The following is a 110944-nucleotide window of genomic DNA, read 5'->3' as shown; positions in this document are numbered from 1 at the left end:
AGGAAGATGACGTCCGGGCGGCCGACGAGGCTCGCCGCGAGGTCGAGGCGGCGGCGCATGCCCCCGGAGTAGGTCTTGGCGGGCCGGTCCGCCGCGGCGGTCAGGTCGAACCACTCGAGCAGCTCGGCGGCGCGGGCGCGGGCGCCGACCCTTCCCAGATCCAGCAGCGTGCCGAACAGGACGAGGTTCTGCCGGCCCGACAGGTCCTCGTCGACGGAGGCGTACTGGCCCGTGAGGCCGATCGACTGGCGGACGCGCTCCGCGTCCTTGACCACGTCGAAGCCGCCGATGCGGGCGTGGCCTGCGTCGGGGACGAGGAGGGTGGACAGGATGCGGACCGCGGTCGTCTTGCCGGCGCCGTTGGGGCCGAGCACGCCGAGGACGGTGCCGCGTGGGACGGCGAGGTCGACGCCTTGGAGCGCCTTCGTCTCGCCGAAGTGCTTGACGAGGCCTTCTGCCTCGATCACCAGGTCGTGTGTCATGCCTCCAGGCTGGAGGAGCGCGCTGACACCCCACCGACACGGCGCTGACACGGATCGACGCGCGCGACCAGCTAGGAGTCAGAGCCCCGCAGGACCCGCGCGGCCGCCCAGATGGGGTCGGGAGGATCGTCCGCGATCATGAGCCTCGCTGCTCCGTCACTCCGGTAGCAGGTGACCCATCGCCAGCGACCGACGCAAAGCGTCACCACTCGATCGCGATCTTCCCGGTCGACGTGCACGAGACCCTCGACGCCGGAGCCTTTGCCGATCTCCCGCTCGGGGACGGAGACGACGTTCCATGTCATCGCCGGATAGCCGGCAAGCCACTCCATCGCGCGCCCGAGGCCTCCCCCTTCGATCTCTGAGTCGAGCACCGTCAAGGCGTCGAGATCAGGCCGGGTAAGCGAGTGATCCAACGGCGACCACGCGGTACGGATCATGGCCACGTCGTCGTCCTCCACGGCGACCGCATCGATCCCGTGCTCGCGCAGGAATCTGACGAGCAGCCGCGAGTTGTGGCGGATCCGGAGGACCTCAAGCCTGCTCACGGTGGACATCATCGGAGCGCCGTTAGCAGGCGGTCCAGCTCGTCGTCGGACGTGTAGTAGTGCGGGCTCGCGCGGACGACCTCCGTCAGGCCGCGGACGCCGTAGTCGAGCTGGGCCGACGAGATCCGCGTGACGCTCACGTTCACGCCGGCAGCGGCGACGCGGGCGCGGACGTCGTCGGCCCGCATCCCGTCGACGGTGAACGTGACGATGCCCGAACGCCGCACTCCCTTGTCGCGGACGGTGACCCCGAGGGTGTGCGCGAGCTCCTCGCGGAGCCGGTCCGCGAGCGCCGTGACCCGCTCCTCGATCGCGGGCAGCCCGATCGCGAGCGCGTAGTCCGCCGCCGCGCCGAGCCCGAGGTTGTCGGCGATCGACCGCTCCCACGTCTCGAAGCGCAGGGCGCCCGGGACCACCTCCCAGGTCGTCGGCGACGTCCAGGTGGCCGCGCCGAGGCCGAGGACGGGCGGGACCAGGCGCTCGGTGATGGCACGGGATGCGTAGAGGAAGCCGGTGCCGCGGGGACCGCGCACGAACTTGCGACCGGTGGCGGCGAGCAGGTCGCAGCCGAGCCTGGTCACGTCGACGTCGAGCTGGCCGACCGACTGGCACGCGTCGAGCAGGAACGGGACGCCCGCCCGGCGGGTCAGGGCACCGACCTCCGCCGCCGGGTTCACGACGCCTCCCCCGGTCGGGATGTGCGTCAGGGCGACGAGGGCGACGTCGTCGTCGAGCCGGCGCTCGAGCTGGTCCAGGTCGACCTGCCCGTGCTCGTCGTCCTCGATGACCTCGAGGGTGGCGCCCGTGCGCTCGCAGGCCTGGAGCAGGGCGATCGCGTTGCTGATGTACTCCGTGCGCGCCGTGAGGATCCGCTGCCCCGTGGCGAGCGGGAGCGAGGAGAACGCCACGTTCCAGGCGGCCGTCGCGCTCTGCACCAGGGCGATCTCGTCGGGCTGGGCGTGGACCAGCCGCGCGACCGAGCCGTAGACCGCCGCGACACGGTCCTGCGACTCGGCCTCCGCCTCGTACGGACCGATCTCCGCCTCACGCCGCAGGTGCGCGATCACCGTGTCCGTCACGACGCTCGGGCGCAGGGCACCGCCGGCGTTGTTCAGGTGAGCGACGTGGTCGATGCCGGGCGTGTCGCGCCGAGCCTTGTCGAGGTCGATGCCGAGGTCGATCGTCACGGCGCCGAGTGTAGGCAGCCGATCGTCATCGACCCATGGCCACTCCCGCGGAAGTGGCCCCGAGCGCCTGCTCCCCCGGGGACGTCCGCAGGATCGAGCGCCCCAGCGACCGGATCTGCGGACGTCCGCATTCGTCGGGGCTCGGGGCCTCTCGAGTGCGGACGTTGCGGGGTGGTGGTGCGGGACGTCCGCGCTCGTGGGGGTTCCGGGCCCATCGAGTGCGGACGTTGCGGGGGGGTCAGCGGGAGCTGGGGCGCCAGAGGACGACCGCGGCGCGGTCGGCCGTCGTCGTCGGGCGGCGGCTGCGGCTGGCGGTGCGGTTGACCGCGACCACGTCGCCGCGGGGGTCGGCGGTGAAGATGCGACGGCCGGGGTCGACGAACGCGCGCAGGTACTCGATCTGCCGCTTCAAGCCTTCGAGCTCCGCCTCGAGCTCGAGGATCCGCTTGATGCCCGCCAGGTTGACGCCCTCGTCCTGGGACAGCCGCTGCACCTCGCGCAGGGTGGCGATGTCCCGCAGCGAGTACCGGCGCCCGCGGCCGCTCGCGCGGCTGGGGCTGACCAGTCCGAGGCGGTCGTACTGGCGCAGGGTCTGCGGGTGCATCCCGGCCAGCTCGGCGGCGACCGAGATGACGTACACCTTGGCGTCCTCGCCGGCCATGTCTACTTCTTCGCCGCGGCGAGCAGGTCCGCGCGCACGTCCTCACCGGACGTGGCGATGCCGAACGCCTGGACGGCCTCGCGGGCGGCGCCGTTGAGCCGCTGGGGCACGACGACCTGGACGGTGGTCAGCAGGTCGCCCTTGGTGCCGGGGACGCCCTTGCCCTTGACGCGCAGGACGCGCCCGGACGGGGTGCCCTCGGGCACGCGGACGCGGACGGTGGACCCGTCGAGCGTCGGCACCTCGATCGTCGCGCCCAGCGCGGCCTCGTCGAAGGCCACGGGCACGGTGATGCGCAGGTTGTCGCCGTCGAGGGAGAACACCGGGTGCGGCGTGACGCGCACGGTGATGACCAGGTCGCCCGCGGGGGCGCCACGGTCGCCGGGGCGCCCCTTGCCGCGCAGGCGGATCTTCTGGCCGTCTCGGACCCCCGCGGGGATGCGGGCGTTCACGGTCCGGCCCTCGACCACGAGCGAGACCGTCGATCCCTCGACCGCCTGCCGGAACGGGAGGGTCGCGCTGGTGGCCAGGTCGGCCCCCTGCTGCGGACCGGGGGCGAACCCGCCACCCGCGTTGCCGAACAGCCCACCGAGGATGTCCTCGAAGCCGGCGGCGCCGCCGGGCGCATTCGTGTACCGGACGCGACCGCCGCCCTGCTGACCGCCGAACATGCCACCGAAGACGTCCTCGAACCCGGCGCCGCCGCGGCCACCCGACGTGAAGCGCGGGCCGCCCGCCATGGCGCGCAGCTGGTCGTACTGGCCGCGCTGCTCGGTGTCGGACAGAACCGCGTAGGCCTCGCCGACGTCCTTGAACCGGGCCTCGGCCTTGGCGTCGCCCGGGTTGTGGTCCGGGTGCATCTGGCGCGCGAGCTTGCGGTACGCCTTCTTGATGGTGGCGGCGTCGGCATCCTTGGGCACGCCGAGGACGGAGTAGAAGTCCTTCTCGAGCCAGTCCTGACCGGTCACGCCGCCTCCTTCCTTGAGTCTGTGGAGCAGCGTCCGGGCAACGACCTGCTCGTTGCCCGGACGCTACCCGTGTTCTACGCCTCGGGGTCCACGACCGCGACGCGGGCCGCCCGGATGATCCGGTCGGGCGTGCGGTACCCCGGCTGGAGCACCATCTGCACGGTCGACTCCGAGACGTCCGGGGCGTGCGAGTGCATGAGCGCCTCGTGGATCGCGGGGTCGAACGGCTCCCCGACCGCGCCGTAGCGGGTCACCCCGAAGCGACCGAGGGTCGCGTCGAGCTTCTCCGCGATGGGCAGGAACGGCCCGGTGAGGTCGCCGTGCTGGCGGGCCAGCTCGATGTCGTCGAGCACCGGGATCAGCGCCTCGACGATCTCGTGCACCCCGCGGTCGTGGGCGGCGAGGGCGTCGGCCTTCGACCGCTTCACGAACCCGGAGTACTGCTGCTCGAGGTTGTAGTAGGCCGCCTTGGAGCGCTGGAGCTCGTCCAGACGCTCCGCCGCGAGCTTCTCCGCCTCGACGAGACCCTCGAGGACGACCTCCTCCTCGGCGGAGGCCGCGATGGACTCCGCGTCGGCGAGGATCTGCTCCTCGGGCGTCAGGTCGCCGTCGGCGTCCTCGGTACCGGACGTCACTTCGACGCCGCCTCGTCCTCGTCGTCGACGATCTCGGCGTCCACGACGTCCTCGTCGGACGACGCGTCAGCCGTCGGCTGCTCGTCGGCCGGCGCAGCGCCCGCCATGTTCTCGGCGGAGTAGATCGCCTCGCCGATCTTCTGGCTGGCCGCGAGCAGGGCCGAGTGCTTGGCCTTGACCGCGTCGATGTCCGTGCCCTCGAGCGCCGTCTTGAGCTCGCCGACCGCGGCCTGGACCTCGGTCTTGACGTCGTCGGGCAGCTTGTCCGCGTTGTCGACCAGCAGCTTCTCGGTCGAGTAGACCAGCTGCTCGGCCGTGTTGCGGGTCTCGGCCTCCTCGCGACGCGCCTTGTCCTCGGCGGCGTGCTCCTCGGCCTCGCGCACCATGCGCTCGATGTCCTCCTTGGGGAGGGCCGAGCCGCCGGTGATCGTCATCGACTGCTCCTTGTTGGTGCCGCGGTCCTTGGCGGACACGTGCACGATGCCGTTCGCGTCGATGTCGAACGTGACCTCGATCTGCGGCACGCCACGCGGCGCCGGCGCGATGCCGGTGAGCTCGAACGTGCCGAGCGGCTTGTTGTCCCGCGCGAACTCACGCTCGCCCTGGAACACCTGGATCAGCACGGACGGCTGGTTGTCCTCGGCGGTGGAGAAGATCTCCGAGCGCTTGGTCGGGATGGCCGTGTTGCGCTCGATGAGCTTGGTCATCACGCCGCCCTTGGTCTCGATGCCGAGGCTCAGCGGGGTGACGTCGATGAGCAGGACGTCCTTGCGGTCGCCCTTCATGACGCCGGCCTGCAGCGCGGCACCGACGGCGACGACCTCGTCCGGGTTGACGCCCTTGTTGGGCTCCTTGCCGCCGGTCAGCTCCTTGACGACCTCGCTGACGGCCGGCATACGGGTCGAGCCGCCGACGAGCACGATGTGGTCGATCGCGGACAGCTGGATGCCGGCGTCACGGATGACCGACCGGAACGGCTCCTTGGTGCGGTCGAGCAGGTCCTGCGTCATCTGCTGGAACTGCGCGCGCGTGAGCTTGGTGTCCAGGTGGACCGGGCCGTTCTCGCTCATGGACAGGTACTGCAGCGAGATGTTGGTGCTCGTCGCGGACGAGAGCTCCTTCTTGGCCTGCTCCGCTGCCTCGCGCAGACGCTGCACGGCGATCTTGTCCTTGGCCAGGTCGACGCCCGTGGAGTTCTTCACCTCGGAGACCAGGAAGTCGACGATCCGGTTGTCCCAGTCGTCGCCGCCGAGCCGGTTGTCGCCGGAGGTCGCGCGGACCTCGATCGTCGAGAAGCCGTCGTCGTCCTTGCCCACCTCGAGGAGGGAGACGTCGAACGTGCCGCCGCCGAGGTCGAAGACGAGGATGAGCTCGTCCTCCTTGCCGCGCTCCAGGCCGTAGGCCAGGGCGGCCGCGGTGGGCTCGTTGATGATGCGCAGGACGTTGAGGCCCGCGATGGCGCCGGCGTCCTTGGTGGCCTGGCGCTCGGCGTCGTTGAAGTACGCCGGGACCGTGATGACCGCGTCGGTGACGGGCTCGCCCAGGTAGGCCTCCGCGTCACGCTTGAGCTTGGAGAGCACCCGCGCGCTGATCTCCTGCGCGGTGTACTTCTTGTCGTCGATCGCCTGCGACCAGTCCGTGCCCATGTGGCGCTTGACCGACGAGATCGTGCGCTCGACGTTGGTGACGGCCTGGCGCTTGGCGATCTCGCCGACCAGCACCTCACCCGTCTTGGAGAACGCGACCACCGACGGCGTCGTGCGCGACCCCTCGGCGTTGGCGATGACCGTGGGCTCGCCGCCCTCGAGGACTGCGACCACCGAGTTGGTGGTGCCGAGGTCGATGCCGACTGCTCGTGCCATGTGTGTGCCTTCTTTCGTGTCGTGCGGGGTTCGGGTGGCCCGTGAAGGACCGCTCTTGAGTCCGGCTGGCTCAAGTCTGCGTCGGGTTGGGGCTCGGCGCAAACTCGGGACGGTCGAACTTGAGTCTGTTGGGCTCAACCTTGCGAGCGCGCGGCGCATTCCCTGCACTGGACCGGGCCCCGGCGGCAGCAGGTGTGGGATCTCATCTGAGTTGTCCAAATCTCACGTACTTGTCCACGGCGTGTCCGAATCTCACCGAGTTGTCCACGGAGGATGCTCGTCTTCGTGGGACCGAGCGCGGCTCGAGCCGCGTACGTGACAGCTGAGGGGCGCGAGCTCGAAGCCGACCTCTCAGCAGTCGACATGTCCCTCGTGGCGCATGGGGTCCCCGTCCGCATCCCGCCGTCCTACGCAGGCCAGCGCCACTACCCCGGCCTGTTCTGGTCGACGACGAACCAAGCTCACGTCGTCTACGAGAGTCTGCTTGAGTTGTCATGGCTCTGGCTCGCGGACTTCGATCCGTGCGTGGTGCGGCTGGCGGCCCAACCGATGAGGGTGACGGGCCTTGACGGGAGTCGCACCAGGGTGCGGTATCCGGACTTCGCAGCGCTTCACGCAGACGGTCGCGCGCTCGTCGTCGATGTGAAGCCAGTCGACATGCTCGAGGACGACGATGTCCGCGCGTCGTTGGCGTGGACGGCGCGGGTGTTCGGCGACGCCGCTCTGGCGTACTCGGTGTGGTCGGGCGCGCCGCGGGAACAGTTGCGGAACGTGCGACTCCTGGCGTCGGCCCGCAGGCCGGGCTTGGTCGCCGACGGAGATGTCGAGGCGGCTGTGCATCTCTGTTCGGAGGAGGGCACCCAGATCGGCCACCTGGAACGTCAGCTTGCTGCCGAGACCAGGGCACCTCCGCGCGCCGCGGTCTTCGCCGCGATGTGGCGTGGACAGCTTCGCTGCGACATGACCCGTCCGATCTCTGCACTCACCGAGGTGGTGCCGGTATGAGCCAGGCGGGGACGATCGAGATCCGACCGGGTGGCCGCGTCTGGTGGAGTGGAGCGGTCTGGCAGGTCGAAGCAGTCAGCGCACGGGATGTCGTCCTCCGTCGCGATCTCGAGGTTGTCCGTGTCGTGGCGGAGTCGCTCATCGACGGATCGCGCCATCTCAACAACGACGAGCAAGCCCGGTCAGACCTTCCGGCGGCACTTGGGTCGGTCGCGCTCGATGCGCTTCCTGCGTCAGCTCGGCGCGTCGTTGAAGCTGAGGCTCGTGCGATCGCAGGCGTCGTCGATGGCGAGGGGAGCTTGGCGTCGCGAGTCGCTCGGGCCGCCGACGAGCTTGGTGTTGACGTTCGTACCGTGAGGCGCCGCGTCGCTGCCTACCAGCGCGCCGGCATCGACGGGTTGGTGGACGGGCGTTGGGCCGGAAGGCGGTCGGCCAACGTCGATCCGCGCTGGGATGCCGTGCTCATAGCCGTCCTGAGGAGTTACACGAATGCGTCGACGCCTTCCGTGTTGGCGGTGATCGACGAGACGAACCGGCAGGTCGTTTCCGTGCATGGATCCGACGTCGAACTGCCGTCTCGCGCGACGGCGTACCGGCGAGTTGATTCGCTGAGCAAGGGGCGGCACACGTTTGGGTCGGCGAAATCTCGTCGCTCTGTGGCGAAGCGGCCCGACGGGGTGCTGGGCCGACTTCGTGCTGACCGCCCCGGCGAGTACATCGTGCTCGACACGAACTCGCTCGACGTATTCGCGATGGAGCCGGTGACGCGGCGATGGGTTCCGGTGCAACTGACGGTTGCGATGGACCTCTTCTCGCGATGCATCCTCGGGCTGCGCCTAACTCCGGTGTCGACGAAAGCCGTCGACGTGGCGAACGTGCTGTTCCAGTGCGTGCTGCCACAGAGCGACGGCCGAGAGCCTTGGCCGTACCACGGGGTGCCATCGAACGTGCTCGTCGGCACCGAGGAGCCCGACGGTGTGCACCAGCAGCGGCGCGGAGGACTGCCAGCAATCATCCCGGACACGATCGTCACGGACCACGGCAAGCAGTACATCTCGGCGCACGTGATCGGCGCATGCGCTCGTCTGGGGATCTGCGTGCAGCCGGCGATCAAGGACAAGCCGACAGACAAACCAACTCTGGAGCGGTTCTTCGGCACGTTGCGCCTGTCCCTGTTGCAGCACCTGTCCGGCTACAAAGGACCGGACGTGTACTCGCGTGGCAAGGACGTCGAGGACGGAGCTTTCTACTACGTCGCGGAGTTGGAGCAGATCATCCGCGAGTGGGTTGCGACGGTCTACCACCACTCGCTGCACGACGGGCTGGCGGTCGCCGAGCTCCCGCGGGCTCGGTTCACGCCGGCGCAGATGTTCGAGGTCGGCCTGGCCCGTATGGGAGGCCTGGTGCTGCCCTCCGCACGCGACCTGGCGTTCGAGTTTCTCGATGTGAAGTGGCGGACCATTCAGCACTCGGGGTCGAGGTCAACGGCTTGCGCTACGACGGTGAAGCTCTCAACCCGTACCGCAATCTGCGGTCTGCGTACGGCGGTGCGTACGCGGGCAAGTGGCCTCTGCACGTGGACACCCACGACGTGCGGCACGTGTGGTTCCGAGATCCCGTCGATGACTCGTGGCACGAGCTGACATGGGAGCACGCACCTTCTCTCGACGCGCCCTTCAGCCTCGACGCCGTCCACTACGCGAAGAAGGTCGCGCTCCAGGGCATCCACATCGACAACCCCTCGGCGGCCGTCTACGAGCTGCTCGCCTCGTGGCAGCGCGGCGAAGTGACGACGCGCCGCCACCAGAGCCTTGCTCGTCGTCTCGCGTCCCAGCCGGCACATGACGCCCAAGGCGATGCGCGACAGGTCGCGGCCCTGCCCGGAGTCATCGATCTGCTGGAACGTCGTGCCGCTCGTCAACAGCCGCCGGACGACCTGGACGTGTTCGAGCGGTACGCCCATCTCGAGTCGTTGGAGGTGTTCGACGAGTGACGAACCGGTGGGCGGAGTGGCTGAGGCGCAATGGCACCACTCGGTTCGACATGGCTCGCAAGGCGGGATGGGACGCGTTCGTGAACGCGGCACCGCGCGAGCCCTTGGAGCGCCTCGACCGCCGCCAGATTGCGGCGCTCGACGAAGAGGAGCTGGAGGACTACAACGAGGCGCGGATCGTGTGGAACGCGAATCTGCCTACTGTGCAAACACCGCAGCTACTCGCCGCGTACTCCGTCTTCGAGCAGGTGCTGGCCTCGGGACGCCGTGACGGCGACCGCCAGCGCGGATCCGTGGTGGTCAGCGCCGACGCCGGTCGTGGCAAGTCAACGACCGCCCAGCAATTCGGGCGGGATCTGCATCGGCGCATCTGCCGGCGCGAGGGTGCGCTAACGCCGGAGGGTCATCAGAGATGGCCAGTCGCCTTCATCCCCCTCTCTGCCGGGATGACCCTCAAGGGCTTGAACCAGAAGATCCTCGAGTTCTACGGGCACCCAGCCGCGGCGAGGTCATCGACGACGTCGCTGGGGTCGTTCGCGGTTGACTGCGTCCTGTCGTGCCAGACCCGATTGATCGTGCTCGACGAGCTGCACTTCATCGACTTCCGACACCGGCACGGGATCGAGGTGTCCAACCACCTGAAGTGGCTGGCCAACGAGATGCCGGTGACCTTCATGTACGTCGGCATCAATCTCGCCGAGAGGGGGTTCTTCGACGACGGGCTGGCCGGCGAGCAGGCCATCTACGCGCAGACCAGCAGGCGGGCAACGCGCTGCACTCTCTCTGCGTTCAGCCTCGACAGCGACGCGAGCCACGCGATGTGGATCAAGACGCTGCGGGCGCTCGAGGGCGGCATCGTGCTAGCCGAGGCCCGCCCGGGGATGCTCACTGACCACGCCCGGGAGATCTTTCGCCGCACTCAGGGCAACCTCGGCTCGCTAACCAACCTCATCGACGGCGCCTGCCTCCTGGCGATTACCAAGGGCGCCGAGACCATTGACGCGGACATCCTGGCCGCGGTGGTCATGGACAATGCCGCGACTCGCAGCGCAGCACGCTGACCGCGCTGCGCGCTCAGACGACCGTCCGCGACTGCGCGTCGCGATCGCGGGATACGACGTCAACCAGTGGCCGATCGCGGTACCTCCCTACGACAACGAACTGCCGCAGTCCTGGCTGTCACGTGTCGGAGCTCGCTACGGAGTCCCGCCCTCGACGGTCGCGCGGCTCGCCAAGGATCCGTCCGTCAAATTGACATCGTCTACCGCCGGGCAGTTGGCCTCTTCGGTGGCACTGCTTCTTCGAGTCCAAGCCCCTCCTGCGTCACCTACGCACCGGGAGATGGAGGTCGACCGGTGGGCCGCCACCTACGGCCGAATGCGACGGAGCCAGCAGGGCGCGTCGTTCTGCCCACTCTGTCTAGGCGATCCCGACCCCTTCTGGCGCACCGAGTGGACCGAGCCCCTGCGCCTCGTGTGCCGACGTCACCGGGTTCTACTGGTCGACGTCTGCCCCACGTGCGGCAAGCGACCGTTCGGCCCGCACTCCTCGTGGTCGCAGCGGATCTCACCGGCGTGGATGTGCCCGTCGCGACGCGACGACGACGTCCGCATCCACCGGACTCGCCGCGAGTGGTGCAGAACGGACCTGCGGGCCGGTGGGGCATCCGTGGTGAGCGACGCTCAGCTCGACGCGGTCGAGCACCTCGATCACGCGCTGGAAGCTGCCGCTCGCGATCCGGGTGGCCCGACTGCTCTGTGGCAGTGGACGACGACGTCTACCGAGTACGCCCATGCGTTGTTGGAATTGATCGACGAACAGGTACGGGCGAACAGATGGGCGCACGCCAGTTCGCGTGAACTCGTCACGGCCATCGATGTCGCGTCGCAGGTGATGACAGCCGCCTCCCCAGAGGCCGTCGAGGCCATCGCGGCGCGTCATGGTGTTCTTGATCCCGTCGGTACCCACACGCCGATTGCGCCCAAGGAACACGACTACCACCCGCGCAGTTCCCTGCTCGTTTCGCTACGCCTCGCGTCCCTGGCACGGCACCTGTCGCTCGGGCAGCAGCTCATGTTCCGCACCGCGTCCGGACGCCCGCGACCTCCTGTGAGGACCGAGCGCCGCGATGGTCCCCGCCGCCTGCCGGAGGGCACGTGGCCTGCCAGGGGATGGGTCCCGCCGGCGCTGTGGGCTGGCGAACTGACCGACCACGTCAGTGTCGACGAAAGCTGCGGCCGGGCGGCTCTGTCGCTGGCACTGTCCAAGGTCGGGTCGAGCATCCCGCTACGGGCGATCGCGCTCGATCTCGGGCTGCCGGCGTGGCTGGCCGACCGGATCGCCAAGACTCTGAGCAACCGCACGCGCAACGAGCTCGAACGACTGACTGCCGATCTCGAGCGGCTGTTCTCTCGCCTCGAGGCGGCTCCTCCCCCGATCGACTACTCGCATCGCGTTGCCGTCGGGCGCGATCTCGCGACGGTTCGGGCGGCAGCCGTCGAGGCTGCGAGCTTTCAAAGCATCGCGTTGGACGAGGCCGAAGAGGTTGCGGCCTCAGTCGCCTTATGGGTCGCCTACACCGGTTCGCACCCACGATTCTGTCCGTTGCCCCTCAACGACGGACTGCAGCCACCCTGGCCATCCGGACTCAATCGGGCCGAGTTCCTGGACGACGGCTTCCTGCAACTTCCCCACGACCAAGGGGAGCCAATGGCGTGGTGGCCACCTTGAAGACCAGCCAGTAGCGCCCTCGTGGCCATCACCGGCCGACGGCGACGGCGGGCAATGTCAGGCTTCGGCGGCCAAGATCCCGACATCGCCTACGCGATGGAGCGGCTGATCTGGTCGACGAGCCCGTCACCGGAGCGAACCTTCGACGGCATCACGCACGTCAAGGGCGTGGGCAACGGGAGCTGGTACTCGGAGAGTGGCGAAGTGGTGCGACGCGTCCTGGCCGGCGCCGCTCTCCACGGCATCACCACGTCGCACCCGAGCTTCGCTGCGCTCTCCCACACGCTGGGGGACGGCAGCGCGGACTGGGACTCCGTGCTCGGTCGCTCCCGCGACGGCGTCCTCATCCCGAAGGCGCAACGATGATTCCGAGGCCGATCAGACGGCCGTCACTGTCCACGAAGGCGACATCGAGGCCGTCGGGGGCCTCCAGGAAGTCTGCTACCCGCACGAACTGTCGAAGCACGCCGAGCGGTAGAGGGCCGGGCAGGTGAATAGCAACTTCGAGGTCGGCCGCCTCTGCTTGATCCGCCATTGCCAAACGCCCGCCTTCCATGCCCTGCTAGCGGGGCAGACATTCGTGCCCTACTCGTATGACATCACAGACGTGCCGGTGGATCCCCTGACTGTCGAACCTGAACGGCGCGAAGCCTGGGCTCGCAGCCGGCAGCAGGTCGGCTCAAACGTCCGCAGGCTCCGACTCGCCGCAGGCCTGACACAGGAGGCCCTCGCACTCGAGAGCGGTCTGAGTCGCAATGTGCTGATCGATCTCGAGCACGGTCGACGCGGCGTTCTGTTCGAGCGGCTCTTCGACGTCGCTGAAGCCCTGGGAACCGGCGTCGACGAACTGGTCACTCTCACGCCTCAGGCATAGGGGCTCACCACTCGGATCGGCCAGTGAACGGCTGTACGCGTGACGCGAGGATGGGCAGCAACCCAGGCGTGCTTCGCCCCATGATGCTTAAGCAATTCCTCCCCAAGCGAGACCCTGGGCTGCACGGCTGGCGGTCGCCGGTCACAAGCGGCACCCCATCTCGGCGGTAACCTCGCGAGGGATCAGCGGCGATCGCTACCCGGCGGCTCGTGTGGGCCGCCCAGGGCACGCCAGAGGGACGAGGGCGTACTAAGTGAGCAAGCTCAGCGGTTTCGTGTGGTCGATCGCGGACCAGTTGCGTGGTCCGTATCAACAGCACGAGTACGGGTCTGTGATTCTGCCGATGACGATCCTTCGCCGGCTCGACGCGATCCTCGAACCACACCGTGAGCAGATCGTCCAGCTGATCGCAGGCGTCGACTCCGAGATGCGCCAGGCGTCGCTAGTGCGCCAGGCAACCGGGCTGCGGTTCTACAACACCTCGAAGTTCACGCTGACGACGTTGCTGAAGGACCCCGACGGTCTTCAGGCCAATCTCACTGAGTACGTCAACTCCTTCTCCTCGGCGATCGACGTGTTCGACCGCTTCAAGTTCGACGACGTCATCGCGAAGCTCGACGAAAAAGACCGCCTATTCCTGGTGGTGGAGCGGTTCGTCAAGGTCGACCTGCACCCCGACGTCATCTCCAACTCCGACATGGGCGACCTGTTCGAGGACCTGATCCGCCGTTTCGCTGAGGCCTCCAACGCCACGGCCGGTGACCACTTCACCCCGCGCGACGCAGTGCGCCTCGTCGTGGACCTGATGTTCGCGGAGGACAACGACGCTCTGCTCGAGAAGGGCGCAGTGCGCACGGTGTACGACCCGACTGCCGGCACCGGCGGCATGCTCTCGCTCGCCGACGAGCACCTGAGGGCCCAGAATCCCGAAGCCCGCCTGACCCTGTACGGGCAGGAGATCAACGACCAGTCGTACGCGATCTGCAAGTCGGACCTGCTCGCGAAGGGCCAGAGCCCCGACAACATCAAGATGGGCGACACGCTCGCTGACGACCAGTTCCCCGGCCAGACCTTCGACTACTGCCTGGCCAACCCGCCCTACGGGGTCGACTGGAAGGCGTCCGAGAAGGCCATCCGCGACGAGCACAAGCGCGGGTTCGCCGGCCGTTTCGGCCCCGGGCTGCCCGGGGTAGGCGACGGACAGATGCTCTTCCTGCTGCACCTTGCGTCCAAGATGCGCCCCGCGTCCCAAGGAGGCGGCCGCGTCGGCGTCGTCATGAACGGATCACCGCTGTTCAACGGCGGCGCGGAGTCGGGGCAATCCGAGATCCGGCGCTGGCTGCTGGAGAACGACTTGGTCGAGGCGATCGTTGCCCTGCCGACCGACATGTTCTACAACACCGGCATCTCCACCTACGTGTGGGTGCTCGACAACACCAAGTCCCCCGAGCGCGCTGGCAAAGTCCAGCTCATCGACGGGTCCAAACGGTCCACCAAGATGTCCAAGTCCTTGGGGTCCAAGCGCGTTCAGATCGGCGACGACGACCGCGGCGCGATTCTGGCCGACTACGCCGCCTTCGAGCCGAGCACGACCTCCAAGATCTTCGACACCCAGGACTTCGGCTACTGGACGATCACCGTTGAGCGTCCGCTGCGCATGAACTTCACGTGCACGCCCGAGCGCATCGACCTGATCCGCGACGACCCGAAGCTCAAGAGCACCAACCGCGACCGGCTCGCGGAAGTGCTCACCACGTTCGGCCAACAGGTTTACCGGAACCGAGACGCTTTTATGAACGACCTGGGCAAGCACCTCGGCTCGAACGGCGTCGGGCTCACCACGCCGCAACGCCGCGCTCTGTGGCTCACTCTCGGGAAGCGCGATGATGCCGCTGACGAGATCCTCGACCTCAGGGGCGACCCCGAACCCGACCCGAAGCTCCGCGACACCGAAAGCATCCCGTTCGGCTGGAACGACACGCCCAAGACTTCGGACGCCGACGGCACCACCCGGGAGGTCGTCGACCGGTATATGGCCGCCGAAGTCCTCCCTTACGTCACCGACGCCTGGGTCGACCACACCAAGACCAAGGTCGGCTACGAGGTCCCTTTCACTCGGTACTTCTACACGTACACGCAACCCCGCCCGCTACAGGAAATCGACGGGGACCTCAACGCGATCGTTGCCGAGATTCTCGATCTTCTTCAGGAGGTCGAGGCGTGAAGCAGCTCGGTCGCTACGAGCAATACCGGACCACCGAGACGGAGTGGTGCCCCGAAGTGCCACACCACTGGGGATTCGTGCCGATTCGCAGGATCGGCAGGGTGACCAACGGTGGAACGCCCGCTGCGGAACCGCACTTCTGGAACGGGGAAATTCCGTTCATGACGCCACCGGATCTCCGCTTTGCCGATGGCCGCGAGGTCGCCTCAACGCAGCGCACGGTTACCAGGGCGGGCGTCGAGGCTGGCTCGTCGACGGTGAACGCCGGCAGCATCGTGGTCTCGATCCGGGCGCCTATCGGGTACGTAGGGCGCACGATCGAAGAGACCGCGTTCAACCAGGGTTGCCGGGCGATTACACCTGACGCACGATCCGACCCGAGATATACCGCGTACTCGCTCGTCGCAGCACGAGATGAGTTGGACGCGCAAGGGCGCGGCACGACCTTCATGGAGGTCTCCGGGGGACAGTTCCTTGGAGTGCATGTGCCGCTGCCACCGCTCGACGACCAGAAGGCGATTGCCGACTTCCTGGACGACCAGACGTCGCGGATCAACACGCTGATTGCCAAGCAGGATCAACTGATCATCGCGCTCGGTGAACGCAGAGCCGCCGTTTCGGTCCAAGCCGTCACGAAAGGACGTAGAGCCCACGCGTCGATGCAGCCGAGCGGACTGCGCTGGGCACGTGAAGTCCCGGCGTCCTGGAAGGTCGCGAACATTCGTCGCTTCGCCGCGATGAAGACCGGGCACACCCCGAGTCGCTCTAACGCGGAGTACTGGATGGGCTGCACCATCCCCTGGGTCACCCTCGCGGATGTCTGGCAATTGCGAGATGGCCGGGCGACGTACCTAGCCGAGGAGACTGCCACGCACATCAATGAGCTGGGGCTTGCAAACTCCGCTGCGGAGCTGCTCCCGGCAGGAACGGTCGTGCTGTCTCGGACCGCATCGGTTGGCTTCGCCGGGATCATGCCTGTACCCATGGCGACCAGTCAGGACTACTGGAACTGGGTGTGCGGACCGGAGTTGCTGCCCACGTTCCTCCTCGCGACGTTCCGAGCCATGAGGAGCGAACTCGGCTCAATGGTCATGGGCTCAACCCATCAGACGATCTACCAGCCGATTGCCGCCGCCATGTCGATCGTGGTTCCTCCCCTCGACGAGCAGCGCGAGATTGTCGAGTTCTTGGACAACCAAACGTCGCGGATCGATGCGCTAATCGCCAAGACCGAGGAACACATCAAGCTGGCCAAGGAGCGGCGGGTAGCGCTCATCACGGCCGCTGTGACCGGGAAAATTGACGTACGGACTGCAGGTCGCGCCATTGAGGGGGTGGCCTGATGGCGGACTACCACGAGAAGCCGTTCGAGTCGGAGCTGACCAAGCACTTGGCGGCACATGGCTGGCTGTACTCGTCGTCGGACCATGAGCCCGACGCGGTGTACGACAGGGAGCGTGCGATCGTCCCCGCGGACGTGTTCGGTTGGTTGGCTGACACACAGCCTGAGGAGTTCTCGAAGGCCATCAAGGCCGGTACCTCCCAGGAGGCAGGCGCACGCAGGGCGCTGCTGGACCGGTTGTGCAAGGTGCTGGACGCCCCCGCGGACCAGGGCGGCGGCACGCTGAACGTGCTGCGTCGTGGGTTCAAGCACGTGTCGTCGTCGCTGCGGATGTGCCAGTTCCGCCCCGCGACGAGCCTGAACGCGACGACCTTGGCGGACTACGCGAAGGTCCGTGTGCGCGTTATGCGGCAGGTGCACTTTTCGACCGAGGACAACCGGTCGCTCGACCTGGTGCTGTTCGTCAACGGGCTGCCGGTGGCGACGCTGGAGTTGAAGACAGACTTCACGCAGTCGGTCGCCGAGGCGATCGAGCAGTACAAGAAGGCGCGCCAGCCCAAGGACCCCGGCGGGCACATCCAGCCGCTGCTCGGGTTCGGAAACCGCGCGTTGGTGCACTTCGCGGTGTCCAACGAGGAAGTGTGGATGACCACGCGCCTGGCCTCGGACAAGACCTATTTCCTTCCGTTCAACGCGGGCGACGGGGACGGCGGCAAGGGCAACGCACCCAACCCGCACGGGTCGGCGACGTCCTACCTGTGGGAGAAGGTGCTCGACCGGGACAACTGGCTGATGATCCTGGGCAAGTTCTGCCACGTCGAGACCAAGCGATCCCGCGACCCGATCAGCGGCGCCGTCACGAAGTCCACGACGTTGCTGTTCCCGCGGTACCACCAGTGGGAGGCCGTCACGGCGATGGTGTCCCATGCGCGCGAGCACGGGGCCGGGCAGAGCTACCTGATCCAGCACTCGGCGGGCTCGGGCAAGACGAACTCGATCGCGTGGACCGCGCACCGCCTGGCCCGGCTGTTCGACGAGCACGACCACAAGGTGTTCGACACGGTCATCGTGGTCACCGACCGCACGGTCCTGGACGACCAGCTCCAAGTCGCCGTACGGCAGATCGACTCGGCCGACACCGGCTCGGGGAGCGGCGAGGGCATCATCACGACGGTCGACGAGGTCGAGGCTCGCAAGGCGGGGTCGAAATCGTCGGCGCTGGCCGACGCGCTGACGGGGGGCAAGCTCATCGTCGTCGTGACCCTGCAGACGTTCCCATTCGCGATGGAGGCGATCGCGCAGAACAAGGGTCTGGCCGGTAAGCGGTTCGCTGTCATCGCTGACGAGGCGCATTCGTCGCAGTCGGGCACGACCGCCGGCAAGATCCGCGAGATCCTCTCGGACGCCGAGCTCGCCGACCTCGACGACGGCGGTGAGGTCTCGGCCGAGGACCAGCTCGCCGCGTTGATGACCGCCCGCGCGACGACGCCGAACGTGTCGTTCTTCGCGTTCACCGCGACCCCGAAGGCCAAGACGCTCGAGCTGTTCGGCACCCCGGACGCCGACGGGATCCCGCACCCCTTCCACACGTACACGATGAAGCAGGCCATCGAGGAGGAGTTCATCCTCGACGTGCTACGCGGGTACCAGACCTACGACACCGCGTTCCAGATCGCGCGCGCCGCGGTCGCCAGCGGGCTCGCCGGGGAAGCCGAGCTCGAGCCCTCGGTCCCTGAGGAGGCCGTCGAGGACCTGCTCGTCGACAAGTCCGCAGCCACCAAGGGCCTCATGCGCTGGGTCAAACTGCACCCGACGAACATCAGCCAGAAGTGCGCGATCATCGTCGAGCACTTCCGGGAGAACGTCGCCCACCTGCTCGACGGGCACGCCAAGGCGATGGTCGTCACCGACTCGCGCAAAGCAGCCGTCCGGTACAAGACGCAGATCGACGCATACATCGCCAAGCGCGGCTACGCGGGCATCGGAACACTGGTCGCGTTCTCAGGGTCGGTGGACGACCCCGAAACCGGTCCCGAGCCGTTCACCGAGACCTCGATGAACCCGACCAAGATCGGCTCCCAGATCGCCACGGCGTTCGCCGGCCCCGAGTACAAGGTCATGCTGGTCGCCAACAAGTTCCAGACCGGGTTCGACCAGCCGCTGCTGTGCGCGATGTACGTCGACAAGCGCCTCTCCGGGGTCCTGGCCGTGCAGACCCTGTCTCGCCTCAACCGCACTTATCGGGCGCCCTCCGGGGAGCGCAAGGACGTCACGTTCGTCCTGGACTTCGTCAACGACCCCGAAGAGATCCGCAAGTCGTTCGAGCCGTACTACACCGACGCCCGCCTGGAGACGACGACGGACCCGAACGTCGTGCACGACGTCTCCGCCAAGCTCGACCAGGCCGCGGTGTTCACCGAGGCACAGGTCGACGCCTGCGCGACCGCCTGGCTCAACCGCGCCGGCAACAACGCCCTCGCGGCGATCATCAAGCCGCCCCGCGACGAGTTCGCCAAGCGGTACACCGACGCCCTCAAACGCGACGACACCAGCGAGATCGATGCCCTCGACCAATTCCGCAAAGACGTCGGCACCTTCGTGCGGCTCTACGACTTCATGAGCCAGGTCGTCGACTATGCCGACACCCAGCTCGAGAAGCGCGCCATCTTCCTGCGCCTGCTCGAGCGCTACATCCGCGCTACCACCGTCACCGCCGACATCGACCTGTCCGACATCGTCCTCAAGAAGATCAAGCACACCAAGGGCGACCAGCTCGACATCAGCCTCGGCGACGGCACCGGCCTCCGCGGCGTCGTCGCCGCCGGATCCGGCACGACCCCCGACCCCGTGCTCGTCGCGTTCCAGGCCGTCATCGACCGCCTGAACGACCTCTTCGGCGCGGAGTTCTCCCGCGCCCAGGTCGAAGGCTTCGTCGACACCCTCGGCGCGGTACTGCTGGAGGACGAGGACCTCGTCGGGCAGGCCAAGGCCAACTCCCGTGCCCAGTTCCTCGAGTCACCCGACCTCGGCGACGCTGTCGTTGACGCGGTGTTCGCCAACCAGCACTCCCACAACGCGATCGCCGACTACATCGCCTCCGGCCACGCCGACTCCCACAAGGTCATCGTCGAGGTCGGCGCCATGATCCATGCCGCGGTTGCCGCCCAGCTGAACGCGCCCGCAAGTTAGGTCCCGACCGGCTATCAACCAAGAAGTGACCGCGGTGTGCGTGCGCTTTGCGTTGGTGCCCTTCGCGGGGAGAGCTTTGGTGGACCGGTGACCCGCTCAATCCGGTCGGTACACGGTCATGTATTTGAAGTTGTCGCCCAGGGCGAGGCCAGGGCTGTCGCTGAGCTCGACCCCTGACGCCCGCTCATCGAGTAGCGCACTGGCGAACTCGATCAATGTCTGCCGCAGAGCCGCCAACGGAACCGGCATCCACAAAGCGAACTCCGCGAGCTGATGGGTGAACTTGGAGAACTCCTGCCCGTCGATGTCTATCCGCACATCGAGCCGGCTGTTGGACCGCTCTGGCACCAGCGCGACCACGGAACCGTCGTGGTCGAACTCCGCGGCGAGGCCGCTCACGTCGGCGAGCCTGACCAACTGCAGTTCGCCCTCAAGTAGTCGCGACCGGTACTCGCCGCCGACCGGGTAACTGGAAGGCGCCATCAGACGGTAGCTCGAAGCGTCGATCAACTCGGAGTAGAACACGATCGCCATGTGCGCGGTCTCCCCGCCCTTGGGCACGACCTCCATGAACTGCTCCGACGTCGACTCGGAGGTAGCGGCCACGAGGGTATCGGCTGGCCCCAGCGAGTACCCGGCGGTGCCGGACGGGGACGTGTCGCACCTATCGAGCAGGTCGGCCACCGCGCCCCAGTCGGGGGTCGGCAGCGACATCGTGTATGCCTGCCGCACGATGTCACCTTCGTCGATTCGGCTGGAAGTCAGATAGGTCTCGACCTGTTCACCACGCTGGCGCTGCCGGGCAAGCCGCCCGGTCGTCGCCTCGCGCGCCGGGGCAGGCCGGTTCTTGCACTCCAACACCACCACTCCGTCACCGCTCCAGCCGACGATGTCACCAACGCCAATGAGGGTGGTCAAGTCAGCGATGATCGGGGCCAGGCCCAAACTCAAGAGTCTGTTCGCCTGTTCGAAGACGAAGTCGAAGTCCAGGCCCTGCGCTGAAAGCGACGCTGGTTTGCCCGGATGACGTGACAGCGACCGGATGGTGTGTTCGGGGAGCAGCGAGTGCACTAGCCCGTCGGCAATCACCCGTAGCAAGTGCCTGTGCCACCTGGCTTCTGCTCGGTCGACACCGGCCGGGGGACTCTCCGCGTCGATGATCGCGTCAGCCAGACGCCGCTGCCACTGCAGGAGGTCACCCTTGCGGGGTAGCGCAGCCAACTCGAGCATTAGCGCATGCCGGGTCTGAACCCAGGCCAGGGGAACTGACACGCGCCCATCCTCGTCGGCGGCCAACCCGACACGAGCACTGACTCGCCGCAGCGGATCCGGCCCAGTCCGTACGGGTGGAGCAACGGCCAACGAGCGGGCCACGGCGCCGGTGAGTACCACGGGCGAGAGACTCGGCCCACCGTCCGCGTTGCACGCCCGCCCCAGTGTGCCTTGCCCCTCGAGTACTAGACCAACCAGCACCTACCCGTACAGCGGGCCCAGACGCATGAGTGGCAGGTCAGTCGCCGCGGCCGAGCCGCGCGACGACGGCGTAGTTGGCGAGCCGCCAGACCTCGTCGAGCGGTGGGTACATCGTGTCGCGACGGATTGAGTCATCCTCGGCATTCAGCAGTTCTCGCAGCCGCGGCTTCCACTCAGCCCGCACACGAACGGTCCAACCGGTGGCGGGCCAACACAGATTCTGCGTCCCCGCTCTGGTCAGGAAGTTGATGCCGAGCGTCGTGACGTCTGCATATAGCTCACTCGGAACCCTGCTGGTTGGCGCGCGACCACTTTCGCCCGCGAACATGTCTCGCCCGCCGTACCGGCGATTGAGCCCGCCCACGAGAAACACACCCGCCTGCGCGACCATGCGCGGATCAAGGTCGTTGGGGTCAACGAGGGCAACGGTCTGCGTCCACGCCGAGGACGCGTACTCGTCACCGCGAGCGAGGTTCTCCCACGGCAGCGCCCGCGACCCATCCGCCGCGAAGCCGAGGTCCACCGTCATCGAATTAACGTGACCGTGCGCGTGCACTATGAACAAGCGTCCGTCGATCGTGTCGTGGTTCTCGACCGCGAAGTAGAGCGCTTCGAGCGGGGTCCGAGAGAAATCGAGCAGCCGAGTGGGCACGCCATGGTGCTGAAGCACAGAGAGAAGCTGCCCGTCGCTCATGCGGCGGCCGATTCCCTCGGCGCGCATGTCGTTGATCAACTGAGCCTCGACCCCGGCGATAGTTCGCTCCGAAACGCCGTTGGGGCGCGCCTCGCGGCAGAGGCGGTACAGCGACGATGTGAGCCCGTAAGAGGTTCGTGCCTGACCTCTGTAGACGACAGCGGGGCCCGTGGGGAGGGGCCTTGCTCTTCCAGTGACTGGAGAGGTTGCTCCGGCCTTGACCCAGTCCCACAGCGCGTCTGCGGTTCCCAGACCGAACCGTTCGTTCACGTCGGTCCGACTGAACAGTTGCCCGGGAACTGTGCCCGCGGTGAGGCTCACGCGCCCGACCGTACCGCCGAGATCGGACAACGAGCGAGAAGAAGTCCCCTGCAAGACGCTCAACCAGGCGGCGAGGGCACCTCAATCGGCGGCCGTGGTTCTGTACAGGTCGAGGACTTCAGGGCTACCGTCCGGCCATGCCAGAGCAGACTTGGACGAAGGCTGAGCTTGAGGACGAGCTCGCTCGGTTCGAGCGCGCATTGAACGCCGCCGGTAAAGCGCCCGACACGGTGGACACCTACGTGGGCCGCAGCGGGATCTTCCTTCGGTGGCTCACCGACGAGTACGTTCCGCGCTGAGGTGAGCCGCTACGCGCCGACCGTGCCCGAGGAGTACTACGCGGTACTAGGCCGACTCGTGGCGATCTCGTCACTCGCGGAGACGCAGGTGGCGCTCTGCGGATGGGCCGCCGAGACCGGGTATGTCTACACAGATGAGTGGGCGTTCGACCGCTTCCCAGGCGGTGCCACGACGTACGCGAGGAAGCGCGTCCGCTACCTCGACACCGATCAGCGCTCCGACCTTCGACTCCTACTCGCAACCTACGCAGAATTGGTCGACGTCCGTCACCAGGCCGTGCACGGCGTGCTATCGCTCGATCCGACGCTCGCGCCAGACGAGCAGTGGCTCGTGCAGAGTGCTCGCCATGGCGTCACGACGCTCACGGGCCTCCTGGAAGCGATGCAGGACGCGACAGTGCGCCTCCGTGGCTTCGTGAGGTCTGCGAACGAACTCCGTAACGCGATAGCGGCGCGCCCGTCTGCCGCTCGGCGGCGACAGGAAAGGTCGTTGCAAGAAGCTGAATCTGCCCTGAATGAGTTGATGTCGAAGCCCCGACGGACTCGAGACGGCGAGGCGCAGGGCGCCGCTCGGGAGTTTTCCTCCAGTGAACCCACGGCACCTGCGGGGCCTACCGCCGATGGCGGCTGAGCGCGGTTTCGCCGTAACCGCTCGGGCGTCGTACTAAGCAGCTCATTCGGCATTTTCGACCGGTCGCAACTGATCGTCGCTCTCGGCGAGCGGGTCAGGGGGCCGACGGCCGCCACTTTGCGGAGCCACCGGGCCGTCGCATCACTCGCCTGTGCCAGCTCGGTCGCATCATCCAGTACGTCACAGCCTCGAGACGAGCCGCGAATGACGCGAGGAGCGCCTGCGTCTCCCTCAGCCGTGCAAAGAACTCGTCGTACGGCGCGACCGTACTCTCACCGTGCTTGTCTCGAGCAATTCTGGTCAAGGAGACTGCCCGCCGCTTACCGGGAAGGATTGGGTATTCGGTGTGGATTACGTCGTTCCGCCGGCCCCTCAGGTCAAGGGCGGAGGCCCAGTCGAGGGTCTCAAGGACCTCTGCCGCGACCGCAGTGTCGACTCTCGCCAGACCTTGTCGGATCGCCTTCTCGGTTTCGAGCCACATCACCTCCTTGTGCGGCTCGCTCAGCCGATGTGGCTCCAGATGGCGGAGCATCCGGACGAGGGCGACCTCGACCCTGGCACCCATGACGGCGACCGCACCGACATGCAGCAGCAGCGAGTTGGCGTACGTGCCCGTGATGTCGTCGTCAAGGTCAGGCGACTGCGGTGGATGCTCGTCGTTACTCATGTACGGAGCGTGCCAGGGCGCGCGACAGGCGGCGCTAATGGGCGGGTTGTCCAGCGCTGCACAACTGCGTGCTGGCTGATTGCAGCGGTCTCCGCCACACGACCGTGCCTCGCTGCAACGTGACGTCCTGAGCTAACTGGGCAGCGTCATGCTGGCGTGGATCAGGTGCAACGTGACCTGGCGCAAGTCGGGCGCAAGGAACCTCTTGGGCGCCGGGTTGCCCACCGGGCCTATCGCCTGCTTACCATCCGACGCCGTGTACGTAACCGCATGGGCGACTGCATTGCGCCGTTTGACGGCTGGCCGGCCGACATTCGCAACCCAGTCCACCTGGTCAGCTCTGCCCGCCTCTCGGGCGAGCTGCTCAAGCACCGCCACGGCTTGGCCAAGAGTCCTTGTGAAGGGCTCGTCCGAGGCAGCGCCACGGTGCTGATTGATGGCATCCCGCACTCCCGCATGCAGGCGTGCGGCCGCCCACGTCACCCGCCCCAGCTCAAGGAATAGGTCTCCGTCGCCTGGCATCGAGTCGACGTGGCTCTCGGGAGGAAGGTTCACGATGAAACACTCCCATGCGCCACCAGATCCGCTTAGCCTGGTCGATTCCGAGCTCTTGGGACGTGGCCGAACGAGCTCCACCGAACCTTGAGCCAGTCGCGGCTGTCTCGCGGATCCCAACGCTACGCGGCTCTCACCTGAGTCGATGACCGGCGTCCTCGGCTCCACAACGGCAAGGTCGTCCACCAAGCGCCCGATCAGCGACACGATCGACTCCGCATGACTGTCTCGCCCTGGCCTGAGTAGCGCTGCCCAGCATTGCCTCGCAGGACTACAAGCCCCCAAGTCAACCAGCGCGGAGCGAGCGCGGTTCCCCACCGGACACCCCCAAGCCCTTTAGCCTGGGCAGGTGAGCGAGGACGAACTTACGGCACGAGTTCAGTGGGCTGCAGTTGACGCCAACGCCTTCGGCCGAGGCAAGGTGCAGCTGGACCAGGTTGAGGGCCTCGCCGCCGAGCTCCGCTCCGCGAACGTCGAGGTGGTGGTGCCAGAGGTCGTCCTGTGGGAATGGGCACAGCACGCTCATGCAGATCTCGTTGCCCACTACGACTCGCTCAGAGTTGGCGCTAAGACGTTCCGCGGCTCCCGGATGGCGGGCGCTTTTCCCGACGTCAGTGACCGCGCAGAACTCCACACTGTGAGCGTCGAGCAAGTCCTGAGCCACCTGCGCGACCAACTCAGTCAACTTGACAACGTCTCCGTGCTACCAGCGACGCCGGCCGCGGCCCTTGTCGGCTTGAAGGCGCAAGTGCTGATGCAAGGCCCAGGGGAACGAAAATCGGGAATCAAGACCGGTGCTGCCGACATGGCCTGGGTGCAGGATGTCCTGGCCCTGGCGGAGTCCGAGCCCGCAAGGCTAGTGCTCCTCACATCCGACTCGGATGTAGAAGCCGCGTTCAAGTACCTGGGCGCCGCGCCCCCGGTGCGCTACACCCGGCGCAACCAACTCGTTGGAGCTGTGCGGGGGTTGGTTCCTGCGCCTCCAGGCGACATGGCGTTGAGCATCGCGCGTTACATTGGGTCGAAGCTTCCCGCCGCTATTGGGTCCGTCGCTCGCGCGGGGGAGCTTGACGAACTCGTCGGTACCCTCGACGACGCGTCAGTCGAACAACTTCTGCCATCGAGGCTTATCCTCGGAGCGTCCATCACCGAGATCACCGGGCTCGCGTCAGTCAGGGATCTGCAGACCAGCCGGCCATCTGATGGGCCAGTCGGGAGTCTGGTTACGGCGTCCCTGACCCTTCTTGCCACCATCTCCGCGGTGACCTGGGACCCGACTCCAGATGACCAGGAACGTGTTGCGGCGCGAGAGTTCGAGGACGTCGCACTCGAAGTTCCCATCTCCGGTCGGCTCATGGAGCTGGAGGTCCAGAGGCTACGGGCAGCCGCACCGGCAAGCGTGCTGGAGCACTTGCCGCTTTACGACTCTATCGCCGATGGGAAAAACGCCCTTTCCAACGCCCTCGGCGCTGTCCCGGGTCTCCCCCGCGACGAGTGGTGGAACGATGTCCTTAATGACTTCGTCCCTTCGGAGATCCCCGAAGGTATCGACTGGACACGAAACGACCTGATGGACGAGGAAGAGCGTTGGGAGATTGGACTCCACATACACGGCAAGGAGTCCTCAGTAATCATCGAGGCTGACCCGTACGAGTTCTCGAGGATGAAGCGCAGCCGAATCTATAGTGTGTTCGGCACCTTCGCCGGGCGCGAAGTCAATGGCCCTACTGCCGTCGCCGGAGCCGTCCTACGCGACTTTCTGGTGCCGTAGCGCCTGACTCTCTTGGCGGCCCCTGACATCGCTCTCGCCATGCCCGGATTCTCTTGGTGACGAACCGCGCATCTCGCCTTCTAGGGACAGGCCTGCGTACACGCCCTTCCTGGGTTCCACGGGGCGCTCGTCGGACGCCTCGCGTCCACCTGTCGGAAGGCCACCTCCAGGCTCGCGCCTCGCTCAGGCAGCGCATCGAGGGCTCCGTCTCGCCGAGGCGATCGGCAGAGGATTGGGACAACTAGGTGAGATTCGCGCCGTCTCACCAAGTGTCCGCCGCACGTCAGGCCGTCGGGCTCCGGACGAGTTCGATGAGATCCGACAGTGTGACCGCACGGCGTGTCCGGGAACCACACGCGGATCAGCTACCGGTCCCGCACAAGCAACGGCCCCCACGAGGCGATCAACGGAACGCTCGAGCACCGACGCGGATCAGTTACCGGAACCTCATCAACTACATAACCCCAGCCTGCTCGAGATCGGCCTCACGCATCAACTACGCCGTCGATTGGGGTAAGTCGGTTTGGCGAGCGGATTTTCGCCAGCAGGCCCTCGGGATTTCGCCGATGTGATTGCCGAGCTCGTCGCGGATGACCTTCGTGCGCGTGACCGAGTCCCAGCGGACGACGAACATGCCGCGGCGGGTGTAGAGCTCCACGAGGTAGTCCGCGGCGTAATTAACCTCCTCGGTCTTTCGCCCGATGTCCGCGTGGCGCGAGCGCTCGTACTCGCCGATGACGGTCCCATCCACGGTGATCTCGAGGCGAAAGAGCGTGTCGGAGGTCGGCTGAGCTTCAACGACGAGCGGCATGGGACTCCGATCAGTCGAGTCGGACGGTTCGGCCGGACCCTAGCGCTCAGCGCCGACGGCCGTGAATTGGGTCGGCGTGTCCAGCTCGCGCCACGTACGAGATCGCCGGGGGCATGAGCTCGCGCGGGCGCTGGACGCGCTGCGCACTGAACCCCTTGTGGAACCGATCCCGATGACTCGGGCCGGTTCGATCTGCTACCTCCGCGCCCTCCGTCGTCGCTAAGGCTTGTGGCCGATGGGCGTGTCGTGCCGGGCCGGGTGGCCGGGTGGCATCAGCACGGACGATGTCGAGACCCAGGACGCTCCGACGCGAGGGCGGATTGGCACATTTGCCTCGAACGGGAATGTCACCGGGCGGCCGTCTGCGTTCGGATCCGTTTGCCTTGCCAGGGCGATGGCCGCGGCCACGCCGTCCGGTTCGACCGCTGGGGGATCGGCGACCACCATCGTCTCGGTTCGGGTGTCCACGATGAACCACCGGGTGCGGCCTGACGGGTAGACAGCTAGCAGCGGCACCCTGCCCGCCGGCGGCGGCTCGGTCGGCCACATGTTCTTGTCCTCCCGGCGTAGAGCCTTGCTGACCTCCTGAATCCCGAGCAGCAGATTGCCGGTTCGCCCCTTGAGCTGCTCTGCCTCCGGTCCGCCGGTGAGGACCAGGAGGCGGTCGGCGATGCTCCAGAAGGACACCAAGCCCTCGCGGTAGGCAGTCGCGGCGAGATCCAGGTCCGGACCCACCCGGTGCACAGGGGTGCCCTTGATGTCCCTGACGATGCCAGCCAGGGCGCCGCTCGAGCCATGGATGACACCCGAGAGGATGCGGTACCCCTCGTAGCCGTCACCCAGTCCGTGCAGGTCTGCACGTTCCTTGAGCGTGCCCTTCGCCCACCCGCGCTTAAATCCGGTGGTCCACTTGGCCAGCGCAGCCTTCAGCGGTGCGGCGGTCGTGCGTGCGAGCTTGTCGAGTCGGTCCTTCTCCTTCTTGCGGGCGGCAGGGTCCAGGAGGTCCAGGTACCACCGGTGTTGGCTGACCTGATCGGCTGTGACGTGCCGGTGCTCGAGGTAGCGGTCAGGGGTGTTGTCGGTCGACGAGATGACGTCGCACAGGTTGATCAGATGCTCGAACATTGCTCGAGCGGCATGTGCGGCCGAGCGGCCGTCGAACCGGTCGACGTGGTCGACCAAGGCGATCGCGTCATTGGCCGCTGCGGTGACGATGCGATGCACGGCCTCATCGGGGAAGTAGCGTCGCAGGGCGTCGGTATCCAGCGCGACCGAGTACCGCCACTGGAGGATCTCGTCGCGGAGGTCCGAGCTGACGAGCTCCCAGAGGTGTTCAGGGACTGGGACGAAAAGGCTCTCGTGTCTCCCAGCCCATTCGGTCGCCGTCGTCCCAGCGCTTCTCGGGTATCCCAAACGCGTCACCGCTCGCCATGGGGACCATCGTGCCCGACCGCCGATCTGTCGAGCTAAGGATTCGGACTACTAGGTCTGATGACCGGTGTCTCCGCTATGTGTCCCGCCTCAGGTCACATCGTCGGGCACCGGACAACTTCGATGAGGCCCTACACGAAGGCGTCGTCGGTCAGGAACGTGCCAATAGCCGCTTCACAACCGAATCTCCGCTCGCACCGGGTCTGATGGACGCGGTCAGCGAAGATCGTGGTGTTGAATGAATCAGCGCTGACTCGTCGAGAACGCTTTAGGGTGAGCACGGTGGCCGCTGACGAGTTCCTCGCGCGCGACGCCTACAACGCGTGGGTACGCCTCGTGGAGCGCGCCGAGTTGACCGTGTGGGTGCTTACTCCGTACCTGGACGACCAGGTGGTTCGTCTCCTGACGAAATCACGCGTCCCGGCTAGCCAGGTAACCGTCGTCACCGACCTCTCGCCAGAGAGCGGCCCGGCGAACTACCGGAAGAGGCTGCTCGCGCTCAAGAAGTTGGTAGTCGCGGGTTTCCAAGTGCGCACCTTGGCGAGGTTGCACGCCAAGGTGCTAGCCGTTGACGGGTCCAGGTTTGCGATCGGATCGCAGAACTTCACCGGATATGCGCGTCGCAGCCGCGAGGCGACGGTGGCGCCGCACGAACCAGTTGTCGACGAGAAGTTCCGCAACAGAATCCGAGAGTGGGTCGAAGCCGCTGAAGCAGTCACGGAGGATGACCTCGACCGACTGCTGGAGCAACTCAGTGATCAGATGGATCTCGTCGACTCTGCAGTAGCCGGACTGGTGGCGTACTTCGAGGCTGCTGATCAGGTCCGTCACGAGCGCCTGTCTGCGGAGCGGGAGGCAGAGCTCCAGCGGGCTCGAGCGAGGGCGCGCGCCACTGAGAAGCGACGTCGTGAAGTGGAACGCGCACAGCGCGAGCAGCAGATCACTGATCTCCTGGCTCGCCGGGTACGGTCCTCGCCGTACCGCCACCATCGGGGTGCCGCCTACGGCCGGCTTGTCGACGTGTGGGACCAAGGGGGTTACTTCAAGGTCGATTCCGGAGAGTCGTTGACCGCGTGGTTCGGCGCAGATGGCAGGAGCATCGATCTGACGAGGCTCAAGTTCATCCCGATGATCCTGTCTCCGACGGGCAAGCTTGCGCTCGTGCGAGTAGCGCAGGGTCAGATGAGTTACGCCACCCAGAACGTCTCCTTCGGGACTCGAGTCTCCGTCGGTGGGGTGCCCCTCCACCTGCAGATCCGATTCCCGGATCCAGTGACCACCGAAGGAGTCAATGTCATCGCCATCTTGCGCGAGCACGCGTGGTCTCCATCGACGACGCTCCACATGATGTTCGACCTCGAGACGCTAGATCTCCGGCGTATCGAGCAGGAAGACCGCGTCTGGACCAGTCCGATCGAGCAGTTCGATACTGACGAACTCCGCGATGTCGCGCTGCAGATTGTCGACGACGAGGTCGAGCGCGAAGCGTTCCTCAAGCGGGTCTTCCAAGGGACCGCGCTGACGGGCTTCAAGAGCAGTGGCCGGACGATCGGCTCTTTCTTGGACGAAGGGCGGTACAAGGTCGATCTCCTTGAGGTAGCCGGCGGGCTCTTCCTCACGGCACGGCCCGGGTGAGAGTTGCCGCGCCCGCACGCGCGCCGCGTCTGGGGACGGTTGCCTGCGTTGACTTCGGAAATTGCGTGACCTTCGCCCCGGTCTCGGTCCCGAACTAGGAGCATCGCCTCTCTGACCGCTGAGCGAGGGGTCGACGTCAAGGAGTGATCGGCGTACTCCTGCACGGCGCTGCTCCTGCTGGCGGACGGCACCAGCGCGAGGCTACGACGGCGCTCGCGCCACGGCTGACAAGAACCTTCGGCTGCTCCAAGTCGTAGGCGGCCGCGTGCCAGACCTCAGCAAGGTGGTGGTCGCCCTGAACCCGGCTGCACCTCCAGCAGGAGAAGGCCATGTACGTCTTGCCTGCCTCCTTCGACGCGCGTGCCGACAGGTGCGCCATTGCCGGCCAGCGCAGCTCCTTGACCCGAGCCGCGACCGCTGCACGGATGTCTGACTCCTGCTCCCGCGTCGTCTCGACGTGTGCATGGTCGATCAGGCGATCAGCGGTGGAGTCGGCCCATCGCCCACATGCGCCGATGAGGTCGTGCTCCGCCGGCGATCGCGTGGTCGCGTACCGGGTCGGTAGCCGCCCAGCCGGTCCCAGCTCGAGCCTTCGGGGGTGTGGCCGGAGAGATGTAAGCGCAGCGGTGTCGGACGGCGTGGCTACGCTTCGCGCCACGCCGGTATCACGCGGGCGCCGAGGGGCTCCTACGGGAGGAGGCCCGCTGCGTCGCGGGAGCCCTGGGTGCTCGCGAAGGAGACAGCGTGACGACCGTGGACCTGAGGGCCCTACTCGAGGATGTGGACGACGACGTCAAAATCGAGCTGGCGAACATGCCCGAGATCGTGGAAAGGGGCGATGACCTCGACGTCAACTCCTTGCCCATCAAGGCGCGCAGGTGGCACCGGGCGGACGAGGTCGTCGCGGTGGTCGCCGACCTAAAGAGCTCGACCCGCATCGGGCTGAACAAGAAGCCGGCCTCGGTCGCGAGCATCTACGAGGCGAGCACCGGCGGCGTGGTCCAGGTCTTCGACGAGTTCGACGCCGACTTCGTCGCCATCCAGGGAGACGGAGCGTTCGGCCTGTTCTGGGGCGAGTTCCGGATGGAGCGCGCGGTCTGCGCAGGCATCACGATCAAGACGTTCAGCAAGCGTCACCTCGTGCCTCGACTGGAGAAGCGATGGCCCGACTCGCTGCCGAAGACCGGACTAAAGGTCGGCGTCGCGGCGAGCCCGATCCTGGTCAAGCGTGTGGGTGTGCCGCGCACGGATCACCAGGAGCCGGTCTGGGCGGGGCGCGCCGTGAACTACGCAGCGAAGGCCGCCCAGCAGGCCGACGCCCACGAGATGCTCGTTTCCGGGACGGTCTGGGACTGGGCCCAGGACAACGACTACCTCGCGGTGACCTGCCCATGTGGTGACGAAGGCCCGAACCCGTCGCTGTGGCACGACGTGACGCTAGAAAAGGTCCCCGAGGACGACGGCGAGCGTGAGGGGAAGCGGCTCACGTCGCAGTGGTGTGAGGAGCACGGGGCCGAGTACTGCGCGGCGGTGTTGGCTGGTCTGACGTACCGGGCGGACGCCCACGAGGTTGTCGAGAAGGCGGCCGCGGTCGAGCTCGCCAACCCGCTGCGCGCCGTCGCTGCGCGGAAGCGCCGCGACCACCTCAACCTGATACGCGGTCTGCGGCAGCGCTGACGTCGTACGGCCCACCCACGAAGATGCTGAGAGGAACGCGCACGTGTACCCGTCGATCGAGAACAGCGTCAGCAACATCTTCAACACCGGCTGGAACATCGCCAAGGGAACGGTGGTGCCGGACACCGAGGACATCGTCCTGAAGAACGGCGGCAAGCTGGTCGACGCCGTGTATCTCTACGCCGACCTCGCCGGCTCCAGCAAGCTCGCGCAGAGCCTGACGAAAGAGGCGACGGCCAAGATCATCAAGGCCTACATCAGCACCGTGTCCCGCATCATCCTCTTCAAGGGCGGTGCGATTCGGAGCTTTGACGGCGATCGGGTCATGGGCATCTTCATGGGTGTCGACAAGGAGGAGCGAGCGGTCCGAGCTGCCATGGGCATCCACTGGGCTGTTAACGAGGTCATCCCCGAGGCGATCAAGAACGGGTTCACCGACGGGAAAAACTTCTGCGACATCCGGCACGCAATCGGAATCGACGCCGGCGAGGCACTGATCGTTCGAGGCGGCGTCCGCGACAACAACGACCTCATCTCGATCGGGTCGGCACCGAACGTGGCAGCCAAGCTCAGCGACCTCCGGCTCGCTCCGTCGATTTTCATCACTCAGGCCGTCGCCGATGAACTCGGAGCCGACTACCAGACGTATGGCGAGGCGCGCCGGCCCGTGTGGTCGAGGGTGCACTCCGTCGGACCGATCGGTGGCCGGCACGTCACCGTGTACGGGACGAACATCCAGTGGGCGCTCTGATGCGCCCCCGCGAGAACCCAGAGACTGCGCTCGCGACCGCATGGCAGATCCACCAAGCCCAGGCGGACTGGACGGGCAAGGTTGATACCAAGGCGGCGTTCGCCTTCACCGTGCAAACGCTCTTCCTGACGTTCTCGCTCGCGACGCTCAGTCAGATGTGCACCGCGTGGGAGTGGACCATCTACGGCATCGGCGCTGGCCTCCTGGTGGCAGGTGCTGTCCTAGCCGCCTCGGTCGTCGCGCCCAGCCTCAAAAGCCGCGGGCTCAAACGGGATGCGCGTCGTCACTACATCTACTTCGGCCACGCTCGTCACTGGGACCCGGCACACCTCGAGCGCGAGCTGCGGCGAGGGGACCCGCTCCCGCAGCTCGCTCGACAGATCACGGTCATGGCAGACATCGCTTGGTCCAAGCACGTCCGGGTGGCGTGGTCGATCTGGCTCGGCGTGGCAGGCGGTCTGTGCGTGCTCTCCGCCTCCGTGCTGAACCAGGTGAGCTGAGGACCCAGCTCGACGGACACGGAGCGCCCTCAGAGCAGCGCGATGGGGCAAGACATCGGCAGGACGAGGGAGTTCGATGAGTCCGTCTCACTTCCAGCGAGTCGAGCACGTCCTACGAAAGTGGCCACAGCGTGGCCTTCCACCCTGCGTGGGCGGTGCCCGGTGGGCGGGACGGGGTCACGGTGTCCGACAGCGACGCGGGACGGGCGAAGTCACGCGGTGCTGAACGCGAGGCGCGGTAGGGCAGATCGACGCACTACCCCTTCCGCCTCGTTCTCGGGCGCCCGTGTCCGGTCTCCCAGCGGCGACGCGCGCGGCCGTTGCGCGGACCGGCTCGTCCCGGGTCGTCAATGGACCACCTTGCAGCGCCCGGAGTCACGCCACAGTGATGCGTGCAACCCATGGCGGGTTGTGAACCTGGCCGACCCACCTGGTCTTCTCTTGGTGGACCATCGCTATCGGCCCGACGTACCCGATGGTGTTGAGCAGCGCGAGGCAAAGCCAGTAGCGGGCGTGCATACCTGCCTCGGCCAGCTCGTAGATGCTGAACATCGTCGGGCTTTCTCTGGTGGGATGGGTGACGACGTTTCTCATCTTCATGACGGCCCCGAGGGCATCTCGGTTCTTCTGCGGGGTCGAGATCCGGGCTCTTGCCGCCTCCAGGTGAGCGAAGTGCGGCTTCACGTCAGTGTCGACGCCTATGTCGTCCAGCAGCAGCCGAACCTGAACTTCAGTGTCGAGCTTCTTCCAGGCGGTGTGTGAGTAGTCCTGCCGCTGCGTCATGAACCGGTAGTACGCCAGTAGTTGCAGCCCAGAGACAGGGATGGAGACAGTGAGGTCAACGTTCACATCGACGTTGCCGGCGATGTAGTACCCGAGGGCATACCGCAGCGCCGTGAGGTCGGCGTCGTCGACCGTCAAATTCAGAACGAGGCCTAGTAACTCGACTACTTGTTGGTCGGCCACGGTCTCGTCGAGCCATTGCGTCGAGTTCTGGTACGAGTCGACGGGAGCACTCCGCCAGCGACACCAAGTGGGATCGCCCTGCCAGTAGCCCACGGGAAGGGCGCATGTGGTGCGTCGGCCTAGGGCCAGGTTCAGGCCGAGGCGAACCCGGTCGAGCGCGTCGAAGGCGTCCTCTCCGGTGAAGACGCTGCCATCGGTACGGCGTAACTCTCCGACGTGGGTGAACTGCTGACCACGTCGGTTCTTGAGGTCCTTCCAAGCCTCGCGACCCGTCATCTCCCGGCGTCGGTCAAGTGTCACGGTCCAACCGCCTCCCTCGGCGACGGTTCTGCCCTGCCACGTGGTCGTTGGCTCGCCGGGTTCGCAGATGCCCCATCCCTCACCTTGCCAACCGTTGGGCAAGAGGAACGTCACTCGCTCCAGGTTCGAGGCGTCGCCTAGTTGCTGCTCCACCGTCAGGCCGATTGACGACAGGTCATCGGCTGATTGGCCGGCCAGCTCGATCGGCTGCGGCGGCAGGTGCCCAGACGGGAGCTCGATCCCTATCTCGTTCGTGTTGACCCAGAGCCCGGGATCGTTCATGCCGTTCAAGAACTTCATGAGGTCGGCAGTTCTGGGCTCACGCGATCCCCGGACGTCTATCCGAGGAGAAGTACCCCAGCGCCAGCGCACGTCGCCCTCGTAAGGCTCATCGTCGTCGGGTAGACAGAACGTACCCGAGTAGAGGAGAAGATCTTCGTCGACCCCTCCAGGTCGGTAGTAGTGAGTCAAGGCATCGGGGAAGTCGTGCTCGAACGTCACCCAGCCTTCCTTCTCGAAGCGGACTGGCCAGCGCACACGGCGTCGACCGTCTTCGCCAGTCGCCACTTCCACGGGAGGGGCGTTGTCCTCGGGCAATGAGACTCCTCCTGCTCAACTAGGTGAGACGACCGGCGTCTGAGCTGTCGGAGTCTGACCCGGTTTCCCGGACAGTTTTGCCTGTGGTGATCATGCCGCCGCGGTCGGGGCGGTGTGAAGGTCTTCGAAGTCGTTCGGGGGCCGGTAGCCGAGACCTGAATGGCATGGGACGGGGTTGTCGAAGCCTTCGATCCACTCGAAGATCGCCGACGTGTCTTCTACAGGGTGCAGCCGCGCGCCGTATGCGCATCTCACCGGCCAGTTCGCGCGGCGGCACCGTACGGCGCGGGAGGAGCGAGCCTCACATACGCGACAGCAGCTCCGTCTTCTTCGCCGCGAACTCCTCCTCCGTGAGCACGCCGGCGTCGCGGAGGGATGCGAGCTTCACGAGCTGGTCGGCCAGGTCGGGCGCACTCGCGGTAGTCGACTCGACGACGGACACAGCCTTCCGGTCCTTAAGGAAGCCCGAAACTAGAGAGAAGGCCTGCTCGGTGACGGTGGGCACAGGCGCCGCCTCCGCAACTGCCGAGTTCGCGGGAGCCGGAGCGGGTTCCACCCGCTGATCCTTGAGGATCAAGTCGAGGTGGGTGAAGAGCTGCTCGGACACCTTGAGCAGGGAGGGCTCCCCGACGAGCCAGTCGATGCGGACGATGCGCGGCGGACGGATCGTGGTGTCGAGCGCGGCACCCACCGCCGCCGAGGCGGACTTGCTCATGAAACGCGGGAGCGCGACGGCCGCGACGGCCTGCCCGACGGCGCTGACCTTGCCGCCGCTCGACTCGGAGATGATCTCCTCCCACGCGGCGACGTGATCCTGGTTGAGCTTGCGTCGCTTGAACCCCGACTGAACCACGAGGCCGGCCCCATAGGGCACCGCCGTCACCGTCCCGCTGAGGAACTGACCACCGACCACACGCCCGCTCATCGACATGGCGGCACTGTAATCGGGAGCCCGGACGCGGTACGGCTGTTGCCGGCCGGACGCCGGTTGAAATCTGCCTGTGTGGAGCATCGCCCAGCATTGCGATCGGGAAGCTGCGTTATGCGACCGGGAATGTGGCGGCGAGGTGTTGGTGAAGGGCGAAGACCTGATCGCTCGAGAGCGGGCCATCGTTGTTGAGGAGCTGGGCGGCCTTCTTTGGCCATAGCACGTCGACGTGGTCGATCGAGAAGGCTCCGCCGATCAGTGGCCAGTCGGCGTCGACGAAGCACAGCATCCCGCGTACCGGTACGTCGGGGTGGGACTGATCGAGAGCACTGCGGACGAGGTCGACCTGCTTGTGCATGCCGTCCAGGAGCTTGGTGCAGTCCCGGCCGCCGACCACGAGCGTGGTGGTCCGCGGGCGCAGGATTCCGCCCTGGATCCGCAGGTCGGGCCAGCCCTTGTAGCGCTTGGCGTCGATGACGTAGACGCCGCTGGGTGCCACGGCGATGTGATCGATGTTCGCCTTCGTCCGTGGGATACGTCGGTCGTGAAGCATGCGGACGTGCTCGTTCGCCCACTTGTCGAGGCTGCGGGCGACGATTTGCTCGCCGACGGCACCGGTGCTCCACACGCGGGTGGTCTGCGGGTCGCCGGACAGCGCGAGCATCAAGCCGCCCAGTTTCGGGTGCGCTGCCCGGATCCTGTCCTCACGCTTGGCTGCTCGCCGAGCGTGCTCGCGTTGGGCGGAGGCACCGGCAACGCCGCTCTCGATCACGGGTGGGCCGGAAGGCGTCGGCACATCAGCGACCTTGGACGGTCCTGGTGAGGTCACCTCACTCTGCGGGCACGATACGCAGCGCACGGTCTTGGTGGGCCGCTCGTAGACGGCGACCTCCCCCGCAGTTAGCTGTGCCCCGCACAGCCGACAGGGGCCGGCGTAGCGCAACCGCATCGTCTTGTCGGTTGCTGCCCCTGCGTCCGTGTCGCTCATGCAGACCGCATCGGCACGGGCTCTGGCCGAACTGAGCACTCCCAGTCCGCTGTGCGGCGTCCCTGCATCGAAGGAGCCAGCGTCGTAACGGCACCGCCCGAGTCGCTCAGTCGGTCGGCTCCGAGTAGCGGGGCGTTTCGCTCTCATGAGCCAGCTCGGAGCCGTTTCCGTTGACGGCGCGACCCGGAGACGACTTCGGCGGAAGGGTCTGCTGTACGAGTAGGTGACAGGCGGGCTTCGGTGTGGGCGGCAGTATTTGCTCATGGATTCCGATCACGTCCCACCAGAAGCTCCCGTGCTTACGGGCGACGAACCGCTTGTCGGACTGGATGGCGTGACCGTCCGCGACTTCTGGTCTTGGGGCATGTCGGACCTGCGCACCAACACGCTGCGGGGCGTGCTCGCGGAGTTCATCGTGTCCCGCGCCGTTGGATCGGTCGCCGTGCGCCGCGTTGAGTGGGATGCCTACGACGTCCTCACGCCTGATGGCGTCCGCGTCGAGGTGAAGGCTGCTGCCTATCTGCAGGGCTGGTCTCAGCCGCGACTCACGGACATCAGGTTCGGTGGCCTCAGCGCGCGCCTCCTCAACGAGGCCACGAACACCTACACCGGCGATCGCGACTACAACGCCGACGTCTACTGCCTCTGCGTACAGACCGCGACCAGTCACGACGCCCTCGACGTTCTTGACCTCTCACAATGGGCGTTCTACGTCGCCTCCCGCGCCACCGTTGCGGCAACCAGGGCCAGGAACCTCACGTTGTCGACCGTCCGGCGAATCGCCAGCGGACCCCACACCGTCGCGGAGCTCGCCGGCGCAGTCGCACTCGCCGCGTCTTCCTAGGGAGGCGAGATACTTCGGGGATGACAACGGGCGAGATGTGCATCCACGAGATGGCGATCGACACATGCGGCCTGTGCGCCCCGCGCAGCCCCGCCCGGCGAGCGGGCTCCGCTCGGGTACTGATCGCTCCGAGCCGCAAGGCGCACCTGGAGGGTGGCTGCGGCCACAAGGACGACCCCGATATGTCCGGGTGGGGCTACGTGAGCACCCCGGACGCGTGGCAGGCGGTCTGCAACGGCAACGCGATCCACGCCGATGCACCGTCGCGTCTGGTCTCAACGATCCCCTGCAAGGACTGCCAGAACGGCCCTCTCGGCTGACCGGGCGTTGCTGCTGTCCGCGCCGATCCACGGTCAGGACCAGCACCTGGGGTCTTTGGCGCATCCGGATACTGCGCTCAAAGGCTGATGACGAGCCAGCATGTGTGGGCGGTGGTCCTTCCGGCGCATGGGCGGGCGCGGGGTGGCGGGGCTGCCCGGTGGGCGACGACGCGCGAGCCCTGTGTGCCTCCGGGCCTCTCGGCGCCGCTACGTCGAGTGCCCAGAGCAGCGAGGCCCCCGACGACGACGCACGGACGGGCCAAACCGAAGAGACTTGCGCGCATGAGCAGATCACTCACCCGTCAAGAGCTCCTCGTCTGGCGCGAGAACTGGAGCTACACAGACAAAGAGCAAATCGAAGCCGCGCTCGATGTTCTGGGTGAAGCCGACTACTACGAGCCGACCTCGAAGGGGTACGTCGGAGCACGTGTCGCCGGACGCGTCGCGCTCTACGTCGCACCGGGATACATCTACTGGAACTCGCCGACGTGGACTGAGTCGCTCGACGCGCACCTGTTCGCGGGAGGCTTCGATACCGGAGAGCAGGACACGGGCACGTGGTACTGCCTTTCCACATTCAGAGCGCGAGACGGCTCGTCCGGGCCGGGCTTCGATGAGCTGCGCGCGCCGTGCCCCCGGTGTTTCACCGTGCCGTCGCTCACTGGAGCGTGCTACTGCGACTGACGCGCGGGCCCGCGGTGACCCCCGTGCCGAGGATTCGGACAACTTCGTGAGACGAACGCCGTCTCGTGTACTTGTCCAGTTGCAGGTCAACGAACTGGGCTTTGGTCAACTCCGATGAGTTCCTACAGCAGGGCCGCTCGACCGGCACGCGTCCGACGATGTGGCTACGGTGCAGTGATGAAGCGCTCGTTGCGGACAGCGCGGTCCGCAGTCCTCGCCGTGATCGCGGCGCTCGCCCTCGTCGGCTCAGCCGGCTCCGTCGCCAGCGCTGCGCCCACCGCCGCGTCGCGCGTCGTCTACGACGCCCTCGGTGACTCGTACGCCTCCGGGTACGGCGTCCCGCCCTACGCCGAGTGCGGCCGCTCGCAGAGCGCCTACGCCGTGCAGCTCGACGGGCGCCAGCGCCTGCGACTCGACGACTTCGTCGCCTGCGCGGGCGCCACCACGACCTCGCTGGTCACCGGCGGCCAGCTCGCCGCGCTGGACGCCGACACGGATCTGGTGACGTTGACCATCGGCGGCAACGACATCGGCTGGTCGAGTGCGGTCACCGCCTGCCTCGGCGGCACCGACGCCCAGTGCGCGGGCACGGTCGCCCTCGTCGGCGCCCGGACCACGAGCCAGCTGCCGGCGCTGCTCGACACGGTGTACGCCGAGGTCGCCGCGGCCGCCCCGAACGCCCACGTCGTGGTGACCGGCTATCCGCGGTTGTTCTCCCCCGAGTACGGCGCCTACCTTGCCGCCTCGTCGGCAGAGCTCAGCGTTCTCAACGCCGCTGCGGACACCCTCGACGCGGTGATCGCTGCCGCGGCCGACCGTGCCGGTTTCCAGTTCGTGGACGTGCGCACGAGGTTCGACGGCCACGGAGCGAACTCGCCGGATCCGTGGATCCTCGGGCCGTCCGACCCGGGGGCATTCCACCCGACCGTCGAGGGCTACGAGGCCTACACGGTCGCCGTGAACTCGGCGCTGGGTCCGGTCAAGCCGGGCTGCGGCAGGCAGCACAGGTGAGGAGACGGACCTCTCGCCGGCCGACGACGAGATCCCCGTCCGGCCGGAGGCACCCATGGGCAAGCTGATCTACGCAGCCAACACCTCGCTCGACGGCTACCTGGAGGACGAGAACGGCTCCTTCGACTGGTCGGTACCCGACGAAGCGGTGCATGCGTTCTGGAACGAGCACGAGCGGCACATCGGCACGTCGCTCTACGGCCGCCGCATGTACGAGACGATGCGCGTCTGGGAGGACGACGACTGGTTGACGGACGAACCAGCCGTCGTCCGCGAGTACGCGGGGATCTGGCGCGACGCCGACAAGGTCGTCTACTCCACGACGCTCGACGCGGTGTCGACGGCGCGCACGAGGATCGAGCGGCAGTTCGATCCCGAGGAGGTACGACGGCTCAAGGAGGCGTCCAGCTCGGACCTGAGCATCGGCGGCGCGACCCTCGGGGCTGAGGCGTTCCGGCACGGGCTCGTCGACGAGTGCGTGCTGCTTCTGTGCCCGGTGCTCGTGGGCGGCGGCAAGCCGGCGCTGCCGCGGGCGTTCGGCTCGACCTGGAGCTGCTGGATCACCGACGGTTCGGCAACGGCGTGATCTACGTGCGCCACGCGGTACGAAGCGCTACCTGAGGAGCCGGGGTATCACCCTTCGTCGGTCGCGCTCCTCCCCTGTGCAGCCCGCACCGTGCGGACCACGAACCATCAGGGGAGAACAGTGGCCGACAACATGTACGCAGGCGTCTCGGTGCAGGCGTTCCCGAACGGAGACGCGGCACTGAGCACTCCGCACGGCGACGTGAGGGCGTTCCTCGACTACGTCCGACAGTTCAGCGGGGTCAACTTCCACGCGCAGGACGACGACGTCCGCGAGTGGCGGTTCAACCGGGAGTACGACAACTGGCAGGACAGCCTCGGCATGGACTCCGTCCGTGTGCTCCACACCTACACGCACATGGGCATGGCGGCGGACGGCCGCTACGTCGCCGCGATGGGCCGCACCTGGGACAACACCTTCCTGGCCGAGTCCACGCGGATGTCGTTCGGCGACCAGCGCCTGCGCTACCTGATGCTCCACGGCTGCCACTCGCTCGAGGTGCAGGGGGGCCAGAACCCCTGGCGCACCTGGGCGGAGCCGAACAAGGGCGCGCGGATGATCTTCGGTTTCGACGGGCTCACCTACGACGTGGGTGGACTCGGCGCCGGGTTCTTCCGGGAGTGGAACAAGGGGAAGTCGTTCAGCCAGTCGTGGCAGGACGCTGCGTTCTCGACCCTGACGAACCACCGGCCGTCGTCGACCGCCTCCGGCGCGACCGCCGAAGAGGCACAGGACCGGCTCTGGAACGAGCGCCTGTTCCACGGCGGTGCCGTCTCCGACAACTGGTACTGGTGGAGGTGGGCCGGCCCGACGGTGATCGAGGTCGTCATCACGATCACGGTCCCGCCGTCACCGATGCGCCTCTCGGTGGAGCGTCGGCCTGTCGACGACGAGGTCGCGCGGAACCTGGGCGACCGGTTCGGGCTCCGGCCGTGGATCGCGTCCGCGGCGTCGCCCGATCCCGAGCACCGGAACGACGGCGGCGACGCCCTCGTCGGCCCACGTCTCGTCCTGTCGCCGGACGGGTCCTACGAGGCGTTCCTGGCCGAGCCGGACCGCTACGTCCGACCGATCGACGTGGACGCCGCCAGGGAGATCGCCGAGCAGACGGTCCGTTCTCTGGAGCTGGACACCGAACTGGTGCTCGACGCTCTCACGGTGACCGAGCACGGCGGCGCGAGCCAGGACGGCGACCAGACCGAGACGGCCATCGCCGACTTCACCGCCCACTTCCGGCAGGTGTACGACGGGACGCCGATGGCCCGAGGCCACGACGGCCATGTGAGCGTCACGCTCGACGCGGGGGGCACCGTGTGCAGCGTCTCCGACCGGACCGTCGCCGTGGTCGACGCCGTCGAGGCTGCACCGTCGGACGGGTACGAGGTCGACGTCGACGAGTCTCTCGGTCGCGCGATCGCGGACCTCGAGCGACAGCTCCGCTGCGATGGCCGCAGCGACTCCGAGCTGGTCCTCCTGCCGGACACCCGGGACGTCTCCTACCGCGTCGACCACGGCTCAGCAGTCCTGGTCGCACGCGAGGAGGTCGAGATCCGCAGCGGCGACTTCGCGATCCGCAAGGTCGTCGAGGTCGTTCTCTAGGGCTGGCTCAGACCCGTTCGACGCTGTCCGCCTGCGGTCCCCGATCGCTCTGGCGCACCTGGTACCGGACCCGGTCGCCCTCCTCCAGTGCGTCGGCACCCCGCACGACCGACACGTGCACGAACAGGTCCGCGCCGCCCGCGTCCGGGGTGATAAAGCCGAACCCGCGCTCCGCGTCGTAGCGCGCGACCACGCCCTCGCCGCCGCGCACAGGACCGTCGGACTCCCTCGGAGGACCCGACCGACCGCGCGCCGGCGCCGCGGGGGCGCTCCCCACGAGCCGGATGTTGCGGGCCTGGAGGCCCTTCTCGCTCGTGCCGACGTCGTAGGTCACACGATCGCCCTCGGACAGCTCGGTCACGCCCGCGGGCAGCGCGCGGACGTGGACGAAGAGGTCCTCGGCGCCCGAGTCGGGGGTGACGAACCCGAAGCCCTTCTCCCCGTCGTACCAGGACACGGTGCCGTCCGCTCCGTCGGACGCCCGGGGTCGCCCGGTCGCCTCTGCCCCGAGCGGCAGCAGGTGGTCCGCCTGCGGCCCCTTGTCGCCCTCGACCACCAGGAACGCCACCCGCTGCCCGTCCGAGATCACGCCGCCGCCGACGATGGCCGAGCTGTGCACGAAGATCTCCGCACCACCGCCGTCGGGCGTGATGAAGCCGTAGCCCTTGCCCGGCTCGTACCAGGAGACCGTGCCGAGCACCCCCAGGAGTGCGTCGGGGGCGTGGTCGCCGGTGATCCGGACGCGGCGGGCCTGCGGGCCGCGGTCGCCCTCGCCCAGCTCGAACTCGACGACCTGCCCCTCACGGAGGACGTCGTCGTTGCCGACGATCTCGGACGCGTGCACGAACAGGTCGTCGGCCCCGTCTCCGAGGTAGAGGAAGCCGAACCCCCGCTCGGCGTCGAACCAACGGACAGTTCCTTCGGGCACGGTGACTCCTCGTCGACGCTCAGTTGCTGCCACCCAGTGTCCCTGATCGAACCGCGGTGGGTTGACTACGGATGGTCGCGCAGGCGGTCCAGCTCCGCGGCCAGCACTCGTGCGTACCGTGCACGGTCGTCGGCGGCGACCCATCGGGCCTCGAGGTCGCGCTCGTACAGACGGTCGCCGTCGTAGCGCGGGAAGACGTGGACGTGGAGGTGCCAGACGTCCTGACCCCCCGCCGGCTCGTTGTGCTGCCGGACCGAGATGCCGTCGCACGCATAGGCCGTGCGCATCGCGACCGCGACCTGCTGAACGAGGTCCCACACGGCGTGCCCGGTCGCCCGCGGAAGGTCGTAGACGTTCTCGTGATGCTCCCGAGGGATCACCAGTGCCGCCCCTGGGTTGGCGGGCCACCACTTGGGCGAGATCCGGGCGAGAGCGAGCTCCGTGGTAGCGACGACGTCGCTCGGCTGGTTGTGCTCGCTCACGACGCCGACCTGGAGCAGGCAGAACGGACAGCTGTAGTCGGCCGGCTCGTGGCTCGGTGTCGTCATGGCGTCCAGCCGTCCCATCGGCTCCACCAGTGGGCGTTCGCGTCCAGCTGAGCGGTCACGTCGGCGGCCGCCGCCAGCACTCGGCCCACGGTTCCCTCGTCGATGCGGCCCGTGACTCGCTGCCAGTGGAGGTCAGCCACGTCCTTCCACTCGCGCCGGCCGTCGGGGTGGACGATCAGGTCCAGCCCGTGGTCATTGGTCTCGAACCCCTCAGGTCCGCGCACGATGGGCGCCTCGAAGTTCACGTACCAGTGCAGGAACGTCCCGGCGCAGTCGAAGAACTTCCAGACGCTGTAGTGATCACCGGCCCGATGGAGCTGGAGCACCGCCGTGGACCCCCATGCGGCGCGCGAGCTCCACGGGTGAGCCCCGAACGGGTGCGAAGGGAACGTGAAGCCGGAGCCGGGATCGAGGCGGACCGCGAGGGTTGCGCCGTCGTCTGACACGACGGTCACCGGATGCTGCAGCCATACCTGGTCGTGCAGCACCTCGAACCGTTGGATCGACGACCCCGGCTCATAGATCCACACGGTCGGAGACACTATCGGTGGCCTCCGTGGACGCGATCGCGGCCTTGATGGCTTGCGCGTCGCTGTCGAGCAGCGACCTCCCGCGCTCCGCCACGTCGGGAGTGATCGTCCAGCCGTCTCCCGCGTAGCGGGGGATGACGTGAAGGTGGAAGTGGAAGACCGTCTGGAACGCGACCTCGCCGTCACAGAGGAAGACGTTGATCCCCTCGCAGCGCAGGTCGGAGCGTCGCAGGGCTCGCGCCAGGTCGTGACCGACCGACCACACCTGAGCGCTGGTGGCTCGATCGAGGTCCTCGAGGCCCACGGCGTGCTTCCGTGGCACGACGAGGAGATGGCCACGCGTGACGGGCTCCAGGTCCATGAACGCCACGACGGTCTCGTCCTCGTACACCACGCTGGCCTCGGCCCGCCCTGCCACGATGGCGCAGAAGATGCACTCCTGCGCCGCCGATGTCGCCCTGGGTGTCATGGGCGCAATAGTCCCAGTCCGTCACTCGAACGCCGCCTACAGCGATCCGCCACGGATGCCGATGACCAGCGTGTCGGGTCCTGACCGGGGCCCTGCGAGGGGGCGTCATGGGAACCGATCTGCGAGCAGCGGCGGCAGGTGTCGTGCTGGCCGTCTCCATGGTGCTCCTGGCCGGGTGCCAGAGCGCACAGGTGGGCGCGAGCCAGGACCCCTCACCTCCGGGTCCCACCCCCGCGGTGGTCTCCGAGGAGCCGTCGCAGTCGCCCGAACCCGACGTCGCCGCGACGGCGGACCCGAGCGAGGCCGTCGCGGGACTGGCGCCCGGATCGGACGCGTGCCGTGAGTCCTACGTGCAGCAGCTGCTCGCCGCGGACCCCGCCTACTTCGACAGGCGCCCCACCGAGGACCCGATCGCGCTGCTGACGTACGACCGGCTGACCGAGGTCATCACCGCTGACGAGCACGCTCGCTGGGGGATGCAGCGCCTGTTCCAGCCGGACCTCGTCCCGCCGGAGTACCGCCTGCCCGACCTGACGGGCGAGGGCACCGATCCCCTGACCGGCATCGCGCTCGCCTCGATGTGGGAGACCGACTGCCTCCCGGTGGAGACGCAGCAGTGGCTGAGCGACTACCTGACCCCGACCGAGATCCCCGACCAGCCCTGAGCAGCTACCCGCGTCCGTGCGGGGCGCGCGCCCGGGCGTCCAGCCGGGTGACGGACTCCCGCACGGATCCGTGCAGCATCAGCTCCACGTCGCCGACCAGCCGGTACGGGTCCCCGACCATCCCGTCCGAGACCCACCGCAGCAGCACGGCCAGCACGGCCGACGTGTAGAAGTCGACGACCAGCGCTCGGTCGGCGGGGCTCGCCGGACCCCCGCCGCCGACCTCCTCCACCACGGCCGCGGTCACCGGCCTCATCTGCCAGAACAGGAAGCGCTCCAGCCCCGCTCGGCCCAGCCCGTCGAGGACAGCGGTCGTCGACGACCGGTTGTCCCGCAGGTAGCCCATCAGCCGCACCAGCCCGTCGGCCCACGCGTCGTGATGGGCCGACACCCGCACCTGCTCCGCGACCTCGGTCTCGAACACCCACGCGGCGAGCTCCTGCACGTCGTGGAAGTGGTAGTAGAACGCCTGCCGGGTCAGCCCGCAGTCCTGCGTCAGGTGCGTGACCGTGACCCTGGCCGGCGGCTCGGACCGGAGTCGGGTCTTGAGCGCCGACGCCAGAGCGTCGCGCGCGTCCGTGCGGCGCGCGTCCTGACTGCCCTCGTGGCTCACACCCCCATCAACGGCCTGTTCACCCCTCGTCGCCGTAGGTCGAAGGTCCCAGGAGACGGCCGGCACCGCGCCCGGCGAGGCCCCGGCGAGCCGCGCGCTGGACACATCCCGCCGGGTGTCCAGTGCCCGCTCGGGCGGGGAGTTCCTACGGTCTAGCGACCCCGCAGCCATGGCGGCCACGGGCGGTCCGCGAGGAGGTCGCGATGTTCCTGTTCGACACCATCGGCTGGCAGTCGTGGGCGATGTGGTTCGTCGTCCTCGGCGCCCTCATCGCCCTCAACGAGGTCACCCGCCGCTGGAAGTGGGCCGGGATCGCGTTCTTCGTCGCGCTGCCCCTGGTCCTGACCGTGTTCGTGTGGCCGTCGACCGCCGGCGAGGGCTCCTCGACCGGCACGTGGTTCCACTGGGTGAAGGTCTACTCCGCCCTGGCCGGCTGTCTCGGCTTCATGGCGCTCCGGTACGTCGGCCGACTCTCCAGGAACCGCTGGATGCTGCTCTTCCCCGCGCTGATCCTCGCGGTCAACATCGGCGAGGCCGTCATCCGGGACTTCCAGGTCGCGGGCCTGCAGGGCATGCACGACGGCGTGTTCATGGTCGGCGGCGTCTGGAACTACATGAACGGGATCGCCGGCATCCTGAACGCGCTCACCATCTGCGGCTGGGTCGGGATCTTCGTGTCGCGGGACAGGTCCAAGGACATGGTCTGGCCGGACATGCTCTGGTTCTGGATCATCGCGTACGACCTGTGGAACTTCGCCTACGTCTACAACTGCGTCGGCGACCACGCGTTCTACGCCGGTGCCGCACTGCTGATCTCCTGCACGATCCCCGCGTTCTTCCTCAAGAAGGGCGCCTGGCTGCAGCACCGTGCGCACACGCTCGCCCTCTGGATGATGTTCACGATGGCGGTCCCGACGTTCGTCACGTCGTCGCAGTTCGCCGTCGAGTCCTCGCACGACGAGCGCGCCTTGTTCGTGGTGTCGGCCCTGTCGCTCGCGGCCAACGTCGCCGTCGCCGTCTACCAGGTGCGCGTCATCGTGACCCGGCGTCTCAACCCGCTGAAGGACGAGCTGTTCACGCACCTCCGTCCGTACCGCGAGGTCCTCGAGGCGAACGCGCCGCTCGCCGACGCGCCCGGTGCCGGACGAGAGGACCAGCCGCTCGCCGCGGTCTGAGCGGTCAGTCGCGTGCCGGGGCGCGGGTGAGCAGATCGACGGCGCGCACGACCTCGTCAGACCCGTGCGGCTCGGTGTCCAGGGCGCGGTGGATCGTCAGACCTTCGATGAGCGCGTCCAGGAGCCGTGCCGTGGCCGGGTCGAAGTGCCGCTCCAGGGCGCGACGGCTGCGCGCCATCCACTCGTGGGTGAGGCGCCGGTAGCCGGGGTCGCGGGCCGCCAGGGTGTACAGCTCGTGGGTCAGGACCAGCTCACGAGGGTCGACGAGCACGTGGACGCTGATCAGGTCGACGACCGCCCGGCGCGCCTCGTCGACGTCCCCCGCGCGCGACATGCTCTCCTCGAACCGGTCGCTGACCTGGTGCGCGAACCGCTCGAACGCGTCGTGCAACAGCTCGTCCACGTCGGTGAAGTGGTACGTGATCGATCCGAGAGGCACGTCCGCGGCGGCGGCGATGCGGCGTGTCGTGGCGCCGGCGACGCCGACCTCGCCGATGACCTGGAGGCACGCGTCGACGATCCGCCCCCGGCGTTCGGGATCGTGCCGCCGCGACCGGCGCTGGGTCATCACGGGGTCCCCGGGGGCAGTGACGCGGGCGGGACGGCTCATGTGTTCAATCGTACAGATCATATGTACGCTTGACCACAACATCCTCGCCTCACCCGGAGACCCATGACCTCGCCGCTGCCCTCGACCGTCTCGCGCACCGCACGCCGCGCTCGCGCCGCGGTCTCGGTCGTGTTCCTCGTCAACGCCGTCCTGTACGCCAACCTCGTGCCGAGGCTGCCCGAGGTGAAGGACCGGCTCGACCTGACCAACGCCGCGCTCGGCGCCGCGATCGCGGCGATGCCGCTCGGTGCCCTGCTCGCCGGGCTGCTCGCCCCGCTGCTGATCCAGAGGCTCGGCTCGGCGGCCGTCGCATCCTTCGGGCTGGTTGCCCTCGCGGGAGCCGTCGCCGCCGTCCCGCTCGCCGGAAGCTGGGTCGTCCTGGCCGGCCTCTTCCTGGTGGCAGGGGCGCTCGACGCGATCATCGACGTGGCCCAGAACGCCCACGGCTTCCGCGTCCAGCGCCTGTACGGCCGGTCGATCATCAACGCCTTCCACGGGCTGTGGAGCGTCGGCGCCGTCCTGGGCGGCCTGCTCGGTGCCGCAGCGGCGGGTCTGGCCGTCCCGCTGCCCACCCACATCGCCACCACGTCCGCGGTCTTCGGCGTCGCGGCCGTCGCCGTCCACCGGTTCCTGCTGCGCGGCCCCGAGGACGCGGAGCGCACCAGCGCCGATCCCGATGCCGATGCCGATGCCGATCAGCCCTCCGCCGGCGCCAGATCGCTTCGGCACGTCGCCGGCCGTACCTTCCTGATGCTCGCCGCCCTCGGGGTGCTCGCCGCGTGCGGCGCGTTCGTGGAGGACGCCGGCTCGTCGTGGGGCGCGCTGTACCTGCGCGGTGAGGTGGGCGTCGGCGCCGCCGCGGCCGGCATGGCGTTCGTCTCGCTGCAGGTCGCCATGACGGTCGGGCGCCTGACCGGCGACCGGGTCGTCGACCGCTTCGGCCAGCGCCGCGTGGCGCGCCTCGGCGGTGTGGCGATCGCGCTCGGCCTCGGGCTTGCGCTGGCCGTCCCGTCGCTGACCACGACCCTCGTGGGCTTCGCGCTGGCCGGGCTCGGCGTCGCGACGCTCGTGCCCGCCGTCATGCACACGGCGGACGAGCTGCCCGGCCTGCCCGCCGGGGTCGGGCTCACCGTCGTCAGCTGGCTGCTGCGCGTCGGGTTCCTGGTGTCCCCGACCCTCGTCGGAGTCGTGGCCGACGCCTCCAGCCTGCGCGTCGCGCTCCTGGGCGTCGTGGCTGCCGGGATCGTCGTCGCCGTCCTGGGGCGGATCCTCGTCGCGAGCTCGGCGCCGCCGAGCGGTGAGCACGCAGCGGAGGCACCTGGCAGTCTGGCGGCCGCGCCGAGTGCCTGACGCGTCGCGCGTGCCAGCATGGGACGGCGCAGCACGTGGCCGCGCTCGGACGCGTGCACGAGGGGGTACGGATGACTGCTCTGGAGCGCAGGGCCGAGACGTCGCTCTGGCCGCTGATCTCGCAGTTCATGCGGACGCAAGGACTCGCGGGGCTCGCGGTCGCGGTGGTCCAGGACGGTGAGGTCGCCCTGGCGCGCGGCTTCGGGACGCGCGACGTCCGCACCGGCGACCCCGTCACACCCGACACGCTGTTCCACCTGGCGTCGGTGTCGAAGCCGTTCGTCGCGACGGCGGCGGTCGGGCTGGCGCTCGACCTCGACGCCCCCGTCATCCGGTGGATCCCCGAGCTGACGCTGGCCGACGGGCGGCAGTCCGAGATCACCCTGCGCCACCTCCTCACGCACACGAGCGGCATCCCGGACGTCGTGGACTACGAGTGGCACGACCCGCAGCTGGGCGACGACGCCCTGGCCGAGTTCGTCCGGAGCCTGTCCGGCGCGCGCCTCACCAGCGACCCCGGCGCGGAGTACGCCTACTGCAACGCCGGGTACGAGGTGCTCGGGCACGTGGTCGCCACCGTGACCGGGCGGACGTTCGAGGCCGCGATGACGGAGCTCGTCCTCGACCCGGCCGGCATGGTGCACAGCACGTTCCTGCGCGCGGACGTCCCGTCGGAGCTCGCCTCCTCCCCGCATGTCGGCGCACCGCTGGTCGTCCCGCCCGGCGCCTACCCGTACACGCGCCGGCACGCGCCGAGCTCGACGCTGCACTCCAGCGTCACCGAGCTGTCCCGGTGGATGCTCACGATCCTGGCGGACCCTGGCGCAGCCGAGCAGATGTGGCAGCCCCGGGCGGAGGTCGGAGACCCGCCGTGGAGCGAGTCGATGGGCATGGGGTGGTTCGTCGGCACCCACCGCGGACACCGGATGGTGGGTCACAGCGGCGCCGATCCGGGCTTCAACTCGCGCTTCGCGCTGCTCCCCGACCGCGGGACCGGGGCCGTCGTGCTGGCGAACTCCAACACCGCCCCCACCCGCGCCGTCGTCCGCGCCGCGCTCGACGTGGCCCTGGACCTCCCGGCGGAGGCGATCGAGGTCGACGCGCAGCTGCCACCCATCACCGTGCCGGTGGCTGCAGCCCTCCAGGCGGCGGGCGCGGAGGCTGCGGTCGAGACCTTCCGCCGGCTGGAGCGTGCGGTTCCCGCTCAGGTCGACGTCGACGACGGGCACCTCGAGGACGCCGTCTGGGGCGCGATCGAGCTGCACCGCCCCGAGCTGGTCCGACCGCTCCTCGACGTGTGGACGACCGTGCGACCGGACTCGTCGCAGGCCTGGGCGATGACCGGCTGGGCGGACCTGGTCGAGGGCGACACCCGCTCGGCGGGTGAGCTCCTGCGTCGGGCCGTCGACCTCGACCCCGAGAACGACGAGGCGGCTGCGCTGCTCAGGGGTGTGGAGCGACTTCCTGGCACAGTGTCGGATCCGGGACGAGTCGTTCGTGGGACAGGTGAGAAGCCGCCGGATGCGGCTGCCGGAACAAGGGAGTCATGAGATGCCGCGGTACCTGATCTCGTTCAACGAGGGCGCGATGGACCACATCCCCGACGGGGACTGGGGCGACGTGAGCCGGGACTCGCACGCGGTCGTGCAGGAGGCCGCGGACGCGGGAGTGTGGGTGTTCGCAGGCGGGCTCGAGCGGCAGCGGGCGAGCATCGTGGCCACGGACGGGATGGTCACCGACGGCCCCTTCCCGGAGACCAAGGAGGTCATCGGCGGGTTCGCGGTCGTCGACGTGCCCACACGCGACGAGGCGCTGGCGTGGGCCGCCAAGATCGCCGTCGGATGCCGCTGCGCGCAGGAGGTCCGGGAGCTCATGCCCGACGCCCAGACGGACGAGCTGCTCGGCAAGACCACGAGCAGGTAACGGCTCGAGCGGTGCCGCCCGCTCAGGTCGTCGGTCGGTGGGTGGGCGGCACGAGGCGGAACATCCCCTGCATGTCTCCGGTCGTGAACCCCGCCGACCGGTAGAGCGCATCGCCGTCGGTCGTCGCGAAGAGCCCGACGAACGCCGACGCGGGCGCCGTGTCGGCGATCTGATCGAGCAGCCGGCGCAGGATCGCGCGCCCGAGGCCGGTGCCCTGGTGCGCCGGCAGGACCGCGACGTCCTGGACGTAGAAGTACAGCGCGCCGTCGCCGACGACGCGGCCCATCCCGACGACCTCGCCGTCGACCACCGCCACGACCCCCAGCCGCGACCCGGTGAGCGAGGCGGCCACGGTGTCCCAGTCGAACGCGTGCGACCAGCCGACCGCTTCCGCGAGACGCCGGTGCTCCTCCGGCGTCGGCACGCGATCAACGAGGGTCACGGGCTGTCCCACACGTCGATTGTTCGGTCTCCCGAACCTGACGGGCAAGCCTCACTGCCAGACGGTCGCCTTGACGTCCGGCTCGACGGGCAGCTTCGGCGCTGCGGGCGCGGGTCCGGCGGCGGCCAGGTCACGGACGTTCTTCTGGACGGCGACCACCGAGAACAACGCCATCGCGAAGCCCAGGCCGAAGAAGCCCTTCTCCGACAGCTCCAGCGGCGCGTTGGCCAACCCCGTCGCCACGAGCACGAGGGAGGTCAGGACCATGGCCCACGACAGGCCGAGGAAGATCGCCGTCACCGGAACGCCCTCGGCCCGGTCCCGGACCGACTTCTGCACCGCGATCGCGGAGAACAGACCCAGCAGCAGCAACGTGCCGAGGAAGCCCTTCTCCGACGGGACCAGCTCCGCGTTCCACAGTCCGATGCCGAAGGCGCCGATCGCGATGACGAGGGCGACCCAGGACGCGCCGACGAATGCCGCGGTCGGACGCGCGGGGACAGGGATCTGCGACATGGGGACGCTCCGGAGCTCGAGCTGCCGGCACCGTGCCAGCCGCGGCCCTGATGGTGGTGGTCCGGGGTGCCCCACCGCAAGGGTCTGGCTCGAACCTCACCTGGCCGGCCTCACCGCCGGGTCACGGCGAGGCCGGGAAGACGATGCGGACGTCCTCGCCGCTCAGGTGTGCGCGGAAGCCGTCGTCCTGGACGACGACGTCCTGGAGCACCAACCCCTCGGGCAGCCCCTCGACCTCGTGCTCGATGGTGACGAGCCCGCGCACGACCGTCCCGAGGAGCCCGGCGAGGAACGAGGGGCCGCCGATGTCGATGGCCGTCGGCTCGACGACGATCCGTCCGGCGACGACGTCGACCTCACCTGTCGCGACGACGTCGAAGCTGCGGCCGCCGATCTCGACCGTGCGCTCGACGACCGCCTCCGACGGCCCGGCGGACCGCACCGTGGCGTCCTCGCCGATCTGGGTGGCCACGACCTCGAACGGCACCGTGGCGTCCACGACCATCTCGCTCGCGACGAGCCCGTCGGGTCCGGTCCGCGCACCCCGGGCGGAGACGGTGACGTCGCGCAGGGTCGAGTCCGGCAGGACGACGGTGCCGGCGTCGAGCACGAGGTCGTCGAGCCACATCTCGGCGGGGTCGAGGTCGGACGGCGGCTCGACGCGGCCCCCGGTACTCGAGCTCGGCCCCGGCGTCGGGGGCGCGGCGGCACCGCCCTGCGCCGGATCGCTGATCGACCACACGAAGATCCACACGGCGAGCACCAGCACGAGGACGGCGACCGCCGCCCCGAGAAGTCCGTCGCGAAGGCGCGGGTTCATGGGGGACAGCGTGCCTGATGATGTCGACGCCGGCTCAGGAGCCTGCCTCGACCGGCAGCCAGAGCTCGACCGTGGCGGTGCTGAAGTCGTCGGCACGGTCGAGCACCGCGACCACCTCGGGCCCGGGTCGTAGGCGCCACGGGTTCGACGGGAACCACTCGCTCGCCGTCGCCGCCCACACCGCCTGCAGAGTGTCCGGGTAGGGACCCGCCGCGCGGAAGACGGCCCAGGAGCCGGCGTCGACGCCGATGACGTCGAGATCGTCGGGTACCTCGACGGCGTCCGTCACCGCCACCCCGTGCAGGTAGGTGAGCTCCGAGCCCTCCCGGCGGTCCGGGTCGAGGTCGGTGCTCACGGCGAGCAGACCGTGCGGCTCCGCGTCGCCCAACGCCTTCAGCCGCGCATGCTCCTGCGGTGCCAGGGACGTGACGTGCTGCTGGATGGCGGTGTTGACGCCGTGGTGCACCAGCGGGACGCGGGTGGCGTGCCCGGCGAGGCGGAACGCGGGTCGGGAGACGAGTCGGACGTCCATGGGCAGTGCTCCTTCGACTGTCAGGCGGAACCTCAGCAGAGGCTGGGTGCGGAGGGGGCCACCGTCGCGCCTGGCGCGGCCCGGACTGACGCCGTGCACCGACTGGAACGCCCGCCCGAAGGCCTCCGCCGAGCCGTAGCCGTAGCGCACGGCGATACCCAGCAGGTCCCCGGACCCGCTGACGACGTCCGCCGCGGCAACGGTCATCCGCCGGCGGCGCACGTACTCCGACAGCGGCATCCCGGCCAGCGTGGAGAACATGCGGCGCAGGTGGTACTCGGTGGTGCCCAGCGCGGCGGCAAGGCCGTCGACGTCGAGCTCCTCGGTGAGGTTCTCCTCCACGAGGTCCACGAGGTGGTTGAGCCAGGCGATCACGGTGCCCCCTTCCGCGGTCCACCCTGCTGTCCGGACACGCCGTGCGACCCGATCTTCGCGGTCGGATGCGATCAGGACGAGCCCTTCACGAGACCTTGACACCGACCACCGGCGGACGTCGGCGTCGGGTCGGTACGGTCGCCAGGCGCCGGCTGCCCGGCGGGGGGCGACGAACGGGAGACGCGAGTGCCGGAGATGACGCGCGCCGATGCGGTGCGACGGGTCGGCGCGGGCGTCGTCGCGCTGCTGGCGGTCTGGACCGCCGCGACGCTGCTGGGCAACGGCACGGGGGCGCTGCTCGGCGACGGGCTGCGGGCGATGCTCGGGGAGGGCCCGCAGTCGGCGGCCGGCGACCTGCTCCGCGCGGTGCGCGCCGACGGGTTGCCGGTGCTCACTCTCGTGCTCGGGTCGGTGCCCGCCGTCGCGCTCGTGCTCGTCGCCGCACTCCGGCCGGCCGGACCGTCGCCGCGCGCGACCCGGACCGTCGTCGGCGTCGGCGTCGCGGGGGTCGGGCTGCTCGGGTACGCGGTACTGGTCATCACGGCCGACCCGACCGCACTGAGCCTCGCGACCCGGTCCTGGTCCTGGGCGGTCGGGTCTCCGCGCGTGCTGGCAGGCGCGTGGCTGGCGCTCGTGGCCGGGGGCTCGAGTGTCGCCGCCGCGGGAGTGCTGGGCCGTCGTCGGGGCGCGGTCGTCTCGGCTGCGGTGCTCGTGGCCGTGGGCGCGCTGGGCACCGCGCTGTCCGCGGGTGCGTGGATCGCCTGGACGGTCCTGTCGGCCGGGCGGTACCGCGGCGGTCCGACGGTGGCCGCCGTGCTGCTGGGCGACGGCGCGCTCGCCCTGGCCCTGGTCGCCGCCACCGCCGCGGTGGTCTCCGGGTGGTGCGCGGTCGCGGCGTGGCGGCACCTCGCGCACTGGGTCGTGCCCCCGAGCGAGGCGCAGGCGCGACGTCGGCGCCTCGCTCGGGCGACCGCGGGTGCTCTCGTGGTCGCCCTCGGCGTCACCGTCGGGGTGCGGGTGGCGCAGCGGCAGACGGTGTCGGACGTCGTCGTCGACCCGGTGCTCGCGGCGTGCGTGCAGCACACCGCCCTCGCGCCCGCGCGGCTCGACGAGGTGTACACGGTCGACTGCCCGTGGGACGGCAGCGGCGACCAGGTGAAGTCGCTCTCCGGGATCGAGACCCTCACCTCCGTCCGCGAGATCGACCTGACCGGCCAGGACGTCTCCGACCTCGGCCCGCTCGCCGCGATGTCCGGTCTGACGTCCCTGCGGCTGACCGGCAACGACGCCGTCACCGACCTGTCACCCCTCGGCGGCCTCCCGCTGACGAACCTCGGGCTGTCGGGCACGGCCGTGACCGACCTCGGGCCGCTGGCGCGGACGACGACGTTGCAGTGGGTCGGTCTGGCCGGGACCGGGGTCACGGACCTCGGTCCGCTCGCGGGCTCGACGGGCCTGCTCGAGCTGGACGTGGCGCACGCGGCCGTCGCGGACCTGTCGCCGCTGGCGGGTGCTCCGTCGCTCAGCATGCTCGACGTGCGGGACAACCACGTGGCGGACGTGACGCCGCTCGCCGGGATGCCCGCGCTCGACGAGCTCTGGGTGGGCGGCAACCCCGTCACGGACCTGCGACCGCTCCTGGACGCACCGGCACTGCTCGGGGTGGACGTCGAGGGCCTGGACGGGCAGACGCCCGGGATCGAGGAGCTGCGGGCGCAGGGCGTCTACGTCGGCGGGCTGGCCTGATCCACCGTCACCTGTGGTGAGGTTGCCCGATGAGCCCCCTGCCCGTGCGCGCCGTGCGGGTGCAGGACCAGGAGCCCGTTCCGCACGACGCCTGGTTCACGCAGCTGCCCGCCGTCGCCCAGGTGCTGCGCGAGGGCTGGCCGCTGGACCAGGTCACGGTCCTCGTCGGCGACAACGGGGCCGGGAAGTCCACGCTCGTCGAGGCCGTCGCCATGGTGTTCGGGATGGGGGCCGAGGGCGGCTCGACCGGGTCGAGGCACGCCACCCGCCGGTCCGAGTCCGAGCTGTGGCGGTACCTGCGGCTGGAGCGCGAGATCGGCGCCCCACGGGGTGGGTTCTTCCTGCGCGCGGAGACGATGCACTCGTTCTACTCGTACCTCGAGGACAACCCCGGCCGCCGGCCGGAGCCGGTGTTCCACGAGATGTCGCACGGCGAGTCGTTCCTCGCACTGGTCACCGAGCGCATGAAGCCGCGGTACCCCGGTCTGTTCCTGCTCGACGAGCCCGAGTCCGCGCTCTCGTTCACCGGGTGCCTCGCGCTGGTCTCGCACCTGACCACGCTGGTGCGCACGACGCCGTCGCAGGTCCTGCTGTCGACGCACTCGCCGGTGCTGGCGGCGATCCCGGGCGCGACGATCTACGAGGTCGGCGACTGGGGCCTTCGGCGCTGCGACTGGGACGAGCTGGAGCTGGTGCAGAGGTACCGCGGGTTCCTGGACGACCCGCGTCGCTACCTCCGGCACGTGATCGACGATCCTGGGTCTTGACGGTTCACTTGTTTTTTGCAAGTGTCGGTACCGCCACGAACCAGACCCACGAGAGGCAGCACCATGACCGCGATGTTCGTCAACCTGCCCGTGACCGACCTGGAGCGCGCGAAGGCGTTCTACACCGGGGTCGGATTCGCCCTCAACCCGCAGATGTCCGATCACAACGCCGCGTGCTTCGTCGTCGAGCAGGACCACAGCTACCTCATGGTCCTGGTGCGCGAGTTCTTCCAGAGCTTCACCGACAAGCCGCTCGGCGACCCGGCGGTGAACCCGTCGGTGTCGACCGTCGTCTTCCTCGACACCCGGGACGCGGTCGACGCGAGGGTCACCGACGGGCTCGCCGCGGGCGGTCTGGAGGAGCGGCCCGCCTCGGACTACGGCTTCATGTACCAGCGTCAGCTCACCGACCCCGACGGCAACATCCTCGAGTTCGGCTGGTTCGACCCGGCCGCCGCCGCACAGGGCACCGAGGCGCTCGCGGACCAGCAGGCCTGAGGCCGATGGCTGCACGCGAGTACGGGCAGTACTGCGGCGTCACGCAGGCCCTCGAGCTCGTCGGTGAGCGCTGGGCCCTGCTCATCGTGCGTGACCTGCTGGTCGGGCCGCGCCGCTACGGGGAGCTGGCCGCAGGGCTCCCCCGCATCCCGACCAACATCCTGGCCGCACGGCTCAAGGAGCTGCAGGCCGCCGGCATCATCCGGCGGGCGCCGCGCTCACGCATCGTCATCTACGAGCTGACGCCCTACGGCCGCGAGCTCGAGCCCGTCGTGCTCGCGCTCGGGGCCTGGGGCTTCAAGGCGATGGGCGACCCGCGCGGGGAGCAGGTCATCACGCCCGACTCGATGACCATGACCCTGCGCACCGCCTTTCGGCCGCAGGTGGCGGCGCACCTGCCCGCGACCGCCTACGGGGCACGGGTCGGCCCGGCCGAGCTGCTGGTCCGGGTCGACGGCTCCACCCTCGAGGTGACGCGCGGCGACGGACCGGTCGACCTCGCGTTCGCCGCGGGTCCGGGGCTCCGCCGGGTCATCTCCGGCGAGCTCGCCCCGGACCGCGCGATCGCGACCGGCGTGGTCGAGGTGCTGCACGGGCGCGGTGAGCTCCTCGACCGCTTCGCCAGCATGTTCCACCTGGCCGCCTGACCGTCGGTCAGAACGTGAGCAGCACCTTGGTGGCGCGGCGCTCGTCCATCGCCCGGTAGCCCTCGGCGGCCTGCTCGATCGGCAGGGTGAGGTCGAACACCGTGCCCGGGTCGATCTGCCGGTCCCAGATGAGCGTGATGAGCTCGGGCAGGAAGCGGCGCACCGGTGCGGGACCGCCGTGCAGGTGGACGCCCGAGAAAAAGAGCTCCTGGCCGGGGAGCGCCACGTCGTGGGAGACGCCGACGTAGCCGACGTGCCCGCCGGCGCGGGTGGCGCGGATGGCCTGCATCATCGACTCCTGGGTGCCTACGGCCTCGATCGTGGAGTGCGCGCCGAGCCCGCCGGTGAGCTCCTTGATCCGCGCCACACCGGCGTCGCCGCGCTCCTCGACGATGTCGGTGGCGCCGAGCTCGCGGGCCCGGGCCTGCCGGTCCGCGTGCCGGGACATGGCGATGATCCGGTCGGCGCCGAGCTGCTTGGCGGCGAGCACACCGAGCAGGCCCACGGCGCCGTCACCGACGACCGCGACGGTCTTGCCCGGTCCGACCTCGGCGGCGACGGCGGCGAACCAGCCGGTGCCGAGGACGTCGGAGGCGGCCAGCAGCGACGGGATCAGGTCGGGGTCGGGGGTTCCGGGCGTGGCGACGAGGGTGCCGTCGGCCAGCGGGATGCGGGCGTACTCCGCCTGCGCACCGGGGAGCGCGCCGGGCTGAAGGTGCACGCAGTGGGTCTGATAGCCGGCGACGCAGATGTCGCAGGTGTTGTCGGAGGCGAAGAACGACCCGACGACGAAGTCGCCGACCTGCACGTTCTGGACCGCGGAGCCGATCTCCTCGACGACGCCCACGTACTCGTGGCCCATCGGCTGGTGGTCGACGGCGTCCGTGCCCCGGTACGGCCACAGGTCGGACCCGCAGATGCAGGTGGCCGCGAGCTTGATGATGGCGTCGGTCGGCTCGACGATCGTCGGCCGCTCGGTCTCGTCGACCCGGACGTCGCCCGGTGCGTACATGACGACAGCGCGCATGGTGGTGGTGCCTCTCTGTGGGGATTGCCCCCAGACAACCGGACGTCGAGCGAGGCGGGGAGTCCCTGCTGAGGGGTGTACCAGCGGTGCACCTCTCCGCACGGACTCCCTCGTCGGCGCTGTGCGGCCTACCGTCGGGAGCATGGACAACCGAGCGGACGTGCGCGAGTTCCTCATGTCGCGACGGGCGAAGGTGACCCCCGAGGCGGCGGGCGTCCTCGGCGGCACCAACCGCCGTGTGCCCGGCCTGCGGCGCAGCGAGGTCGCGATCCTGGCCGGAGTGAGCGTCGAGTACTACGCCAAGCTCGAGCGCGGGGCGATCGGCGGGGCGTCGGCGTCGGTGCTCGACTCCGTCGCGCGGGCGCTCCAGCTCGACGACACCGAGCGCGCGCACCTGTTCGACCTGGCGCGGGCCGCCGACGGCATCCCCTCGTCGGGACGGCCACGCCGCCGCACGACGCGGTCGTCGACACCCCGGCCGAGCCTGCAGTGGGCGCTGTCCGCGATCACCGACGGTGTCGCGTTCGTGCGTGACCAGCGCCAGGACCTGCTGGCCACCAACGCGCTCGGCCGCGCGTTCTACTCCCCCGTCATCGGCGACGGCGGCCGCACGCCGAACCTCGCCCGGTTCCAGTTCCTCGACCCCGCGGCGCGCGACTTCTACCCGGACTGGGACCTGTTCGCGGAGATGTGTGTGGCGATCATGCGTGCCGAGGCCGGCCGCGACCCGCACGACAAGGGTCTGCAGGACCTCGTCGGCGAGCTGTCGACCCGCAGCGAGACGTTCCGCCGGCTGTGGGGCACCCACGACGTGCGCACGCACGGGGCCGGGACCAAGCGGTTCCACCACCCCGTGGTCGGCGACCTCACCCTCGCCTACGAGGAGCTGGCCATCACCGCCGAACCGGGGCAGGTGCTCCTGGTCTACACGGCCGAGCCGGGCTCACCGTCGGCCGAGCGCCTGCGCCTGCTGGCCTCGTGGGCGGCCGACACCGTCGCGGTGACGGGTGCGGAGCAGTGATGGACCTGGAGGGATTCCGCGACCACGTGCGCCGTCGAGCCGTCATCGAGGGCGGCTCGGCAGCGCACGAGCTCCTCCACCGCACAGCGCAGGACGCGCTGCGGATCGTCGCGGTGCTGAACACCGGCTACCGCACGCCTGAGGAGGTGCGCGCCCTGCTCGCGCGGCTGACCGGGCGGCCCGTGGACGAGTCGGTCACCCTCTTCCCGCCGTTCTTCTGCGAGTTCGGCACGAACCTGACGCTCGGCAAGGACGTCTTCATCAACATGGGGTGCACGTTCCAGGACGCCGGCGGCATCACCATCGGGGACGGCACGCTCATCGGCCACGGGAGCACCATCGTCACCCTCAACCACGCGACGGACCCCGCTCGTCGAGCGGACATGCTCCCGGCGCCCGTGGTCATCGGCCGCAAGGTCTGGCTGGGTGCGGGCGTGACGATCGTGCCGGGCGTGACGATCGGCGACGGCGCGATCGTCGGGGCCGGCGCTGTGGTGACGAAGGACGTACCGGCCGACGCGATCGTGGCGGGCGTCCCGGCCCGGCTGATTCGCACCACGGGATTCGACGCCTCCGAGGCCTGACACTCAGCGGACCGGCGCGGGTGCGGTAGAAAGCACCGGTGACCTCTCCGGCGACCCTGCGCGAGTCGCGCGGCTTCGCCCGCCTGTGGACCGCCTCGACCGCCTCGGCGTTCGGGAGCTACGTCACCGTCCTGGCGATCCAGGTCCTGGTGGTCGACGTGCTGGCCGGCGACGCCGTGGACGTCGGGCTGGTCAACGCCGCACGGTGGGTGCCGTACCTGCTGTTCGGGCTGCTCGCGGGGGTGCTCGTCGACCGGGTCCGCCGCCGGCCCGTGCTCGTCGCGACGGACCTGCTCAGCGCGGTCGCACTCTCGGCGATCCCCGTCCTGTCCGCGACCGGGTCGCTGACCGTCGGCTGGCTGGCGGGGGTGATGGCGGTCTTCGGGCTGTGCACCGTGGTGGGCGACGCGGCGTTCCAGTCGTTCGTCCCCCGGCTCGTCCCCACGCGGCTGCTCGGGCCCGCGCACGCCCGGCTGGACCAGTCCGACGCCGTGGCGCAGGCGAGCGGGCCGGCGGTCGCGGGCGGCCTGGTGCAGCTGCTGGGAGCGCCCCTCGCGGTGCTCGTCGACGCCGTCAGCTACCTCGTCTCGGCCATCCTCCTGATCACCGTGAAGGCCGACGAGCCCCGGGGCGAGTCCCGGCGCAGGGTGCGGGACATCGGCCCCGAGATCCGCGAGGGCCTCCACTGGATCTACCGGCACGCGACCCTGCGGCCGCTGGCGCTCTCGACCCACGCCTGGTTCGCGTGCTCGGCCGTGGCGGGGGCCGTGATGACGCCCTTCGCCCTGCGGACCCTGCACCTCAGCCCTGCCACGCTCGGCCCGCGCTGGCCGCGGCCGGCGTCGGGGCGCTCGCGGGGGCCTCCGTCGCGGTGCGGCTCGGCGACCGGTGGGGCGCCGGGCACGTCATCATCGGCGCCCGGCTGGGCACGGGGACGGCATGGGGCGTGATGGCGGCGGCGGCGCTGCTGGTCCCGGGCGCCGGCGCGTGGGTGCTCTTCGCGCTCGGACAGCTGCTGCTCGGCCTGTGCATGGGCGCCGAGAACGCCAACGAGATGGCCTACTGGCAGACCGCGACACCCGACCGGTTGCAGGGGCGGACCAACGCCACCCGGCGGTCCGCCAACCGCGCGGTGATCGTCGTCGCCGCACCGCTCGGTGGCCTGCTCGGCGACGCGGCCGGCTATGGCACCGCCCTCGTCGTGGCCGGGGCGACGCTGGTCGTCGTCGCGACCGTGTCGCTGGCCACCGGGGTGCGACGGGCGCGGCTCGGCGACGAGCACACGCCGGCCCCTCGGTAGGGTGTCGCCGCCCGGTGCAGGTCGCTGCGAAAGCCCGGCACGCGGTGTCGGATCGGGGCAGCATCGTTCGTAGCAAGGGTGAGAGGTCGCCCGCGCCGGGCGGCCGCCGAGCACAGGGATGGCCGAGATGCAGTATCTGGTGTCCGTGATCTTCGACGAGACGTCCGGCTTCGCCACGCCGGAGGAGATGACCGCGATCGACGCGTTCAACGACGGGCTGCGGGCCGAGGGGAGCTGGGTGTTCGCCGGCGGTCTGGCCTCACCCGACACCGCGACCGTCATCGACAACCGGGGTGCGGGCGAGGCGATCGTCACCGACGGTCCCTTCGTCGAGACCAAGGAGCACGTCGCCGGTTTCTGGATCATCGAGGCCGCCGACCTCGACGTGGCCCTCAGGCTCGCTGCCGAGGGGTCACGGGCCTGCAACCGGAAGGTCGAGGTGCGTCCGTTCCTGTGACCGACGTCGACGTCCGGGAGGCGGTCACCGCGGCGCACCGCGACGAGTGGGCACGCGTGGTGGCCTCCCTGACCAGGCGGTTCGGCGACCTCGACCTCGCCGAGGACGCCGCCGCGGAGGCCTTCGCGGTGGCCGTCGAGCGGTGGCCGTCGGACGGCGTGCCCCCCAACCCGGGAGGCTGGCTGACGACGACGGCCAACCGCAAGGCCATCGACCGGATCCGCCGCGAGGCCAAGCGCGACGACAAGCACGAGGCGGCTCGGATGCTGAGCGGTGACGATCCCCCGGAACAGCTCGGAGTGGTCGACGACCTGCGGCTGCGGCTGATCTTCACGTGCTGCCACCCCGCGCTCGCCATGGAGTCGCGCGTGGCACTGACCCTGCGCATGGTCGGCGGACTGACCGTGCCGGAGATCGCGCGGGCGTTCCTCGTGCAGGAGTCCGCCACGGGTCAGCGGATCACCCGCGCGAAGGCGAAGATCAAGGCCGCGCGGATCCCCTACCGGGTCCCGTCGGCGGACGACCTCCCGGCGCGCGTCTCGGGGGTGCTCGCGGTCCTCTACCTCGTGTTCAACGAGGGCTACCTGGCGACGAGCCCCGACGCCGACCCCGTCCGTCCGCACCTGACCGCCGAGGCGATCCGGCTCGCCCGCCTGGTCCGCGTCCTCCTGCCCGAGGACGGTGAGGTGGCCGGCCTGCTGGCGCTGATGCTCCTCACCGAGGCCCGCCGCACCGCTCGCGTCTCGACGACCGGCGAGCTGGTGGTCCTCGAGCAGCAGGACCGCGGGCTCTGGGACAGGGAGCTGATCGCCGAGGGGCACCGGCTGGTCCGCGAGCGCCTGGCGACCGGGGCGGCCCCGGGTCGGTACCAGCTCCTCGCCGCGATCAACGCGGTGCACACCTCCGCCCGCGACGCCCGCGACACCGACTGGTCGCAGGTGGTCGCCCTGTACGACCAGCTCGTCCGCCTGGACCGCTCCCCGGTCGTCGCCCTCAACCGCGCGGTCGCGGTCGCGGAGGTCGACGGGCCCGAGGTGGCGCTCGCGGCCGTCGCCCCGCTGGGGGAGGCGCTGGACGGCTATCACGCCTTCCATGCCACCCGCGCGGAGCTGTTGCGTCGGCTGGACCGCGGCACCGAGGCGCGCGAGGCGTACGACCGGGCGATCGCGCTGGCGGGCAACACCGCCGAGACCGCCTACCTGACCCGGCGCCGCGACGAGCTGGGGTGATCTGGCGTCAGTCGTCGAAGACGTTCCAGCAGATCGCGCTCCGGCGGCGCTGGTCGTCGAGCACCAGCGCGCGGACGGCTCCCGGCAGACGCTCTCGCTGCCACTGCCGTTCCGCTGCCTGCGCGTGTGCGGCCTCGGCGGAGGGCACCGAGGCACCGACCGCCCTGATCGCGTACGCGGCGGCGCCGAGGTCGTGGGCCGCGACGTGCGCCACCGCCACCGCCTGACCGGCCGACAGCGCGGCGAACTTCACCGGGGCCGGCATCCCGCGGGCCGCGGCGTTCGCCTGGAACGCCTCGCTGTGCGCGACCTTCATCGGCACCTCGCCGCGGATCCACGCCCGACCGACGGCGATCGCCTGCCGGGGGCGGTCGTCGTCCGGTCGGTCGGCCTCGAACAGGTGCAGCACGTGCTCCGCGCACTGCAGCGCCCACTCGGCCAGCAGCCGGTGGTGGTCGTCCGTCAGGGTGCCGCCGCGGCGGACGGTGATCAGCCGCGGGTCACGCTCGGTCGGGAGGATCGGCACCCCACGTTCCTACCAGCCCGAACCTCAGAGCACCGCTGCCGTCAGGTACCCCGCGTTGATCGCCTCGCCGACCTTCGCCGGGAGCACGCAGTCGCCGATCGCGTGGACGTTGAGCCCGGTCGCGGCCAGCGCGTCAGCCAAACCGTGGGCGGGTCGCACACCGAACGCGGTCACGACCGTGTCGGCGTCCACGTGCACCTCGCCGTCGGGCCCGACGGCGGTCAGGCCCTTCTCGTCGATCTCGGTGACGCGGTGGCCGGTGAGCACGTGCACGCGCGCGTCCGTGAGGCTGCGCAGCAGGCTGATCGCGTTGATGAACAGCAGGTCCGCGGCGATCGCGTCGGCCATCTCGACGATGGTGACCTCGTGGCCGTCCTCAGCCAGCTCGAGCGCGAGGTCGGCGCCGGACAGTCCGCCGCCGGCGACGACGACGCGAGAACCCACGCGGTCACGGTGCAGGTGGGCGTCCAGCACCTCGAGCACGTTCTCGCCGTCGACGCCCGGGATCGGCAGGACGAACGGGTCCGCACCGGTGGCGACCACGACCTCGTCCGCACCGGCCAGGCGGGTGTCGTCGGCGAGGATCTCAGTGCCCAGGTGCACCGTGACGGGCAGGTCGGCGATCTGCCGCTCCCACCAGCCGATCATGGCCCGCAGCTCCTTCTTGAACTCCGGGGTCGCGGCCGGCAGCAGCACGCCACCGAGGTGCTCGGCCTTCTCGTAGACGTCGACCGTGTGGCCGCGCAGGGCGGCGACGCGCGCCGCCTCCAGGCCGGCCGGGCCACCGCCGACGACGGCGATGCGCTTGGGCGCGGCCGCGGGGACGAGGGCACGCTCCAGCTCGTAGCCGGCGGTGGGGTTCACCGCGCAGCCGATGGTGGCGCCGGTGAAGATCGCGCCGATGCACAGCTGGTTGCAGCGGATGCAGGGGCGGATGTCGTCGCGACGCCCGTCCGCGAGCTTGGCCACCCACTCCGGGTCGGCGATGAGCCCGCGACCGATGCCGACGAAGTCCGCGTCACCGGCGGCGAGCACGCCCTCGGCGTTCTCCGGGGTGAGGTTGCCGACCGCCATGACGGGGATCGACACGACCGCCTTGATCGCCCGCGCGGACGGGACCATGCACGCGTCACCGAGGTAGTACGGCGGGAACACCCAGTCCATGGCGTCGTAGGCGCCGTCGTCGACCATGAGCAGGTCCAGCCCCGCCGCCTCGAGCAGGCGCGCGACCTGCTGCGCCTCCGCCACGTCGCGGGTGCCGGGCATCTTGTTGCTGACGGACAGCCGGAAGCTGATCGGCAGGTCCGGGACCGCGGCCTTGATCGCCTGGATGATCTCGGTGGCGAAGCGGGCGCGGTTGGTGACCGAGCCGCCGTAGACGTCGGTGCGGCGGTTCCACTGCGGGCCGAGGAACTGGTCGATCAGGTAGCCCGTGTGGCCGTGCAGGTCCACCATGTCGACGCCGGCGGCCGCGCACCGGACCGCCGCCTCGGCGAACCGGCCGACGAGCGCGCGGACCTCGTCGGTGGTCAGCGGGCGGCACAGGACGGTCGGGTCGAAGAAGTTCGGGTTGTCCGACGCCGAGACCGGCGGCTGCTCGGGGGTGTACGCGGGGTTGTTGCGTCCCATGCCGGCCGTGAGCTGCACCCCGAGCCGCCCGCCCTTGGCGTGCACCGCGTCGGCGAGCCGGGTCAGGGCCGGGATCGCGGCGTCGGAGTCGGCGTGCGCGAGGCCCGCCGTGAGCTCGAGGTCGCGGCTCACGGCGGTGAGCTCGGTGACCACCAGGCCCGCACCCGTGCCGGCACGCTCGGCGTACCAGGCCACCTGACGGTCGGAGAAGTGGCCGTCCGCGTCGGAGAGACTGGTCCCCATCGGCGGCATGATCACGCGGTTGGCGAGCTCGAGGGCGCCGATGCGTCCGGGTGCGATGACGTGGGCGAACGCGGACATCGGAGTCCTTTCCTCCGGCGCGCGACGATGCGGCCGGGGCAGTGCCAGTGGTGGCTCGATCGTCCGCCGGTCGTCGAAGCGGTTCCTGGGTCGGAGGTCCCGGGTGGGTCCGTCGTGTGCACGCAGGCACCAGAACCGTGCACGGCCAGCACAGTGCACCCCGGACACCTGGTGCGACTGTGCTGCTGAGCGGGCCGGACGGGACCGACCGCCGCGAGACGAGGAGACCTCATGACCACTCCGGACACGATCGTGCTCATCCACGGCTTCTGGGTCACGCCCCGCTCGTGGGAGGGGTGGAAGGCGCACTACGAGGCCAAGGGCTACACCGTCCACACGCCCGGCTACCCCGGGTTCGAGGTCGAGGTGGAGGCTCTGCGGGCCGACCCGACGCCGATCGCCGACCTCACGACGGACGCGATCGCATCCCACCTCGACGCGTTCCTGAGCGCGCTGGACACCGCCACCCCGCCGATCCTCATGGGTCACTCCGCGGGCGGCACGTTCCTTCAGCTGATGCTCGACCGGGGGCACGGCAGCGCGGGGGTCGCGCTGAACTCGGCGCCGGTGGAGGGGGTGAAGACCACCCCGTGGTCCCAGCTGAAGTCGGTGTTCCCCGTGGTGAAGAACCCGGCGAACCACCACCGCGCGGTCGGCCTGTCGTTCGAGGAGTGGACGTACGCGTTCACCAACACGTACACGGAGGAGGAGTCACAGTACTTCTACGACCGGTACCACATCCCGGCGTCGGGCCGCGTGCTCATCGACTCCGTGCTCGCGAACGTCCAGCCCGGACACCAGGACGCCTGGGTGGACTTCGGCAACCCGAACCGCGTGCCGCTGCTGTTCCTGTCGGGCTCCGAGGACCACATCATGCCGCCGTCGGTGCAGGCGTCGAACGCCAAGCACTACCGCGGCGCGGGCACCGTCACCGAGCACGAGACCTACGAGGGCCGACCGCACCTCATGGTCGCCGGGCCGGGCTGGGAGGAGGTCGCCGACCGGGCCCTCGAGTGGGCGCTCGCCCATGCCGCCTGGGCTCCCGCGCAGAGCTCCGCCGCGTCCTGACGGTGTCCACCCTGACGTTCACGCACGTCGGCGGGCCGACGACCCTCGTGGAGGTGGACGGCTGGCGCATCCTCACGGACCCGACCTTCGACGCCCCCGGCCGGACGTACGCGTTCGGCTGGGGGACGTCGTCGCGGAAGACCACCGGCCCGGCCGTCGCGGCGGCAGAGGTCGGCGACGTCGACGCGGTGCTGCTCACCCACGACCACCACGCCGACAACCTCGACGACGCCGGCCGACAGCTGCTCGGCGGGGCACCCACGATCCTGACCACCGTGCCGGGTGCGCGCCGCCTCGGTCCGCCCGCGGTGGGCCTGCGTCCGTGGGCCACGACGACGCTCACCCATCCGGACCGTCCCACGCTGACCGTCACGGCGACCCCGTGCCGGCACGGACCCGTCGGCAGCCGTCCGGTCGCCGGGGCCGTCATCGGGTTCGACCTCACGTGGGAGGGCCAGGTGCACGGGTCCCTGTGGTTCTCCGGGGACACCGTCCTGTACGGCGGGGTGCGCCAGGTCGCCGAGCGGAGGCGCGTCGGCACCGCGGTGCTGCACCTCGGCGGCGTCCGGTTCCCCGTGACCGGTCCGCTGCGCTACTCGATGACGGTGGACGACGGACGCGAGCTGTGCCGCGCCCTGCAGCCCCGGACGGTGCTCCCCGTGCACTACGAGGGGTGGTCGCACTTCGTCGACCGGCCGGCTGCGCTCGAGCGACCGGAGCTGGCTCCCGATCCCGGGCGCACCACGTGGGCGGAACCGGGTCGGCCGCTCGTGGTGGAGGTCTGAGCGCTCGCCTAGGCTGCCGGGGGTGAGCTGGCCACGGTGGTCCGTCGAGGACGTCCTCGCGCGGCGCCCTGCCGTGCTGGTGAACCAGCTGGGCTACGTCCCCGGCCTGCCGATGGGCGCCACGCTGGTGTCGACGGAACCCGGTCCCGTGGCGTTCGAGGTGGTCAGTGACGACGACCGCGTCGTCCTGTCCGGGGTGTCGCGACCGTGGCCGGTCCGTCCCGAACCGACCTCCGGCCTTCCGGTGCACGTGCTCGACCTCAGCGGCCTTCCCGAGGGGTCGTTCCGGGTCCGTTCCGTCCAGCACGTCAGCCATCCGTTCGTCGTGGACGGCCGCCGGTACGCGGACCTCGGCGACGACGCCCTGCGCTTCTTCTTGCTCCTGCGGTCGGGCGCCCCGGTCGACGTGCCCGGCTACGAGCGCCCGGCCGGACACCCCGGGGACGGCGCCGTGCCCGCCTGGACGGGTCCCGACGCGGAGCGGCTCTACCCCGGCTGGCGCGACGACGGCACGTACGACGTCTCGGGCGGCTGGTACGACGCCGGCGACTACGGCAAGTACACGACCAGCGGCGCGCTCGCGGTCTGGCAGCTGCTCGGCACCCTCGACGTGCTCCCGCCCGACGACCCGAGGGCCGGCGCGGTGCTGGCCGAGTGCCGCTGGGAGCTGGACTGGCTGCTGCGGATGCAGGTGCCACCGGGCCGCCCGCTCGCCGGGCTGGCGTTCCACCGCGTGCACGGGACCGTCTGGTCGCCGCTGCCCGGATGGCCGCACCTCGACCCCACGGAACGCGTCCTGCACCGGCCGTCGACCACCGCGGCCCTGCACCTGGCGGCTGCGGCGGCAGCCGGCGCCCGGCACGTCCGCCCGACCGATCCCGCCTACGCCGCACGCCTGCTGGCGGCCGCGCGGTCGGCCTACGACGCCGCGCGGCGGCGTCCCGACCTGCTCCCCCCGGACGACCACGCGCGGCACGGCGGCGGACCCTACGACGACGGCGACGTGGGCGACGACTTCTACTGGGCCGCCGCCGAGCTCTGGCTGGCCACCGGTGAGCGCGTGTACGAGGAGCACGTCCTCGACTGCTCCGAGCACGCCGCCGACCCGTTCGACACCTCCGGGTACGACTTCCACCGCGTCAGCGCGCCCGCGCGCCTGGACCTGGCACTGCACGGCCGCCGGCTCGAGGACCACGGGCGGGTGGTCGACGGCGTTCGCCGCGCCGCCGACCGGCTGCTCGGCCTGCAGTCCCACCAGCCGTGGGGGCAGCCCTACGCGCCCGCCGACGGGTGGGGCTGGGGGTCGAACGGTCGGATCCTGAACAACCTCGTCGTCCTCGGGGTCGCCCACCTGGTCACCGGGAGCACCGCCTACCGCGACGCGGTCGCGTCCGGCGTGGACTACCTGCTCGGACGCAACGCGCTCGGCCAGAGCTACGTCACCGGGTACGGCACCGACCACAGCCACCACCAGCGCACCCGCCAGTTCGGGCACGACCTCGACCCGACGATGCCGCCACCCCCGCCCGGCGCCCTGGCCGGCGGCGCCAACTCCGTCCCCGCGCCGGACTTCCCCTACGACTCGCGGCTCGTCGGCCTCGCCCCCCAGCTCTGCTACCTGGACGAGCCGACGTCCGAGGTCACCAACGACGTCTGCATCCGCTGGAACGCACCCCTGGTCTGGGTGGCCACGTTCCTCGACCGGTGAGGTCAGGCGCGGCGGCGCTTCCAGTCGAGCATGACGAACAGGTCGCGCTCGCCGGGGACACCCTCGAGCACCGCGCGGGCCAGGGCAGGCTCCCCCGCCTGCTCGCACGACCACAGCTCGAAGTCGACCGTCTGCGACCACGTGGCCGGCAGGAACCCGAGGACCGTGGAGCCGTCGAGCACCTTGACGACGTCGTGCTCGCTGCGGGCCAGCGCGACGGCGAACCCCCGCTCGGAGCGGGTGGCGCGGGTGGGCGCCGCCGAGTCGAGGAACCCGCGCACCCGCACGGGGACGTGACCGCCGCTCGCGGGCACGAGGCGGCCGGGCATCCGGGTCGAGGACGACGGGTCCATGCGCGGAAACTACTCCTCCGAACCATGTAGAGGAACGCGGGACCGCTCCGTTCCTCGAGTGACAGTGCCAGTCTGGGCACGACGACGAAGGAGCAGAACCATGGCGAAGTACCTGCTGATCGTGGACTTCCAGAGCGGTCCCGACGACGCCCCGATGTCGGCGTGGACCGACGACGAGGTCGCCGCGCACCTGAACTACTACGGCCGGCTGAACCGCGAGCTGACCGAGAGCGGCGAGCTCGTCGGCGGGGAGATCCTCACCGGCCCCGACCTGGCGAAGGTCGTGACGTCGGACGGCGCCACGACGGTCGTCACCGACGGGCCGTTCCAGGAGTTCAAGGAGTGGGTCGCGGGGTACCAGATCGTCGAGACGGAGACCGAGGCGCGCGCGGTGGAGATCGCCGGCCTCGTCTCGGCGGTGCCCGGACGCGGCGGGGTGCCGACCCAGCAGCCCATCCAGGTGCGCCGGATCATGGAGGACGGGCCGTCGGACGTCGAGGAGATGAACGCGTTCCTCGAGACGGCGAGCGACGCCCGCTGAACGTCCCCGACGACGTCGAGGACCTGCTGCGTCAGCTGGCGCCGCAGGTCCTCGGCATGCTCGCGCGCAGGTGGGGCGACTTCGACGCCGCGGAGGACGCGGTGCAGGAGGCGCTCCTGGCGGCCGCGCAGCGCTGGTCGGCGGACGGGGTCCCCGCGCAGCCGCGAGGGTGGTTGCTGCAGACCGCGTCGCGGCGGATGGTCGACCGGTGGCGCAGCGACGTCGCCCGCCGCAGCCGTGAGCTCCACGCCGCCACCGAGCCCGCGTCCGGCGGCGCTGCGCAGGACGACGACACGCTGACGGTCCTGTTCCTGTGCTGCCACCCGGTGCTCACTCCCCCGTCCGCGATCGCGCTGACCCTGCGCGCGGTCGGCGGGCTGACCACCGCGGAGATCGCTCGGGCGTTCCTGGTGCCGGAGCCGACCATGGCGCAGCGGATCAGCCGCGCCAAGCAGCGGGTCGCGGGTGAGCGGTTCTCGATGCCCGCGCCCGACGAGCACCCGGCCCGGCTGCGCAGCGTCCTGCGCGTGCTGTACCTGATGTTCAACGAGGGCTACACCAGCAGCGCCGGCTCCGACCTGACGCGCGCCGACCTCTCCGACGAGGCGATCCGGATCGCGCGGCTCCTGTACGCGGCCGAGGACGACGCCGAGGTGGCCGGACTGCTCGCCCTCATGCTCCTGACGGACGCACGCCGACCGGCGCGGACCGACGAATCGGGTGCGCCGGTGCCGCTGGCCGACCAGGACCGGAGCCGGTGGGACCGCCCCCGGATCGCCGAGGGCACGGCCCTGCTCGACGCGGCGTTCGGACGCGCGACGGTCGGCGAGTACCAGCTGCAGGCGGCGATCGCCGCGATCCACGACCGTGCGCCCACGGCGGACGCGACGGACTGGTCGCAGATCCTCGCGCTCTACGGCCTGCTCGAGCGGATGACCGGCAACCCGGTGGTCACGCTCAACCGGGCGGTCGCGGCGGCGATGGTCGACGGACCGGCCGCCGGCCTGGCCATCCTGGACGGCGTGGACGACGCGCTTCCCCGGGTCGACCAGCTGCGCGCGTACCTGCACGAGCGCGCCGGTGAGACGGACCTGGCGCTCGCGCACTACCGGCGGGCCGCGGGCCGCGCGATCAACGTGGCGGAGCGCCGCTACCTGGAGGCGCAGGTCGCGCGGCTGAGCTGAGCGGACCCCACCCGTCCCGGTGTCCCCGCCCGCCGCTAGCGTGTCGCACATGGTGATGGACGAGACGAGCACTGCGGCACACGTCGCCGACACCCACGACCGGATCCGCGTGCACGGCGCGCGGGAGAACAACCTCAAGGACATCAGCATCGAGATCCCGAAGCGCCGGCTCACGGTGTTCACGGGGGTCTCCGGCTCGGGCAAGAGCTCGCTGGTGTTCGGCACGATCGCTGCCGAGTCGCAGCGGATGATCAACGAGACCTACAGCACCTTCGTCCAGGGCTTCATGCCCTCGCTGGCGCGGCCCGACGTGGACATCCTCGACGGGCTGACCACGGCGATCATCGTCGACCAGGAGCGGATGGGCGCCAACATCCGGTCGACCGTCGGCACCGCGACCGACGCCAACGCGCTGCTGCGCATCCTGTTCAGCCGGCTCGGGGTCCCGCACATCGGCTCGTCGCAGGCGTTCTCGTTCAACGTCGCGTCCATCTCGGGTGCCGGCGCGGTGACCATCGAGAAGGGTGGCACCACCACCAAGGAGCGCCGGAGCTTCTCGATCACGGGCGGGATGTGCTCCCGCTGCGAGGGCCGCGGATCGGTCACCGACTTCGACCTCACCCAGCTCTACGACGACAGCAAGTCGCTCAACGAGGGCGCGCTGACCATCCCCGGCTACAGCGTGGACGGCTGGTACGGGCGCATCTTCAGCGGCTCGGGCTTCTTCGACCCGGACAAGCCGATCAGCAAGTTCACCAAGAAGGAGCTGCACGACCTGCTCTACAAGGAGCCGACCAAGATCAAGGTCGACAACATCAACCTCACCTACGAGGGGCTGATCCCGAAGATCCAGAAGTCGTTCCTCGCCAAGGACGTCGAGGCCCTCCAGCCGCACATCCGGGCGTTCGTGGAGCGGACGGTCGTGTTCACCACGTGCCCCGACTGCGACGGGACGCGGCTCAACGAGGGCGCCCGCTCGTCGAAGATCGGCGGGGTCAACATCGCCGACGCCTGCGCGATGCAGATCAGCGACCTGGCGGAGTGGGTGCGCGGGCTCGACGAGCCGTCCGTCGCACCGCTGCTCACCGCGCTGCGCGAGCTGCTCGACTCGTTCGTGAGCATCGGGCTCGGGTACCTCTCGCTGGAGCGCTCGTCGGGCACCCTGTCGGGTGGCGAGGCGCAGCGCACCAAGATGATCCGCCACCTCGGCTCCTCGCTCACCGACGTGACGTACGTGTTCGACGAGCCCACGATCGGGCTGCACCCGCACGACATCCAGCGGATGAACGCGCTGCTCCTGCGCCTGCGGGACAAGGGCAACACGGTGCTGGTCGTCGAGCACAAGCCCGAGGCCATCGCGATCGCCGACCACGTGGTCGACCTCGGACCCGGTGCCGGCTCCGCGGGCGGCACGGTCTGCTACGAGGGGAGCCTCGACGGGCTGCGGGCCAGCGGGACCATCACCGGACGCCACCTCGACGACCGGGCGTCCCTCAAGGAGTCGGTCCGCACGCCCACCGGCACGCTCGAGATCCGCGGCGCGACCACCAACAACCTGCGCGACGTCGACGTCGACATCCCGCTCGGCGTCCTCGTCGTGCTCACGGGCGTGGCCGGCTCCGGCAAGAGCTCGCTCATCCACGGGTCGATGCCGGCCGGCGCCGGCGTCGTGTCCATCGACCAGGCGGGCATCAAGGGGTCGCGCCGGAGCAACCCGGCCACGTACACGGGGCTGCTCGAGCCCATCCGCAAGGCGTTCGCCAAGGCCAACGGCGTCAAGCCCGCCCTGTTCAGCGCCAACTCGGAGGGCGCCTGCCCCAGCTGCAACGGCGCCGGGGTCATCTACACGGACCTCGCGATGATGGCGGGCGTCGCCACCCCGTGCGAGCTCTGCGAGGGCAAGCGGTTCCAGGCCTCGGTGCTGGAGTACCACCTGGGCGGCCGCGACATCAGCGAGGTGCTCGCGATGTCGGTGACCGAGGCGGAGCAGTTCTTCGGAGCCGGCGAGGCGCGCACCCCGGCGGCGCACGCGGTCCTCGTCCGGCTCGCCGACGTCGGGCTCGGCTACCTGAGCCTCGGTCAGCCGCTCACCACCCTGTCCGGCGGCGAGCGCCAGCGGCTCAAGCTGGCCACGCGCATGGGCGACAAGGGCGGCATCTACGTCCTCGACGAGCCGACCACCGGCCTGCACCTGGCTGACGTCGAGCAGCTGCTGGGCCTGCTCGACCGGCTCGTCGACTCCGGGACCTCGGTCATCGTCGTCGAGCACCACCAGGCGGTCATGGCGCACGCCGACTGGATCGTCGACCTCGGTCCCGGCGCGGGCCACGACGGCGGGCGGATCGTCTTCGAGGGCACGCCAGCCGACCTGGTCGCCGGCCGGCCGACGCTCACGGGCCAGCACCTGGCCGCCTACGTGGGTGCTGCCGCATCGAGCAGGGATGGAGAAGCCTCCGTCGCCGTCGCTCCCTAGGGTTCTCGGCAACGGTCCAGAGAGGAAGCAGATGATGGCGAAGGCGACGAGCACGGAGTCCGAGGGGTTCACCGCGGAGGAGCGCGCCGCGATCAAGGAGCGCGCCAAGGAGTCGCGGCGCAAGGCGAACGGCGAGGCCGACCTGCTCGAGAAGATCGCCGAGATGGCCGACGACGACCGTGCGATGGCGGAGCGGATCCACGCCATCGTCACGGAGGTCGCCCCGGAGCTCGAGCCCAAGACCTGGTACGGCCAGCCCGCCTACGCGAAGGACGGCAAGGTGGTCGTCTTCTTCCAGGCCGCGTCGAAGTTCAACACCCGGTACGCGACGCTCGGCTTCAACGACGTGGCGACCATCGACGACGGCTCCATGTGGCCGACGGCCTTCGCGCTGACCGGCCTGACGGCCGCGGACGAGAAGCGGATCGGCGAGCTCGTGAAGAAGGCGGTCAGCTGACGGTTGCCATGGCGGCGGTCTATCGATAGGTTTCTCTCGTTAATCGATAGATCGCCACCAAGGAGCACTGCCATGAGCCGACTGGCCATCCTCGCGCTGCGGGTGGTGATCGTGGTGATGTTCGCCGGCCTGCTGGCGGTGCAGATCATGATCATCCCGGCCATCGGTCGCGACATCGACGACGGCGGTGCCGCGGTGGAGCACCTGCGCTGGCCGGTGATGATCATCGGGTTCCTGGGTGTGCTGGCCGTGCAGGCCGCTCTCGTCTGCGTCTGGCAGCTTCTCACCATGGTCCGGCGCGACACCGTGTTCAGCACCGCGGCGTTCCGGTACGTCGACGTCATCATCGGAGCGGCGGTCGCGGCCACCGTGCTGGCGATGATCCTGTCGTTCGTGCTCGCACCCGGCGAGGCGGTGGCGCCCGGGATCGTCCTGCTCGTCGTGATCGGCGGCATGGGCACGGCCGGGATCGCCCTGGTGGTGCTCGTCCTGCGGGTGCTGCTGGCCAAGGCGATGGTCCTCGACTCGACGGCGACGACCCTGCGCGCCGAGCTCGACGAGGTCATCTGATGCCGATCGTCGTCGACGTCGACGTGATGCTGGCCCGCCGCAAGATGTCCGTCGGCGAGCTGGCCGACCGCGTCGGCATCACACCCGCCAACCTCGCCGTGCTCAAGAACGGCCGGGCCAAGGCGGTCCGGTTCACCACGCTCGAGGCCCTGTGTGCCGTGCTGGAGTGCCAGCCCGGGGACCTGCTGCGCCACGAGCCGTAGGCCTATCGATTTCGCCCCCTCCTTCGGGACGCACGTTCCCGGACGCGGCGCACACCGGGCTGCTGGTTCCGGCAAGCGGCTTACGCCCGATAGTTTCGGGGTAGCGGACCTAAACGGTTCGCGTGCGTCCACGACTGTTCCCTTTGGCGTGAACACCTCTGCACACTGGCGTCGATAACGTTATCGACGCCACGTACGTCGGTACGGCGTCGCCTCCCCGCGCGGGTGCGCGACGCAGATCCCCACGCACAAAGGAGTGCAGGATGTCCGAAAGTATCGGTACGAGGCTGCGACGACGTCGGTCGTTCCGTGCGCTGGCGGCCCTCGGCGCCGCCGGCGCGATGGTCGTCGCCGGGCTCGCCGTCGCCACCACCGCCAGCGCCGTGTCGTCGAACGAGACGGGCACCAACAACGGGTACTTCTACTCGTTCTGGACCGACTCCCCCGGCACCGTCTCCATGAACCTGGGATCGGGCGGCAACTACACCACCCAGTGGAGCAACACCGGCAACTTCGTCGCCGGCAAGGGCTGGCAGACCGGCGGGCGCAAGTCCGTCAACTACTCCGGCTCGTTCAACCCCTCGGGCAACGCGTACCTGACCCTCTACGGGTGGACCACCAGCCCGCTGATCGAGTACTACATCGTCGACAACTGGGGCACCTACCGGCCCACGGGCACGTTCATGGGCACCGTGAACAGCGACGGCGGCACGTACGACATCTACCGCACCCAGCGCGTGAACCAGCCCTCGATCCAGGGCACCGCGACGTTCTACCAGTACTGGAGCGTGCGGCAGTCGAAGAAGACCGGCGGCACCATCACGTCCGGCAACCACTTCGACGCGTGGGCCGGCAAGGGCATGAACCTCGGCACCCACAACTACATGATCATGGCGACTGAGGGCTACCAGAGCAGCGGGAGCTCGAACATCACGGTGAGCGAGGGGTCCGGCGGCGGGGGCACCACGACACCGCCCCCGAGCACCGGCGGCTGCAGCATCACGGCCACCCGCGGCGAGGAGTGGTCCGACCGGTTCAACGTGAGCTACACGGTCAGCGGCGCCAGCTCCTGGACGGCGACGCTCAACCTCAACGGCAGCCAGACCGTGCAGAACAGCTGGAACGCGTCCGTCAACGGGCGGACCGTCACCTCCACGGGCTCCAGCACGTTCGGCGTCACCATCATGAAGAACGGCAACAACACGACGCCGTCGGCCACCTGCGGCACCTCCAGCGGAGGCGGCGGCACAACGACCCCACCGCCGACGACGACGAGCTGCTCCGCCGGCTACGTGGGCCTGACGTTCGACGACGGCCCGAACACCGGCACCACCAACCAGCTCATCTCCACGCTGCGCAACGCGGGTGCCACCGCGACCGTCTTCCCGACGGGTTCCAACGCCTCGTCCAACGCGTCGCTCATGCAGGCCTACAAGAACGCCGGCCTGCAGATCGGCAACCACAGCTGGGACCACCCGCACCTGGTGAACCTGAGCCAGGCGGACATCCAGTCGCAGCTCTCTCGCACCCAGACCGCGATCCAGCAGACCGCCGGGGTCACCCCGACGCTCTTCCGGCCGCCGTACGGCGAGACCAACCAGACCCTCAAGAACGTCGAGTCCTCGCTCGGCCTGCGCGAGATCATCTGGGACGTCGACTCCAACGACTGGAACAACGCGAGCGCCGACGCCATCCGGCAGGCGGCCGCCCGCCTCACCAACGGCCAGATCATCCTCATGCACGACTGGCCGGCCGCGACCCAGCAGGCGCTGCCGAACATCCTGAACGACCTCAAGTCCCGCAACCTCTGCACCGGGCACATCTCGAGCAGCACGGGTCGGGCGGTCGCACCGTCCAGCGCCGGTGGTGGTGGCGGCACGACGAACCCGCCGGCCGGCTCCTGCACGGTGACCGCCACGCGCGGTGACGAGTGGTCGGACCGGTTCAACGTGAGCTACACGGTCAGCGGCAGCAGCAGCTGGGTGGTCACGCTCAACCTGTCGGGGAGCCAGAGCGTGCAGAACAGCTGGAACGCGACGCTCAGCGGCAGCGGCAGCACCCGTCAGGCACGGCCGAACGGCGCCGGCAACACCTTCGGCGTGACGATCATGAAGAACGGCAGCACGACGACGCCGGGCGCCACCTGCGCGACGGGCTGACGGTCCGACGAGGACGGCAGCTCCCCGCGAGAACGTCGGTTCAGAGTGACGTTCTCGCGGGGGACTGCCGTTCTCGCGCGTCCGGCGGTCAGGCCTTGGCGCGCCCGCGAGTGCCGCGCCAGATCGCGGTGACGATCAGCGCGCCGACGATCGAGCCGATGATGCCGCTCGGGCGCAGCTCGAGCCCGTCGCCGGCGAGCAGGCTGGCCAGCAGCCCACCGACGAACGACCCGACCAGCCCGGCGACGATCGCCATGGTCCAGTCGATCCCGCCACGTTCCTTGCCGAGGATCAGCTGCGCCAGTGCGCCGATCAGCATGCCGAAGAGGATCAGTCCGAGGATGAGCATGGGCCGAGACTATGACCGGTTCGTCCCCTCGACCAGGACCGCAATACCGTCGAGCAGGCGTGTCAGCCCGAACTCGAACGCGCGGCGCGGGTCGTAGGCCGCCTGCTGGGCCTCCCCGGCGATCGGTCCGACGCGCGCGACCGTCGGGTACGCCTCGGCGTCGAACACGCGGGCGACGAACGGCTCGGTGGCGGCCCACCACTCGGCCTCGCTGATCCCGGTGGCCTGCTGGGCGGCCGCCTGCTCGACGACGCCCCGCGCGGTGCCGGCCACGAAGCCGTCGACGAGCGTGACCACCGCATCCATCGCGACCTCGTCGAGCCCGCTGCCGTCGACCGCGCGCAGCTCGAGCTCGTACTTGGCCATCACCCCCGGGCCCAGCGGGGGTCGCCCGGAGGCGGCGACGTGCAGGAGCCACGGGTGGCGCTCGTAGAGGGACCAGTTGGCGCGGGCGACGGCCTCGAGCCGGGCGCGCCAGTCGTCGGAGGCGGGCGTGTACAGGTCCGCCATCTCCCCCAGCACGGCGTCCACCATGAGGTCGACCAGCTCGGCCTTGCCGGGCACGTAGGTGTAGACGGTCATCGCGCCGACGCCGAGGTCGGTGGCGAGCCGCCGCATCGACAGCGCGCCCAGGCCCTCGGTGTCCGCGAGCGCGATCCCGGCGGTCACGACGCGGTCGACGGAGAGGCCGGCGGCGGCACCACGGCCGCGGGGGGCGGGCTCCGACTCGCGCCACAGCAGCGCCATGCTCCGGGCCGGGTCGCCGGTGCCTGTGATCTCCGTCATGGCACCCATCCTCTCCCGTCGGGAACACGGGGGTGACGTCGCGCGTTCCTTACCGTACAGTGTACGGCTAGACGACGGAGGAGCCCATGACAGCCATCCAGACCCTCGGACTGACCCGCCGGTACGGCGACACCACCGTGCTCGACAGCCTCGACCTCGCGGTGGAGCCGGGCACCGTGCACGGCCTGCTCGGCCCCAACGGCGCGGGGAAGACGACGGCCGTGCGCATCCTGTCGACGCTCCTGGACCCGCACGGCGGCTCGGCGCGCGTGGCCGGCTTCGACGTGATCCGCGAGCCCGGCCAGGTGCGTCGCCACCTCGGGCTCGTCGGCCAGCACGCGGCCGTCGACGAGATCCTCGGCGGCCGCGACAACCTCGTGATGTTCGGGCGGCTGAGCCACCTGGGCACCCGGCGGGCGCGACACCGCGCGGAGGAGCTGCTCGAGCGGTTCGACCTGGTCGACGCCGCCGACCGGCCCGTGTCCACCTACTCCGGCGGCATGCGGCGGCGGCTCGACCTCGCCGCCGGGCTCGTCCTCGACCCGACCGTCCTGCTGCTCGACGAGCCGACCACCGGGCTGGACCCCGGCGGTCGGCGGGAGGTGTGGCAGTCGGTCCGGGCGCTCGTCGCGGGCGGGACCGCCGTGCTGCTCACCACCCAGTACCTGGAGGAGGTGGACCAGCTGGCGTCGCAGGTCACCGTGCTCGACCACGGCCGGGTCGCCGCCGAGGGCACCCCCGACGCGCTCAAGGCGTCGATCGGCCAGGACCGGCTCGACGTCGTCGTCCGCGACGAGGCCGACCTGCCCGCCGCGCGGTCCGCGCTGCGGGCGGTCGCGGGGGACGCGGAGATCGACCTCGACGGGCGACGGGTCACCGCGACCGTCACCGACCGCGTCGCCGCGCTCACGCACGTGGTCCGCACGCTCGACGACGCCGGGATCGTCGTCGACGACGTGATCCTGCGCCGGCCGACCCTCGACGAGGTCTTCCTGCACCTGACCGGAACGACGAAGGAGGCCGCATGACCTGGGCACTGCGTGACTCGTGGACCGTGACCCTGCGCGACCTCGGGCACTGGCGGCGTCAGCCGTGGGACCTGCTCATCGGCCTCGCGTTCCCGATCCTGCTGCTCCTCATGTTCGGCTACCTGCTGGGCGGCGCGATCGAGGTGCCGGGCGGCTACATCGAGTTCCTGTTCCCCGGCATGCTCGCCGTCACCATGGCGTTCGGGCTGGAGAGCACCATGACCGCGGTGTCGCAGGACGTGCAGCGCGGGGTGACCGACCGGTTCCGCTCGCTGCCGATGTCCCGCGCCGCGGTGCTGCTCGGTCGGGCGACCGCGGACATGCTCGCGAGCGTCGTCGGCCTCGCGGTGCTGCTGGTCGCCGGGCTGGCGGTCGGGTGGCGGGTGCACGAGGGGCTCGGCAGCGCGCTGGCCGGCGTCGGGCTGCTGCTGCTCCTGCGGTTCGCGTTCCTGTGGGTCGGCATCTACCTCGGCCTGCTGTTCCGTGGGCAGGGCGGCGTGATGGCGGTGCAGATCCTGGTGTGGCCGTTCGTGTTCCTGTCGAACGCGTTCGTGCCGATCTCGACCATGCCCGGCTGGCTGCAAGCCCTGTCGGCGTGGAACCCGGTCACCGCGACCGTGGCCGCGACGCGTGACCTGTTCGGCAACCCGACCGTGGCGGCCAGCGGGTGGGCGGCCGACAACGTGGTGCTCCTGGCCGTCGTCTGGCCGGTCGTGCTCGTCGCGATCTTCGGCACGCTGGCGGTCCGTCGCTGGGCGCACCTGGGCCGGTGACCGGGGGTCAGCCGACGTCGCGCCGCCGGAACACCAGGAGCGCGACGCCGGCGACCACCGCGGTGACGACGAGCAGGTACACCGCGCCCTGGGTCTGCGACAGCACGTGCTCGACGCTTCGGCACGACCGGCCGGACTCGGTCGTCGTGCACTCCTGCGTCCAGTACGGTGCGCTGCCCGACACCCAGGCCGAGATGTTGAGGGTGAGGGTCCACGGTCGCAGCGTCTGGACCCAGTTGACCAGGATCCCCTCGACGAGCACGACCCAGCCCAGGACGACGCCGAGCACAGCCGCTGTGTGCCGCACGAGGAAGCCGAGGGCGGCCCCGAGCACGGCGACCACCGGCGTCAGGGCGACGAGGCGCAGGGCGACCGCCATGGGCGACCCCAGGTCCGTCGAGACCCCTGCGTTGATCGTGTCGAAATACCGATAGGCCGCCCACGACCCCCCGAGGACGATCGCCACCGCGACCAGAGCCACCGGGATGATCGCCAGCCCGGCCGCCAGCACCTTGCTCAGGTACACGCGCACCCGGCGCGGGGCGAACGTGAGCCAGTTGGCGATCGAGCCGGTGGAGAACTCGGCCGAGACGAAGCTCCCCGCAAGCAGGACGGGCGCCAGGACGAGGAGCAGCGAGAGCGACGTCAGCAGCGCGGCCGTGTCCCGCGCGAAGCTCGGAGCACCGGCGATCCAGTCCTCGAGCCGGGGTGCCGTCATCCCGTCGCACCCGTAGTCGACCAAGGCCGGATCGTCGGCAGTCTCCTTGTCGGCCTCCTCCTGCGCTCGGCAGTCGGCGACGTACTGCTCGCCGTTCTGCTCCCAGTCCGTGAGCGCCTGCTCGTAGTAGACGCGGGCCTGGTCCTGCTCGGCCTGCGACGGCGGAGACGCCGAGTTCCAGGCCGAGACGACCGCGAAGCAGCAGATGACCAGCACGGCGACCACCCCGGCGCGGATCAGCGCGCGGGACGCGAACCGGTCCAGCTCGACCCGCAGCAGCCGGCTCACGACTCCTCCCCCGCGTGGTGCGCGGGTCTGGCATCCCCGGTCGGTGGCGCGTGGGTCCCCGGACCTCGGCCCGCCGTGAGCTCGAGGAACACGGACTCCAGGTCGGCGCGCAGGGGCACCAGCTCCTCGACGAACAGCTGGTGCGCCGCGAGCGCCTGAGTGATGTGCGCCGGGGGCACTCCGCCGTCGACCAGGAGGTACCGGCCGTCGGGGCGCACGGTCCAGCCCTGCGCGCCGAGCACGTGCTGCGCCCGCTGCGGGTCGGCCACTCCCACCCGGACCGTGGCGGCCACCCCGGTGCCGATCAGGTCGGCCACACGACCGCTCGCGATCAGTTCCCCGCGCGCGATGATCGAGACCGTGTCGGCCACCTGCTCGACCTCGGCCAGGATGTGGCTGGACACCAGCACGGTCTTGCCGCGGTCGGCGAGCCCCCGCATCGTGCCGCGGATCTCCCGGATGCCGGCGGGGTCGAGCCCGTTGGTCGGCTCGTCGAAGATGAGCAGGTCCGGGTTCTTGAGCAGCGTGGCGGCGATGGCGAGCCGCTGCTTCATGCCGAGCGAGTAGCCCTTGTAGCGGTCGTCGGCGCGGTCCAGCAGCCCGACGTCCGAGAGCACCACGTCGACCAGCCGCGTCGGGGCGTCGATGGCCCGGGCCAGCATCGACAGGTTCTTGCGGCCGGAGAAGCTGGGGAAGAACTTGGGCTGCTCGACGATCGCGCCCACCCGGCCGATCACCTCCGGCAGCCGCTGCGGGACCTCCTCGCCGAACAGCGACATCGTCCCGGAGTCCGCGCGGATCAGGCCCAGCAGCATCCGGATGGTCGTCGTCTTGCCCGCGCCGTTCGGGCCGAGGAACCCGTGCACCCCACCGACCGGCACGTCCAGGTCCAGCCCCCCGACCGCGACCGCCCGCCGCCCGGTCCGGCTGCGGTAGGTCTTGCGCAGGCCGCGGGTGGAGATGGCGAGTTCCGTTGACACGTCGGTGTGCCCCTTGACGCTCGGACGCGAGGAACGAGCACTGCGCCCGGTCGCGTGCACCGTAGCGTTTCCGCAGGGACTGTATGGGCAGTTCAGTGCGTCAGCGCGGCGAGCTTGCCCTCGAGCACCCCTCGCTCCCGCGCGTTCCCGCACCGCCGCACCGCGAGCTCCAGCTCACGCCGGGCCTCGTCGGTCCGGCCCAACCGGGTGAGCAGCTCGCCGCGGACGCTCGGCAGCAGGTGCGAGCCGGGGAGCCGGTCCGCCGCGACGAGCTCGTCGACCAGCGGGAGCGCCGCCGCAGGCCCCTGCGCCATCGACACCGCCACCGCCCGGTTGAGCTCCACCACGGGGGACGGGGCAAGGCGACCGAGCGCCTCGTACAGCACCACGATCCGGTCCCAGTCGGTCGCCTGCACGGACGGGGCGACCGCGTGGCACTCGGCGATCGCCGCCTGGACGCCGTACGCACCGAGCCCACGACCCACACGGCCGGCGGTGGCCAGCGCTGCCCGCCCGCGCCGGATCGCCGCACGGTCCCACCGCCGGCGGTCCTGCGCCTCGAGCAGCACCGGCTCGCCGTCGTCGCGCACCCGCGCGGGGAACCGGGCGGCGGTGAGCTCCAGCAGGGCGAGCAGCCCGTGCACCTCGGGCTCGTCGGGCACCAGCTGCGCCAGGACGCGGGTCTGCCGGATCGCCTCGTGGGCCAGGTCGGCCCGGATCCAGTCGGCGCCGGACGTGGCCGACGAGCCCTCGGTGAACACGAGGTACAGGACGTGCAGCACCGAGCCGAGGCGGGCGCGGCGCTCGTCGGCGGGCGGCACGTCGAACGGGACCTGCGCCGCCGCGAGCGTCTTCTTGGCGCGGGTGATCCGTGCCTGGACCGTGGCGGTGGGCACCAGGAGCGCACGGGCGATCTCGTCGCTGGTCAGGCCGCCGACCACCCGGAGCGTCATCGTGAGCTGGGCCTCCCGCGAGAGCACCGGGTGGCACGCGATGAACATCAGCGCCAGCACGTCGTCGTCGATCCGGTCGGGGTCCCAGTCGTCGGCACCCTCCTCGCCCAGGTCGCGGGCGAGGAGGGCGTACCGCTCGTCGAGCGCCGACCGGCGTCGGTAGGCGTCGATCGCGCGCCGACGACCCACCGTGAGCAGCCAGCCGGCGGGGTTGCTCGGGACGCCGTCGCGCGGCCACGCCACGAGCGCCGCGGCCAGCGCCTCCTGGGCCAGGTCCTCCGCGAGCGGGAAGTCCCCGGTGAACCGGGCCAGGGTGGCGACGATGCGCGCCGACTCGATCCGCCAGACGGCCTCGACCGCGTCGCGACCGGAACCGGAGCGGGTCAGAGCTGGCCCGTCCGCTCGCGCCACGCCCGCTCCTTCTGGATCCACTCGTTGTCCTGCGGGAACTCCTCGATGCTCGTCACCCGGCGGATCTCGGTCTTCTGGCCGGGGCCCGTCATCGGGGCGCGCTTGGCCCACTCGACGGCCTCCTCCTTGGACGCGACGTCGAGGATCCAGAAGCCGCCGAACAGCTCCTTGGTCTCCCCGTACGGGCCGTCGCTGACGACGGGCGGCTGCGAGGAGAAGTCGATGACGACCCCGTCGGCCGCGTCGTCCAGGCCCTCGGCCGCCACGAGGACGCCGGCGGAGACCATCTCGTCGTTGAACCGGCCCATCGCCTCCATGATCTGCTCGAAGTCGACGCTCTGGAAGGACTCGAGCGCCTCGTCGGTCGCGCGCATGATCAGCATGTACTTCACGGTCGTCTCCTGTGTCCGGGGCCCCCTTCGGACCCTCTCACCTGCCAGTCGAGCGGCGGAACCGCCGGATCGACATCACGTCCCGACGAGTTTCGCCGACAGCCGCTCGACCAGCCGCCAGCGCGACGCGGCGCTCTCGACGAGCTCCAGCCCCGCCGGCTCCAGCAGCAGCACGGGGCGTCGGCGGAAGTGCTCCCCTGCGCGACGAGGCGAGATGCGCTCGAGCACCCCCTGCACCCCGCGTCCGAGCCGGGCCGACGACTCCACGTGGTCCGCCATCAGCAGCAGACCGCCCGGACGCAGCACGCGCGCGAGCTCACGCAGCACGGCGAGCTCGTCGTCCACGCAGCACAGGGCAAGGGTGCTCACCACCGTGTCGAACGAGTGGTCCGGCACGTCCAGGTGCGCGGAGTCGGCCTGCACCACGCGTGCCGGGACTCCGACCGCCCGCGCCCGCGCCGAGGCCGCGCGGAGCATGGCGGCGCTGACGTCGGTCAGCGTGAGATCGGTGACGCGGTCGGCGTAGTACGGCAGGTTGGCGCCCGTGCCGACGCCGACCTCGAGGGTGCGGCCCGTGACGCGGTCAGCGATCCACTGCCGCGCCGGGGCGAACAACCGGGGTTCGAGGAACGCGGTCGTGCGGTCGTAGGTCGCCGCCTGGTCGTCCCAGTACGCCTCCCGCGACACGCTCATGCCGCCCTAGGTTGCCACCGCTCCCGGGTCGGCCACACCCCTCAGCGAGCCGCGCAGCTCACCGCTGCTCCAGTGGTGCACGAGCGCACCGGACGGGAGCGTGAGCGAGACCGTCCTCATGCGGGCTCAGCGCGTCGGCCACGTCCACGCCGGGCCGTCGAGCACCCCGGCGCCGTCCACCGACGTCGCGCCGCCGCCCTTGGTGAGCTCGATCGTCGTCGCTCCCGCGCCGCGCAGCGCCCGGACCAGGTCCCCGGAGTGGGTGACGACGAGCACCTGCGACCGTTCCGCCGCCGACGCGACGAGGGCGCCGACGGCCGGCATGAGGCTCGGGTGCAGGCTCGACTCGGGCTCGTTGAGGACGAGCAGGTCCGGCGGTCGGGTGGCGTGCGCGGCCGCGACCAGCAGCAGGAACGTCAGCGTGCCGTCGGACAGCTCGGCGGCGGACAAGGGCCGACGCAGCCCCGGCTGGGTCATGGCGACGCGGCAGACTCCGTCGTCGTCCTCCGTGACCACCAGGCGCGAGCCCGGGAACGCCACGTCGACCGACGCCTGCAGCCCGTCCGCGTCGCCCACGCGGTCGATCGTCAGCAGGGCGGCGGCCAGGTCGTCGCCGGTGGCGGCGAGCACCGGCGTGAACGTCGCGATCCCCGGCCGCCGCGCCGGGGAGTCGGCGTCGGTGCGCAGGTGGTCGTAGAACCGCCAGCGGCGGGCCTGCTCCCGCAGCGCGAACAGGTCGGGCGTCGCGGCGGGGTCGGCCAGGAGCGCCATGACCGACTCGTGATCGCCGACCGTGAGCGGGACTGTCGTCCACGAGCCGGCGTCGTCGCGCGTGCGGATCCGCGACCCGGTGCGCTCGGTCAGGACCGTCGACGGCCGCAGCACGGGACCGGCCCACACCACCTCGGACTTGATCTCCGGGTCGAGCATGAACGGACCCAGCTGCGGCAGGCCCAGGTCGATCGCGTACGAGAGGTCCTCCGTGGCGATGCCCAGCCGGACGGCGACGGGTCCCCCGGCGCGCCGGCCGGCGTGCATGGCGGACCGCATCCCGCCCTCGCGTGCCAGCGACGAGACGGCGCCGTCACGGGCCACCTCGGCGAGCAGGCGGAGCGCCCGGTAGACGCTCGTCTTGCCGCTCCCGTTGGCGCCGGTGACCACCGTGAGGTCGTCGAGGCCGAGCACCAGCGACCGCAGGCTGCGGTACCCCTCGACCGCCAGCGTCCGGATCATGGCGCGACCCTAGCGGCGGGCGCCGACGCTCAGACCGGTTCCAGCAGGACCACGGGGATCACGCGGGACGTCCGCTCCTGGTACCGCGCGTAGTTGGGCAGCGCCTCGACGATCCGCGGCCACAGCCGGTCGCGCTCGTCCGTCGTCGCCACCCTCGCGAGCATCGGCCGGGCCGGGCCGCCGCCGACCGCGACCTGCACCTGCGGGTGGTCGCGCAGGTTGAGGAACCACGACGGGTGCTCGTCGTTCCCGCCGGCGGACGCCACGATCACGAGCGAGTCCCCCAGAATCACAGGCGCGGTCAGCATCGACGACCGCGGCCTGCCCGACCGGCGTCCGATCGTCACCAGCTCGAGCGACGGCAGCCCCACCAGCTCGCCACCGAAGCGACCGCGCGTGAGCCGGAGGAGGGCGCGGTGCAGCCAGCTCAGGGACCGCATGAGGACGGTGCTGGTCATGGTCGGCGTCTCAGGAACATGTCTCGATGAGAGCACGTGTCGCACCGCGGTGCGACGATTCTCCGATGACCCGCTTCGTCGTCGACGCCGCCGCCGCGCTCCGGCTGGCGGCGATCGGCACCCCCGTGCCCGTGGCCCACGAGCTGCTGGCCCCGACCCTGCTGCGCTCGCAGGCGCTGTCCGCGATGCACGAGGCCGTCCACCGCGGTGACCTCACGTCCGCGGAAGCCCGCGAGCGCCTCGCGCGCCTGAACCGGATGTCGATCCGGCTCCTCGGCGACGGCGTCCTGCGGAACACGGCCTGGAAGATCGCCGACGAGCTCGGCTGGGAGTCGACCTACGCGGCCGAGTACGTCGCGCTCACGCGGCTGCAGGCCGACGCCCTGGTGACCCTCGACGACGGCCTGGCGCGCGCCGTCGAGGGTGTCGTCGCGACCGCGCCGTTCGAGGCGCTGCTGGACCCCGCCGCATGAACGTGACGCTCAGCCCGTGGTCGACCGACGACGACGAGGCCCTCGCCGCCGCCGTGCGGGACAGTCCCGATCTCGCGGTCCAGCTCGGCGACGAGGCGCTCGGCACGCCCGAGGCCGCCCGCAGCTACATCGAGCGGTACCTCGGCCACGACGAGGGGACGATCACGTTCGCGATCCGCGTCGACGGGACCGCCGTCGGCCACGTCGCCCTCAGCCACATCGAGCGCCGGCACGACACCGCGTGGGCGTCGTACTGGGTGTCGGCCAGCCGCCGTGGCCACGGCCTGGCGTCCCGCGCGCTCGCCACGGTCGCCGCCTACGCGTTCGAGACGCTCGGCCTGTTCCGGCTCGAGCTCGGGCACCGCGTGAACAACCCCGCGTCCTGCCGGGTGGCCTCCGCCGCCGGGTTCTCCGCCGAGGGGATCCAGCGCGCGAAGCTCCGGTACGGCTCCAACCGGTACCACGTCGAGACGCACGCGCGGCTGGCGTCCGACCCGGCACCGGCTCTCGCGCTCGTCCCACTCCTCCGGGAGGCCGTGCCGGTGCGGTGACCCTCGCCGCAGGGTCCGCCCCGGCGGCATGCTGGTCTCGCAGTCCGAGGCTGAGGGGGCCGGCGTGCGGGAGCGGGAGCAGGTCCGGCGTGTGGTCGTGGTCGGCGGGAGCATCGCGGGGCTCCTCGCCGCGGCGGCGCTCGCCGGCCCAGGACGGTCGGTCACCGTGCTGGAACGCGACGCGCTTCCCGTCGGGCCGGAACCGCGTCCGGGCGTCCCCCAGGGCCGGCAGCCGCACGTGTTCCTGCACCGCGGGCTCCTCGCCGTCGAGGAGCTGCTGCCGGGGGTCGACGCCGACCTTCGCGCGGCCGGCGCGGTGCCGCTCGACACCGGGTACATCGCCTGGCTCGGTGAGTCGGGGTGGGCGCCGCGGGGACCGCAGTACGAGATCCTCTCGCTGACCAGGCCGCTGTTCGAGCACGTCGTGCGCGACCACGTCTGCCGGCTCGCCGGGGTGGAGCTGCGCGACGGGACCGCCGTGACCGGGCTGCGGCGGGGCTCGTCGACCGGTCCCCGCTGGTGGGTGGACACGGCCGGCGACCCGGTGCCCGCCGACCTGGTGATCGACGCGTCGGGTCGGTCGTCGCGGCTGCCGCCCTGGCTGGTCGCGCTCGGCGTCGGTCCGGCGCGCACCACGCGGGTGGACGCGCGGGTGGGGTACGCCACCGCCCGCGTCGCGGTGCCTCCGGGGACGGTCACGGTCGACGGGATCGAGCTGCTGCAGACCCCGGACCGGTCCGGCGGCAGCGCGCTGCCCGTCGAGGGCGACACCTGGCTGGTCACCGCCGTCGGTGCAGGTGCGCGTCGTCCGGGGCGGGACCGCGCATCGTTCGTCGGCACCCTCGCCTCGCTGCCCGACCCGTCCCTCCACGACCTGGCCGCGCGTGCCGAGGCGGAGGTCGTCATCCACCGCCAGACCGGCAACCAGCGGCACCACTACGACCGGGTGCGGGGCTGGCCGGACGGGCTGCTCGTCGTCGGTGACGCCCTGTGCGCGTTCAACCCGGTCTACGGCCAGGGCGTCACGGTCGCGGCGCTCGAGGCACTGGCCCTGCGCGACGCGGCCCGCGGCCCGCTGCGCACGCGGCGGCTGCTGCGCCGGTTCGGCCGGGTGGTCGACCTGCCGTGGCGGATCGCCACGAGCGAGGACCTCCGCTATCCCACCGCCGGGGGGCGCGTGCCTCGCGCATCCGCCCTGTTCTCCGCCTGGACGCGGGAGCTGGGACGGATGGGCGCGCACGGCGACCAGCTCGCGCAGCTGTCGATCGCCCGGGTGTACCACGTGATGGCCTCGCCCTGGCTGCTGCTGCACCCCGCGCTCGTCGCACGCTCGGTGCGGGCGCGGCTGCGCGGGTACGGAGACCCGACGCCGCGCCCGCAGGTGTTCGCCGACGAGCGAAGTCCGTAGCCTGAGCGTGTGGACACGTCAGCTGCCGTGACCCTGGTCGTCGGCCTCGTCGGCGTGGTGGTGGGCGCGTGGCTCAGCCACCGGTTGTCCGTACGGGCGCAGCGGGACGCCTGGCTCCGCGAGCAGCGGTACGAGCTGTACGTCGAGGCCGTGCCCGTGCTGCAGCGGGCCAGGACAGAGGCGCTCCGGGAGGTGCCCCCCGACACGTCGGTCGTCGGCGACCTGCGCTTCCTCCTGCTGCGGGTCAAGGTGCTGGGCTCACCCGACGCGGTCGCCAGGGTCGCCGCGGTGGACCGCCTGCTGTCGAACTCTGCGCCTCCGTGGTACCTGACGAGCGAGCAACGCGAGCAGTACCGGCGTCCACTCCCTCTGGGACACCGGACTGCCACCCGCGGCGTGGTCGACGAGGCGCTGGCCGCGCTCGAACGCGACGTGCTCGGCGTCCGGGCACCAGAGGCGCCCCCCGTCCGTGCCGACGAATGAGGCCCTACGCTCGCTCGCGTGAGTGAGATCGCGCAGCTGCCTGCCGAGCACCCGTGGGCCACCGTCGGCGTCATCGCCGTCATCCTCCTGGTCGGCTGGCTGCGCCGCCCCCGGGGGGCCAGGCCGCGTCAGACCCGGCCGCGCGGGATGCGGCCGCGGACCGGGGAGGTCTGGTTCGCGCAGGTGCCGTTCGAGGAGGGCACCGGCGGCAAGGACCGACCCGTGCTCGTCCTGTCGGTGATCGGCACGACGTGCGAGGTCGCGAGGTTCACGTCGCAGGACCGCAGCGGCCGGAGCGACTACCTCCGGGTCCCGCAGGGGGTCCCCGGCCTGCCGAAGGCGAGCTGGCTGGACCGGCGGCCGATCACGCTCCACCCCTCCGCGTTCCGCCGGTACCTCGGCGAGCCGGGCGAGGCGTTCGTCGGCTGGTACCGCGGCTCCGCCGGCGATCTCGGGTGACCTGCTCGTCGGCGTCGACTAGCGTCTCGCCCTTGTGAGCCGGATCGTCGACGTCGTCGTCCCGCGCAGGCTGGGCACCGGGTTCCGGTGGCTGCTGGCCTCGTCGTGGAGCTCGAACCTCGGCGACGGCATCGTCCTCGCGGCCGGTCCGCTGCTGGTGGCGTCTCGCACCGAGGACGCGTTCCTCGTCGCGCTCGCCGCCCTGCTCCAGTGGCTGCCGCCGCTGCTGTTCGGGCTGTGGGCGGGCGCACTGACGGACCGGCTGGACAGACGCCGGCTGGTGATCCTCGTGGACTCGCTGCGCACCGTCGTCCTGATCCTGCTGGCCGCCGCCGTGGCCTTCGACGTGGCCACCATCGCGCTGGTCCTGGTGGCGATGTTCCTGCTCGGCACCGCGGAGACGTTCGCCGACAACGCGTCGGGCACGATGGTGCCGATGCTGGTCCAGCGCGACGACCTGGCCCTGGCCAACAGCCGCATCCTGGCCGGGTTCGTCACCGTGAACCAGCTGGTCGGCCCGCCGCTGGGGGCGTTCCTCTTCGCGGCCGGGCAGGCGTGGCCGTTCGCCGCCGACGCGCTGCTGGTGGCGGCAGGCGCCGTCCTCGTCTCGAGGATCTCGCTGCCGCCGCACCTGGCCGAGCCCCGGACCACGCACCTGCGCCACGACATCGCCGAGGGTGTGCGCTGGGTGCGGCACCACGCGGCCGTGCGGACCCTGGTGCTCACCATCCTCATCTTCAACGTGACGTTCGGGGCCGCGTGGTCGGTGCTCGTCCTCTACGCGCGGGAGCAGCTGGGCCTCGGGGCGATCGGGTTCGGGCTCATCACCACGGTCGGGGCCGTCGGCGGGCTCGTCGGGACGGTGTCCTACGGCTGGATCACGCGGCGGGTCAGCCTCGCGAACCTCATGCGGATCGGGCTCATCGTCGAGACCCTCACGCACCTGGCGCTGGCGCTCACCACGACGGCCTGGTTCGCCCTCGTGGTGTTCTTCGTGTTCGGCGCGCACGCGTTCGTCTGGGGCACCACCTCGGTGACCATCCGGCAGCGGGCCGTGCCGACCGAGCTCCAGGGGCGGGTCGGGAGCGTGAACCTGGTGGGGGTGTTCGGCGGGCTGGTGGTCGGCGCGGCGATCGGTGGGCTGCTCGCGCAGCGGTACGGGGTGACCGCGCCGTTCTGGTTCGCGTTCGTCGGGTCCGCGATCTTCGTCGTGCTCATCTGGCACCAGCTGCGGCACGTGGCGCACACCGACGAGCAGGACGCGCCCGAGCCGGTTTGACCCTTGGATCGAATTCCATCAATATAGGCCTGTGCCGAGCATCGCCATGAGCCCTGCGTCCGCGGACCAGGTGGCCCGCGCGCTCAAGGCCCTGGCGGACCCCCTGCGCCTGCGCGCCCTCTCGCTCATCGCCGCCAGCCCCTCGGGTGAGGCGTGCGTCGAGGACGTCAGCGAGCTCACGTCGGTGTCGCAGCCGACCGTCTCCCACCACCTCAGGGTGCTCAAGGACGCGGGGCTGGTCACGGCCGAGCGCCGGGGCACGTGGGTCTGGTACCGGATCGCTCCGGAGCACCGCGGCGCGGTGCGCACGGTGCTGGAGTCGTTCGCGGCCACCGAGGAGCGCGCGGCGGAGGCGATCCCCGACCTCGACGAGCGCCTCGACCGCCTCACCGCCGACCTCGCGCCGCGGTACCCGACGATCGACGCCCTCCGGGTCCGCGACGTCGTCCGCGACTCCGCGACGGCCCTCGCCAGGACGGGCGCCGGCTCGCGCACGATCGGCCTGGCCGAGCGGTTCGCGCGGCAGCGCCTGGACGACCTGGCCCGCATCGACGGCGCGACGACCGTCCCGCGCGTGCTCTTCGTCTGCGTCGCCAACGCCGGCCGCTCGCAGCTGGCCGCGGCCCTGCTCCAGCGCTACGCGGGCGACGCGGTGCTCGCCCGGTCCGCCGGCTCGGCGCCCGCCGCCGCGATCCACACGCACGTCCGCCCGGAGCTCGACGCCCTGGGGGCCGACGGCTTCCCCAAGCCGCTGACCGACGACGCCGTCCGCGCCGCCGACATCGTCGTGACCATGGGCTGCGGCGACGTCTGCCCGGTCTACCCCGGCATCCGCTACGAGGACTGGGCGGTGGGCGACCCCGCCCTCGCCTCCCCCGACGGCGTCGCGGCGATCCGCGCCGACATCGACTCCCGCGTCCAGACCCTGCTCACCACCCTTGGAGTGTCATGACCCAGCCCAGCGTCCTGTTCGTCTGCGTGCACAACGCCGGCCGGTCCCAGATGGCGGCCGGCTTCCTGAAGGCCCTGTCCGGTGGCGCCGTGGAGGTCCTGTCCGCCGGGTCCATGCCGGCCGACCAGGTCAACCCGGTCGCGGTCGACGCGATGGCGGAAGTCGGCATCGACATCCGTGCGGAGCAGCCGAAGGTGCTCACCACCGAGGCGGTGCGGGCCTCGGACGTCGTGGTGACCATGGGCTGCGGTGACGTGTGCCCGTTCTTCCCCGGCAAGCGGTACGAGGACTGGGTGCTCGAGGACCCCGCGGGCCAGGGCATCGAGTCGGTCCGCCCGATCCGCGACGAGATCCGTGGCCGGATCCTCACCCTCCTGGACGAGCTGGGCGTGGAGCCCGTCCGCGCGTGACCGACCTCGTCCGTCGGCTGGGGGTTGCCGACGCCGTCGTCGTGGGGCTCGGCGCAATGCTGGGCGCCGGGGTGTTCGCCGCCTTCGCGCCCGCGGCCGAGGCCGCCGGGTCGGGGCTGCTGATCGGGCTGGCGATCGCCGCGGTCGTGGCGTTCTGCAACGCGACGTCGTCGGCGCGGCTGGCGGCGCTGTACCCGGAGTCGGGCGGCACCTACGTCTACGCGCGGCGGCGGCTCGGCCGGTTCTGGGGGTTCCAGGCGGGCTGGTCGTTCGTCGTCGGCAAGACCGCGAGCTGCGCGGCGATGGCCCTGACGTTCGCCTCCTACGCCGCGCCCGGGCACGCGCGCCTGGTCGGGATCCTCGCCGTTGTCGCGATCACCGCGCTGAACTATCGCGGCGTGCAGAAGTCCGCCCTGGTGACGCGGGTGATCGTCGCCCTCACGCTCGTCACGCTCGCGGTGGTCGTCGCCGCGTCGCTGGCCGGCGGGACCGCGTCGACCGAGAACCTCGCCGGCGTGGAGCTCGGCGGCGTGCTGCAGTCCGCGGGCCTGCTGTTCTTCGCGTTCGCCGGGTACGCGCGGATCGCCACCCTGGGCGAGGAGGTGGTCGACCCGCGGCGCACCATCCCCCGGGCCATCCCGCTCGCGCTCGCCATCGTGCTCGTGGTCTACGTCGTGGTGGGCGTCTGCGCGCTGCTCGCGGTCGGGCCCGACGCCCTCGCCGCGACCGCGGCTCCCCTGCGCGCGGTGGTCGAGGCGGGGTCCTGGGCGGCCGTGAGCCCGGTGGTGCAGGTCGGTGCCGCCATCGCGTCGCTCGGGGCGCTGCTGGCGCTGGTGCTCGGGGTGTCGCGCACCGCGTTCGCGATGGCCCGCGACCACGAGCTGCCCCCGTACCTCGCGGCCGTGCACCCCCGGCACGGGGTGCCCTACCGGGCGGAGCTGGCGGTCGCTGCCGTCGTGATCGTGCTCGTCGCCACGCTGGACGTGCGGGGCGCGATCGGGTTCTCGTCGTTCGGCGTACTGACCTACTACGCCCTGACCAACGCGAGCGCGTTGCGCCTGCGGCCCGACGAGGGCCGCCCGCCCCGCTGGGTCTCCGCGCTCGGGCTGGTCGGCTGCGTGGTCCTCGCGCTCACCCTGCCGCTCCCGTCGGTGCTGGGCGGGCTCGCCGTGGCGCTCCTCGGTGCGGGTGTCTGGGCGGTGCGGCGGGGGCGCGGCCGCGGGTGACCGCGGCCGCGCTCGTCATGCCGGGACGCAGCAGGCGGTGGGGGCCGCCCGGAGCGTCAGCCGCGGCAGGCGCCAGGAGCGCGCCGGCCTCGGCGCCCGCTCCGCGAGGACGAACCGACGGTGCAGCTCGGCCTCCAGCTCGCGCTCGCGCTCGTCGTACAGGACTGCGAACAGCTCGGGGTGCATGGCCTACTCCTCGGTGAGGGGCTTGCGGGCGCGGACCACGGCGCCGTGCATGCCGTCCGCGACCTGGTGCGTGAACGTGACCTCGGCGTCGGCGAACCCGGCGCGGGTCAGCCCGTCGAGGTACTCGGTGCGGGACAGGGCGCCCGCGATGCAGCCGACGTACGAGCCGCGCTCGGCGCGCTGCTCCGGCGTGAGGTGGTCCTCGGCGACGACGTCGGAGATCCCCACCCGACCGCCTGGCGTGAGCACCCGGAAGGCCTCCGCGAGCACGGCCTGCTTGTCGGTGGACAGGTTGACCACGCAGTTGGAGATGACCACGTCCACCGTGGCGTCGTCCAGGGGCAGGTCCTCGATGGTGCCCTTGCGGAACTCCACGTTGGTGGCCCCCGCCTTGACCGCGTTGGCGCGGGCCAGGTCGAGCATCTCGTCGGTCATGTCCACCCCGTAGGCGAACCCCTCCGGGCCGACCCGACGGGCCGACAGCAGCACGTCGATCCCGCCGCCCGAGCCCAGGTCGAGCACGCGCTCGCCCGCCCTCAGCTCCGCGACCGCCAGCGGGTTCCCGCAGCCCAGCGAAGCGGCCAGCGCCTCGACAGGGATGCTCACGGCGTCCTGCGCGCTGTAGAGACCCGCCCCGAACTTCTCGTCGACGTCGACCACCGAGCCCGGCGTGCAGCAGCCGCCGTCGCCACAACACCCACCCAGCCCGGCCTGCGTCTCCACCGCCGCCAACGCGTAGCGCTGACGCACCTGCTCCCGCACCTCGTCCATCTCGTCCGCCTCCTCAGGCATCGACAACCATCAATGGAGAAGATGCACCCATCCATCGATGGTTGTCAATATCGACAGACGTAAATGTCTGAGGCAGACTGTCCTCATGGCTCTCGATCTCCTGCCCGTCGTCTCCGCCTCCGGCGGGGCGTGCTGCACCCCGCTGACCCGCGACGCGATCACGGAGCAGGCCGCCGCCTCCCTGTCCCAGGTGCTCAAGGCGCTGGCCGACCCCGCCCGTCTGCGCCTGCTGTCGCTCATCGCGTCGCACGACGGCGCCGAGGCGTGCGTCTGCGACCTGACCGAACCGGTCGGGCTCAGCCAGCCGACGGTGTCGCACCATCTCAAGGTCCTGGTCGACGCCGGCCTGGTCACCCGCGACAAGCGCGGCGTCTGGGCCTACTACGCCCTGGTGCCCGGAGCGCTCGACGCCGTCACGCACCAGCTCGGCACCCACCTGACCGCGGGCGCGGCCTCATGAGAGTGCTCCCCCTGACCGCCGAGCACTGGCCCGCGGTCGAGCGCATCTACGCCGCCGGGATCGCCACCGGGCACGCGACGTTCGAGTCCGCGCCGCCCACGTGGGAGGCGTTCGACGCGGCACGGCTCCCGGCCCACCGGCTCGTCGCGGTCGACGACGACGGCGCCGTCGTCGGCTGGGCGGCCGCCGTCCCGGTCTCCGACCGGTGCGCCTACGCCGGCGTCATCGAGCACTCGGTCTACGTGGACCCCGCCGCGCAGGGCCGCGGGATCGGTCGGACGCTGCTGGCCGCGCTGCTCGAGAACGCCCGCACCGAGGGGATCTGGACCGTGCAGTCCGGCATCTTCCCCGAGAACGCGACGAGCCTCGCCGTGCACGCGGCCGCCGGGTTCCGGGTGGTCGGCACGCGCGAGCGCCTCGGCCGGATGACCTACGGTCCGCTGGCCGACCAGTGGCGGGACGTCGTCCTCGTCGAGAAGCGCCTCTGACTCAGCGGTGGTGCGGCGGCACCGGGTAGAGCGTGTGCTCGGTGTGCTGCAGCACGTTGGTGACCAGCGCGGACACGTGCTCGTTGGCCTGCGAGTAGTAGACCGTCGTGCCGTCCCGGCGAGCGGTGACCAGGTGGCCGGCGCGCAGCTTGGCCAGGTGCTGGGAGACGGCGGGTGTCGGGCGGTCGAGCGCCTCGGCGATCGCGGTCACGGACAGCTCCGTCCCGTCCAGCAGCGCGAGGATCGCCAGCCGGGTGCGGTCGGCGAGCAGGCGCAGGATGTCGACCGCGTGGTCGAGGTCGGCTGCGCCGGTGAGGTTGGTGGCCATCGTCGTCATGATCGCAGGCTGGGCACCCGTGCGGGGCTCGGCCACAGCAGCGTCGCGGTGATCGTCGCGGCGGTCGCGACGACGGCCAGCACGACGGCGGCGACCCCGAGCCCGACGGTGCCGAGCCAGCCGGCGAGCGGGTAGGTGAGCAGCCAGCACGCGTGCGACAGGGAGAACTGCGCCGCGAACGCCGCGGGGAGGTCCTCGGTGGACACCTCGCGGCGCACGAGCCGACCGACGGGGGTCTCGACGGCGGCCCAGCCGAGACCGACGAGCACCCAGAGCACGCTCACGGCCGCGAGGCTGTGCAGCGCGACCGGGATCACCGCGGTGGTGACGGCGAGGAGCGCCGCCCCACCGAGCATCACGCGGCGTTCGGTGACGCGGCGCAGCAGCCGCGGCAGGGTCAGTGCGGCCGCCATCGAGCCCAGCCCGTTAGCGGCGAGCACCAGCGCCACGACGCCGTCCCCGAGGCCGAGCTCACCGCGGACCACGACGACGGTCTGCACCAGCACGAACGCCCCGGCGGCCGCCACCACGAGGTTGAGCGCGAGGACCGGTCGCAGCGCCGGCGTCCGCACGAACAGCGCCGCTCCCCGCCGCACCTCGTGCGTGAACCGCCCCTGGGCGGCCGGGACCCCGCGCGGCAGGACCACCGAGCCCACCAGCAGCGCGGACCCGGCGAACCCGATCGCGGTGCCGACGAAGAGCGCGTCGGACGGGACCAGGAGCAGCAGGGCCGCCGCGAGCACCGGCGCCAGGACCGCCTCGAGGTCGTACGCCAGCCGGGACAGCGACAGCGCGGCGGTGTAGTCGTCCTCGTCGGGAAGGACCTGCGGGATCACCGACTGGAAGGTCGGCGTGAACGTCGCGGACGCGGCCTGCAGGACGAAGATCAGGACGAAGACCTGCCAGACCTCGCCGACGAACGGCAGCATCGACGCCACCAGCAACCGCAGCACGTCGGACCCGATGAGGACCGCCTTCCGCGGCAGGCGCGCCACCACGACGGCCGCGACCGGCGCGACGAGCACGTACGCGAGCATCTTGATCGCGAGCGCCGTGCCGAGCACCGAGCCGGCGTCGGCGCCGGCGAGGTCGTAGGCGAGCAGGCCGAGCGCGACCGTCGCGAGCCCGGTTCCGGCCAGCGCCACCACCTGCGCGGCGAACAGCCGGCGGTAGACGGGGTGGGCGAGGGCGCGAAGCATCCTTCTATTATTGCGTATCTACGCAAGCACTGAATACACGATCCGCTGTACTCTCGCCGGATGGAGACGGTGACCCTCACCCACACCGCCGCGCTCGCACGGCTCGGGCACGCGCTCTCGGACGAGACCCGCACCCGCATCCTGCTCGTCCTGCGCGAGGCCCCGGCCTACCCGTCCGACCTCGCGGACGCGCTCGGCGTCTCCCGGCAGGTGATGTCCAACCAGCTGGCCTGCCTGCGCGGCTGCGGCCTGGTCGAGGCGGTCCCCGACGGTCGGCGCACCTGGTACCGGCTGGCCGACGCCCACCTGGCGCCTGCCCTCGACGACCTGCTCCGGCTCGTCGTCACCGTCGACCCCACCTGCTGCGGATCGGACGGGTGCACGTGCTCCTGACCCGACGCACGGTCCTCCAGCGGCGCATCCGGTGGGTCGTCGCCCTGACGATCGCCTACAACGTGGTCGAGGCGGTGGTCGCGCTGGTCGCCGGGCGGATGGCGTCGTCGTCGGCACTCCTGGCATTCGGACTCGACTCCGTGGTCGAGGTCCTGTCGGCCGCCGCGGTCGCGTGGCAGTTCGCGGCACCCGATCCCGAGAGCCGCGAGCGCACCGCCCTGCGACTGATCGCCGTCTCGTTCTTCGGGCTCGCCCTCGTGGTCACCCTCGACTCGGCGCGGACGCTGCTCGGCGGCTCGGAGCCGGAGCACTCGACGGTCGGCATCGTGCTGGCCGCCGCGAGCCTCGTGATCATGCCGCTGTTCTCGTGGTTCGAGCGCAGGACCGGACGCGAGCTGGGCTCCGCCTCGGCGGTCGCCGACTCGAGGCAGACCCTGCTCTGCGCCTGGCTGTCCGGCGTCCTGCTGGTGGGCCTCGTGCTCAACAGCACGCTCGGGTGGACGTGGGCAGACCCGCTCGCCGCGCTGGTGATCGCCGGGTTCGCGGTCCGGGAGGGCCTCGAGGCGTGGCGCGGCGAGGCCTGCACGGTCCCGGTCAGCGCCCTCGTGGAGTCGGACGAGGCCTAGCCGGTCACGTGCGCGACGATCCGCTTGATCGTCTCGTCGTCGCGCAGGATCCGGCGGTGACCGAGCCCGTCACTGACCACCAGCTCCGCACCCGGCCACGCGCGGGCGATGCGGGTGCCGTCCGCGTGGTCGGCCTCCTTGTCGGCGCGGTCGCTCAGGACGAGCGTCGCGGGCAGCGGTCGACCCGCGTTGGCGGCTCGCACGGGGATGTCGAGCTCCGCCAGCCGCCGACCCGCCAGCTTCTCCATGCGGACGACGAACCGGTGCCGCGTCCGCTCGCTGAACCCGAGGGTGTGCGCGAAGCCGACCGTGTAGGTGGACGGGTCGGCCAGCGGCGTGACCAGCACGAGGCGCTCGGTCGGCGTCCCGTCCAGGACGGCGAGCGCGCTCGCGGCCGCGCCCATGGAGTGGCCGACGACCGCGCGGGCCGGACCGTGCGCGTCGATGACCGTGCCGAGCGCGGACATCATCTCGGGCAGGGTCGTCCGCCGGCGACCGAGGGCGCCGGGCCCCGAGTCGCCGTGCGCGGGTGCGTCGTACGCGACCACCCGGAGGCCCGCCGCGAGGAGCGGCTCGACCAGCGAGCGCAGCTGCCCGCGGTGGCCGCCCCAGCCGTGCACCAGGTAGACGGCCGGCCCGTCGCCCCAGACCTGCCCGGCGATCGGGCCGGTGCGGAACGCGGTGCCGCCGGGGATGGCCGACGGGTGCTTCGCGCGCGCCGGGGTGCACCACAGGCGCAGCGCCCCGCGGGCGACGAGCTCGGGGGCCACGCGGTCCAGGGCCCCCACCGCGGACCGGACCAGCGGAGGGACGGGCGGGAGCTGCGTACGAACGGTCGTGCTTTTTTCGGTCGACAACTGGGTCATTTCGGGGTCTCCAGAAGAAGTCAGCGGAGGAGGGACTGCAGCAGCCGCTCGAACGCGAAGCGGGTGTGCGGTTCGGCCGCCGGGTCACGCAGCAGCCGGAAGGCGTGGAAGTGGGCGAGCAGCAGCCCGTGCAGGTCGTGCGCGAACTGCTCGGGCGCGAGGTCGTCGCGGAACGCCCCGTCCTTGGCGCCGGAGCGGTAGACCTGCGCGAGCGACTCGGCGAGGTCCCAGTGGTCTCGGACCAGCTGGTCGCGGACCGGCCCGGGCTGGTCGTCGAACTCCGTGGCCGCCGAGACGAACAGGCAGCCGGCCGCCCCGGAGGACGAGGTGGTGAGCCATCGCTCGAACAGGGTGCGGACGCGCTGCTCACCGCGGGGCGCCGCGAGCGCCGGGCGGATCACCTGGTCGACGAAGTGCTCCCGCGCGCTCGCGAGCACGGCCAGCTGGAGCGCCTCCTTGGACCGGAAGTGCGCGTAGAGGCCGGACTTCGACAGGCCCGTGGCGGACGCGAGGGTGCCGATGGTCAGACCGGCGACGCCGAGGCGCCCGGCGATCTCGACCGCCTGGTCGATCACCGCCTGACGCGTCTCGTCACCCTTGCCCATGGTCTATGAATAGCACGATCGTGCGGTCCGGCGCATCTACCACGTCCTCCGGCGGGATCATCCAGCCGGACGACCCAAGGCAACCGTCCCCCGAGCGCTACCGTCGACGGCATGGCGCTGCTCGACAACAAGACGATCCTCGTGACCGGCGTGCTCACCGAGGGCTCGATCGCGTTCCACGTCGCCCGGCTGGCCCAGGAGCAGGGCGCGCAGGTGGTCCTCACCTCCTTCGGGCGCCAGCAGCGGCTGACCGAGGCCATCGCGCGACGCCTCCCGGCACCGGCACCGGTGGTGCGCCTCGACGTCACGTCGGCCGAGGACCTGGCCGCGCTCGCAGGTGCCGTCGGCGAGCACGCGGACCGGCTCGACGGGGTGGTCCACTCGATCGGCTTCGCGCCGCAGGCGGTGCTCGGCGGGAACTTCCTCGACGGCGAGTGGCCCGACGTGGCGACCGCGCTGGAGATCTCGGCGTACTCGCTCAAGGCGCTGGCCGTCGCCGCGCAGCCGCTGATGGTCCGGGGCAGCTCGGTGGTCGGTCTGACCTTCGACGCGACCGTGGCGTGGCCGGTCTACGACTGGATGGGCGTGGCCAAGGCAGCCCTGGAGTCGACGTCCCGCTACCTCGCACGCGACCTCGGGCCCGAGGGGATCCGCTGCAACCTCGTCGCCGCCGGCCCGATCCGGTCCACCGCGGCCAAGGCGATCCCCGGCTTCGAGGCGATCGAGGGTGGCTGGGACGCGCGCGCTCCCCTGGGCTGGGACGTCGGCGACGCCGGTCCGACAGCCCGCGCGGTGGTCGCGCTGCTCTCGGACTGGTTCCCCGCCACCACCGGCGAGATCGTGCACGTGGACGGCGGCGTCCACGCGATGGGGATGTGACAGCCAGGGTCGTTGGTCCCGGCTCGACGCCGCTCCCTTCACCTACGGTTGCGTAACTTACGCTCCCGTAGGTCTGGAGAGGTTCGATGCCGACACCCCCGCCCGTCCGGTCCCTGCGCCGCGCGCTGCCGACGATCATCCAGGGCGGGATGGGCGTCGCTGTCTCGTCGTGGCGTCTGGCGTCCGCGGTCGCGCGGCGTGGGCAGCTCGGTGTCGTGTCCGGCACGGCCCTGGACCTCGTGCTGGCCCGCCGGCTCGAGGACGGTGACCTGGACGGCTCGGCCCGCCGCGCGATGGCCGCGTTCCCGGTGCCGGCCATCGTCGAGCGCGTGATCAAGCGGCACCTGCGCCCCGGCGGCCGGGCGGCGGGCGTGGCGTACACGCCGGTCCCGCGGCTGAGCATGCGCCCGGGACGCGCCGTCCAGGAGCTCACCGTGCTGGCCAGCTTCGTCGAGGTGTGGCTCGCCAAGGAGGGGCACGACGGCCCGGTCGGCATCAACTGCCTGGAGAAGGTCCAGATGGCGATGCCCGCGGCGGTGTACGGTGCCATGCTCGCCGGGGTCGACGCGGTGCTCGTCGGCGCCGGCATCCCGCGCCACCTGCCGCACCTGCTCGACGAGCTCGCGGCCAACCGCCCCACGCAGCTGCCCGTCGACGTCGCCGGCGACCCCGGCGGTGACCACGTCGTCCAGATCGACCCGCCGGACCTGCTCGGTCCCGACCTGCCGGCACTGGACCGCCCGCTGTTCCTCGCGATCGTGTCGAGCGAGGTCCTGGCCGCCTACCTCACCCGGGACCCCGCGATCCGGCCGGACGGGTTCGTCATCGAAGGCCCCCGCGCCGGCGGTCACAACGCGCCGCCGCGAGGACGCCCGGTGCGCGACGAGCGCGGCCAGCCGGTGTTCGGCGCCCGGGACCAGGCGGACGTCAGCAAGGTCGCCGCGGTCGGCCTGCCGTTCTGGCTCGCCGGCTCGCTGGGCACGCCGGAGGCGGTCCGCGAGGCCCTCGCCGCCGGCGCGACCGGCGTCCAGGTGGGCACCGCCTTCGCGCTCAGCTCCGACTCGGGCCTGACCGACGAGCTGCGCGACCGCCTCCTCGCCCTGCTGCGCACCGGCGAGCTCGAGGTGCTCACCGACGGGGACGCCTCACCGACCGGCTTCCCGTTCAAGGTCGCCCAGCTGACCGGCACGCTCTCCGACCCCGCGATCCGCAGCGCTCGGCCGCGCCTCTGCGACCTCGGCTACCTGCGCTCGCCGTACCTCAAGGACGACGGCCGGGTCGGGTTCCGATGCCCCGCCGAGCCGGTCGCGATGTACGTCAAGAAGGGCGGCTCCGAGCAGGACACCGAGGGACGGGCGTGCCTGTGCAACGCGCTGTCCGCCGATGTCGGTCTCGGGCAGACCCGGCCGGACGGGCGCGAGGAGGAGGCGCTGGTCACCCTCGGCACCGACCTCGACGGCGCGAACCGCCTGGCCGAGCTGCACCCCGACGGCTGGTCGGCCGACCAGGTGCTCGACTGGCTCCTGGAGCCGGCGCTGTAGAGCCCTTGGTCCCGGTCGCGCCCGCAGGGATCGACGGATACTCGGGAGGCGCCCGTCACCGACCTCGGAGGACCTCATGACCACGCAGCACGTCGAGATCTCGACCGGCACGCCGGCCCCCGCGGCTGAGGCCCACGTGTGCAGCTGTGGGCACGCCGCGGAGAAGGAGATCGTGCTCGACGCGCGCAGCCTCCCCCGCCCGATCCGGCACGCGGCGATCCGCGGCGCGTTCAGCGCGATCCCCGTCGGTCAGTCGATGATCCTCGTCGCGCCGCACAAGCCGCTCCCCCTGCTCGCGCAGCTGGAGCAGGACGCCCCCGGTGCGCTGGAGATCGAGTTCCTGGTCGACGAGCCCGACGACTGCCGCGTGCGCCTGACGCGCGTCTAGAGAGCCATCAGCGCGACGCCCAGCGCCGCGGCCCCGAGGCAGAGCACCACCGAGCCGACGGCGTTCGCGGTCGCTCGGCGCAGCTCGCCCGCCTGGACCAGCCGGACGGTCTCCACCATCGCGGTGGAGAACGTGGTGTACCCGCCGCAGAACCCGGTCGCGGCCACCACCTGCCAGGCCTCGCCGAGCCCGTGGTAGACGTGCGCGCCGGCGAGCAGGCCGATCAGCAGGGACCCCGACACGTTGACCGCGAGCGTGGCCAGCGGGAACACCCGGTTCCACCGCGAGCGCACCGAGCCGTCGACGACGAACCGGGTGGCGGCGCCGATCCCGCCGAAGACCGCGATGAGCAGGACGGTCATCGCGACCGCCGAGACCCGAGCGCGACGCCACCCACGCACGCCAGCAGCCCGAGGACCACGCTGAGCACCCCGTAGGCGATGCCCATGGTCACCTGGCCGGCCGCGAGCAGCCGCTCCATCTCGAGCGCCAGGCTGGAGAACGTGGTGAACCCGCCGAGCACCCCCGTGCCGGCACCGAGCCGCACCAGCCGGCCCCGGCGCGACTCCTCACCGCGCCGCAGCAGCGCCTCGAGCAGGAGCCCGAGCAGGAACGACCCGAGGACGTTCACGACGAACGTCGCCGTCGGCCACCCGCCGGCGGACGTGCCGAGCCACTCGGAGACGGCCCAGCGGCCCGTCGTCCCCACTGCTCCGCCCAGCGCCACGACCGCGACGAGCCTCGGATCGAGGTGCGGGGATCGGGTCATGGATGCTCCTGCGGGACGATCGTCACCGGCAGCGGCTGCGTGTGCGCGAGGTGGCCGGCCGTCGAGCCGCCGATCAGGTGGTTCATCCACCCGCCGATTCCGGGACGCCGGCTGCCGACGACGATCATCGCCGCGCCCGCCTCCCGGCCGACGCGGGCCAGCTCACGCGACGCCTCGCCGACCGTGTACACGAACCGCCACGGTACGTCGGACCCCTCGAGGTTCCGCTCGACCTCCGCGGCCACCTCCACCTCCGCCGCGACCTCGTCCTCCCGGTCGTCGACGTGGTCTGGGTCCAGCGGGGTGGTGACCAGGGTGCCGTCGGGGTCCTGCGCGACGAACGTACGGGCGGCGTCGGACCAGACGCACACGAGGTCCGCACTCATCGCGAGGGCGAGACGCGCGGCCTCCCGCACGACGGTCGGCGACTGCCCCGGGAGCACGCCGACGACCACCGCCGGGCCGTCCGGTGTCGGCACGCCGTGCCACGCGTGCGGTGCGGATCGGGTCACCCGCCGAGGCTACGCGGGAACACCCGCCCGGCCGCGGAGGTTGCGGTGACCCATGACCACTATCGGATTCATCGGCGCAGGCCACATCGGCGGCACGCTCGCCCAGCTCGCGATCTCGCACGGCTACGACGTCGTCGTCAGCAACTCCCGCGGCCCGGAGACCCTCACGGACCTGGTCGAGCAGCTCGGCGACCGCGCACGCGCGGGGACGGCGGCCGAGGCCGCCGCAGCCGGGGACGTCGTCGTCGTGACGATCCCCACCAAGAACGTGAACGACGTCCCCGTCGAGCCCCTGGCCGGCAAGGTCGTCATCGACACCAACAACTACTACCCGCAGCGCGACGGCCAGATCGAGGCGCTCGACAACGAGTCCACGACCGTCTCCGAGCTGCTCCAGACCCACCTGCCGGCGTCGCACGTGGTCAAGGCGTTCAACCACATCATGTTCAGCGACCTCGCCACGCAGGGCGTCCCCGCCGGCACCCCCGAGCGCCGGGCGCTGGCCGTCGCGGGCGACTCGGACGAGGCCCGGGCCGCGGTGGCCGAGCTGATCGACGAGCTCGGCTTCGACGCGGTCGACGTCGGCCCCCTGTCGGAGGGCTGGCGCTACCAGCGCGACACCGCGGCCTACGTCCAGCGGTTCGACGCCGACGGCCTGCGCGCCGCCCTGTCGAAGGCCGTGCGCTACCGCGACATGTGACACAGAAGAACCGGACGGCCTGCGCTCCCCTCACTGCGCAGGCCGTCCGGTGGCTCAGCGGGCGGCCGGGACCCTGACCAGCTGCTTCGGTCCGTCGTTGCCGTACTCGTCGGCGGGGTGCGCCAGCTCGACGAACCAGCTGGGCTCCAGCAGGTCGGCACCGCCCTCGTAGGGCGCCGCCCAGTACGCGAGGACGCTCGAGACGACCGAGAGCTTCTCTGTCCGGCTTTTGCGGTGCCGGGCGGACTCGAGCACCCGCTCGAGCGCCTCGCCCTCCTCGACCAGCTCGGCCTCGCGGTAGAGCTCGACGCTGTCCCAGGTCGTCGCCATGAGGCGCAGCGGACGGTCGTCGTCGAGGAACGTCGCGTTCACGCCCGCCCGCGGACCCGTCACCGGGATGCCGTCGAGCGTGACCCGCGCGCGGACGTCGGTCTTCACCGCGAACCGTGTCCGCTCCTTGCCGTCGAAGCGCACCGCCTCGATGACCGTCGCGTCGATGCTCGTCTCCAGCCGGACGCCGTCGAACCGGGCGACGCCCGGGCCGAGCCCGTACCGCTCGGTCAGCTCGGAGGCCACGCCGACGGCCTTGTCGGCGGGCAGCGGCTCGGGGTGGCCCTTCTCGGGGTCCGCGGCGGCGACGCCTCGCACCGTGTCGATGACGGCGGTGACGCCGGCCAGCCGGTTGCCCGGGCCGCCGTGCACCAGCGTCGCGTCCTTGCCGAGGACGGCGAACGCCTCCTCGGTGCGCACGACGTCACCGTCGATGCGGAACGCCTCGGCGAGACTGCGCAAGCGGTCGTCGTCCAGGGCAGCGGGTCGCACGCGGGCGACCGAGATCGTGGTCATGACGGTTCCTCTCGAGTGTCGGGGGTGCTCAGCAGGCGTGCGGGATCCAGGTCCAGGAGAACCAGGAGCCGCCGCGGTGCGGGTCGGAGCTGACGAAGCCGTGGTCGTGCAGGAAGTCGGCGCCCGTGTTGGTGCCGGGGGCGTTGGCGTAGAGCACCGCCGACTCCACCCAGCTGGGCTGCGTGAACTCGGCCATCCAGAACCACGCGTCGATCACGCGCATCGGGCGCCGGCCGATGAGCCACTCGGGGATGCCGAACATCGCCGTGAGCCAGCGCCCGTCCATCGCGGAGGCGAACGCCCGGCCGGGGTTGGCCAGGTCGAGGCTGGTGGTGGTGAAGCTGAGGATGGCGTGCAGACCCTCGAACGCGTCCGCCCAGCGGTCGAAGACGTCCCGGTTGGCGCCCTGCTGGACCGCGTCCATCTGCAGGGTGTTGCAGACCTCCAGGCCGAGCCACTCCAGGTCGCCGTGGCCCAGGCGCAGGTCGCCGTCGTTGCCGGCCGCGCTCGTCGTGAAGTCGCCCTGCACCTGCGAGTCGTCCGGCACGTCGCTGCGGAAGTAGAAGCCGCTCGGGCTGCCGTGGCCAGTGAAGTAGACGATGTCGGCCTGCTCCACCCACTGGTCGGCGTGGCCGCCGCGGGCGTTCGCCTTGAAGTCGTCCTCGAACGCGTTCCCGTCGCCCCAGTTGAAGATCCCGGTGCCGCTGTCGTGGTTGCGCAGCTCGTCCCAGAACCCGCCCGCGTCCTCGTGCTCGTGGGTCAGCGGATTGAGGTTGTTGTACGCGTTGATCCACTCCGTGCCGATGCCGTACGACATCGCCATCCCCCTTCGTCGTCGGACCTGTCACCTGGGAAGAGAGGCACCGCGGGGTGGTGATACGCGCACGGTGGGTCATATCTGCTCGCCCGCGCACGCAGCCGGTCGTAGCGTCCGGCTCATGGACCACCTCCGCCACCACGCCATCCGCGAGAGCTCGCACCGGATCCTCGACCCGTTCACCGACGACCAGCTGGCCACGCTCGGCCGTGCGCTGCGCCTGGATCCGGGCGCGACCGTGCTCGACCTCGCGTGCGGCAAGGGGGAGCTGCTGTGCACGTGGGCCCGGGACCACGGGACGGTCGGTACCGGCGTGGACCTCAACCCGGCCTTCGTCGACGCGGCCCGGGAACGCGCGGCGTCGCTGGGCGTCGATGTCGTCGTCGAGCTCGGCGACGCCGCCGGCTACGTGTCCCCGACGCCCGTCGACGTCGCCTGCTGCATCGGCGCGACCTGGATCGGAGACGGTGCGGTCGGCACCCTGGACCTGCTGGCGCGGTCACTGGCGCCCCGGGGCGTCGCGCTGGTCGGCGAACCGTTCTGGCGGTCCGACCCACCGGAGGCAGCGCGGGCCATCGGCGACTTCCACACTTTCCCCGGGCTGGTCGCCGCGGTCCAGGACGCCGGCTGGGACGTCATCGAGATGGTGCTCGCCGACGAGGCCAGCTGGGACCGGTACGTGGCGGCCCAGTGGCTCAACCTGCGCCGGTTCCTCGACGAGCACCCGGACGACCCGCTGGCGCCCGCGTTCCGCGACGAGCTGACGACCGCTCCCCTGGACTACGTGACGAACCAGCGCCCGTACCTCGGATGGGGAGTGCTCGCCCTGGTGCGGCGGCCGTGATGGACCCCTCCGCCGTCCGCGCGTACTACGCGGCGAAGAGCGAGCACGAGCGGGACCGGCTGCTCTCGCCGGAAGGCCTCCTCGAACGGATCCTCACCACGCGCCTGCTGGAGCCGCACCTCGGCACACCCGGGCGAGCGCTCGACCTCGGCGGCGGCACCGGTCCGTACTCCGTCTGGCTGGCGGAGCTCGGCTGGGACGTCTCGCTGGCCGACCTGTCGCCCGAGCTGCTGGCCATCGCCGAGTCGTCGCTGCCCGCCGGCACGGTCCAGGAGGTCGTCGAGATCGACGCCCGCGACCTCTCCCGCTGGGCCGACGGGACGTTCGACGCGGCCCTGTCGCTCGGGCCGATGTACCACCTGACCACCGCGCACGACCGCGCGCTCGCCGCCTCCGAGCTGGCCCGCGTCACTCGTCCCGGCGGGCTCGTCGCCGTCGCGCTCATGCCGCGGTACACCTCCGTCCGCCGGGTGCTCTCGCTCCCCGACGAGCGCTGGCAGCTGGCCGACCCGGAGTTCGTCGACCGGCTCCTCGACGAGGGCGTCCTCGAGAACGCGGTGCCCGGACGCTTCACGCACGTGTACGGGGTGCAGCCGAGCGAGGTGTGCCCGTTCTTCGAGTCGCACGGGTTCTCGTCGCTGCTGCTGGCGTCCACCCACGGGTTCCTCACCGGCGTCGAGGACGGGTTCGAGGCGCTGCGGGTGGAGGACCCGGCCGCGTACTGCCGGCTGCTCGACCGGGTGGTGGAGACCGCGTCGGACCCCGGCACGCTCGCGACCGCCGGCCACCTGCTCTACGTCGGGCGCACGACCGGCTCCGGTGGGGACACACTCCACACCTGAGGCGTGCCCCGGTCGTCGTCGTCGCACTCGTCGCGCTCGCAGGCTGCGCAGGTGATCCTGCCGAGCCGTTCGACCTGCGGCCGGGCGCGGACGAGCCGCTGCAGCTCTGCTCCTAGACCCCGACCAGCCCCGACTCGTACGCCGCGATCACCAGCTGCACGCGGTCGCGGCAGCCGAGCTTGCGCAGCGCCTCCGACACGTGGGACTTCACCGTGGGCTCCGCGATCCAGAGCTCCGCGCCGATCTCCGCGTTCGACAGGCCACGGGCCACCGCGCGCAGGATCTCCAGCTCGCGGGGCGTCAGGTCCGCGATGCCGACCACCGGCACCGGCGCCGGCGTGCGCGCAGTGAAGTCCTCGACCAGCCGACGGGTCACCGTCGGGCCCAGCAGCATCGACCCGTCGGCGACCATCCGCACCGCCTCGACCAACCGGTCCGCCGTCACGTCCTTGAGCAGGAAGCCGCTCGCACCGGCCCGCAGGGCGTCGTAGACGTACTCGTCCAGGTCGAAGGTGGTGAGGATCAGCACGCGGGTGCCGGGGTGCTCGGCGGTGATCCTCTGCGTGGCCGCGATCCCGTCGAGGTGCGGCATCCGCACGTCGACCACCGCGACGTCGGGCTTCTCGGCGGCGACGAGCGCCAGCAGCTCGCGGCCGTCGTTGGCGGCGCCGACCACCTGCAGGTCGGGTGCCGCCCCGAGGATGGCGGCGAAGCCCAGCAGGACCACGGGTTGGTCGTCGGCGACGACGACGCGGGTCACCGCGGCACCAGGGGCACGCGGATCTCCAGCACGAACTCGTCATCGTCCACCACGGCCGTCATCGTGCCACCCAGCGCCTCGACGCGTTCGCGCATCCCGATCAGCCCGCGCCCCGGCTCCGCGACGCGCTCCGCCGGATTGGTCATCCGGAAGCCGACCGCGCCGTCCGTCTGCGTCCGGCTCAGCCGCGCGGTCACCCCGGGTGCGTGCCGGCGGGCGTTGGTCAGCCCCTCCTGCACGGCCCGGTACAGGACGTAGCCCGTGGCAGGCGGGACCTCGCGCCACTCGCCGTCGAGGTCGACCGGCTGACCCGCCGCGACCGCGCTGGCCACCAGGTCCTCGACGTCGCACGCGGTGGGCTGCGGGGTGCGCTCGCCCTCGTCCGACGTGCGCTGCAGGACGACGAGCACCTGACGCAGCTCGGAGAGGGCCTCGCGGGCGTCGGTCGCGATGGCGGCCAGCACCGCGCGGGCGTCGTCGTTCAGGTCCGGGTGGACGAAGGGCGCCGACTCCGCCCGGACCGCGACGAGCGACACGTGGTGGGCGACGACGTCGTGCAGGTCGCGGGCGAGTCGGGCGCGCTCGCCCGCGAGGGACTCGACCTCGAGGGCGTGCTGTTCGGTGACCTGGGCCGCGACGTGCCGGGCTCTCGCCCGTCGCTCCGCGCCGACCGCGGCAGCGATGCCGACGGCTGCGGTGAACATGACGACGTGCGCGATGAACACCACCCACTGGAAGCCCGGACCGTTGCCCGTCCCTGCGTTCACCAAGCCGATCGGGAGCACCGCCTCCGCACCCGACCCGCAGTAGTAGATCGCGATGGCCACCGCCACGGCCCACGGCAGGACCGCCCTGCGCAACCCGTCGACGGCTGCGACGACGGCGACCGCCATCGTGCCCAGCCACCAGCCGTACACGAACCACCCGGCAGTCGGCACGAGCACCCACGGGACCACCGTGAGCAGCGTCGCCCATCCCGGGGACCACCGAGCGAGCAGCACGCCGAGGACGACTGTCGCCCCCGCGGCGACGGTGAGGCTCGACGCGACGACCACCCAGGCGCCGTCGGCCTCCAGCATGCTGAGGAAGACGAGATTGGGCGTGATCACCAGGAAGGCGCCCACGATCGCCGCGAAGACGGCCGGCGTGACCCACGCCCGCCAGCCGAGGGCGGGCGCCACCGGACGCGGGAGGTGCACGCGGGTGGGCGCAGCTGTGGTCATGGCGCCATGGTGACCGCTGTCGGGGCCGCGTCACCACAGCCGCGCGGCGGAGATCGGAGTCGTCCTCCGGTCGGCTGCCCTCTGCAGCCGCACGTGGCGGACCTCGCGACCACCCGGGACGCCCTCGTCGCGGCGGGCGCCACGGTCGTCCAGGACGCGACGCCGGTCGGCGGCGGACGGACCATCGCCACCCTGACGGACCCGGACGGCCACACGGTGGGCCTGGCCCAGGACGCCTGACCCGCGGAGGGATCGCCGCTGGAGCATGATGGGAGAAGCCACCCGTACGTCTCCGAGGAGTCCCTGTGCCCCTGACCGTCCCCGCACTGCTCACCCCGTCGGCCGGCGCCCCCTTCGAGCGCGGCACCGTCGAGCGCCGGGACCTCGGCGAGCACGACGTGCTGCTCGACATCGCCTTCGCCGGCATCTGCCACTCCGACATCCACCAGGCACGCGAGGAGTGGGGCAAGGCGAGGTTCCCCATGGTCCCCGGGCACGAGATCGCCGGCACCGTCTCCGCGGTCGGCTCCGGCGTCACCAAGCACGCCGTGGGCGACCGTGGGGGCATCGGCTGCTTCGTCGACTCCTGCCGCGAGTGCGAGATGTGCCTGGCCGGCGAGGAGCAGTTCTGCCTGCGCGGGAACGTCGGCACCTACAACAGCAAGGCGTACGACGGCACCCCCACCTACGGCGGGTACTCGACGCAGATCGTGGTCGACGAGAACTACCTGCTGCGCATCCCTGAGGGGATCTCGCTCGACGTCGCCGCGCCGCTGCTGTGCGCCGGGATCACCCTCTACTCGCCGCTGAAGCACTGGGGTGCCGGGCCGGGCACGAAGGTCGCGATCGTCGGCATGGGCGGTCTCGGGCACATGGGCGTGCAGCTGGCGCACGCGCTCGGCGCCGAGGTCACCGTGCTCAGCCAGTCGCTGTCCAAGCAGGCCGACGGCCTGGCGCTCGGCGCCGACCACTACTACGCGACGAGCGACCGCCAGACGTTCCGCGACCTGCGCCGGACGTTCGACCTGATCATCAGCACGGTCGGCGCGGACATCGACGTCGACGCGTACCTGTCGCTGCTGGGGTTCGAGGGGTCGCTGGTGTTCGTCGGGCTGCCGGAGAAGCCGCAGTCGTTCCGCGTCTTCTCGCTCACGGGCGCCCGTCGGAACCTGTCGGGCTCCAACATCGGCGGCATCCGCGAGACCCAGGAGATGCTCGACTTCTGCGCGGCCCACGGGATCGGCTCGGTCGTCGAGACGATCACGGCCGACGACGTCGACAAGGCCTACGAGCGCGTGGTGAGCAGCGACGTCCGGTACCGCTTCGTCATCGACACCTCCACGATCCCGGCGAGTTCGTGAGCTCGCGTCGAGCTCGGTAGCTGGAACAGCCGAGCTCGACCGGAACTCACGAACCCGGCGCGTGATGCCGCCCGCCGCCTACCGTGGCGGGGTGGATCCCATCCAGGCCGTCGCGCCGCCGCTGCCCGGGCGGGTGATCCTGTCGCAGGACTGGTTGCGCGCGAGCTTCCTGCACTGGCGGGTGCCGTCCGACGTCGTCGCACCGCTGCTGCCCCCGGGCACGCGTCCCGACGAGTGCGAGGGGTCCTCGTGGGTGGGCCTGATCGCGTTCCAGATGGCGCGGTTCACGATCGTGCCCGGGCCGGCGCTGCCGTACATCGGGGACTTCCCGGAGATCAACGTGCGGCTTTACACGGTCGACGACGAGGGCCGGCGCGGGGTCCTGTTCCGGTCGCTCGAGGCGTCCCGCGTGCTCACGGTGCTCGGCGCCCGGACGGTGATGAACGTGCCGTACCAGTGGGCGCGGATGTCGATCCGGCGTGCGGGCGACGCGATCGACTACCGGTCGACCCGGCTCACGGGGAGCCGGCCGTCGTCGCACCTCGTGGTCCGGCCGTCGTCGGAACCCGTCACCGACGACCCGCTGGCCGACTTCCTCACCGCGCGCTGGGGCATGCACACCGTGCTGAAGGGCCGGACGAGGTTCGTGCCCAACGAGCACGAGCCGTGGCCGCTGCGCCGGGCGTCGCTGGTGTCGCTGGACGACGAGCTCGTCGCCG

At 70.7% G+C, this 110944-nt stretch carries 123 protein-coding genes and 1 pseudogene (2 of these 124 only partly in view); 73 read left to right on the top strand and 51 right to left on the bottom strand.

Going from position 1 to position 110944, the window contains the following annotated elements; translation table 11 throughout:
- The 7 genes from ASD18_RS04875 to dnaK form a co-directional block, all read right to left on the bottom strand.
- Nucleotides 1-482 carry the beginning of an ATP-binding cassette domain-containing protein gene (locus ASD18_RS04875; protein WP_056087442.1) on the bottom strand. Its footprint begins 496 nt before the window's first position, so 482 of the gene's 978 nt are visible here — the first part of the coding sequence; it begins with the start codon at nt 480-482; its stop codon lies off the left edge, out of view.
- Between the two features lie 71 nt (nt 483-553).
- The gene (locus ASD18_RS04870; protein WP_156387897.1) at nt 554-1030 is read right to left on the bottom strand and encodes a hypothetical protein; all 477 of its coding nucleotides are present in this window, start codon (nt 1028-1030) and stop codon (nt 554-556) included.
- Between the two features lie 8 nt (nt 1031-1038).
- On the bottom strand, nt 1039-2217 hold the full coding sequence (locus ASD18_RS04865) for an aminotransferase class V-fold PLP-dependent enzyme (protein ID WP_235522263.1): 1179 nt from the start codon (nt 2215-2217) through the stop codon (nt 1039-1041).
- Between the two features lie 238 nt (nt 2218-2455).
- On the bottom strand, nt 2456-2878 hold the full coding sequence (locus ASD18_RS04860) for a heat shock protein transcriptional repressor HspR (RefSeq protein ID WP_056087437.1): 423 nt from the start codon (nt 2876-2878) through the stop codon (nt 2456-2458).
- Between the two features lie 2 nt (nt 2879-2880).
- Nucleotides 2881-3846 (bottom strand): DnaJ C-terminal domain-containing protein, encoded by a 966-nt coding sequence (locus ASD18_RS04855; RefSeq protein ID WP_056087434.1) that lies wholly within the window; start codon nt 3844-3846, stop codon nt 2881-2883.
- Between the two features lie 74 nt (nt 3847-3920).
- Complete coding sequence (gene grpE, locus ASD18_RS04850; RefSeq protein ID WP_235522262.1) at nt 3921-4481, bottom strand: nucleotide exchange factor GrpE; 561 nt, start codon at nt 4479-4481, stop codon at nt 3921-3923.
- Nucleotides 4478-6343, bottom strand: a complete 1866-nt coding sequence (gene dnaK, locus ASD18_RS04845; RefSeq protein ID WP_056087433.1) for a molecular chaperone DnaK — start codon at nt 6341-6343, stop codon at nt 4478-4480. The genes grpE and dnaK overlap by 4 nt, the downstream gene beginning before the upstream one ends.
- A gap of 363 nt (nt 6344-6706) precedes the next feature.
- On the opposite strand from dnaK, the gene ASD18_RS04840 reads away from it, so the two are divergent.
- The 11 genes and pseudogenes from ASD18_RS04840 (at nt 6707) to ASD18_RS04800 (ending at nt 19700) form a co-directional block, all read left to right on the top strand.
- Nucleotides 6707-7348: a TnsA-like heteromeric transposase endonuclease subunit gene (locus ASD18_RS04840; protein WP_235522261.1), complete on the top strand. Its 642-nt coding sequence runs from the start codon at nt 6707-6709 to the stop codon at nt 7346-7348.
- Nucleotides 7345-8991, top strand: coding sequence for a helix-turn-helix domain-containing protein (locus ASD18_RS04835; RefSeq protein WP_235522260.1), 1647 nt, complete (start codon nt 7345-7347; stop codon nt 8989-8991). The genes ASD18_RS04840 and ASD18_RS04835 overlap by 4 nt, the downstream gene beginning before the upstream one ends.
- Nucleotides 8925-9341, top strand: coding sequence for a hypothetical protein (locus ASD18_RS21495; protein ID WP_235522259.1), 417 nt, complete (start codon nt 8925-8927; stop codon nt 9339-9341). The genes ASD18_RS04835 and ASD18_RS21495 overlap by 67 nt, the downstream gene beginning before the upstream one ends.
- Nucleotides 9338-10402, top strand: coding sequence for an ATP-binding protein (locus ASD18_RS04830; protein ID WP_056087425.1), 1065 nt, complete (start codon nt 9338-9340; stop codon nt 10400-10402). Before ASD18_RS21495 ends, ASD18_RS04830 begins: the two co-directional genes overlap by 4 nt.
- Nucleotides 10374-10829 (top strand): annotated as a pseudogene (locus tag ASD18_RS21835) (TniQ family protein); the annotation flags it as partial. The gene ASD18_RS04830 and the pseudogene ASD18_RS21835, both read left to right, overlap by 29 nt.
- A gap of 183 nt (nt 10830-11012) precedes the next feature.
- The gene (locus ASD18_RS21490; RefSeq protein ID WP_235522258.1) at nt 11013-12071 is read left to right on the top strand and encodes a hypothetical protein; all 1059 of its coding nucleotides are present in this window, start codon (nt 11013-11015) and stop codon (nt 12069-12071) included.
- 21 nt (nt 12072-12092) lie between these two features.
- Complete coding sequence (locus ASD18_RS04820) at nt 12093-12437, top strand: hypothetical protein (RefSeq protein WP_156387896.1); 345 nt, start codon at nt 12093-12095, stop codon at nt 12435-12437.
- A 124-nt stretch (nt 12438-12561) separates the two neighbouring features.
- Entirely contained in the window at nt 12562-12945 is a 384-nt protein-coding gene (locus tag ASD18_RS04815) for a helix-turn-helix domain-containing protein (RefSeq protein ID WP_200938478.1), read from the top strand.
- 253 nt (nt 12946-13198) lie between these two features.
- Nucleotides 13199-15169: a class I SAM-dependent DNA methyltransferase gene (locus ASD18_RS04810; RefSeq protein WP_056087415.1), complete on the top strand. Its 1971-nt coding sequence runs from the start codon at nt 13199-13201 to the stop codon at nt 15167-15169.
- Entirely contained in the window at nt 15166-16512 is a 1347-nt protein-coding gene (locus tag ASD18_RS04805) for a restriction endonuclease subunit S (RefSeq protein ID WP_056087412.1), read from the top strand. The genes ASD18_RS04810 and ASD18_RS04805 overlap by 4 nt, the downstream gene beginning before the upstream one ends.
- Complete coding sequence (locus ASD18_RS04800; protein WP_056087409.1) at nt 16512-19700, top strand: type I restriction endonuclease subunit R; 3189 nt, start codon at nt 16512-16514, stop codon at nt 19698-19700. The genes ASD18_RS04805 and ASD18_RS04800 overlap by 1 nt, the downstream gene beginning before the upstream one ends.
- A 96-nt stretch (nt 19701-19796) precedes the next feature.
- Here the strand turns inward: ASD18_RS04800 and ASD18_RS04795 are convergent, their stop codons facing one another.
- Together ASD18_RS04795 and ASD18_RS04790 are read right to left on the bottom strand one after the other, a co-directional pair.
- Nucleotides 19797-20972 carry a hypothetical protein gene (locus ASD18_RS04795; protein WP_056087405.1) on the bottom strand — a complete coding sequence of 392 codons (1176 nt, stop codon included), beginning with the start codon at nt 20970-20972 and terminating at the stop codon, nt 19797-19799.
- A 238-nt stretch (nt 20973-21210) separates the two neighbouring features.
- On the bottom strand, nt 21211-22188 hold the full coding sequence (locus ASD18_RS04790; protein ID WP_200938476.1) for an FRG domain-containing protein: 978 nt from the start codon (nt 22186-22188) through the stop codon (nt 21211-21213).
- 137 nt (nt 22189-22325) lie between these two features.
- Between ASD18_RS04790 and ASD18_RS20980 the strand changes: the two genes are divergently transcribed.
- Entirely contained in the window at nt 22326-22487 is a 162-nt protein-coding gene (locus ASD18_RS20980; RefSeq protein ID WP_156387895.1) for a hypothetical protein, read from the top strand.
- Nucleotides 22488-22509: 22 nt separating this feature from the next.
- Nucleotides 22510-23118, top strand: coding sequence for a hypothetical protein (locus ASD18_RS04785; protein WP_156387894.1), 609 nt, complete (start codon nt 22510-22512; stop codon nt 23116-23118).
- 94 nt (nt 23119-23212) lie between these two features.
- Here ASD18_RS04785 and ASD18_RS04780 read toward each other — a convergent pair whose 3' ends face one another.
- The gene (locus ASD18_RS04780; RefSeq protein WP_056087397.1) at nt 23213-23785 is read right to left on the bottom strand and encodes a hypothetical protein; all 573 of its coding nucleotides are present in this window, start codon (nt 23783-23785) and stop codon (nt 23213-23215) included.
- A 904-nt stretch (nt 23786-24689) separates the two neighbouring features.
- On the opposite strand from ASD18_RS04780, the gene ASD18_RS04770 reads away from it, so the two are divergent.
- Nucleotides 24690-26111, top strand: a complete 1422-nt coding sequence (locus ASD18_RS04770) for a hypothetical protein (RefSeq protein ID WP_156387893.1) — start codon at nt 24690-24692, stop codon at nt 26109-26111.
- 496 nt (nt 26112-26607) lie between these two features.
- Here ASD18_RS04770 and ASD18_RS04765 read toward each other — a convergent pair whose 3' ends face one another.
- Entirely contained in the window at nt 26608-26922 is a 315-nt protein-coding gene (locus ASD18_RS04765) for a hypothetical protein (RefSeq protein ID WP_056087391.1), read from the bottom strand.
- Nucleotides 26923-27141: 219 nt separating this feature from the next.
- Nucleotides 27142-28146, bottom strand: a complete 1005-nt coding sequence (locus ASD18_RS04760) for a DUF5677 domain-containing protein (protein WP_156387892.1) — start codon at nt 28144-28146, stop codon at nt 27142-27144.
- 489 nt (nt 28147-28635) lie between these two features.
- Here ASD18_RS04760 and ASD18_RS04755 point away from each other — a divergent pair, with 489 nt between their 5' ends.
- The 4 genes from ASD18_RS04755 (at nt 28636) to ASD18_RS04740 (ending at nt 32916) form a co-directional block, all read left to right on the top strand.
- Nucleotides 28636-29988, top strand: coding sequence for a phospholipase D-like domain-containing protein (locus ASD18_RS04755; RefSeq protein WP_162251730.1), 1353 nt, complete (start codon nt 28636-28638; stop codon nt 29986-29988).
- A gap of 744 nt (nt 29989-30732) precedes the next feature.
- Complete coding sequence (locus tag ASD18_RS04750; RefSeq protein ID WP_056087383.1) at nt 30733-31665, top strand: hypothetical protein; 933 nt, start codon at nt 30733-30735, stop codon at nt 31663-31665.
- Nucleotides 31666-31708: 43 nt separating this feature from the next.
- Nucleotides 31709-32416, top strand: a complete 708-nt coding sequence (locus tag ASD18_RS04745) for an adenylate/guanylate cyclase domain-containing protein (RefSeq protein WP_056087380.1) — start codon at nt 31709-31711, stop codon at nt 32414-32416.
- Nucleotides 32404-32916, top strand: coding sequence for a Pycsar system effector family protein (locus tag ASD18_RS04740; RefSeq protein ID WP_056087377.1), 513 nt, complete (start codon nt 32404-32406; stop codon nt 32914-32916). The genes ASD18_RS04745 and ASD18_RS04740 overlap by 13 nt, the downstream gene beginning before the upstream one ends.
- A gap of 375 nt (nt 32917-33291) precedes the next feature.
- Here ASD18_RS04740 and ASD18_RS04735 read toward each other — a convergent pair whose 3' ends face one another.
- The 3 genes from ASD18_RS04735 to ASD18_RS04725 form a co-directional block, all read right to left on the bottom strand.
- A complete protein-coding gene (locus ASD18_RS04735) occupies nt 33292-34683 on the bottom strand; it encodes a hypothetical protein (protein WP_156387891.1) in 1392 nt (463 codons plus the stop codon).
- A gap of 397 nt (nt 34684-35080) precedes the next feature.
- A complete protein-coding gene (locus ASD18_RS04730; RefSeq protein WP_156387890.1) occupies nt 35081-35710 on the bottom strand; it encodes an SHOCT domain-containing protein in 630 nt (209 codons plus the stop codon).
- A 109-nt stretch (nt 35711-35819) separates the two neighbouring features.
- Nucleotides 35820-36695, bottom strand: a complete 876-nt coding sequence (locus tag ASD18_RS04725; RefSeq protein WP_235522257.1) for a nuclease-related domain-containing protein — start codon at nt 36693-36695, stop codon at nt 35820-35822.
- Nucleotides 36696-36990: 295 nt separating this feature from the next.
- Between ASD18_RS04725 and ASD18_RS04720 the strand changes: the two genes are divergently transcribed.
- The 6 genes from ASD18_RS04720 (at nt 36991) to ASD18_RS04695 (ending at nt 41739) form a co-directional block, all read left to right on the top strand.
- Entirely contained in the window at nt 36991-37539 is a 549-nt protein-coding gene (locus tag ASD18_RS04720) for a hypothetical protein (RefSeq protein ID WP_056087369.1), read from the top strand.
- Between the two features lie 20 nt (nt 37540-37559).
- A complete protein-coding gene (locus ASD18_RS04715; protein ID WP_156387889.1) occupies nt 37560-37859 on the top strand; it encodes a hypothetical protein in 300 nt (99 codons plus the stop codon).
- A 282-nt stretch (nt 37860-38141) separates the two neighbouring features.
- A complete protein-coding gene (locus ASD18_RS04710) occupies nt 38142-38543 on the top strand; it encodes a hypothetical protein (RefSeq protein WP_056087362.1) in 402 nt (133 codons plus the stop codon).
- 177 nt (nt 38544-38720) lie between these two features.
- Nucleotides 38721-39554 carry an SGNH/GDSL hydrolase family protein gene (locus ASD18_RS04705; protein WP_056087359.1) on the top strand — a complete coding sequence of 278 codons (834 nt, stop codon included), beginning with the start codon at nt 38721-38723 and terminating at the stop codon, nt 39552-39554.
- Nucleotides 39555-39609: 55 nt separating this feature from the next.
- On the top strand, nt 39610-40140 hold the full coding sequence (locus tag ASD18_RS04700) for a dihydrofolate reductase family protein (RefSeq protein ID WP_156387888.1): 531 nt from the start codon (nt 39610-39612) through the stop codon (nt 40138-40140).
- 120 nt (nt 40141-40260) lie between these two features.
- Nucleotides 40261-41739: a DUF6345 domain-containing protein gene (locus ASD18_RS04695; protein WP_056087356.1), complete on the top strand. Its 1479-nt coding sequence runs from the start codon at nt 40261-40263 to the stop codon at nt 41737-41739.
- Nucleotides 41740-41746: 7 nt separating this feature from the next.
- Here the strand turns inward: ASD18_RS04695 and ASD18_RS21830 are convergent, their stop codons facing one another.
- From ASD18_RS21830 to ASD18_RS04675, 4 genes are all read right to left on the bottom strand, one after another.
- Nucleotides 41747-42667, bottom strand: a complete 921-nt coding sequence (locus ASD18_RS21830) for a cold-shock protein (protein ID WP_056087353.1) — start codon at nt 42665-42667, stop codon at nt 41747-41749.
- Nucleotides 42668-42732: 65 nt separating this feature from the next.
- Nucleotides 42733-43233 carry an HIT family protein gene (locus ASD18_RS04685; protein WP_235522256.1) on the bottom strand — a complete coding sequence of 167 codons (501 nt, stop codon included), beginning with the start codon at nt 43231-43233 and terminating at the stop codon, nt 42733-42735.
- Nucleotides 43212-43670: a DUF402 domain-containing protein gene (locus ASD18_RS21165; protein ID WP_235522255.1), complete on the bottom strand. Its 459-nt coding sequence runs from the start codon at nt 43668-43670 to the stop codon at nt 43212-43214. Before ASD18_RS21165 ends, ASD18_RS04685 begins: the two co-directional genes overlap by 22 nt.
- A gap of 61 nt (nt 43671-43731) precedes the next feature.
- Nucleotides 43732-44214, bottom strand: a complete 483-nt coding sequence (locus ASD18_RS04675) for an HIT family protein (RefSeq protein ID WP_056087348.1) — start codon at nt 44212-44214, stop codon at nt 43732-43734.
- Between the two features lie 107 nt (nt 44215-44321).
- Between ASD18_RS04675 and ASD18_RS04670 the strand changes: the two genes are divergently transcribed.
- A complete protein-coding gene (locus ASD18_RS04670; RefSeq protein ID WP_156387886.1) occupies nt 44322-44879 on the top strand; it encodes a hypothetical protein in 558 nt (185 codons plus the stop codon).
- Between the two features lie 4 nt (nt 44880-44883).
- Here ASD18_RS04670 and ASD18_RS04665 read toward each other — a convergent pair whose 3' ends face one another.
- Nucleotides 44884-45492, bottom strand: a complete 609-nt coding sequence (locus tag ASD18_RS04665) for a TetR-like C-terminal domain-containing protein (RefSeq protein ID WP_056087341.1) — start codon at nt 45490-45492, stop codon at nt 44884-44886.
- Between the two features lie 203 nt (nt 45493-45695).
- On the opposite strand from ASD18_RS04665, the gene ASD18_RS04660 reads away from it, so the two are divergent.
- A complete protein-coding gene (locus ASD18_RS04660) occupies nt 45696-46667 on the top strand; it encodes a DUF5692 family protein (protein ID WP_056087337.1) in 972 nt (323 codons plus the stop codon).
- Nucleotides 46668-46671: 4 nt separating this feature from the next.
- Here ASD18_RS04660 and ASD18_RS04655 read toward each other — a convergent pair whose 3' ends face one another.
- Nucleotides 46672-47277, bottom strand: coding sequence for a TetR/AcrR family transcriptional regulator (locus tag ASD18_RS04655; RefSeq protein WP_369817248.1), 606 nt, complete (start codon nt 47275-47277; stop codon nt 46672-46674).
- Nucleotides 47278-47340: 63 nt separating this feature from the next.
- Here ASD18_RS04655 and ASD18_RS04650 point away from each other — a divergent pair, with 63 nt between their 5' ends.
- The 3 genes from ASD18_RS04650 (at nt 47341) to ASD18_RS04640 (ending at nt 50550) form a co-directional block, all read left to right on the top strand.
- Entirely contained in the window at nt 47341-48627 is a 1287-nt protein-coding gene (locus ASD18_RS04650) for an MFS transporter (protein WP_056087334.1), read from the top strand.
- A 71-nt stretch (nt 48628-48698) separates the two neighbouring features.
- Nucleotides 48699-50177, top strand: coding sequence for a serine hydrolase domain-containing protein (locus ASD18_RS04645; RefSeq protein ID WP_056087331.1), 1479 nt, complete (start codon nt 48699-48701; stop codon nt 50175-50177).
- Between the two features lies 1 nt (nt 50178).
- A complete protein-coding gene (locus ASD18_RS04640) occupies nt 50179-50550 on the top strand; it encodes a YciI family protein (RefSeq protein ID WP_056087328.1) in 372 nt (123 codons plus the stop codon).
- 22 nt (nt 50551-50572) lie between these two features.
- On the opposite strand, the gene ASD18_RS04635 is transcribed toward ASD18_RS04640, so the two are convergent.
- The 4 genes from ASD18_RS04635 to ASD18_RS04620 all read right to left on the bottom strand — a co-directional run bounded on the left by ASD18_RS04635 (nt 50573) and on the right by ASD18_RS04620 (nt 53235).
- Nucleotides 50573-50992, bottom strand: coding sequence for a GNAT family N-acetyltransferase (locus ASD18_RS04635; protein WP_162251727.1), 420 nt, complete (start codon nt 50990-50992; stop codon nt 50573-50575).
- A 51-nt stretch (nt 50993-51043) separates the two neighbouring features.
- Nucleotides 51044-51508, bottom strand: coding sequence for an inner membrane protein YiaA (yiaA, locus tag ASD18_RS04630; protein WP_056087321.1), 465 nt, complete (start codon nt 51506-51508; stop codon nt 51044-51046).
- Nucleotides 51509-51629: 121 nt separating this feature from the next.
- Entirely contained in the window at nt 51630-52328 is a 699-nt protein-coding gene (locus ASD18_RS04625) for an LmeA family phospholipid-binding protein (protein ID WP_056087318.1), read from the bottom strand.
- A gap of 34 nt (nt 52329-52362) precedes the next feature.
- Nucleotides 52363-53235 carry an AraC family transcriptional regulator gene (locus ASD18_RS04620; protein WP_056087313.1) on the bottom strand — a complete coding sequence of 291 codons (873 nt, stop codon included), beginning with the start codon at nt 53233-53235 and terminating at the stop codon, nt 52363-52365.
- 195 nt (nt 53236-53430) lie between these two features.
- On the opposite strand from ASD18_RS04620, the gene ASD18_RS04615 reads away from it, so the two are divergent.
- The 4 genes from ASD18_RS04615 to ASD18_RS04600 all read left to right on the top strand — a co-directional run bounded on the left by ASD18_RS04615 (nt 53431) and on the right by ASD18_RS04600 (nt 56893).
- Nucleotides 53431-54981, top strand: a complete 1551-nt coding sequence (locus ASD18_RS04615; protein ID WP_156387884.1) for a leucine-rich repeat domain-containing protein — start codon at nt 53431-53433, stop codon at nt 54979-54981.
- 29 nt (nt 54982-55010) lie between these two features.
- Complete coding sequence (locus tag ASD18_RS04610) at nt 55011-55748, top strand: AAA family ATPase (protein WP_056087306.1); 738 nt, start codon at nt 55011-55013, stop codon at nt 55746-55748.
- 63 nt (nt 55749-55811) lie between these two features.
- Nucleotides 55812-56246, top strand: a complete 435-nt coding sequence (locus ASD18_RS04605; RefSeq protein ID WP_056087303.1) for a VOC family protein — start codon at nt 55812-55814, stop codon at nt 56244-56246.
- A gap of 5 nt (nt 56247-56251) precedes the next feature.
- Nucleotides 56252-56893 (top strand): helix-turn-helix domain-containing protein, encoded by a 642-nt coding sequence (locus ASD18_RS04600; RefSeq protein WP_056087300.1) that lies wholly within the window; start codon nt 56252-56254, stop codon nt 56891-56893.
- A 7-nt stretch (nt 56894-56900) separates the two neighbouring features.
- On the opposite strand, the gene ASD18_RS04595 is transcribed toward ASD18_RS04600, so the two are convergent.
- A complete protein-coding gene (locus tag ASD18_RS04595) occupies nt 56901-57920 on the bottom strand; it encodes a zinc-dependent alcohol dehydrogenase family protein (protein ID WP_056087297.1) in 1020 nt (339 codons plus the stop codon).
- 142 nt (nt 57921-58062) lie between these two features.
- On the opposite strand from ASD18_RS04595, the gene ASD18_RS04590 reads away from it, so the two are divergent.
- The 6 genes from ASD18_RS04590 to ASD18_RS04565 all read left to right on the top strand — a co-directional run bounded on the left by ASD18_RS04590 (nt 58063) and on the right by ASD18_RS04565 (nt 62511).
- Entirely contained in the window at nt 58063-58941 is an 879-nt protein-coding gene (locus tag ASD18_RS04590) for a helix-turn-helix transcriptional regulator (protein ID WP_056087294.1), read from the top strand.
- A complete protein-coding gene (locus ASD18_RS04585; RefSeq protein WP_056087291.1) occupies nt 58941-59525 on the top strand; it encodes a sugar O-acetyltransferase in 585 nt (194 codons plus the stop codon). The genes ASD18_RS04590 and ASD18_RS04585 overlap by 1 nt, the downstream gene beginning before the upstream one ends.
- A gap of 38 nt (nt 59526-59563) precedes the next feature.
- Complete coding sequence (locus ASD18_RS04580) at nt 59564-60475, top strand: MFS transporter (RefSeq protein ID WP_056087288.1); 912 nt, start codon at nt 59564-59566, stop codon at nt 60473-60475.
- A complete protein-coding gene (locus tag ASD18_RS21285; RefSeq protein ID WP_056087285.1) occupies nt 60397-60825 on the top strand; it encodes an MFS transporter in 429 nt (142 codons plus the stop codon). Before ASD18_RS04580 ends, ASD18_RS21285 begins: the two co-directional genes overlap by 79 nt.
- A 127-nt stretch (nt 60826-60952) precedes the next feature.
- Entirely contained in the window at nt 60953-61282 is a 330-nt protein-coding gene (locus ASD18_RS04570; protein WP_056091562.1) for a YciI family protein, read from the top strand.
- Nucleotides 61279-62511 carry an RNA polymerase sigma factor gene (locus ASD18_RS04565; RefSeq protein WP_056087282.1) on the top strand — a complete coding sequence of 411 codons (1233 nt, stop codon included), beginning with the start codon at nt 61279-61281 and terminating at the stop codon, nt 62509-62511. The genes ASD18_RS04570 and ASD18_RS04565 overlap by 4 nt, the downstream gene beginning before the upstream one ends.
- Before the next feature lie 7 nt (nt 62512-62518).
- Here ASD18_RS04565 and ASD18_RS04560 read toward each other — a convergent pair whose 3' ends face one another.
- Nucleotides 62519-63037, bottom strand: coding sequence for a putative immunity protein (locus tag ASD18_RS04560; protein ID WP_056087280.1), 519 nt, complete (start codon nt 63035-63037; stop codon nt 62519-62521).
- 24 nt (nt 63038-63061) lie between these two features.
- Nucleotides 63062-64987: an FAD-dependent oxidoreductase gene (locus ASD18_RS04555; protein ID WP_056087277.1), complete on the bottom strand. Its 1926-nt coding sequence runs from the start codon at nt 64985-64987 to the stop codon at nt 63062-63064.
- Between the two features lie 231 nt (nt 64988-65218).
- On the opposite strand from ASD18_RS04555, the gene ASD18_RS04550 reads away from it, so the two are divergent.
- From ASD18_RS04550 to ASD18_RS04540, 3 genes are read left to right on the top strand one after another with little or no spacing between them, the layout of a single operon-like run.
- On the top strand, nt 65219-66055 hold the full coding sequence (locus tag ASD18_RS04550; RefSeq protein WP_056087274.1) for a carboxylesterase: 837 nt from the start codon (nt 65219-65221) through the stop codon (nt 66053-66055).
- A 2-nt stretch (nt 66056-66057) separates the two neighbouring features.
- On the top strand, nt 66058-66840 hold the full coding sequence (locus ASD18_RS04545) for an MBL fold metallo-hydrolase (RefSeq protein WP_056091560.1): 783 nt from the start codon (nt 66058-66060) through the stop codon (nt 66838-66840).
- A gap of 22 nt (nt 66841-66862) precedes the next feature.
- Nucleotides 66863-68548, top strand: coding sequence for a glycoside hydrolase family 9 protein (locus tag ASD18_RS04540; RefSeq protein ID WP_056087271.1), 1686 nt, complete (start codon nt 66863-66865; stop codon nt 68546-68548).
- A gap of 2 nt (nt 68549-68550) precedes the next feature.
- Here the strand turns inward: ASD18_RS04540 and ASD18_RS04535 are convergent, their stop codons facing one another.
- A complete protein-coding gene (locus ASD18_RS04535) occupies nt 68551-68901 on the bottom strand; it encodes a hypothetical protein (RefSeq protein ID WP_056087268.1) in 351 nt (116 codons plus the stop codon).
- A gap of 100 nt (nt 68902-69001) precedes the next feature.
- Between ASD18_RS04535 and ASD18_RS04530 the strand changes: the two genes are divergently transcribed.
- The 7 genes from ASD18_RS04530 to ASD18_RS21745 all read left to right on the top strand — a co-directional run bounded on the left by ASD18_RS04530 (nt 69002) and on the right by ASD18_RS21745 (nt 76488).
- Nucleotides 69002-69442, top strand: a complete 441-nt coding sequence (locus tag ASD18_RS04530; protein WP_056087265.1) for a YciI family protein — start codon at nt 69002-69004, stop codon at nt 69440-69442.
- Nucleotides 69439-70626, top strand: a complete 1188-nt coding sequence (locus tag ASD18_RS04525) for an RNA polymerase sigma factor (protein ID WP_082573898.1) — start codon at nt 69439-69441, stop codon at nt 70624-70626. The genes ASD18_RS04530 and ASD18_RS04525 overlap by 4 nt, the downstream gene beginning before the upstream one ends.
- Before the next feature lie 49 nt (nt 70627-70675).
- Complete coding sequence (locus ASD18_RS04520) at nt 70676-73099, top strand: excinuclease ABC subunit UvrA (protein ID WP_056091557.1); 2424 nt, start codon at nt 70676-70678, stop codon at nt 73097-73099.
- Nucleotides 73100-73133: 34 nt separating this feature from the next.
- Nucleotides 73134-73556: an iron chaperone gene (locus ASD18_RS04515; RefSeq protein ID WP_056091554.1), complete on the top strand. Its 423-nt coding sequence runs from the start codon at nt 73134-73136 to the stop codon at nt 73554-73556.
- 72 nt (nt 73557-73628) lie between these two features.
- A complete protein-coding gene (locus ASD18_RS04510) occupies nt 73629-74126 on the top strand; it encodes a DUF2975 domain-containing protein (RefSeq protein WP_056087256.1) in 498 nt (165 codons plus the stop codon).
- Entirely contained in the window at nt 74126-74329 is a 204-nt protein-coding gene (locus ASD18_RS04505; RefSeq protein WP_056087253.1) for a helix-turn-helix transcriptional regulator, read from the top strand. Before ASD18_RS04510 ends, ASD18_RS04505 begins: the two co-directional genes overlap by 1 nt.
- Nucleotides 74330-74592: 263 nt before the next feature.
- Entirely contained in the window at nt 74593-76488 is a 1896-nt protein-coding gene (locus ASD18_RS21745; RefSeq protein WP_056087249.1) for a glycoside hydrolase family 11 protein, read from the top strand.
- A gap of 88 nt (nt 76489-76576) precedes the next feature.
- Here the strand turns inward: ASD18_RS21745 and ASD18_RS04495 are convergent, their stop codons facing one another.
- Complete coding sequence (locus ASD18_RS04495) at nt 76577-76837, bottom strand: GlsB/YeaQ/YmgE family stress response membrane protein (RefSeq protein ID WP_056087246.1); 261 nt, start codon at nt 76835-76837, stop codon at nt 76577-76579.
- A gap of 9 nt (nt 76838-76846) precedes the next feature.
- The gene (locus ASD18_RS04490; protein ID WP_056087242.1) at nt 76847-77623 is read right to left on the bottom strand and encodes a TetR/AcrR family transcriptional regulator; all 777 of its coding nucleotides are present in this window, start codon (nt 77621-77623) and stop codon (nt 76847-76849) included.
- Nucleotides 77624-77709: 86 nt separating this feature from the next.
- On the opposite strand from ASD18_RS04490, the gene ASD18_RS04485 reads away from it, so the two are divergent.
- Nucleotides 77710-78651, top strand: coding sequence for an ATP-binding cassette domain-containing protein (locus tag ASD18_RS04485; RefSeq protein WP_056087238.1), 942 nt, complete (start codon nt 77710-77712; stop codon nt 78649-78651).
- Nucleotides 78648-79424, top strand: coding sequence for an ABC transporter permease (locus tag ASD18_RS04480; protein ID WP_056087236.1), 777 nt, complete (start codon nt 78648-78650; stop codon nt 79422-79424). The genes ASD18_RS04485 and ASD18_RS04480 overlap by 4 nt, the downstream gene beginning before the upstream one ends.
- Nucleotides 79425-79431: 7 nt before the next feature.
- On the opposite strand, the gene ASD18_RS04475 is transcribed toward ASD18_RS04480, so the two are convergent.
- From ASD18_RS04475 to ASD18_RS04445, 7 genes are all read right to left on the bottom strand, one after another.
- Nucleotides 79432-80430: an ABC transporter permease subunit gene (locus tag ASD18_RS04475; protein ID WP_056087232.1), complete on the bottom strand. Its 999-nt coding sequence runs from the start codon at nt 80428-80430 to the stop codon at nt 79432-79434.
- Nucleotides 80427-81410, bottom strand: a complete 984-nt coding sequence (locus ASD18_RS04470) for an ABC transporter ATP-binding protein (RefSeq protein WP_056087228.1) — start codon at nt 81408-81410, stop codon at nt 80427-80429. Before ASD18_RS04470 ends, ASD18_RS04475 begins: the two co-directional genes overlap by 4 nt.
- 92 nt (nt 81411-81502) lie before the next feature.
- Nucleotides 81503-82774: an RNA polymerase sigma factor gene (locus ASD18_RS04465; protein WP_056087225.1), complete on the bottom strand. Its 1272-nt coding sequence runs from the start codon at nt 82772-82774 to the stop codon at nt 81503-81505.
- Nucleotides 82747-83166, bottom strand: coding sequence for a YciI family protein (locus ASD18_RS04460; RefSeq protein WP_056087223.1), 420 nt, complete (start codon nt 83164-83166; stop codon nt 82747-82749). Before ASD18_RS04460 ends, ASD18_RS04465 begins: the two co-directional genes overlap by 28 nt.
- A gap of 75 nt (nt 83167-83241) precedes the next feature.
- Nucleotides 83242-83859: a class I SAM-dependent methyltransferase gene (locus tag ASD18_RS04455; protein ID WP_056087221.1), complete on the bottom strand. Its 618-nt coding sequence runs from the start codon at nt 83857-83859 to the stop codon at nt 83242-83244.
- A 126-nt stretch (nt 83860-83985) separates the two neighbouring features.
- A complete protein-coding gene (locus ASD18_RS04450; protein ID WP_056087218.1) occupies nt 83986-85092 on the bottom strand; it encodes an AAA family ATPase in 1107 nt (368 codons plus the stop codon).
- A 29-nt stretch (nt 85093-85121) separates the two neighbouring features.
- Nucleotides 85122-85550 (bottom strand): nitroreductase/quinone reductase family protein, encoded by a 429-nt coding sequence (locus tag ASD18_RS04445; RefSeq protein WP_056087215.1) that lies wholly within the window; start codon nt 85548-85550, stop codon nt 85122-85124.
- Nucleotides 85551-85615: 65 nt separating this feature from the next.
- Here ASD18_RS04445 and ASD18_RS04440 point away from each other — a divergent pair, with 65 nt between their 5' ends.
- The 9 genes from ASD18_RS04440 to ASD18_RS04400 are packed head-to-tail and all read left to right on the top strand — an operon-like array spanning nt 85616 to nt 92791.
- Nucleotides 85616-86023: a type II toxin-antitoxin system VapC family toxin gene (locus tag ASD18_RS04440; protein WP_056087212.1), complete on the top strand. Its 408-nt coding sequence runs from the start codon at nt 85616-85618 to the stop codon at nt 86021-86023.
- The gene (locus ASD18_RS04435; RefSeq protein WP_056087208.1) at nt 86020-86574 is read left to right on the top strand and encodes a GNAT family N-acetyltransferase; all 555 of its coding nucleotides are present in this window, start codon (nt 86020-86022) and stop codon (nt 86572-86574) included. Before ASD18_RS04440 ends, ASD18_RS04435 begins: the two co-directional genes overlap by 4 nt.
- A 28-nt stretch (nt 86575-86602) precedes the next feature.
- Nucleotides 86603-87982: an NAD(P)/FAD-dependent oxidoreductase gene (locus ASD18_RS04430; RefSeq protein ID WP_162251725.1), complete on the top strand. Its 1380-nt coding sequence runs from the start codon at nt 86603-86605 to the stop codon at nt 87980-87982.
- A gap of 9 nt (nt 87983-87991) precedes the next feature.
- A complete protein-coding gene (locus ASD18_RS04425; RefSeq protein WP_056087203.1) occupies nt 87992-88465 on the top strand; it encodes a hypothetical protein in 474 nt (157 codons plus the stop codon).
- 18 nt (nt 88466-88483) lie between these two features.
- The gene (locus tag ASD18_RS04420; RefSeq protein ID WP_056087200.1) at nt 88484-88924 is read left to right on the top strand and encodes a hypothetical protein; all 441 of its coding nucleotides are present in this window, start codon (nt 88484-88486) and stop codon (nt 88922-88924) included.
- Between the two features lie 34 nt (nt 88925-88958).
- Nucleotides 88959-90203, top strand: a complete 1245-nt coding sequence (locus tag ASD18_RS04415) for an MFS transporter (protein WP_056087195.1) — start codon at nt 88959-88961, stop codon at nt 90201-90203.
- 46 nt (nt 90204-90249) lie between these two features.
- Complete coding sequence (locus ASD18_RS04410) at nt 90250-91155, top strand: metalloregulator ArsR/SmtB family transcription factor (RefSeq protein WP_056091548.1); 906 nt, start codon at nt 90250-90252, stop codon at nt 91153-91155.
- On the top strand, nt 91152-91565 hold the full coding sequence (locus ASD18_RS04405; RefSeq protein WP_056087192.1) for an arsenate reductase ArsC: 414 nt from the start codon (nt 91152-91154) through the stop codon (nt 91563-91565). Before ASD18_RS04410 ends, ASD18_RS04405 begins: the two co-directional genes overlap by 4 nt.
- Entirely contained in the window at nt 91562-92791 is a 1230-nt protein-coding gene (locus ASD18_RS04400) for an APC family permease (protein WP_056087188.1), read from the top strand. The genes ASD18_RS04405 and ASD18_RS04400 overlap by 4 nt, the downstream gene beginning before the upstream one ends.
- Nucleotides 92792-92806: 15 nt before the next feature.
- Here ASD18_RS04400 and ASD18_RS20975 read toward each other — a convergent pair whose 3' ends face one another.
- The gene (locus ASD18_RS20975; protein ID WP_156387883.1) at nt 92807-92977 is read right to left on the bottom strand and encodes a hypothetical protein; all 171 of its coding nucleotides are present in this window, start codon (nt 92975-92977) and stop codon (nt 92807-92809) included.
- Between the two features lie 3 nt (nt 92978-92980).
- Nucleotides 92981-93748 (bottom strand): arsenite methyltransferase, encoded by a 768-nt coding sequence (gene arsM, locus ASD18_RS04395; protein WP_056091545.1) that lies wholly within the window; start codon nt 93746-93748, stop codon nt 92981-92983.
- A gap of 106 nt (nt 93749-93854) precedes the next feature.
- Here arsM and ASD18_RS04390 point away from each other — a divergent pair, with 106 nt between their 5' ends.
- A complete protein-coding gene (locus tag ASD18_RS04390; protein ID WP_056087186.1) occupies nt 93855-94229 on the top strand; it encodes a helix-turn-helix transcriptional regulator in 375 nt (124 codons plus the stop codon).
- Nucleotides 94226-94717 carry a GNAT family N-acetyltransferase gene (locus ASD18_RS04385; protein WP_056087181.1) on the top strand — a complete coding sequence of 164 codons (492 nt, stop codon included), beginning with the start codon at nt 94226-94228 and terminating at the stop codon, nt 94715-94717. The genes ASD18_RS04390 and ASD18_RS04385 overlap by 4 nt, the downstream gene beginning before the upstream one ends.
- A 1-nt stretch (nt 94718) precedes the next feature.
- On the opposite strand, the gene ASD18_RS04380 is transcribed toward ASD18_RS04385, so the two are convergent.
- Together ASD18_RS04380 and ASD18_RS04375 are read right to left on the bottom strand one after the other, a co-directional pair.
- A complete protein-coding gene (locus tag ASD18_RS04380) occupies nt 94719-95054 on the bottom strand; it encodes a helix-turn-helix transcriptional regulator (RefSeq protein ID WP_056091542.1) in 336 nt (111 codons plus the stop codon).
- Nucleotides 95051-96253, bottom strand: coding sequence for an MFS transporter (locus ASD18_RS04375; RefSeq protein WP_056087177.1), 1203 nt, complete (start codon nt 96251-96253; stop codon nt 95051-95053). Before ASD18_RS04375 ends, ASD18_RS04380 begins: the two co-directional genes overlap by 4 nt.
- Before the next feature lie 60 nt (nt 96254-96313).
- Here ASD18_RS04375 and ASD18_RS04370 point away from each other — a divergent pair, with 60 nt between their 5' ends.
- On the top strand, nt 96314-96646 hold the full coding sequence (locus ASD18_RS04370; RefSeq protein ID WP_056087175.1) for a helix-turn-helix transcriptional regulator: 333 nt from the start codon (nt 96314-96316) through the stop codon (nt 96644-96646).
- A complete protein-coding gene (locus tag ASD18_RS04365; protein WP_235522254.1) occupies nt 96631-97272 on the top strand; it encodes a cation transporter in 642 nt (213 codons plus the stop codon). Before ASD18_RS04370 ends, ASD18_RS04365 begins: the two co-directional genes overlap by 16 nt.
- On the opposite strand, the gene ASD18_RS04360 is transcribed toward ASD18_RS04365, so the two are convergent.
- Together ASD18_RS04360 and ASD18_RS04355 are read right to left on the bottom strand one after the other, a co-directional pair.
- The gene (locus ASD18_RS04360) at nt 97269-98138 is read right to left on the bottom strand and encodes an alpha/beta fold hydrolase (RefSeq protein ID WP_082573530.1); all 870 of its coding nucleotides are present in this window, start codon (nt 98136-98138) and stop codon (nt 97269-97271) included. The genes ASD18_RS04365 and ASD18_RS04360 overlap by 4 nt on opposite strands.
- 20 nt (nt 98139-98158) lie before the next feature.
- Nucleotides 98159-98743: a TetR/AcrR family transcriptional regulator gene (locus ASD18_RS04355; RefSeq protein ID WP_056087170.1), complete on the bottom strand. Its 585-nt coding sequence runs from the start codon at nt 98741-98743 to the stop codon at nt 98159-98161.
- Nucleotides 98744-98854: 111 nt separating this feature from the next.
- Here ASD18_RS04355 and fabI point away from each other — a divergent pair, with 111 nt between their 5' ends.
- The 3 genes from fabI to ASD18_RS04340 all read left to right on the top strand — a co-directional run bounded on the left by fabI (nt 98855) and on the right by ASD18_RS04340 (nt 101551).
- Nucleotides 98855-99622 carry an enoyl-ACP reductase FabI gene (fabI, locus tag ASD18_RS04350; protein WP_056087167.1) on the top strand — a complete coding sequence of 256 codons (768 nt, stop codon included), beginning with the start codon at nt 98855-98857 and terminating at the stop codon, nt 99620-99622.
- Nucleotides 99623-99708: 86 nt separating this feature from the next.
- The gene (locus ASD18_RS04345) at nt 99709-101163 is read left to right on the top strand and encodes a nitronate monooxygenase (protein WP_056087164.1); all 1455 of its coding nucleotides are present in this window, start codon (nt 99709-99711) and stop codon (nt 101161-101163) included.
- A gap of 76 nt (nt 101164-101239) precedes the next feature.
- Nucleotides 101240-101551: a DUF2249 domain-containing protein gene (locus ASD18_RS04340; RefSeq protein WP_056087161.1), complete on the top strand. Its 312-nt coding sequence runs from the start codon at nt 101240-101242 to the stop codon at nt 101549-101551.
- Here the strand turns inward: ASD18_RS04340 and crcB are convergent.
- Genes crcB through ASD18_RS04325 form a run of 3 tightly spaced genes read right to left on the bottom strand, consistent with a single transcriptional unit; the run spans nt 101548 to nt 102832 of the window.
- Nucleotides 101548-101913: a fluoride efflux transporter CrcB gene (gene crcB / locus ASD18_RS04335; protein WP_056087158.1), complete on the bottom strand. Its 366-nt coding sequence runs from the start codon at nt 101911-101913 to the stop codon at nt 101548-101550. The genes ASD18_RS04340 and crcB overlap by 4 nt on opposite strands.
- Nucleotides 101910-102320 carry a CrcB family protein gene (locus ASD18_RS04330; protein ID WP_056087154.1) on the bottom strand — a complete coding sequence of 137 codons (411 nt, stop codon included), beginning with the start codon at nt 102318-102320 and terminating at the stop codon, nt 101910-101912. The genes crcB and ASD18_RS04330 overlap by 4 nt, the downstream gene beginning before the upstream one ends.
- Nucleotides 102317-102832, bottom strand: coding sequence for a universal stress protein (locus ASD18_RS04325; RefSeq protein ID WP_082573528.1), 516 nt, complete (start codon nt 102830-102832; stop codon nt 102317-102319). Before ASD18_RS04325 ends, ASD18_RS04330 begins: the two co-directional genes overlap by 4 nt.
- A gap of 52 nt (nt 102833-102884) precedes the next feature.
- Here ASD18_RS04325 and ASD18_RS04320 point away from each other — a divergent pair, with 52 nt between their 5' ends.
- Nucleotides 102885-103532, top strand: a complete 648-nt coding sequence (locus tag ASD18_RS04320) for an NADPH-dependent F420 reductase (RefSeq protein WP_056087146.1) — start codon at nt 102885-102887, stop codon at nt 103530-103532.
- Nucleotides 103533-103586: 54 nt separating this feature from the next.
- On the opposite strand, the gene ASD18_RS04315 is transcribed toward ASD18_RS04320, so the two are convergent.
- Together ASD18_RS04315 and ASD18_RS04310 are read right to left on the bottom strand one after the other, a co-directional pair.
- The gene (locus tag ASD18_RS04315) at nt 103587-104378 is read right to left on the bottom strand and encodes a hypothetical protein (RefSeq protein ID WP_056087141.1); all 792 of its coding nucleotides are present in this window, start codon (nt 104376-104378) and stop codon (nt 103587-103589) included.
- 28 nt (nt 104379-104406) lie between these two features.
- Nucleotides 104407-105201, bottom strand: coding sequence for a DUF6345 domain-containing protein (locus ASD18_RS04310; protein WP_056087137.1), 795 nt, complete (start codon nt 105199-105201; stop codon nt 104407-104409).
- Nucleotides 105202-105316: 115 nt separating this feature from the next.
- On the opposite strand from ASD18_RS04310, the gene ASD18_RS04305 reads away from it, so the two are divergent.
- Together ASD18_RS04305 and ASD18_RS04300 are read left to right on the top strand one after the other, a co-directional pair.
- Nucleotides 105317-106039, top strand: coding sequence for a cyclopropane-fatty-acyl-phospholipid synthase family protein (locus tag ASD18_RS04305; protein WP_056087134.1), 723 nt, complete (start codon nt 105317-105319; stop codon nt 106037-106039).
- Nucleotides 106039-106881, top strand: coding sequence for a bifunctional 2-polyprenyl-6-hydroxyphenol methylase/3-demethylubiquinol 3-O-methyltransferase UbiG (locus ASD18_RS04300; protein ID WP_056087129.1), 843 nt, complete (start codon nt 106039-106041; stop codon nt 106879-106881). The genes ASD18_RS04305 and ASD18_RS04300 overlap by 1 nt, the downstream gene beginning before the upstream one ends.
- A 112-nt stretch (nt 106882-106993) precedes the next feature.
- Here ASD18_RS04300 and ASD18_RS04295 read toward each other — a convergent pair whose 3' ends face one another.
- Complete coding sequence (locus ASD18_RS04295) at nt 106994-107641, bottom strand: response regulator transcription factor (RefSeq protein ID WP_056087126.1); 648 nt, start codon at nt 107639-107641, stop codon at nt 106994-106996.
- Nucleotides 107638-108864, bottom strand: a complete 1227-nt coding sequence (locus ASD18_RS04290; protein ID WP_082573524.1) for a sensor histidine kinase — start codon at nt 108862-108864, stop codon at nt 107638-107640. The genes ASD18_RS04295 and ASD18_RS04290 overlap by 4 nt, the downstream gene beginning before the upstream one ends.
- A 93-nt stretch (nt 108865-108957) precedes the next feature.
- Between ASD18_RS04290 and ASD18_RS20970 the strand changes: the two genes are divergently transcribed.
- The 3 genes from ASD18_RS20970 to ASD18_RS04280 form a co-directional block, all read left to right on the top strand.
- Nucleotides 108958-109104 (top strand): VOC family protein, encoded by a 147-nt coding sequence (locus ASD18_RS20970; RefSeq protein ID WP_156387882.1) that lies wholly within the window; start codon nt 108958-108960, stop codon nt 109102-109104.
- Between the two features lie 65 nt (nt 109105-109169).
- On the top strand, nt 109170-110225 hold the full coding sequence (locus ASD18_RS04285) for an NAD(P)-dependent alcohol dehydrogenase (protein ID WP_056087119.1): 1056 nt from the start codon (nt 109170-109172) through the stop codon (nt 110223-110225).
- A 91-nt stretch (nt 110226-110316) separates the two neighbouring features.
- Nucleotides 110317-110944, top strand: the 5' portion of a protein-coding gene (locus ASD18_RS04280; RefSeq protein WP_235522253.1) for a YqjF family protein. It continues 89 nt past the right edge of the window; the window shows 628 of its 717 coding nt (coding positions 1-628); its start codon is at nt 110317-110319; its stop codon lies beyond the right edge, outside the window.

It is taken from the genome of Cellulomonas sp. Root137, from assembly GCF_001426725.1.
Lineage (GTDB): Bacteria > Actinomycetota > Actinomycetes > Actinomycetales > Cellulomonadaceae > Cellulomonas.
The sequence above is the reverse complement of the archived record's forward strand: the minus strand, read 5'-3'. Positions and strand labels throughout refer to the sequence as shown.

Coding starts and splice junctions, on each gene's coding strand:
- ASD18_RS04550 (WP_056087274.1), top strand. CDS start 65,219: ATGACCACTCCGGACACGATCGTGCTCATCCACGGCTTCTGGGTCACG.
- ASD18_RS04515 (WP_056091554.1), top strand. CDS start 73,134: ATGGCGAAGGCGACGAGCACGGAGTCCGAGGGGTTCACCGCGGAGGAG.
- ASD18_RS04705 (WP_056087359.1), top strand. CDS start 38,721: ATGAAGCGCTCGTTGCGGACAGCGCGGTCCGCAGTCCTCGCCGTGATC.
- ASD18_RS04385 (WP_056087181.1), top strand. CDS start 94,226: ATGAGAGTGCTCCCCCTGACCGCCGAGCACTGGCCCGCGGTCGAGCGC.
- ASD18_RS04440 (WP_056087212.1), top strand. CDS start 85,616: ATGACCCGCTTCGTCGTCGACGCCGCCGCCGCGCTCCGGCTGGCGGCG.
- ASD18_RS04605 (WP_056087303.1), top strand. CDS start 55,812: ATGACCGCGATGTTCGTCAACCTGCCCGTGACCGACCTGGAGCGCGCG.
- ASD18_RS04375 (WP_056087177.1), bottom strand. CDS start 96,253: ATGCTTCGCGCCCTCGCCCACCCCGTCTACCGCCGGCTGTTCGCCGCG.
- ASD18_RS04305 (WP_056087134.1), top strand. CDS start 105,317: ATGGACCACCTCCGCCACCACGCCATCCGCGAGAGCTCGCACCGGATC.
- ASD18_RS04725 (WP_235522257.1), bottom strand. CDS start 36,695: ATGAGCGACACGGACGCAGGGGCAGCAACCGACAAGACGATGCGGTTG.
- ASD18_RS04640 (WP_056087328.1), top strand. CDS start 50,179: ATGCCGCGGTACCTGATCTCGTTCAACGAGGGCGCGATGGACCACATC.
- arsM (WP_056091545.1), bottom strand. CDS start 93,748: ATGGACGAGGTGCGGGAGCAGGTGCGTCAGCGCTACGCGTTGGCGGCG.
- crcB (WP_056087158.1), bottom strand. CDS start 101,913: ATGACCGTCCTGCTCATCGCGGTCTTCGGCGGGATCGGCGCCGCCACC.
- ASD18_RS04430 (WP_162251725.1), top strand. CDS start 86,603: ATGCTGGTCTCGCAGTCCGAGGCTGAGGGGGCCGGCGTGCGGGAGCGG.
- ASD18_RS04315 (WP_056087141.1), bottom strand. CDS start 104,378: ATGACCACGATCTCGGTCGCCCGCGTGCGACCCGCTGCCCTGGACGAC.
- ASD18_RS04370 (WP_056087175.1), top strand. CDS start 96,314: ATGGAGACGGTGACCCTCACCCACACCGCCGCGCTCGCACGGCTCGGG.
- ASD18_RS04360 (WP_082573530.1), bottom strand. CDS start 98,138: ATGACCCAGTTGTCGACCGAAAAAAGCACGACCGTTCGTACGCAGCTC.
- ASD18_RS04675 (WP_056087348.1), bottom strand. CDS start 44,214: ATGACACCCAGGGCGACATCGGCGGCGCAGGAGTGCATCTTCTGCGCC.
- ASD18_RS04655 (WP_369817248.1), bottom strand. CDS start 47,277: ATGAGCCGTCCCGCCCGCGTCACTGCCCCCGGGGACCCCGTGATGACC.
- ASD18_RS21745 (WP_056087249.1), top strand. CDS start 74,593: ATGTCCGAAAGTATCGGTACGAGGCTGCGACGACGTCGGTCGTTCCGT.
- ASD18_RS04860 (WP_056087437.1), bottom strand. CDS start 2,878: ATGGCCGGCGAGGACGCCAAGGTGTACGTCATCTCGGTCGCCGCCGAG.
- ASD18_RS04645 (WP_056087331.1), top strand. CDS start 48,699: ATGACTGCTCTGGAGCGCAGGGCCGAGACGTCGCTCTGGCCGCTGATC.
- ASD18_RS04555 (WP_056087277.1), bottom strand. CDS start 64,987: ATGTCCGCGTTCGCCCACGTCATCGCACCCGGACGCATCGGCGCCCTC.
- ASD18_RS20975 (WP_156387883.1), bottom strand. CDS start 92,977: ATGCACCCCGAGCTGTTCGCAGTCCTGTACGACGAGCGCGAGCGCGAG.
- ASD18_RS04840 (WP_235522261.1), top strand. CDS start 6,707: ATGTCCCTCGTGGCGCATGGGGTCCCCGTCCGCATCCCGCCGTCCTAC.
- ASD18_RS04780 (WP_056087397.1), bottom strand. CDS start 23,785: ATGAGTAACGACGAGCATCCACCGCAGTCGCCTGACCTTGACGACGAC.
- ASD18_RS04435 (WP_056087208.1), top strand. CDS start 86,020: ATGAACGTGACGCTCAGCCCGTGGTCGACCGACGACGACGAGGCCCTC.
- ASD18_RS04495 (WP_056087246.1), bottom strand. CDS start 76,837: ATGCTCATCCTCGGACTGATCCTCTTCGGCATGCTGATCGGCGCACTG.
- ASD18_RS04445 (WP_056087215.1), bottom strand. CDS start 85,550: ATGACCAGCACCGTCCTCATGCGGTCCCTGAGCTGGCTGCACCGCGCC.
- ASD18_RS04600 (WP_056087300.1), top strand. CDS start 56,252: ATGGCTGCACGCGAGTACGGGCAGTACTGCGGCGTCACGCAGGCCCTC.
- ASD18_RS04520 (WP_056091557.1), top strand. CDS start 70,676: ATGGTGATGGACGAGACGAGCACTGCGGCACACGTCGCCGACACCCAC.
- ASD18_RS20980 (WP_156387895.1), top strand. CDS start 22,326: ATGCCAGAGCAGACTTGGACGAAGGCTGAGCTTGAGGACGAGCTCGCT.
- ASD18_RS04355 (WP_056087170.1), bottom strand. CDS start 98,743: ATGGGCAAGGGTGACGAGACGCGTCAGGCGGTGATCGACCAGGCGGTC.
- ASD18_RS04340 (WP_056087161.1), top strand. CDS start 101,240: ATGACCACGCAGCACGTCGAGATCTCGACCGGCACGCCGGCCCCCGCG.
- ASD18_RS04670 (WP_156387886.1), top strand. CDS start 44,322: ATGGGAACCGATCTGCGAGCAGCGGCGGCAGGTGTCGTGCTGGCCGTC.
- ASD18_RS04625 (WP_056087318.1), bottom strand. CDS start 52,328: ATGAACCCGCGCCTTCGCGACGGACTTCTCGGGGCGGCGGTCGCCGTC.
- ASD18_RS04585 (WP_056087291.1), top strand. CDS start 58,941: ATGGACCTGGAGGGATTCCGCGACCACGTGCGCCGTCGAGCCGTCATC.
- ASD18_RS04685 (WP_235522256.1), bottom strand. CDS start 43,233: ATGGGACGGCTGGACGCCATGACGACACCGAGCCACGAGCCGGCCGAC.
- ASD18_RS04480 (WP_056087236.1), top strand. CDS start 78,648: ATGACCTGGGCACTGCGTGACTCGTGGACCGTGACCCTGCGCGACCTC.
- ASD18_RS04510 (WP_056087256.1), top strand. CDS start 73,629: ATGAGCCGACTGGCCATCCTCGCGCTGCGGGTGGTGATCGTGGTGATG.
- ASD18_RS04660 (WP_056087337.1), top strand. CDS start 45,696: ATGTTCCTGTTCGACACCATCGGCTGGCAGTCGTGGGCGATGTGGTTC.
- ASD18_RS04715 (WP_156387889.1), top strand. CDS start 37,560: ATGACAACGGGCGAGATGTGCATCCACGAGATGGCGATCGACACATGC.
- ASD18_RS04530 (WP_056087265.1), top strand. CDS start 69,002: ATGGCGAAGTACCTGCTGATCGTGGACTTCCAGAGCGGTCCCGACGAC.
- ASD18_RS04490 (WP_056087242.1), bottom strand. CDS start 77,623: ATGACGGAGATCACAGGCACCGGCGACCCGGCCCGGAGCATGGCGCTG.
- ASD18_RS04345 (WP_056087164.1), top strand. CDS start 99,709: ATGCCGACACCCCCGCCCGTCCGGTCCCTGCGCCGCGCGCTGCCGACG.
- ASD18_RS04310 (WP_056087137.1), bottom strand. CDS start 105,201: ATGGCGATGTCGTACGGCATCGGCACGGAGTGGATCAACGCGTACAAC.
- ASD18_RS04390 (WP_056087186.1), top strand. CDS start 93,855: ATGGCTCTCGATCTCCTGCCCGTCGTCTCCGCCTCCGGCGGGGCGTGC.
- ASD18_RS04800 (WP_056087409.1), top strand. CDS start 16,512: ATGGCGGACTACCACGAGAAGCCGTTCGAGTCGGAGCTGACCAAGCAC.
- ASD18_RS04405 (WP_056087192.1), top strand. CDS start 91,152: ATGACCCAGCCCAGCGTCCTGTTCGTCTGCGTGCACAACGCCGGCCGG.
- ASD18_RS04590 (WP_056087294.1), top strand. CDS start 58,063: ATGGACAACCGAGCGGACGTGCGCGAGTTCCTCATGTCGCGACGGGCG.
- ASD18_RS04610 (WP_056087306.1), top strand. CDS start 55,011: ATGAGCCCCCTGCCCGTGCGCGCCGTGCGGGTGCAGGACCAGGAGCCC.
- ASD18_RS04380 (WP_056091542.1), bottom strand. CDS start 95,054: ATGACGACGATGGCCACCAACCTCACCGGCGCAGCCGACCTCGACCAC.
- ASD18_RS04290 (WP_082573524.1), bottom strand. CDS start 108,864: ATGACCACAGCTGCGCCCACCCGCGTGCACCTCCCGCGTCCGGTGGCG.
- ASD18_RS04330 (WP_056087154.1), bottom strand. CDS start 102,320: ATGACCCGATCCCCGCACCTCGATCCGAGGCTCGTCGCGGTCGTGGCG.
- ASD18_RS04450 (WP_056087218.1), bottom strand. CDS start 85,092: ATGATCCGGACGCTGGCGGTCGAGGGGTACCGCAGCCTGCGGTCGCTG.
- yiaA (WP_056087321.1), bottom strand. CDS start 51,508: ATGTCGCAGATCCCTGTCCCCGCGCGTCCGACCGCGGCATTCGTCGGC.
- ASD18_RS04835 (WP_235522260.1), top strand. CDS start 7,345: ATGAGCCAGGCGGGGACGATCGAGATCCGACCGGGTGGCCGCGTCTGG.
- ASD18_RS04615 (WP_156387884.1), top strand. CDS start 53,431: ATGACGCGCGCCGATGCGGTGCGACGGGTCGGCGCGGGCGTCGTCGCG.
- ASD18_RS04595 (WP_056087297.1), bottom strand. CDS start 57,920: ATGCGCGCTGTCGTCATGTACGCACCGGGCGACGTCCGGGTCGACGAG.
- ASD18_RS04485 (WP_056087238.1), top strand. CDS start 77,710: ATGACAGCCATCCAGACCCTCGGACTGACCCGCCGGTACGGCGACACC.
- ASD18_RS04535 (WP_056087268.1), bottom strand. CDS start 68,901: ATGGACCCGTCGTCCTCGACCCGGATGCCCGGCCGCCTCGTGCCCGCG.
- ASD18_RS04320 (WP_056087146.1), top strand. CDS start 102,885: ATGACCACTATCGGATTCATCGGCGCAGGCCACATCGGCGGCACGCTC.
- ASD18_RS04570 (WP_056091562.1), top strand. CDS start 60,953: ATGCAGTATCTGGTGTCCGTGATCTTCGACGAGACGTCCGGCTTCGCC.
- ASD18_RS04700 (WP_156387888.1), top strand. CDS start 39,610: ATGGGCAAGCTGATCTACGCAGCCAACACCTCGCTCGACGGCTACCTG.
- ASD18_RS04710 (WP_056087362.1), top strand. CDS start 38,142: ATGAGCAGATCACTCACCCGTCAAGAGCTCCTCGTCTGGCGCGAGAAC.
- ASD18_RS04300 (WP_056087129.1), top strand. CDS start 106,039: ATGGACCCCTCCGCCGTCCGCGCGTACTACGCGGCGAAGAGCGAGCAC.
- fabI (WP_056087167.1), top strand. CDS start 98,855: ATGGCGCTGCTCGACAACAAGACGATCCTCGTGACCGGCGTGCTCACC.
- ASD18_RS04410 (WP_056091548.1), top strand. CDS start 90,250: ATGAGCCCTGCGTCCGCGGACCAGGTGGCCCGCGCGCTCAAGGCCCTG.
- dnaK (WP_056087433.1), bottom strand. CDS start 6,343: ATGGCACGAGCAGTCGGCATCGACCTCGGCACCACCAACTCGGTGGTC.
- ASD18_RS04650 (WP_056087334.1), top strand. CDS start 47,341: ATGACCTCGCCGCTGCCCTCGACCGTCTCGCGCACCGCACGCCGCGCT.
- ASD18_RS04455 (WP_056087221.1), bottom strand. CDS start 83,859: ATGAGCGTGTCGCGGGAGGCGTACTGGGACGACCAGGCGGCGACCTAC.
- ASD18_RS04505 (WP_056087253.1), top strand. CDS start 74,126: ATGCCGATCGTCGTCGACGTCGACGTGATGCTGGCCCGCCGCAAGATG.
- ASD18_RS04765 (WP_056087391.1), bottom strand. CDS start 26,922: ATGCCGCTCGTCGTTGAAGCTCAGCCGACCTCCGACACGCTCTTTCGC.
- ASD18_RS04730 (WP_156387890.1), bottom strand. CDS start 35,710: ATGTCGATGAGCGGGCGTGTGGTCGGTGGTCAGTTCCTCAGCGGGACG.